This is a genomic window from Pseudomonas viridiflava (genome assembly GCF_003702045.1).
GTDB lineage: Bacteria > Pseudomonadota > Gammaproteobacteria > Pseudomonadales > Pseudomonadaceae > Aquipseudomonas > Aquipseudomonas viridiflava_C.
Map to the genome: position 1 here is coordinate 115,064 of NZ_RBTP01000048.1, position 113,929 is coordinate 228,992.

Sequence of the window (113,929 nt, forward strand, 5' to 3'; positions counted from 1 at the left end):
TGAATATCGATGCCTTGGGTGTGCTGCGCGACGGCAGCGGTTTGCCGGTTATGGGCAACGGTGGTCCGATTGCCGTGCCGCCTCAGCAGCAGATCGAGATTGGTGCCGACGGCACCATCAGCATTCGCTCGCTGGGTGAAAGTCCTCAGGTGATGGCCCAGGTTGACCGTATCAAGCTGGTCAACCCCGATCTGAACACGATGGAGAAGGGGCCTGATGGCCTGATCCATACCAAAAGCGGTCGCCCTGCCGACGTGGACGCCAACGTTCAGGTCGAGTCCGGTTTTCTGCAGGCCAGCAACGTGAACGCCGTCGAAGAGATGACGTCGGTGTTGGCCCTGGCCCGTCAGTTCGAACTGCACGTCAAGATGATGAAGACCGCCGAAGAAGACGACCAGTCGATGGCTCGCGTCTTGCAGATTGGCTAACTATTGACAGCTTGCGCCGACAAACCGGCGCTCGAGGAGAACCTACATGCTTCCTGCACTCTACGTTGCTAAAACCGGCCTTGCCGCTCAGGACACCAACCTGACCACGATCTCCAACAACCTGGCGAACGTCTCCACCACAGGTTTCAAGAGCGATCGTGCCGAGTTTCAGGACCTGCTCTACCAGATCAAGCGTCAGCCTGGTGCTCAGTCCACTCAGGACAGCGAACTGCCTTCCGGCCTGCAACTGGGTACGGGTGTGCGCATTGTCGGCACACAGAAGAACTTCACCGCCGGCAGCCTGCAAACCACCAACAATCCGCTCGACCTGGCTGTCAACGGTCGTGGTTTCTTTCAGGTGACCCAGCCTGACGGCACCGTGGCCTACAGCCGCGACGGTACGTTCCACCTGGACGCCAACGGCCAGATCGTGACCGCCAATGGTTATGCCCTCGAGCCTGCCATCGTCGTTCCGCAGAACGCCCAGACCTTCACGGTCGGCCAGGACGGTACGGTTTCGGTGACTCTGGCGGGCGCAACCGCTACGCCACAGATCATCGGCAACATCCAGACCGCCGACTTCATCAACCCGGCTGGTCTGCAAGCCATCGGCGGCAACCTGTATCTGGAAACCGGTTCGAGCGGCGCGCCGCAAATCGGCACGCCAGGCCTGAACGGCCTCGGTCCTACCCTGCAGAACACCCTGGAGAACTCCAACGTGAGCACGGTTGAGGAGTTGGTCAACATGATCACCACTCAGCGCGCTTACGAGATGAACTCCAAAGTGATCTCGACGGCCGACCAGATGCTGCAGAACCTGACGCAGAACCTGTAACGCCCTGATCCACCTGTTGCTCAAGCTCAATCCGATGCGGCGCCTGATAAGCGTCTGTTACACCGCGAGGTTTCAAGTGTCATGAAACACCTAAGTGTTGTTCCGCGTTTCTCAGTGTTGATCGCTTCATTGTGCGGGATCGCTTTGCTGTCGGGCTGCGTGGCGCCGTCCGCCAAGCCCAATGACCCTTATTACGCGCCGGTGTTGCCGCGCACACCGATGTCGGCTGCGGCCAACAACGGTGCGATCTATCAGGCAGGCTTCGAGCAGAACCTGTATGGCGACCGCAAGGCGTTCCGGGTGGGCGACATCATCACCATCACGCTTTCCGAGCGTATGGCGGCGAGCAAGGCAGCCAGCTCCGCCTTGAAGAAAGACAGCAGCAACAGCATTGGCCTGACGTCGTTGTTCGGCTCCGGGTTGACCGCCAACAACCCGATTGGTGGCAATGATCTGAGCCTGAACGCTGGCTACAACGGCAAGCGTTCCACCGATGGCAGCGGCCAGGCGGCGCAGAGCAACAGTCTGACCGGTTCCGTCACGGTGACTGTGGCTGACGTGCTGCCCAACGGCATTCTGTCAGTACGTGGCGAGAAGTGGATGACACTCAACACCGGTGATGAGCTGGTGCGCATTGCCGGTCTGATCCGTGCCGATGACATCGCCACCGATAACACTGTTCCGTCCACACGCATTGCCGATGCACGCATTACCTATTCGGGGACCGGAGCCTTTGCCGACACCAGCCAGCCAGGCTGGCTCGACCGGTTCTTCGCCAGCCCGTTGTTCCCTTTCTGATAGCGGGATAGACATGATCAAGCTCAAGCAACTGATAGCCGCGACCTTGTTGTTGACCGCAGCGTTCGGCGTACACGCCGAACGCCTGAAGGACATCGCGAGCATCTCCGGCGTGCGGGCCAACCAGCTGATCGGTTACGGTCTGGTGGTAGGCCTCAACGGTACGGGTGACCAGACCACTCAGACGCCGTTCACGCTGCAGACCTTCAACAACATGCTGTCGCAGTTCGGCATCAAGGTGCCTGCCGGATCCGGCACCGTGCAGTTGAAAAACGTCGCGGCGGTTGCTGTGTACGCTGATCTGCCTGCGTTCGCCAAACCGGGCCAGACCGTTGATATCACCGTGTCCTCGATCGGTAACTCCAAGAGCCTGCGTGGCGGTGCCTTGTTGATGACGCCGATGAAAGGTGTCGACGGCAACGTCTACGCCATCGCTCAGGGCAACCTGGTCGTGGGTGGTTTCGACGCAGAGGGCCGTGACGGTTCCAAGATCACTGTAAACGTGCCGTCGTCGGGTCGTATCCCGGGCGGTGCTTCGGTCGAGCGTTCAGTGCCGAGTGGCTTCAACCAGGGCAACACCCTGACCTTGAACCTCAACCGTTCCGACTTCACCACGGCCAAGCGCGTCGTCGACAAAATCAACGAGTTGCTCGGCCCGGGTGTGGCTCAGGCACTCGATGGTGGGTCGGTGCGTGTGACCGCGCCTCTGGATCCGGGCCAGCGTGTCGACTACTTGTCGATCCTGGAAAACCTGGAAGTCGATCCGGGCCAGACGGCTGCGAAGGTCATCATCAACTCGCGGACCGGCACCATCGTGATCGGCCAGAACGTGAAAGTATCGCCAGCCGCCGTGACCCACGGCAGCCTGACCGTGACCATTACCGAAGACCCGATTGTCAGCCAGCCGGGCGCCTTGTCCGGTGGCCAGACGGCAGTAGTTCCTCGCTCGCGGGTTAATGCGCAGCAGGAACTGCACCCGATGTTCAAGTTCGGTCCTGGCACCACGCTTGATGAAATTGTGCGCGCGGTCAATCAGGTGGGCGCTGCGCCCGGTGACCTGATGGCCATCCTTGAAGCCTTGAAGCAGGCCGGCGCATTGCAAGCCGACCTGATCGTCATCTGAGGACGCGCACATGGACATGATGAAAGGCGCCATTACCTCGCCGGTCGACTCGGGTGCTTACACCGACGTCAATCGTCTGGCATCGCTGAAACACGGCGACAAGGACAGTGTGGCCAACCAGAAGAAAGTGGCCCAGGAGTTCGAGTCGCTGTTCGTCAGCCAGATGCTCAAGGCCATGCGCTCGGCCAACGAAGTGCTGGCCAAGGACAACCCAATGAACACCGCGGCGACGCGGCAGTATCAGGACATGTATGACCAGCAGTTGGCGGTGACGCTGTCGACCCGAGGCAACGGTATCGGTCTGCAGGATGTGCTGATGCGTCAGTTGTCCAAGGACAAGGGCATCCAGCACGCCCCCGCTGACAAGGCTGCGGCACCTGCCGATGCGACAGCGCCTGCCAAAACCGGCCTTGCGACCAATGTGTACCAGCGCCCGTTGTGGGCCACGCGCTCTGCGGCTGCCGATCAGGCAGCCGCGGCGGCCTCGGCGTCCGGAGAAGGGCGCAATGACATGGCGCTGCTCAACGCACGTCGTCTGTCGTTGCCGACCAAGCTCACTGACAGATTGTTGGCGGGCATCGTGCCGTCGGCGACTGCCGCTACCAATGTTGCCAATAGCCCGATGCCGTCGCGTGCGGTTGCTGCGGCTGGCGGCAAGAATGGCGACTGGACGATGGACCCCAACCTGGCGCCTGCGCCGGAGTACGTGCGCACGATGGCTCAGCCGCCGCTGGCACCGGCCAAGCGTGCATTCAGCAACGCCGATCAGTTCGTCGAAACCATGCTGCCACTCGCCAAGGAAGCGGCGGCCCGTATCGGCGTGGATCCGGTCATGCTGGTGGCACAGGCTGCACTGGAAACCGGCTGGGGCAAATCCATCATGCGTCAGCAGGATGGCAGCAGCAGTCACAACCTGTTCGGCATCAAGGCCGCTGGCAGTTGGAAGGGGCCGGAAGCCCGTGCGATCACCAGCGAGTTCCGTGACGGCAAGATGGTCAAGGAGACGGCGGACTTCCGTTCCTACACCTCCTACGCCGACAGCTTCCATGACCTGGTCAGCCTGCTGCAAAACAACAATCGATATAAAGAAGTGGTCAATTCGGCCGATAAACCAGAACAGTTTGTAAAAGAATTGCAGAAGGCCGGTTACGCAACTGACCCGGACTATGCCAGCAAGATTTCGCAGATTGCGAAGCAGATGAAGAGTTACCAGACGTACGCCGCTGCAACGGGCTCTTCCACGACTTTATAAGGTTTTAATCATGTCGCTGATTTCAATTGGGCTCTCAGGTATCAATGCCAGCAGTGCCGCGATCAACACCATCGGTAACAACACGGCCAACGTGGATACCGCCGGTTACTCGCGTCAGCAGGTGATGACCACGGCGTCGGCACAGATCAACATTGGTTTGGGGGTCGGCTACATCGGCACCGGCACCACGCTGTCCGACGTGCGTCGCATCTACAACAGTTTCCTTGATAGCCAATTGCAAAAAAGCACAGCACTCAGCGCAGAAGCCAAGGCGTATGCCGATCAGGCTGGCAAGACCGACAAGCTGTTGTCCGACAGCACAACGGGCGTTGCCGCTCAGCTGTCAGACTTTTTCACCAAGATGCAGGCCATTGCGACCAACTCCACGCAGTCGGCCGAGCGTTCGTCGTTCCTGACACAGGCTTCGGCACTGAGCGCACGATTCAACTCGGTGGCCTCGCAGTTGTCGTCGCAGAACGACAACGTCAACGCTCAGTTGAACACCTACGCCAATCAGGTCAATGACCTGACGACCAGCATCGCCAGCCTGAACAAGCAGATTACCCAGGCATCGGCCGGCAACACCACGCCCAACTCGCTGCTGGATTCGCGCAACGAAGCCGTGCGCAAGCTTAATGAGCTGGTCGGCGTCAACGTGGTCGAAAACAATGGTAACTACGACATCTACACCGGTTCCGGCCAATCGCTGGTGAGCAACGCGACATCCTACAAACTGTCAGCGACCCCCAGCAGCACCGATCCGCTGCAATACAACCTGCAAATTACGTATGGCCAGGCCCAGACCGATGTGACCTCCGTGCTCAAGCACGGGGCCATCGGCGGTCTGCTCGACTACCGTTCCGAAGTGCTGACTCCATCGTCCAACGAACTGGGTCGTGTCGCGATGGTGTTGGCCGATCAGGTCAACAGCCAACTGAGCCAGGGTATCGACAGCAAAGGCAATTTCGGCACCGGCCTGTACACCAGCATCAACAGCGCCGATAACATCTCGCATCGCAGCATTGGCAAAACCACCAACTCTGCGAACTCCGGCAATCTGGACGTTACGATCACCAATACCAGCAAGCTGACCGCTGACGATTACGAAGTGACCTTCAGTGACGCCACCAATTTTACGGTGCGTCGTCTGCCCAACGGCGAAAGCGTGGGCGCAGGTGTACTCGGCAAGACGCCGCCGGATCAGTTCGAAGGCTTCAGCATGAGCCTCAACGGCAATGCGGTGTCTGCGGGGGACGTCTTCAAGGTTTCTCCGACCGGTAACGGTGCAAGCAGCATCGGCGTAGCGCTGACCGATCCCAAGGACATCGCGGCCGCAGCTCCCTTGACGGCGACAGCGGGCGCGAGCAACTCAGGTACGGGTGGCTTCACTCAGCCTGTGATCAATACCAAGGCCGACATCTACAACAGCACCCAGACTGCCGATCTGCGCAACGCAATCAAAGATTCTGCGCCGATGAAACTGGTGATGGGCGCGGCGAGCAGCACCGGTGTTCAAAGCTACTCGCTGGTGGATTCGACCGGCGCTGCGGTGCTGGACCAGAATGGCAATGCCGTGGCTGGTACCATCGTTCAGGGCCGCAGCAACGAGGTGAAACTGAGCATCGGTTACAACACCTCGACCACGCCCAGCACCAAAGCTGCCTTCGAAGTACAGATGACGCTGTCGGGTTCGCCCCTCGTCAACGATACGTTCAGCATCAGCCTGACAGGTGCAGGTTCTGCCGATAACCGTAACGCACTGGCGGTGGTTGGCCTACAGACCGCCAAGACCGTTGATGTCACCAACGGCAGTGTCGGCACCAGCCTTTCCGGTTCTTATGCGGATCTGGTGTCTACGATGGGCGCCCGTTCGGCCCAGGCTAAAAGTTCGGTCACCGCGTCCACCGCCGCTGTTGAAACCAGTAAAGCGGCACGTGATGCCGTGTCAGGCGTGTCGCTGGACGAAGAAGCGGCCAGCCTGATCAAGTACCAGCAGTATTACACCGCCTCGTCGCAGATCATCAAGGCGGCACAAACCATTTTCAGCACGCTGATCAACAGTCTTTAAGGAATCGTGAACCATGCGTATCTCAACTACCCAGTTCTACGAATCCACGGCCGCCAACTATCAGCGCACCTATGCGAATGTGTCCAAGACCAGCGATGAGGTTGCCAGCGGCATCAAGCTCAACACCGCCAGTGATGATCCGGTAGGCGCTGCTCGTGTGCTGCAACTGGCCCAGCAGAACTCCATGTTGACCCAGTACGAGTCCAACATCGGGATCATCAACACCAACACCGTGAACTCCGAAACGGCGATGACCAGTATTGTCGATACAATGCAGTCGGCTCGTGAGCTCATCGTGTCGGCAGGCAACGGTGCCTACACCGATGCCGACCGTCTGGCGAAAGCAGGTGAACTCAAGCAGTACCAAAGCCAGCTGTTGGGTCTGATGAACAGTCAGGACTCCAACGGGCAGTACATCTTCGGCGGTTCCAAGTCGTCGGCACCGCCCTACACCCAGAATGCCGATGGGTCTTTCAGCTACAACGGCGATCAGACCAGCATCAATCTGGCGGTCGGCGATGGTCTGGTCCTGGCCAGCAACGTGACCGGCTTCGAGGCGTTCGAGCAGGCGATCAATACCACCCGTACTTCCTCGACATTGCTGCCGCCGGCTGCGACCCCGAACGCCCCTGTCGTTGATGACGGTAAGGTTGGCCTGACCGGTGGCCTGGTGAAATCCACTGCGGCCTACAACGCCAACTACCAGGCGGGTGAGCCCTATACCCTCAGTTTCCTGAGCGGTACTCAGTTCAAGATTACCGATGCAACGGGCACTGACGTGACCACAGAAGCGTCGACCGCCGGCAAATTCAACTCCGCCTCGTTCGCCGATCAGACGTTCAACTTCCGTGGCGTCGAGTTGACCATGAACATCAACCTGTCGAAGACTGACGCGGCGACACCTGCTGCGGCAGATGCGGCGCTGGCCGGTCGGTCATATCGACTGGCGTCCAGTCCGGACAGCATCACGACGGCTCGCAGCCCGGGCAATACCTCGACTGCGGCCATCAGCAGCTCGGCAGTAGGCACCAGTGCCGCTGACCTTACGGCGTTCAACAACACCTTCCCAAGTGGCGGTGGCATTCTCAAATTCACCAGCGCGACCAACTATGAGTTGTACGCCACGCCACTGACCGCGGATAGCAAACCGGTCTCTACCGGTGCCATGAGCGGCTCGACGGCGAATGCGGCGGGTGTCAATTTCACCGTGAGCGGTGCGCCTGCGGCAGGGGATCAGTTCGTGGTCCAGTCCGGGACTCGCCAGACTGAAAACGTGCTCAACACCCTGTCAGCCGCGATCAAAGCGCTGACGACCCCGACCGACGGCGATCTGGTTGCGTCGCAGAAACTGGACGCGGCACTCACATCGGCGCTGGGTAACATCTCCAGCAGTCTCGATCAGGTGGCTACTGCACGCTCCAATGGCGGCGCCCGTCAGAATGCGGCCATCGCCCAAGGCGTGACCAATGATTTGCTCAAAGGCAACAACAGCACCGAGCAGGGCACTTACGTCAACGCGGATCTGGTCGAGGCAACGACGCGTCTGACGCTGCAGAAAACCATGCTGGATGCTTCCCAGCAGGTGTTTATCCAGCTGTCGAGGCTGAACCTGTTCAGCCAGCTGTAATCGAACGGGCGTTGAGCGTGCGCCGTCTTTTTTCAGCGGTGAGGAGGGGCAGCCGTCTGGCTGGCTCTCCGCCGCTCGCGAGTCTGCAATAGTGAATCCAGTTCCCCTCGTCAGTATCGTTATTCCCGCCTTCAACCCACGCTTCTTTCGTCCCGCGCTAAAAAGCGCGCTGGATCAGGTTCACGGCAATCTGGAAATCATCGTCTGCGACGATTGCGCTACGGACGAAATCAAAACGATCTTCGACGAGTTGGTGTCAACCGATGACGGCCGGGCGCGCTACGTGCGCAATCCTCAGCGTCTGGGATTTCATCGTAATCTGCTCAAGTGCCTTGAAGAGGCACGTGGCGAATATATCAAGTTTCTGTGCGACGACGATCGGCTCTACACCCACTGTGTGCTGAACCAGGCGCGCGTGCTGCAAGCGCATGCCGATGTGCAGTTGGTGGTGGGCAAACGTCATTATGTGGACGCCAATGATTATGTGTTGCCGGCGCGCATGGAGAACGTGGGGCTTGTGCCTTACGACGCCTTGTACAAAGGCGATGACATGCTCGCCATTTTCGAACAGACGCCCCGCAATTATCTGGGTGGATTCAGCGGGGCACTGATGCGCCGTGCCGAAGTGTGCGAATACCTGCCCTCGATTGCGCAACCCGGTCAGGGGTTCTTCGCGCTGCTGGATTTCACGCTGTTCATCTGTTTGCTGCGGCGCGGCAATCTGGTCACGCTGCACAGCATCGAAAACGTCGAGCGTTTGCACCCGGGACGTCTCAGCAGTCAGCCCGATATGTACCAAAAGGCAACTATCGAGTGGGGCTGGCTCGACGAAATGCTTAAGGCCCGCAGTGGCGAGCAGGCACCGGCTCAGGGCTGGGTGCGTTTCCTGCCGTTGAGCAAAGCATCGCAGCAGCCTCGCGAGGAGTGGGACGAGGTCGGTCTCTACGGCGTCATGTCCAATCGTCAAGGCGTTTTGCGCAGCCGGGTCGGGGTGGACAGCCAAAGCTACGCCGAGCTTTATGCCGAGTGGTTGTCGTGCCGGCAGTTTTCGAAACCCCAGAAAAAACTTCTGGAGCAGCGCATCGCAAGCTGGCCCTGCAAGCCACGCATTGTTCCGGTAATCATCGATCCCGAAGGCGCTGCCGAGCACTTGGACGCAACGCTGAGTAGCCTTGCCGAACAGGACTATGCGGCCGAGGCGGTCGTTGTGCTGACGACGGCGGCCAGTGTCAGCGATCCCCAGGTGCTGCGCTTCCCGTTGCAAGCGGACTGGGCCCGGCAGCTCAATGATGTGTTGCCGATGCTTGAGCACGCGGACTGGGTTTATCTTCTGCGTGCCGGCGATACCTTGACGTCGCCAGCCTTACTGGTGCTGGCGGAGCGCATCGCCCACATGCCCGGCGTGCTGTGTATCTACAGTGACGAGGGCGCGATCGTGGATGAGGAGCCGCAGGAACCGATCCTCAAGCCCGATTTCAACCTCGACCTGATGCGCACTTATCCGTACGTCGGCAGAACCTTGGCGTTCGAACGCGCCAACCTGCTGGAAATGGGCGGTTTTGACCCGGTTCATGGAGCGTTGGCGCCCCATGACGTGATTTGGCGTCTGGTGGAAGGTGCAGGCCTTCACACCATTGAACACATTGCCGAAGTTCAGGTGCAGTCGCGCTTTACCTTCGCCCAGTGGCTTTCGCTGCCTGAGGTGGTCGAACGCAACAAACCATTGGTGTCGGTTCACCTCACGCGCATCGGCAGAGAGCACGTTGTCCATAACGGCACGCTGCCCTTGCTCAATCGCATCGAGTACCTGCACCCGGATCGTCCGGCCGTTTCCATCATCATTACCACACGTGACCAGTTGGCAGCGCTGGAGCGTTGTGTCGACAGTCTGCTCAGCAGCACCGCCTACCTGAACTACGAAGTGCTGATCGTCGACAACGCCAGCACGACCGCCGAAGCCCGCAGCTGGTTTGCCGCGATGGGACAGCTGGGCACTGACAAGTTGAGAATCCTGGCGCTGTCTGAAGCCGGTAGCGACGCGACGGCGCAGAATTTTGCTGCGGGTCAGGCACGTGGCGATTATCTGGTCATGCTCAGCCCACATGCGATCATTCACCAGCCCGACTGGCTTGAGGCGCTGCTCAATCATGCGCAGCGTCCCGAGGTCGGTGTGGTCGGGCCCCGTATCATCAGTCCCCAAGGCAATGTGTTGTACGCCGGCATGGTGATGGGCATGGAAGGACTGGCCGGCAGGCCTTTCTTCAACTACCCGGCAAATGCCAGCGGTTACATGCAGCGTCTGCAGCTGACGCAGAACTGGAGTGCAGTCAGCGGCAATTGTCTTATGGTGCGCAAGGACATCTTTGAGGCTGTCGGTGCAATGGAGGCTGAAACCTTCACCCAGGGCCTGCAGGATCTGGACCTGTGCATGCGGGTCGGTCGCGACGGTTATCTGGTGGTGGGCACCCCGGACGCCTCTGTGGCGCTGGCTGAGCCTGCTGCCCTCAAGCGTTCGGACGCCTCCCGGGACAGGCTGAAAGAGGAGCAGAAGTCGCTCTACCGCAAATGGCTGCCGACAATCGCCCGTGATCCGGCCTACAACCCCAACCAGAACCTTCACGAGCCCCTGTCCTTTAATCTGGAACCGGGTTTGCGTGACGGCTGGAATCCGTTCTGTTCGCGGCATCTGCCCTCAATCCTGGGCATGGTCGTCAATTCGTCGGCGGTGGGGCATTATCGTGTCAGCCAGCCGCTTATCGAGCTGATGGCGGCCGGACGTGTGCTTGGACAGATGGCGTATCACACGCCCACCGTGGTCGAGGTCGAGCGTCAGTCGCCCGACGTGGTGGTTTTCCAGGGGCGTTACACCGAGGCCAAGGTGCCTGACATCATTCAGGTGAAGGATTTTTCCAGCGCCATGCGGATTTTCGAACTCGATGACTATATCGCCGACGTTCCGCTGCTCAACGAGCACCGACGCAACATGCCGGACAACATCGCCCAGATGCTGCGCAAAGGCATTGGTTTGTGTGACCGCGTAGTGGTATCGACCCATCCGTTGGCTCAGGCGCTTTCCAGCATGCACAGCGACATACGTGTGGTGCCCAACATGCTGGCGCCTCACCTGTGGAGCAGCTTGAGGAGCAAGCGCCGGACATCGAGCAAACCGCGTATCGGGTGGGGCGGCGGAACCAGCCACCGGGGTGACCTTGAGTTGATCGCCGATGTGGTGCGTGAACTGGCCGACGAGGTCGAGTGGGTGTTTTTCGGCATGTGCCCTGACATGCTCAGACCGTATATCCACGAATTCCATCGTGCCGTTGGCTTGAATACGTATCCAGCCAAGCTGGCCAGCCTGAACCTGGATCTGGCGCTGGCACCGCTGGAATTTCATATTTTCAATGACTGCAAGAGCAACCTTCGTCTGCTTGAGTACGGTGCGTGCGGCTATCCGGTGATCTGCTCGGATACCGAAGCTTACCGTGGGCATCTGCCGGCCACGCGCGTGCTGACCAACAGTGCGGAAGAATGGCTGCAGGCGATCCGCATGCATTTGTCCGATCCCAACGCCAGCTACCGCATGGGTGATGAGTTGCGCGAAACCGTGCTGCGCGACTTCATGTTGCGCGGGGACAATCTCCAGTACTGGGCCAACGGCTGGTTGCCGGACTGACGCTGTCAATGGATACGCTTGAGCCTGAATCCTGGCTGGAATACCGGTCTGGATCGCTGAAGCTGCTATGTTCTGTATTTGCTTCAATGCCGGCCAAGGTCGGGTTGAGGGTGTTATCGGTTCGCTATGGGAAGAAGTATGCAAAGCCACGTCGGGAATGAAGTCGCACCCTTGAATCAGCATCTGACGCTGCTATTGGTGAATCAGGATCAGCCGGATTTCCTGCGCCGGGCGTTGAAATACTACAGTGGCGTTGCCGCCCGGCTGGTGATTGTCGATGTGTCTGAGCAGCCCTGTCCGGGTATCGCCAGCACGACCGATCTCGACTATGTGTACGACAAGGCGCTGGCCGACAAAACCCTGAGTGCGATCATCGCTCATGGGCTTGAGCGCGTGACGACACCGTATGTGGCCTACGCCAGTGTCGACAGTTTTCTGCTGCCGGATGCGTTGAATGAGGCATTGAGCTTTTTGCAGGCCCATGATGCGTACGGCGCGTGCCAAGGCTACAGCCTCAGCTATGAGGCCCATGTCGGCCACGTTGATTTCTTCCGCCGGGATCGCAAGATCGCTGAAGATTACGCGTGCGAACACGCCGCTGATCGAGTGCTAAGTTTCATGGGGCAGGGTGTGTCACTGCTCAACGCCGTCACTCGGGTCGAACTGGCGCGTCGCTGGTTCGCGTCGGTGCCCGAGCAGACCGACCTGCATTGGCAGGAACTGGGCCACATGAATTACCTGGTGGCGGCGGCAAAACTGCGTATTTTGCCGATTCCCTACGCCATGCATCACACTTTGAGCAAAGAATTGCGGACACGTCACGGCGCCGCAGTAGCTGGCGCGGTCAAGCACATCGATCCGAAAGCCCGAGCCGCACGCGAAGCATTCGCGCAATCGCTGGTGTCTGTTCTTGGCGCAGATTCAGGCATGAAGGGCGAGCAGGGCGTAGCGCAGATTCTTGACGGGCTTGAGGCAATGGCTCACTGCCTGGAGACGCAAGGCTATCAGGCCGACGAAAAACTGTTCAGCGCTGTCTGGAATGTCGCGCTTGAACGATCCGAGGCGCAGTTCGAACCTCGGCAGTTTGTCGAAATGCCGTTCTACAACCAGCCTTTCTTTGAGGAACTGGCCAGGATCGAGTTTCTTATCCATGTGCTGCCCGCAGGGCGTGTGCAACTGGAAGGTCTGGAGGCCGCTCTGCTCAAGCAGTCGGAACTGCTGCGTCCACAAAGCAATCCCGATGCCGAAACACGGCTCAGCCGTTTGTGGCAGGCCTATGCCACTTATGCCTTCAGCATCGATGTCGTGCAGAGTCTGGCACGAGAGCTGGGCACGTCAGAAGACGATCAGGAAGAAGCCGAGCGCATCGTGGCCTGGGGTCAGCGCCTGCAGGCGGTGTCCACTGAGAGTAACAGCAGGCTGCTCGACAACATGGCCTCGGGGCGCCTGCTGACCTGGCTGGCATCGCGTGACCCCAAGCCTGCCGACCTGCAACAATTGTCGGCCCGCTTGGCCAGGCAGCCGGCCGGGTCGAAGATCGGCATTCTGTTGTTGGACCTTAAAGCCGATGTATTCAAGTTACAGACCACGTTCGACAGCCTGATCAACGGCCACTATCGAGCGTTCAAGGTCACGGTGTTCACGACGGGGGAGCTGCCGGCAGCGACCACCGCGCAAAACACCCTGCATTTCGTGAAGGTCAGCGAGAACAACTACGTCGACAGGATCAATCAGGTCATCAAGCAATCGCCGAGTGACTGGCTGATGCTGGCGCAGGCCGGTGACGAGTTCACTCGCAGTGGGCTGCTGCTGGCCAGTGCCGAACTGGTCGAGGCCGGGCAGTGTCGAGCGGTTGCAGTGGATGAAATTCAGCACCAGCCCAACGGCACCCTGGCGCCGCTGTTCCGCCCCGGCTTCAACCTTGACTTGTTGCAAAGCATACCCAGGTTGATGGCCCGCCATTGGTTGGTCCGTCGTGACCTGCTGGTGGAGGTCGGTGGTTACAGCCGGGATTACCCACAGGCGCTCGAGTTTGATCTGTTGCTGCGTCTGGTCGAGCAGGGCGGCATGAGTGGTCTGGCGCATTTGAGCGAGCCCGTTGTCATCTGTGACGCGCCCGAGCTCGAAAGCAACGACGATGAACAAAGGGCACTGACGCGGCATCTCGGACAGCGCGGTTATCAGGCTGAGGTCGGCTCAGCGTTCCCGGGCACGTACAAGATTGACTATCGCCATGCACACCGGCCGATGGTGTCGATCCTGCTGCACAGCCAGGACAACCTGCCCGAGTTGCAGCGTTGCCTGTTGAGCATTCTGCAGCGCACCCGCTATCAGCGCTTTGAAGTGTTGATCGGTGATAACCAGAGCACATCTGCGGAACTGATCGCCTGGCTCGACCAGCAGGAGAAACTCTCCAGCCGCGTACGAGTGTTCAAGGCCGAGCAACGCATGAGCACGGCAGCGCTGCGCAATCTGGTCAGCCAGGAAGCCAAAGGCGAATACCTGATTCTGCTGGATGCCGAAAGTCAGATCGTCAACGTGGGCTGGATCGAGTCGCTGCTCAATCAGGCTCAACGTCCTGAAGTCGGTGTTGTGGGGGTTCGGCTGGTGGACAAGGACGGCACCGTCATGCAGGCCGGCCTCATTCTGGGGCTTAATGGCACTGTGGGTTCCGGGTTCGTTGGTGAGTCCAAAAAGTCTAGAGGGTACATGCAGCGCCTGGTCGTCGAGCAAAACTACTCGGCGGTTTCTTCGGCCTGCCTGATGATTGGCAAGGCGCTTTTCGATTCCGTTGGCGGCCTGGACGAAGACGCCTTTGCTGAGGCACTTGGCGACGTGGATCTGTGCTTGAAGGCTGCTCAGGCAGGCTACTTGACGGTCTGGACCCCCCATGTCCAGGTGGTGCATTCCGGGCTGATCCATGCGCCCGATCAGGCGAGCGAAGCGCTGGTCAGCAAATGGGCAGCCCAATTCGCCCATGATGAGGCGTACAACGCCAATTTCTCCCTGAATGGCACAGCATTCACCCTCGCGACGCTCTAGCTCTGTCCTTTTGCGAAAATCCGGCTGCGTGGCGGCCGGATCCCTCCCACGCTGCGTTGCGCCGTCTTTTCGAGCCAGCGTTTGTCAGTCCTGTCCCCGTCCAAAGATCGTAAAGCGTGCATGCGTTAGTGACCTGCAGGTCATAAAGTGCATCTCCACTGTAATGTTTTACCGCGAGTGACAAGCGCCTGACTTGCCTAAACGTGTCATGCGCCCTGAAAATGTCCGCCATTCGCCTCTATTCGGTAGCGCCCTGATTTTTTTGGGACGAACATTTACCTGTTGACTAATCGGGAAGCCATGATGATTGGCATAAAAAGCATAGCGAGTTACGTGCCCGCTGAAGGCGTCGATAACTACGCTCAAGGTGCCAAATTCGACAAGGATGAAGAATTCATCCTTGGGAAGATTGGCTCCACTTTCCTGCCGCGCAAGGCTGACGGCCAGGAAACCTCGGATTTATGTGTGGAAGCGGCCAATACACTGTTTGCCAATAATCCGCAGCTCAAGCGTGAAGAAGTCGATGTCCTGATCGTTGTCACCCAGAACGGTGACGAAGAAGGGCTTCCACACACCGCCGCCATCGTGCAGGACAAGCTGGGTCTGTCGACCAACGTTGCCGCGTTCGATATTTCCTTGGGTTGTTCCGGCTACGTCTACGGCATTTACGCAATCAAGGGCTTCATGGAAGCCGCGGGCCTGAAAAACGGTCTGTTGATCACCGCGGACCCTTACTCGAAGATTGTCGATCCTGAAGACCGCAACACCACCATGCTGTTCGGCGATGCGGCGACCGCCACCTGGATGGGCGAGGGCGCTACCTGGCAACTGGGCAAGGCGAAGTTTGGTACGGACGGCTCCGGTGCCCCGCACCTGAAGGTCAGCAACGGCGTGTTTTTCATGAACGGTCGTCAGGTATTCAATTTCGCCCTGCTTAAAGTGCCTGCACACCTTCACGAGTTGCTGGGAGAGTCCGGTTTGCAGCCCGACGACATCGACGCCTTCTGTATTCACCAGGGCAGCGCCGCTATCGTGGATGCCGTGGCGCGTCGATTCGAAGACAAACCGGAAAAGTTTCTCAAGGACATGGTCGAAACCGGCAATACGGTGTCTTCCAGCATTCCGTTGCTGATTGAAAAGCACGTGCTGGGCTCTTCCTGGAATCGGGTGGCATTGAGCGGTTTCGGCGTGGGCTTATCCTGGGGGTCGGCCATTATTTACCGTGGCTGAGTAAACGTTACGTGAAATAAAAAACCTGCGCTTAAAATCGCAGGTTTTTTTTTGAATAATCGGTTGCATAAAACCGGTGCTAATGTAGTTGAACACTTAACAGGTGCCATTCCGGCCACCTGGACATCCTGTTTTTCCCCCTTGGTTGCGCGTCAAGCCCTTGTTTTATAAGGGGTGGCAGACTGCTAGTAAAATTTTAAAAAAAAACACTCAAGCAACCTGCTATCGCGACGATAACTATTACGAAGGTTCTCTAGGCACACCCGGCGCTTGCAGGGGCCGGAAGCCACGTAGTACCCAACCAACGAGGAATTCATCATGGCTTTAACAGTAAACACCAACGTTGCATCGTTGAACGTTCAGAAGAACCTGGGCCGCGCCTCTGATGCACTGTCGACTTCCATGACTCGCCTGTCTTCCGGCCTGAAAATCAACAGCGCTAAAGACGACGCCGCCGGTCTGCAAATCTCCACCAAGATCACTTCGCAGATCCGTGGTCAGAACATGGCGATCAAAAACGCCAACGACGGTATGTCCCTGGCTCAGACCGCTGAAGGCGCTCTGCAAGAGTCTACCAACATCCTGCAGCGTATGCGTGAACTGGCTGTTCAGGCACGAAACGACAGCAACAGCGCCGACGACCGCGTTGCACTGAACAAAGAATTCAGCGCGATGAGCTCGGAACTGACCCGTATCGCCAACAGCACCAACCTGAACGGTAAGGCGCTGATCAACGGTACTGCCAGCACCATGACCTTCCAGGTCGGTTCGAACATCGGCGAATCCAACCAGATCACTCTGACCCTGAGCGCAAGCTTCGACGCAGATACCCTGGGCGTTGGTTCGGCGATCTCCATCACCGGTTCCACCAGCACTGAAGCAGAGTCTAGCTTCTCGGCAGCGATGAACGCGATTGACTCTGCTCTGCAGACCATCAACTCGACTCGTGCTGACCTCGGTGCTGCTCAAAACCGTCTGTCGAGCACCATCTCCAACCTGCAGAACATCAACGAAAACGCCAGTGCTGCACTGGGTCGCGTACAAGATACCGACTTCGCTGCTGAAACTGCACAGCTGACCAAGCAACAGACTCTGCAACAGGCTTCCACCTCTGTTCTGGCCCAGGCTAACCAGCTGCCATCCGCTGTACTGAAACTGCTTCAGTAATATCGGAATGAGTTTTGGCGGGGGAGTGCGTAATCGTGCTCTCTCGCCTTTTTGCTTTCGGAGGTGATGGTCATGGATATGAGTGTGAAACTGAACGTGTCTTATCCGGCCGCTCAACCGGCGAGTCAGGCTCCGGCCGTCGACAAGCCTGTTGATAAGCCAGCCGACGTCAAGTCGGTGGAGCGGGTAGCTGCTTCGGAAGAAAGCAAAGGTCCCGATCTAAAAAAAGATGATTCTCAGGAGGAGGCCAAGGTCAAAGCCGCCGCACAGGATATCGAGAAATTTTTTCACTCGGTAAAACGTAATCTTGAGTTCTCGATCGAGGAAGGTTCTGGCAAAGTGATCGTCAAGGTGATCGCAAGTGACTCCGGTGAAGTGATCCGTCAGATTCCCAATGCAGAAATCCTGAAGCTGGCCGATAGCCTGAGTGATGCGAACAGTTTGTTGTTCCGCGCCAAGGCCTGACCGTCGTTAAGGTATTTGTTGCAGGATTTCATCGACGCTCTCGGGCGGGAAATTCGGCGACATTCTTGAAGGGAGAGAAAAATGGCAAGTCCTATTTCAGCAACAATGGGTTTGGGTTCGGGTTTGCCAATCGGCGACCTTGTCAAAGTATTGGTAGATTCCGACAAGGCAGCCAAGCAGACTCAGATCAATAAGCAAACCGCCTCCACTACAGCTTCGCTTTCGGGTGTCAGTCAGCTGACGTCTGCGCTGGCTGCTTTCCAGAAAACCATCGACACCCTCAACAGCACCACCACGCTGGCGTTCAATGGTTTTGCTGCGACCTCTGGCGATGAAAAGATCCTCAAAGCGACCGCTGGCAACGACGCGGTAAACGGCACTTACGCGATCAGTGTCACGCAATTGGCTACGCCTTCCAAAGTAGCGACGGCTGCGCTGAACCCCACGCAAACTAGTGCTATTCCGAGTGGTACTCTGGAAATCAGTCAAAATGGCACTACCCATAAAGTCGTGATCGCAAGCACGTCCACGCTTCAACAGGTGCGTGACCAGGTCAACACGACGCTGCAGGGTAAAGGTATTACTGCCAACATCATTACTGACAATAATGGCTCTCGTCTGGTATTCAGTTCGACCACCACTGGCGCAGGGAGCGATATCTCTGTCAAAGGCGCTGCGGGCCAAGAGATGTTGAACATCGACGGCACCAAGTTGATGAGCGACACCAGCACGGGTAACGATGCCAACGGCAAGCCTATCGGTGGCGCAGGCGCCATTTCCGGCGTAGCCAAAGATGCGCAGTTCACGGTTGACGGATTGAGCCTGACCAGTGCTTCGAACAAGGTAAGCGGCGCCATTTCCGGTCTGACCTTCGACCTGGTAGCGCCTACTGCCCCGGGAGCTGGGCCTACCAACGTTACCGTTGCAACCAATACGGATGGTCTGAAGACGTCGCTGCAAAGTTTCGTCGACTCCTACAACACGATGGTCAAGCTCGTTTCGACCTTGACCAAGGGCACCGTCGATTCGGACGGTAAATACACCGCCGCGGCGCTGACCGGTGATGCTACCCCCCGCGCGTTGCTGGCAACCATCCGTAACGAGATCGCGTCAGCTACGTCCAAATCCGGCCTTGGCTCTCTCGCCCAGCTGGGTATCCAGACTCAGCAGTCTGACGGCACGTTGTCGTTGAACACCAGCACGTTCACGGCAGCGCTCAATGACAAAAAGCTGGGCAGCGAAGTCCAGGCTTTGTTTACCGGCGATGGCGGTCTGCTCTCGCGTATCAGTAAAGCCGTGTTGCCCTACAGCGAAGCGAAGGGTGTTCTGGCAAGCAAGACCACAAGCCTGTCAGCGATCCAGAAACGCTTGGCCAGTGATCAGGATGCTCTGGATCGAAGAATCGAAACCCTGACGGCTACCCTGACGAAGAAGTACAACGCGATGGACCTTGCCGTTGGTAAGCTCAAGGCGACGGCCAGCAGCATCACGTCGATCTTCGAAGCCATGAACGCGCAAAAGAACGCGTCATAAGTCTCATTTGCCGATTATTGTGCTTGCCAACAACCCGACCCTGTGTCGGGTTGTTGTTTTTGGGCTAAAGTTTTTTCGCGCCGCGTCGATAGCTTGACTATAAGTGTTCTGGATTTATCACGAGGTCCCCCTATGAATCCGATGTTAGCGTTGCGGCAGTATCAGAAAATTGGTTCCCAGGCTCAGACCTCGGAAGCAAGCCCCCACCGTCTGGTTCAGATGTTGATGGAGGGCGGTCTGGATCGCATCGCCCAGGCAAAGGGTGCGATGGCTCGCAAGGACATCGCCAACAAGGGCGTGTTCATCAGCAAGGCCATTGGTATCGTGGGAGGCCTGCGTGAGGGTCTTGATCTGGAAAACGAGCCGTCTGAAGCGCTGGTCAGGCAGGACAGCCTGTACAGCTATATGATGAAGCGGCTGGTGGAAGCCAATGCGCGCAACGATCAAAAGATGCTGGATGAAGTCGCAGGCCTCCTGATTACGGTCAAGGAAGGTTGGGATGCCATCGGTGCTGTGCAATAAGGTTTTTGCTGTCCTGAGGAGACGAACATCATGAGTGTTGCACTCAAGCGTATCGAAGAAACCCGTGAAGCCTTGGTCGGGGCATTGGCCGAACGCGACTGGGAAGCGATCGGCAAGCTTGACCAGGCATGTCGTGAATGCATGGAGGCTGTGGTCAGTGACGCTCCTGAAGACGATGCGGGGCTGCGCAGTAATCTGGAGGCGCTTTTGGGGGTCTATCGGCAGTTGATTGACGTTGCAACCGGCGAACGTCAAGCAATCGTCGATGAAATGGCACAAATCCAGAATGCTAAAAACGCAACGAAGGTCTATCATCTCTTCGGCTAGCTTTTATTTGTCGGTTTAATTATCCGACAAGAAGTTCGCCATAAATTTGACTGTGTTCGTTTTTTTGACTTAACTAGTGATGTTTACTATTTTCTGGCGTCTCAACGTTTATAACGACTGAGCAGCCAAGCTGCCCCCCAATCATGGGCATTGAGTTGACTAGGGAAGTTGCTATTGCATGTGGCGTGAAATCAAGATTCTGCTAATCGATGACGATAGCCAGCGCCGCCGGGATCTGGCGGTTATCCTGAACTTCCTTGGCGAAGAAAATCTTTCCTGTTCCAGTCAAGACTGGCAACAGGTCGTAGGCTCGTTAGGGTCTACGCGGGAAGTGCTTTGCGTGCTGATCGGCAACGTAAACGCCCCGGGCAGCCTTCAAGGACTGCTTAAGACCATCGCTGCATGGGATGAGTTCCTTCCCGTTTTGCTTTTGGGCGAAAGTTCTTCCGTAGAGCTTCCGGAAGACATGCGCAGACGCGTTTTGTCTGCACTGGAAATGCCGCCCAGCTACAGCAAACTGCTCGACTCTCTGCACCGCGCCCAGGTCTATCGTGAGATGTACGATCAGGCCCGCGAACGGGGTCGTCACCGCGAACCCAATCTGTTCCGGAGCCTGGTTGGTACCAGCCGTGCGATTCAGCACGTGCGCCAGATGATGCAGCAGGTGGCCGATACCGATGCCAGCGTTCTGATCCTGGGCGAGTCGGGCACCGGCAAGGAAGTCGTTGCGCGCAACCTGCATTACCATTCCAAGCGCCGTGATGCGCCGTTCGTGCCCGTCAACTGCGGCGCGATTCCGGCCGAGTTGCTGGAGAGCGAACTGTTCGGGCATGAGAAGGGCGCCTTTACCGGTGCGATTACCAGCCGTGCCGGCCGGTTCGAACTGGCTAACGGCGGCACTCTGTTTCTCGACGAAATCGGCGATATGCCGTTGCCAATGCAGGTCAAACTGTTGCGTGTGCTGCAGGAGCGCACATTTGAGCGCGTAGGCAGCAACAAAACACAGAGCATCGATGTGCGCATCATTGCAGCGACGCACAAGAATCTCGAGAGCATGATCGAGCTGGGCAGCTTCCGTGAAGACCTTTATTACCGTCTGAACGTGTTCCCGATCGAAATGGCTCCGCTGCGTGAACGTGTGGAAGACATTCCGTTGCTTATGAACGAACTGATCTCGCGTATGGAGCATGAAAAGCGCGGCTCTATCCGTTTCAATTCCGCGGCCATCATGTCGTTGTGTCGCCATGCGTTTCCGGGCAATGTGCGCGAACTCGCCAACCTGGTCGAGCGTATGGCGATCATGCATCCCTATGGGGTGATCGGGGTCGCCGAGCTGCCGAAGAAGTTTCGCTACGTTGACGATGAAGACGAGCAAATGGTCGACAGTCTGCGCAGTGATATCGAAGAGCGTGTCGCCATCAATGGGCACACGCCGAACTTCGCATCCGGTGCGTTGCTGCCGCCAGAGGGGCTGGACCTCAAAGACTATTTGGGTGGCCTCGAACAAGGCTTGATTCAGCAGGCGCTGGATGATGCCAACGGCATCGTTGCCCGTGCGGCCGAACGTCTGCGCATCCGCCGCACGACACTGGTCGAAAAGATGCGCAAGTACGGTATGAGCCGTCGTGAAGGTGATGAACAGGCGGAGGATTGACGCTTGTTCAACGTGCCAAAAATCAAGCCCCTGAATTTTCAGGGGTTTTTTTTCGGCACGCGGATTGCAAAGTCTCTCGTAACACACCGTTTAATGACGGTCCGCCACGCGAGAGATGATTTATGTCCAACGCCGCTCACATCGCTTCCACTCTGTCTGTACGGGCGCTTCCTCCTTTGGAACTGGAGAGTCGTCAGGGGTTGGAGCAAGCGTTTTCGCTGTTCAACCAGATGTCGGCGCAACTGACCGATTCCTACGGATTGCTGGAAGCGCGCGTGACTGAACTCAAGGGTGAGCTGGCCCAGGCCGCTGTGCAGCGGCTTCATGAGTTGGCGGAAAAAGAGCGGCTGGCCAATCGTCTTCAGAACCTGCTCGACCTGTTGCCGGGTGGCGTTATCGTCATCGACGGCATGGGCGTGGTTCGCGAGGCCAATCCTGCGGCAATCGACCTCTTGGGCCAGCCATTGCTGGGCATGCTGTGGCGACATGTGATCAGCCGTTGCTTTGCTCCACGTGAAGACGATGGTCATGAAATCTCCCTGAAGGACGGACGTCGCCTGTCAATTTCCACCCGTTCGCTGGATGCCGAGCCCGGTCAGCTGGTGTTGCTCAATGACCTGACTGAAACCCGCCGCCTGCAGGAGCAGTTGTCCCGCCATGAGCGGTTGTCGTCCCTGGGGCGGATGGTCGCTTCTCTGGCGCATCAGATTCGCACGCCGTTGTCGGCGGCGATGATTTACGCCAGCCACCTGACCGAACAGCAATTGCCGGTGGAAACTCAGCAGCGTTTCGCTGGCCGGCTCAAAGAGCGCCTGCATGAGCTTGAGCATCAGGTACGCGACATGCTGGTGTTTGCCCGTGGCGAGCTACCCCTGACTGACCGGATTGCACCGGGTGCGCTGTTTCAGGCACTGCAAAATGCCGCAGCGACTCATCTGCAAGGTGTTGCGGTGCGCTGGCAGTGCGACAGCGTTCAGGGCGAATTGCTGTGCAACCGCGATACCCTGGTGGGCGCATTGCTGAATCTGGTCGAAAACGCTGTGCAGGCCAGCGCGGGCCACACGCGCTTGAAAATACACGTTTACAGTCGCGGCAATACGCTGCGGCTGTGTTTCAGCGACAACGGCAGCGGCATGGATAAGGCGGCTCTGTCGCGCATCGGTGAGCCTTTCTTTACTACCAAGACCACCGGCACCGGCCTTGGCCTTGCGGTGGTCACTGCGGTCACCCGTGCTCATCAGGGTGATGTGCAGTACCGCTCGCGTGTCGGGCGCGGCACCTGTGCCATCGTCAGCCTGCCCTTGATTCCCGCCGCCAGCTCAGTGAGTGACAGCTGATGTCGATCAAGGTGTTGTTGGTCGAAGACGACCGTTCGTTGCGTGAAGCCTTGGGTGAAACGCTGGAGCTGGCGGGTTACGGCTACAGTGCCGTCGGTTCCGCCGAAGAGGCATTGCTGACGGTCGAGTCCGAGCCGTTCAGCCTGGTGATCAGTGATGTGAACATGCCGGGCATGGACGGTCACCAGTTGCTGGCGCTGCTGCGTCAACGTCATCCGCAACTGCCGGTGCTGCTCATGACCGCGCACGGTGCTGTCGAGCGCGCCGTCGATGCCATGCGCCAAGGCGCCGCCGATTATCTGGTCAAGCCTTTCGAGCCCAAGGCATTGCTGGCGCTGGTTGCACGCCACGCACTGGGGCGTCTGGGGCCGGCCGAGGGAGAAGGCCCGATTGCGGTAGAGCCCGCCAGCATTCAATTGCTCAACTTGGCCAGTCGTGTGGCGAAAAGCGACTCCACCGTGCTTATTTCCGGCGAGTCGGGGACCGGCAAGGAAGTGCTGGCCAGATTCATTCATCAAAACTCGCCGCGTGCCGATAAGCCTTTTATTGCGATCAACTGCGCGGCGATCCCGGACAACATGCTTGAGGCGACGTTGTTCGGTCATGAGAAAGGCTCGTTCACGGGTGCAATTGCGGCTCAGGCAGGCAAATTCGAACAGGCCGACGGTGGCACGATTTTGCTTGATGAGATTTCAGAGATGCCGATGGGCCTGCAGGCCAAGCTGCTGCGGGTGCTTCAGGAGCGTGAAGTAGAGCGGGTCGGGGCGCGTAAGCCCATTATTCTGGACATCCGTGTGCTGGCCACCACCAACCGTGATCTGGCGGGCGAAGTGGCGGCGGGGCGTTTCCGTGAAGACCTGTTTTATCGGCTTTCGGTATTTCCGTTGGCTTGGCAGGCACTGCGTCAAAGGACTGCCGATATTTTGCCGCTGGCTGAGCGTCTTCTGGCCAAGCACGTCAATAAAATGAAGCACGCACCTGTGCGCCTGTCAGCGGACGCGCAGGCGTGTCTGATCAGTTATCCGTGGCCGGGTAATGTGCGTGAACTGGACAATGCGGTCCAGCGCGCCTTGATTCTGCAGCAAGGGGGTGTGATTCAAGCCCAGGATTTCTGTCTTGCCGGGCCGGTGGGAAGCGTGCCTTCTCCTGCGGTTCAGGCACCCGCGCAGCCTACGCCTGTCACGTTGGTGGCGGATAATGCGCCGGTGGCCGGGGGCTCAGAGTCTGCGGGCGCGCTGGGTGATGACCTTAGGCGCCGTGAATTTCAGATGATCATCGATACGCTGCGCGCCGAGCGCGGTCGTCGCAAGGAAGCAGCCGAGCGGCTGGGCATCAGTCCGCGAACGTTGCGTTACAAGCTGGCGCAGATGCGTGACGCCGGCATGGATGTGGAAGGCTATCTGTTTGCGACCTGACTGCCACAGGCGGATGGTCAGCAGACCGATGGTCTGATCTGTTTTACCCGATTTACCGTATCGGCAATATACCAGGGAAGGCTCGTAAGCCTCGCTCTGCGGGGGTTCTGGCGGCGATGTCATGTCATACGACATGAGAATCGAAAGTGGTGTGGCATATTGCCGCCATCTAGCTGGCACCGTTGTTGCTAAGTCATCTGTATCCGCTGAATCAGTGTCAAAAATTTGCGGGCCTTACGAGAGAAAACGTCCATGAGCCAAGGTGTTGAATTTAATCGCTTGATGTTGGATATGCGGGCCATGCAGATGGATGCGATGGCTGCACCCAAACCTGTGTCCGGTCCTCAGGAAGCAGGCGCCAGCAGTTTTGCCGACATGCTTGGCCAGGCCGTCAACAAGGTCGCGTCCACCCAGCAGGCTTCCAGCCAGTTGGCCAACGCCTTTGAGATCGGCAAGAGTGGCGTCGATCTGACAGACGTCATGATTTCTTCGCAGAAAGCCAGCGTGTCGTTTCAGGCCTTGACCCAGGTGCGTAACAAACTGGTCCAGGCTTATCAAGACATCATGCAGATGCCGGTTTAAGGGACGTACTGAGTCATGGCCGAAGCAACAGCCGATCCTGTTCCAGCAAGAGCGGGCGCCTCCGACAAGAAACCGTTGTTCGGGCTCTCGTTTCTGGAAAACCTTTCTGAAATGACCATGCTGCGTCAGATCGGCCTCATGGTCGGTCTGGCCGCAAGCGTGGCCATTGGCTTTGCCGTGGTGCTGTGGTCGCAACAGCCTGACTATCGTCCGTTGTACGGCAGCCTTGCTGGCATGGACAGCAAGCAGATCATGGACACCCTGACGGCGGCGAACATCAACTACACCGTGGAGCCCAACTCCGGCGCTCTGCTGGTCAAGGCCGATGACGTGCAGCGTGCGCGCATTCAGTTGGCTCAGGCCGGCGTTGTGCAGACCGATGCCAACGTCGGTTTCGAGATCCTGGACAAGGATCAGGGTCTGGGCACCAGTCAGTTCATGGAGGCCACGCGCTATCGCCGTGGTCTTGAAGGTGAGCTTGCGCGTACCATTTCCGCCTTGAACAACGTCAAGGGTGCTCGCGTACACCTGGCGATTCCAAAAAGCTCGGTGTTCGTTCGTGACGACCGCAAGCCAAGTGCCTCGGTACTGGTGGAGCTGTACGCCGGTCGCTCGCTAGAGCCAAGTCAGGTCACGGCGATCATTAACCTGGTAGCAACCAGCGTTCCGGAATTGAGCAAATCGCAGATCACGGTCGTGGACCAGAAGGGCGCGTTGCTCTCCGATCAGGCCGAGAACTCCGAGCTGACGATGGCGGGCAAGCAGTTCGATTACAGCCGCCGCATGGAAGGCATGCTGACTCAGCGTGTACAGAACATCCTGCAGCCGATTCTGGGCTCTGATCGCTACAAGGCCGAAGTGTCGGCCGTGGTGGATTTCAGCGCTGTCGAGTCGACTGCCGAAAGCTTCAACCCCGATCAGCCTGCGCTGCGCAGTGAGCAGTCGGTCAATGAACAGCGTTCCAGCAGTTCGGGTCCGCAAGGCGTTCCGGGTGCGTTGAGCAACCAGCCGCCAGGCCCTGCGACCGCGCCTCAGACCGCTGGTGCTGCTGGCGCAGCTGCAGCCGCTATCGCTCCGGGTCAACCGCTGCTGGATGCCAACGGCCAACAGATCATGGATCCGGCTACCGGGCAGCCTGCCTTGGCGCCATATCCGGCTGACAAGCGTGTGCAGTCCACCAAGAACTTCGAACTCGACCGTTCCATCAGCCACACCAAGCAGCAGCAGGGCCGTTTGACGCGCCTGTCGGTTGCCGTGGTGGTGGACGACATGGTCAAGACCAACGCCGCCAACGGTGAAGTGAGCCGTGCGCCGTGGAGTGCTGCCGATCTGGCTCGTTTCACGCGTCTGGTGCAAGACGCGGTCGGCTTCGACGCCAGCCGTGGCGACAGTGTCAGCGTGATCAACGTACCGTTCTCCAGCGAGCGTGCCGAAGTGCTGCCCGAGGCTTCGTTCTACTCGCAGCCCTGGTTCTGGGACATCGTCAAACAGGCTGTGGGTGTGATCTTCATCCTGATTCTGGTTTTCGGCGTGCTGCGTCCGGTGCTGAACAACATCACCACCGGCAAGAGCCGCGAGCTGGCCGGTTTCGGTGGCGACGCGGAGCTGGGTGGCATGGGCGGCCTGGATGGCGAACTGTCCAACGATCGTGTCAGCCTGGGTGGTCCGCAAAGTATTCTGCTGCCTAGCCCAACCGAAGGTTATGACGCACAGCTGAACGCAATCAAGAGCCTGGTGGCTGAAGATCCGGGTCGTGTGGCCCAGGTCGTGAAAGAGTGGATTAACACTGATGAATGATCGAGCCCTCGTAGCCAAACTGAGCAAAGTCGAGAAGGCCGCCGTGCTGCTGCTTTCTTTGGGTGAGACCGATGCGGCGCAGGTATTGCGCCACATGGGCCCCAAGGAAGTACAGAAAGTGGGCGTGGCGATGGCTCAGATGCGCAACGTGCATCGCGAGCAGGTCGAAGAAGTGATGAGCGAATTCGTCGATATCGTGGGCGACCAGACCAGTCTGGGTGTCGGCTCCGACGGTTACATTCGCAAAATGCTCACCCAGGCGCTGGGCGAAGACAAGGCCAACGGCCTGATCGACCGCATCCTGCTCGGTGGCAATACCAGCGGTCTGGACAGCCTCAAGTGGATGGAGCCGCGCGCCGTTGCCGACGTGATTCGCTTCGAACACCCACAGATCCAGGCCATCGTAGTGGCGTATCTGGACGCTGACCAGGCCGGTGAAGTGCTCGGGCATTTCGACCACAAGGTCCGTCTGGACATCATTCTGCGCGTCTCGTCGCTCAATACCGTACAACCTGCAGCCCTTAAAGAGCTCAACCAGATTCTCGAGAAGCAGTTCTCCGGTAACGCCAACACGTCACGTACCACGTTGGGTGGTATCAAGCGTGCGGCCGACATCATGAACTTCCTCGACAGCTCCATCGAAGGCGCGCTCATGGATTCGATTCGCGAGGTCGACGAAGACCTTTCCGTGCAGATCGAAGACCTCATGTTCGTCTTCAACAACCTCTCCGATGTGGACGACCGCGGCATCCAGGCGCTGTTGCGCGAAGTGTCTTCGGACGTGCTGGTGCTGGCGCTCAAGGGGTCGGACGAGGCGATCAAGGAAAAAATCTTCAAGAACATGTCCAAGCGAGCCGCAGAACTGTTGCGCGACGACCTGGAAGCCAAGGGTCCGGTGCGTGTCAGCGATGTGGAAACTGCCCAGAAAGAAATCCTCACCATTGCGCGTCGTATGGCCGAAGCCGGCGAAATCGTGCTCGGTGGCAAGGGTGGCGAGGAAATGATCTAAGGATTCAGCCGACTCATGTCCAGTTCCAATAAAGAATCGGCCAGCGACCTCATTCGCGCCAAGGATGTCGGCGGCGTTGATCTCTGGTCACTGCCCAGTTTCGACCCGCACGTGGAGCCTGAGCCGGAACCCGAGCCTGAACCGTTCGATGAACCGGCCGAGATGGAAGAAGTGCCGCTGGAGGAAGTCCAGCCGCTGACCCTGGAAGAGCTGGAAAGCATTCGTCAGGAAGCCTGGAACGAGGGTTTCGCCACGGGCGAAAAAGAGGGTTTTCACAGCACTCAGCTCAAGGTCCGACAAGAAGCGGAAGTGGCGTTGGCAGGCAAGATCGCCAGCCTGGAAACGCTCATGACCAGCCTGCTGTCACCGATTGCCGAGCAGGATACGCAGATCGAAAAGGCGGTCATTCACTTGGTCGAGCACATCGCTCGCCAAGTGATTCAGCGTGAGCTGACAACCGACTCTGCGCAAATCACTCACGTGTTGCGTGACGCCTTGAAGCTGTTGCCAATGGGTGCCAACAACCTGCGTATCTTCATCAATCCTCAGGACTTCGCATTGGTCAAAGCCATGCGAGAGCGTCATGAGGAGTCTTGGAAAATTCTCGAAGACGACACATTGCTTCCGGGCGGATGCCGCATCGAGACCGAGCACAGCCGTATCGACGCCAGCGTCGAAACGCGTATCGCCCTGGCGATCTCGAAAATGCATGACCAGTTGCATGAGCAAGTGACGCACCCTGCACCGGCCGATGTCAGCGTCGAGCTGGACGTGTCGCCTGCGGCCGCGTCAAAAACCGTCACCTCCAATATGGACAGCCTCGATGCGCCTTGAACGCACCAGTTTCGGCAAGCGCCTGGGTGCTTACGCAAGCGCTATCAGCCTGCCTGCCCAGCCGGTCGTGGAAGGGCGTCTGCTGCGCATGGTCGGGCTGACGCTGGAAGCCGAAGGCTTGCGCGCAGCAATGGGCAGTCGTTGCGTGGTGATCAACGACGACAGCCATCATCCGGTGGAAGTCGAAGCCGAGGTGATGGGCTTTTCTGGCGGCAAGGTGTTTCTGATGCCGGTCGGCAGCGTTGCGGGCATTGCGCCCGGCGCCCGTGTGGTGCCGCTGGCTGACGCCGGTCGCCTGCCGATGGGCATGAGCATGCTGGGGCGTGTGCTGGATGGCGCAGGCCGCCCGCTGGACGGACGGCCGCCGATCAAGGCTGAAGACTGGGTGCCGATGGACGGTCCGGCCATCAACCCGCTCAAGCGTGACCCTATCAGTCAGCCGCTGGACGTCGGCATTCGCTGCATCAACGGTTTATTGACGGTCGGTCGCGGTCAGCGTCTCGGGCTGTTTGCCGGTACGGGCGTGGGCAAGAGTGTGCTGCTCGGCATGATGACGCGTTTCACCGAGGCAGACATCATCGTGGTCGGCCTGATTGGTGAGCGGGGCCGTGAGGTGAAGGAATTCATCGAACACATTCTGGGTGAAGAAGGCCTCAAGCGTTCAGTGGTCGTCGCCTCTCCCGCAGACGATGCCCCTCTGATGCGCCTGCGTGCGGCCATGTATTGCACGCGTATCGCCGAATATTTTCGGGATCAGGGCAAGAACGTCCTGTTACTGATGGATTCCCTGACCCGTTTCGCCCAGGCTCAGCGGGAAATCGCTTTGGCCATCGGTGAGCCACCAGCGACCAAAGGCTATCCGCCTTCGGTGTTTGCCCGTTTGCCCAAGCTGGTAGAGCGTGCCGGTAACGCCGAAGCCGGTGGTGGCTCCATCACGGCGTTCTACACCGTTTTGTCCGAAGGCGATGACCAGCAGGATCCGATTGCCGACTCCGCGCGGGGTGTACTCGACGGGCACATCGTGCTTTCACGACGTCTGGCTGAAGAGGGGCATTACCCGGCCATCGACATCGAAGCCTCGATCAGCCGGGTCATGCCGTCTGTGGTGACGCCTGAGCACATGGCGCGGGCGCAACATTTCAAACAATTGTGGTCGCGCTATCAGCAAACCCGCGATTTGATCAGCGTGGGTGCTTATGTGGCCGGTGGTGATCGGGAAACCGACATGGCCATCGCCCTGCACCCGATGCTGGTGCGCTATCAGCGTCAAGGTCTGCGTGACAATGAAAGCATGCAAGCCAGTGGCGACGCGTTGGCGTCCGTGTTCGGACCGGCGCAGGGCGGCTGATAGCTCATGGCCCAGAGTCGAGCGGCGCGCCTGGCGCCAGTGGTGGAGATGGCGGAAGCGGCCGAGCGTTCGGCCGCTCAGCGTCTCGGGCATTTTCAGGGGCAGGTCAATCTGGCCAACAACAAGCTGCAGGAGCTGGATCAGTTTCGCCAGGACTATCAGCAGCAATGGTTGCAGCGCGGCAGCTCCGGCGTTTCCGGTCAATGGTTGCTGGGCTATCAGCGCTTCTTGAGTCAACTCGATGTGGCCGTCGCTCAACAGTACAAGAGCCTTGAGTGGCACAAGATCAACCTTGATAAGGCACGTGGTTCCTGGCAGGAAGCCTATGCGCGTGTCGAGGGGCTGCGCAAACTGGTCCAGCGCTACATGGATGAGGCTCGAAAGCTGGAAGACAAGCGTGAGCAGAAGTTGCTGGATGAGTTATCCCAGCGCTTGCCTCGCCACGAACAATTTTGATTTTTGACGAAGCATCCAGTCAGTCTGGTCTACGCTCACACTGTCTCGGCGATGAAACATTTCAGGAATTCCTATGACCGTCACGTCCGAACTTTCTCCCGATAGGCGACAACTGACCTTGTACATTGCCGGTCGCTTCGACTTTGCCACGCACCAGGCATTTAGGGGTGCCTACGAAGGGCAGTCCGGCGACTTGAGTTACATCGTGGACCTGCGCGATACCCACTACCTGGACAGCTCCGCACTCGGCATGTTGCTGCTGCTGCGCGATCACGCCGGGGGCGATAAAGCCAAGGTGCGACTGATCAACTGCTCGGCAGACGTCTTCAAGATTCTCGCCATCTCCAACTTTTCGAAGCTGTTTCAGTTGAGCTGATCGATGCAGCCTCCGTCGAAAGGCTTGTGCATCCTCATCGCCGATGACAGCGCCAGTGATCGGTTGCTGCTGTCCACTATCATCGCCCGCCAAGGGCACCGGGTACTCAGCGCGGCCAATGGTCTGGAAGCGGTCGCGATGTTCAGTGCCGAGCGTCCACACCTGGTGCTGATGGACGCGATGATGCCGCTCATGGACGGTTTCGAGGCCGCGCGCCGAATCAAGCTGATGGCGGGCGAATCACTGGTGCCGATCATCTTCCTGACCTCGCTGACCGAGGGTGAAGCACTGGCGCGGTGCCTGGATGCAGGCGGTGACGACTTTGTGTCCAAGCCTTACAACACTCAGGTGCTGGCCGCCAAGATCAATGCGATGAATCGCCTGCGGCTGTTGCAAGAAACCGTTCTGCAACAGCGGGACCTGATCAGCACTCACCACGAATACCTGCTGAATGAGCAACGAGTCGCCAAGGCCGTGTTCGATCAGGTCGCGCATTCCGGGTGCCTGGGGGCGGCGAATATCCGTTACTTGCAATCCCCTTACGCGCTGTTCAATGGGGACCTGATGCTGGCGGCCTACACCCCGGCCGGGCACATGCATGTGTTGCTCGGGGATTTCACCGGGCATGGTTTGCCGGCAGCAGTGGGCGCGATGCCGCTGGCCGAGGTGTTTTACGGCATGACGGCCAAGGGGTTCGGGCTGGTTGAAATCCTGCGAGAGATGAACGCCAAGCTCAAGCGCATCCTGCCGGTCGACATGTTCTGCTGCGCCACGCTGTTGTGCGTCAATCTCAAGCAGCAGCAGGTCGAAGTCTGGAACGGCGGGTTGCCGGACGGCTATCTGCTGCGGGCGGATGCAGGCGATCCCGTGACACTGGTGTCTCGACATCTGCCCTTGGGCGTGTTGAGCGTGGACGCTTTCGAGGTGCGTACCGACGTCTATCCGCTCGCCTTGGGGGATCGCATTTTCCTGCTGTCCGATGGTGTCCTCGACACCAGCGACAGTCGCGAGCAATTGTTCGGTGTGCAGCGGCTGCGGGATGTGCTGGCCGCCAACGATCAGCCAGCGTTGTTGATTCAGGAAATTCTTGAAGCGCTGAACGATTTCGGTGGCAAGGCGCGAGACGACGTCAGCCTGCTCGAAATCACGGTCATCGATGAGCCGCTCGACCCGTTGCCGGCCCTTACCTATTCCGACAGTGGCGCATCGAGCCCACTCGACTGGTCGGCCAGTTTCGAATTTCGCGCCTCGACACTCAAACGGTTCAATCCCGTGCCTTATGTATTGCAGTTGCTGCAGGAGGTGCACGGCCTGCGCAGTCAGGGTGGCGTGCTGCACGCGGTGATGGGCGAGTTGTACAGCAATGCTCTTGAGCACGGCGTACTGGGGCTGGATTCGACGCTCAAGCATGATGCGGCCGGGTTCGCTCATTACTATGAGCAGCGCGCCGAGCGCCTGGAAAAATTGCAGACCGGATTCATCCGATTAAGCCTGCACATTGAACCTGAAGGGCAGGGCGGACGTCTGACACTCAGTGTGGAAGACAGTGGCAATGGTTTCGATATTCAGCAGGTGGTTGACCATGCACCTGCAATCGACGGTCTGTACGGTCGGGGTATCCGGCTGGTGTGCGAATTGAGCCGACAGGCTCGATGGTCCGCGGATGGCAGGATCGCCTGCGTGGAATTTTCCTGGGAGTGAGTGGCATAATCGCGCCCAGAAGTCTTGATCAAGGAGTGAGCAAGTGTCGGTTCATCTGGATTACAGCGTGTTGAGTACCTTGCAGGAAGTGATGGAGGATGAATATCCGACATTGCTGGACATCTTTCTCAAGGACTCCGAGCAGCGTTTGTCGCAGCTGCGTCTGGCCCTTGAACCTCACGGGCTGGACCTGGAAACCTTGAGTCTGGCCGCGCACAGCTTCAAAGGCAGTAGCAGTAACATGGGGGCGTTGCGTCTTTCCGAGTTGTGTCACCAGCTTGAAGAGCGTGCCCGTCAACAGCAACTCTCGGGGCTTGAAGAGCTGATCGGCAAGATCGACAGTGAGTACGTCACCATCCGCCGACTGTTCGACGCCGAGCGCCAGTTTTTCATCAGTTGATTCCACTTTTATCGTCTATCAGGCTGCCGGTTCCAGGTTGGCCTGCATCTTGCTTTCTGCTTCGGTAACCAGCTGCTTTTGCGGAGACCGAAATGCCCCTCGCCACCAACCCCCTTCTTCAGGCCAATGCCGCCGCGACCACGCGGCTCGGCGTGACCAGTAATGCGGCCAAGCCTGCCGACATCAGCAAAGACGGGGCTTACAGCTTCTCCAACGTCTATGCCAAGCAGGCAAAAGATACCGTTGCAGCACGTGATGATGCGCCCGTAAAGTCGGCCCGTGATAAGGCCGCTCCTGACAAGGACAAAGTCGCAAGCGGCAAGGATCAGTCGTCTGCCAGTCAGGATGCCGCCGCCGAACCTGCGACCGTTGCCGATAGCGGCAATGGTTTGCCTGCAAAGCCGGTTGGGGGCAGTGAAGAGGACAACGCCGCCGCGCAGTCTGCTTTACCGACCGATGCGCCGGTCAGCGATGAGACCGTGACAGTCGTTGATCCGGCGCTGGATCCCGCTTTGCAAGCATTGGCCGCGCAGCTCCCCACAGCGCCCGTGTCTGCGCCAACGCCTGCTGTAGCGAAGTCTGTCAGTCCTGATTCCAAGGCCCCGGCCGCCATCGACGTGGCCGCTGCAGCGACAGCCGCGCCGTCGGTGCCCGCTGATAAAACCTTCAATCCAGAGGCCGATCCGTTGGAAGGCCTTGAGGCTGTGCAACTGGCGCTGGAAAATGCCAGCGCCAGAACGCAACTGGCCGCGCAGAATGCTCAAGCCGCCAGCAAGGCGACGCCGACTAACGCTGAAGCGGACCCGGCACTGAATATCGCCAATAACCTGTCGCTGCCGACGGAGCAGTCGCTGACCGAAGACGGCAGCACTGAAAGCAGTGACAAGTCTTTCAGCGGTCTGATCGGTGAAGGCCTCAAAGACGTGAAGAGCGCAGCGGGTGATACCCGTGTCGATAACTTTGCCGATCGTCTGGCGGCGTTGAGCCAGGCCGCTCAGCCCGCCAGAGTGGCGGCGACACCAACCGCAGCGCCATTGATGAATCAGCCGTTGGCGATGCATCAAAGTGGCTGGACCGAAGGGATCGTGGACCGTGTGATGTACCTGTCGAGCCAGAACCTGAAGTCGGCTGAAATCAAGCTGGAACCGGCCGAACTGGGTCGTCTGGACATCCGCGTCAATATGGCGCCGGATCAACAGACCCAAGTGACGTTCATGAGCGCTCATGTGAGCGTACGTGATGCGCTCGAAAGCCAGATGTCTCGCCTGCGTGACTCGTTCAACCAGCAGGGCCTGGGCCAGGTTGATGTGAACGTCTCGGATCAGTCGCAACAGCAAGCCCAGCAACAGGCGCAGGAACAGGCCAGCCGTGCGCAGCGTGGCGGCCGTGGCGTTGGCATGGGCTCTGGGGAGGGTTCTGATGACGCGTCGATCGCCGATGCCACCGTTCCCGTCAGCCAGCCCGCAGCCCGCGTGATCGGCACCAGCGAGATCGATTACTACGCCTGATGCGTAAGAGCGCTGCCTCTATTTCTCTGACGCAGCGGTGGACCAGATGCAACTCAAGGGGGGGCTGCTGCGCAGCCCATCGCAGCCGTCGTAACCTTCGAAAGCTCCCACGTCCTGCGGGCAGAAGCGAACCGTGGGAGCGGACTTGTCCGCGAACTGCCGGGACCCGGCAGCATGGCCTGCAAACGCGGTGTATCAGATGCACTCAGGGGCTGCTGTGCAGCCCATCGCAGCCGTCGTGACCTCCGAAAGCTCCCACGCCCTTCGGACAGAAGCAGTTTCAGCCTTGATTACAGGTGTCTGACGCGAATATCGCTGCGTCTCTGGTGCGAAAGCCCGCTGCTGGTAACTGTTTATGTCCAATCCTCGCACTTCGATACAACTCTGGCATAACACTTGCTCTTCCCCTGTCACGTATTGAAGACCCCTTGAATAGTGACGGATTATTGGCATGGCGAAGAGCGAAGAAGTTAAAGACCCCGCTTCCAAAGGCAAACTCAAGCTCATTATCGTAGCGGTTGTGGCATTGCTGCTCGCTGTGGGTCTTTCGGTGGGCGCAACCTGGTTCATCATGCACAAGAGTGAAAGCGCGCCCGACCCGGCAGTCGCAGCGGCCGCAGCCAATGCCAAGCCTGTGGCGGTTTTCGAGCCGCTGACGCCAGCCTTTGTGGTCAACTTCAACGCCAATGGCCGCCAGCGCTACATGCAGGTCAGCATCACGATGCTGTCGCGTAATGCTGCCGACATGGAGGCGTTGAAGGTTCACATGCCGGTGATTCGCAACAATCTGGTCATGCTGTTCGCGGCCATCCCTTTCGAATCGCTGGCCTCGCCGATTGGCCAGGAAATGCTGCGCCAGAAGGCGACCGCCAGCATTCAGGAAGTGGCGCAAAAAGAACTCGGCAAGACTGTGATCGAGCAGTTGCTGTTCACCAACTTTGTATTGCAGTAGGACCCTGACATGGCCGTGCAAGACCTGCTGTCCCAGGATGAGATCGACGCGCTGTTGCATGGCGTTGACGATGGTATGGTCCCGACCGAAAGCCCCGGAGAGCCTGGCAGCGTCAAAAGTTACGACCTGACCAGTCAGGACCGGATCGTCCGGGGGCGCATGCCGACCCTGGAAATGATCAACGAGCGATTTGCCCGTTACACCCGCATCAGCATGTTCAACCTGCTGCGCCGCTCAGCCGACGTAGCGGTGGGTGGTGTGCAGGTCATGAAGTTCGGTGAGTACGTGCATTCGCTGTACGTACCCACCAGCCTCAACCTGGCCAAGATCAAACCGTTACGCGGTACGGCGTTGTTCATCCTTGACGCCAAGCTGGTGTTCAAACTGGTGGACAACTTCTTTGGCGGCGACGGTCGTCACGCCAAGATCGAAGGGCGCGAGTTCACGCCGACCGAGTTACGTGTGGTGCGGATGGTGCTGGATCAGGCATTCATCGACCTGAAGGAAGCCTGGCAGGCGATCATGGAAGTGAACTTCGAGTACATCAACTCGGAAGTGAACCCGGCGATGGCCAACATCGTCGGCCCAAGCGAGGCCGTGGTCATCTCCACCTTCCATATCGAACTCGACGGTGGTGGCGGCGATCTGCACGTGACCATGCCGTATTCGATGATCGAACCGATTCGGGAAATGCTCGATGCCGGTTTCCAGTCGGACCTGGACGATCAGGACGAGCGCTGGGTCAACGCACTCAAGGAAGACGTGCTGGACGTCAACGTGCCGCTCAGTACCACGATCGCCCAGCGTCAACTGCCGCTGCGCGACATCCTGCACATGCGGCCTGGTGATGTGATTCCGATCGAACTGGCAGAGTCGCTGGTCCTGCGGGCCAATGGCGTGCCTTCGTTCAAGGTCAAGCTCGGCTCGCACAAAGGCAAGATGGCCTTGCAAGTAATCGAACCCATAGCGCGGCGTTGACCTGTCGGGTCGACGTCGGAACATTGTTGCGTAATTGAATCACTGCTTGCAGAGGACTACCGATGGCTGATGAAAACGATATGACGTCTGCTGAAGATCAGGCGCTGGCCGATGAATGGGCGGCTGCACTGGGCGAGGCGGGCGAAGGTGGTCAGGACGATATCGACGCACTGCTGGCTGCGGATGCGGGTAATGCCACCAATCGCATGACGATGGAAGAATTCGGCAGCGTGCCGAAAAACAGTGGACCGGTCTCGCTCGACGGCCCGAACCTGGACGTGATTCTGGATATTCCAGTGTCGATCTCTATGGAAGTGGGCAGCACCGACATCAACATCCGTAACCTGCTGCAGCTCAACCAGGGTTCGGTCATCGAACTGGATCGTCTGGCAGGCGAGCCGCTGGACGTACTGGTCAACGGTACGCTCATCGCTCACGGCGAAGTGGTCGTGGTCAACGAGAAGTTCGGCATTCGTCTGACCGACGTGATCAGCCCGAGTGAACGCATCAAGAAGCTGCGCTAAGTGAAGCGGTTTCTGAGTGTTTTGCTGATGCTGCCTTCATTGGCATTGGGCGCCGAGCCGGTTGCGCAGGCTGCGCCGGCAGTGGCCAATACCGTGTCGGGTGGCATGGGTGGGCAGGTGCTGCAGCTGTTGCTGGGGCTGTTGCTGGTGGTCGGCCTGATTTTCGTGCTGGCCTGGGTCATGCGACGGGTCCAGCGTGTCGGGCCCAACAGCAGCCAGGTCATCGAACTGGTCAGTACGCGGGCCATCGGTCCGCGTGATCGTCTGGTGCTGGTTCAGGTCGGCAACGAGCAGATCCTGCTGGGCATCACGCCAGGCACCATCACGACCCTGCATGTACTCAAGGAGCCTGTGCAGGTGCCGGTCCGTGAGCAAACGACGCCCGAGTTCGCTCAGCGTCTGATGGAATTGATGGGCAAGGATAAGGACAAGAAGTAATGGGCGCCTTGCGTTTCCTGATACTGCTGCTGTTGGTGATGGTTGCACCGGTCGCGCTGGCGGCCGATCCGCTGTCGATCCCGGCGATCACCCTGTCCAACGGGGCCGACGGTCAGCAGGAATATTCGGTCAGTCTGCAGATCCTGCTGATCATGACGGCGCTGAGCTTCATTCCGGCGTTCGTCATGTTGATGACCAGTTTCACGCGGATCATCATCGTGTTCTCGATCTTGCGTCAGGCCCTGGGCCTGCAGCAGACACCGTCGAACCAGATCCTGACCGGCATGGCGCTGTTTCTGACCATGTTCATCATGGCGCCCGTGTTCGACCGGGTAAATCAGGACGCCTTGCAGCCTTATCTCGCCGAACAGCTCTCGGCACAGGATGCCGTCGCCAAGGCACAGGTGCCGATCAAGGACTTCATGCTCGCACAAACCCGTACCAGCGATCTTGAGCTGTTCATGCGCCTGTCAAAGCGTACCGACATTCCGACGCCGGATGCTGCGCCGCTGAACATTCTGGTGCCTGCGTTCGTGATTTCCGAACTCAAGACGGCCTTCCAGATCGGTTTCATGATCTTCATTCCGTTCCTGATCATCGACCTGGTGGTGGCCAGTGTGCTGATGGCGATGGGCATGATGATGCTGTCCCCGCTGATCATTTCCCTGCCGTTCAAAATCATGCTGTTTGTGCTGGTGGATGGCTGGGCGCTGATCGTCGGCACGCTGGCGGGCAGTTTTGGTGGCGTATGAGTCGTTTTGCTGAGGAGTCTGCCCGATGACGCCGGAAGTAGCCGTCGATCTGTTCCGTGAGGCATTGTGGTTGACCACCATGCTGGTCGCGATTCTTGTGGTGCCGAGCCTGATCTGCGGTCTGCTGGTGGCGATGTTTCAAGCCGCGACGCAGATCAACGAGCAGACACTCAGCTTTCTGCCGCGTCTGATCGTCATGCTGATCACCCTGATCGCGATCGGTCCCTGGCTGTTGAAAGTGTTCATGGAATACATGCTGTCGCTGTACACCAGCATTCCGACCGTGATCGGCTGACACTGCATGCAGCCGATGCTCGAACTGACCGACACCCAGATCAGTACCTGGGTCGCCAGCTTCATGCTGCCGTTGTTCCGCATCATTGCCGTGCTGATGACCATGCCCATCATTGGCACGACGCTGGTTCCCCGGCGTGTGCGCCTGTATTTTGCCGTGGCCATGACGGTGGTGGTCGCCCCGGTACTGCCCGCCATGCCTGCGGTGCAGGCGCTGGACCTGAGTGCGCTGTTGCTGATTGGTGAGCAGATCATCATCGGTGCGGGGATGGGGCTTTCGCTGCAGCTGTTTTTTCATATTTTCGTGGTGGCGGGGCAGATCATCTCGACCCAGATGGGCATGGGCTTCGCGTCGATGGTCGACCCCACCAACGGCGTATCGTCGGCGACCATCGGGCAGTTTTTCACCATGCTGGTGACGCTGTTGTTTCTGGCCATGAACGGTCATCTGGTGGTGCTGGAAATCCTCGTCGAAAGCTTTACCACCATGCCGGTGGGTGGGGGGCTGCTGGTCAACAACTTCTGGGGACTGGCGAACGGCCTGGGCTGGGTCATGAGTTCCGGGCTTCGGCTGGTGCTGCCAGCCATTACCGCGCTGCTGGTCATCAACATTGCGTTCGGTGTGATGACCCGTGCAGCACCACAGCTCAATATCTTCTCCATCGGTTTTCCGCTCACGCTGGTGCTGGGCATGGTCATTCTGTGGATGACCCTCGGCGACATTCTCAACCAGTATCAACCCATCGCCGCCGAAGCCTTGCAGGCGTTGCGGGACATGGTGAGGGCGCGTTGAGATGGCAGAAAACGAGAATGGTCAGGACAAAACGGAAGAACCCACGGAGAAAAAGGTCCGTGACTCCCGTGCCGAAGGACAGATTGCCCGCTCCAAAGAGCTGACCACGCTGGTGGTGATGCTGATGGGGTCAGGCGGTGCGTTGATTTTTGGCGGCGACATTGCGCAGATGATGTTTGAGCTGATGCGCGACAATTTCACCATCACCCGCGAAACCTTGATGGATCAGGATTACATGGGCAAGGCATTGCTCAGTTCAGGTCTGCACGCCTTGGTGGTGGTGCTGCCGTTTCTGATCGCCATGCTCATTGCCGCGCTGGTCGGGCCGATCATGCTCGGTGGCTGGCTGTTCGCGACCAAATCGCTGGTTCCCAAGTTCAGCCGCATGAACCCGGCGGCAGGCCTCAAGCGCATGTTTTCCCCGCATGCGCTGGTGGAATTGCTCAAGTCGTTCGCCAAATTTCTGATCATCCTGGCGGTAGCGCTGGTGGTGCTGGGCAAGGAGCGCAACGATCTGGTGGCCATCGCGCACGAGCCGCTTGAGCAGGCCATCATCCACAGCCTTCAGGTGGTGGGTTGGAGCAGCTTCTGGATGGCCTGCGGCCTGATGTTCATTGCCGCCGCGGACGTACCGTTCGTGCTGTGGGAGGCGCACAAAAAACTGCTGATGACCAAGCAGGAAGTGCGTGACGAACACAAGAACAGCGAAGGCAGCCCGGAGGTCAAGCAGCGCATCCGTCAATTGCAGCGCGAGATGTCCCAGCGCCGGATGATGGCTTCGATTCCCGAAGCGGACGTGATCATCACCAACCCGACTCACTTTGCCGTGGCGCTCAAATACGACCCGGAGCAGGGCGGTGCGCCGATGCTGCTGGCCAAGGGGACGGATCTGGTGGCGCTGAAGATTCGCGAGATCGCCGCGCACAATCAGATTTTGATTCTGGAGTCGCCCGGTCTGGCGCGCTCCATCTACTACAGCACTGAGCTTGATCAGGAGATTCCTGCAGGTCTTTATCTGGCCGTGGCTCAGGTGCTGGCCTACGTCTACCAGATCCGCCAGTACCATGCAGGGCAGGGCAAGCGTCCCGATCCGCTGGGTGACGTGCCTATCCCGCCGGACCTGCAGCGCGATGCCTGACAATGTGGCTCGCCTGACCCCGCGCGTCGGTCGGTCCTTTCGCCGGTAAGCCGCCTCCCACGGTCCGGTGATTGCCGGAATGGCGGCGCCTTTCACAAGCAAAACGTAACCTGTTGAACGAGCGTGATTCGTGGGAGTTGGCTTGCCGGCGATGGTGTCCGTTCAGTCGCTGACAGCGCGACTGAACGAGCAGGCCGTCAGCCATTCGCCTTCCGCTTCTTTCCCCTTCATTGCTGTTTTCTGCCGTTTCACACCCGCATTCACTGGCTTTTGAAAAGTTGGACAGCTTTTTGCAATAGGTCAGTACAAGGACGCTTTCGGCGTCAAAGTTTTGATCCAGTGCGCAGGTAAAGAATCGGTGGAACGCTCTCAGATACTCAGTAGCGCACGCAGCAACATTGCAGGCCTCGGCCGTGGCCAGTTGGGCGTACCGCTGTTGTTGCTGATCATGCTGGCAATGATGATGTTGCCCATTCCACCTTTCCTCCTGGACGTGTTGTTCACGTTCAACATTGCGCTGTCGATTGTCGTGCTGCTGGTCTGCGTCTACGCATTGCGTCCACTGGACTTCTCGGTGTTCCCGACCATCCTGCTGGTCGCCACGCTGCTGCGCCTGGCGCTGAACGTCGCATCGACCCGAGTGGTGATGCTGCACGGTCAGGATGGACATGCCGCCGCCGGTAAGGTGATCCAGGCCTTCGGTGAGGTGGTGATCGGCGGTAACTACGTGGTCGGTATCGTGGTGTTCGCGATTTTGATGATCATCAACTTCGTGGTGATCACCAAGGGTGCCGGGCGTATCTCTGAAGTGAGCGCACGTTTTACCCTCGATGCGATGCCGGGCAAGCAGATGGCGATCGACGCCGACCTCAACGCTGGTCTTATCGATCAGCCTGAAGCCAAGCGTCGTCGTGCGGAAGTTGCCGGGGAGGCCGAGTTCTACGGCTCTATGGACGGCGCGAGCAAATTCGTACGCGGCGATGCAATTGCCGGTCTGCTCATTCTGTTCATCAACCTCATCGGCGGCATGCTGGTGGGTATCTTTCAGCACAACATGAGCTTCGCCGACGCAGGTCGCGTCTACACCTTGCTGACCATCGGTGACGGTTTGGTGGCGCAATTGCCATCACTGCTGCTGTCCACCGCTGCTGCGATCATGGTGACCCGCGCTTCCGGTTCGGAAGAGATGGGCAAGCTGATCAATCGTCAGATGTTCTCTTCCTACAAGGCGCTGGGTGTATCGGCCGGCATCATGATCGTTATGGGCCTGGTGCCAGGCATGCCACACTTTGCCTTCATCGGCTTGGGTCTGGTGGCGGCTGGTGGCGCTTACCTGCTGTGGAAGAAGGAGAATCAGGTCAAGGTCGAAGCGCTGGCCGAGGTTCAACGCCAACAGGATCTTCTGCCATCGCCGACCCGTGTTCAGGATTCCAAGGAGTTGGGCTGGGATGACGTCACGCCCATCGACATCATCGGTCTGGAAGTGGGCTATCGCCTGATTCCTCTGGTGGACCGCAACCAGGGTGGTCAACTGCTGGCCCGTATCAAGGGCGTGCGCAAGAAGCTGTCTCAGGAGCTGGGTTTCCTGATGCCGACCGTGCACATCCGCGACAACCTGGACCTGGCGCCCAGCGCCTACCGTCTGACGCTGATGGGCGTAATTCTGGCCGAGGCCGAGATTTACCCTGATCGCGAACTGGCTATCAACCCCGGTCAGGTGTTCGGAACGCTGAACGGCATCACCGCCAGAGATCCGGCATTCGGCCTGGAAGCGGTGTGGATCGAAATCAGCCAGCGCAGCCAGGCACAGTCCTTGGGCTACACGGTGGTGGACGCCAGCACGGTCGTGGCAACTCACCTCAACCAGATTCTGTACAAGCATTCCCATGAACTGATTGGCCACGAAGAGGTCCAGCAATTAATGCAATTACTGGCCAAAAGCTCGCCCAAGCTGGCTGAAGAGCTGGTGCCAGGTGTGCTTTCGCTGTCGTCGCTGCTCAACGTCCTGCAGGCACTGTTGGCCGAGCATGTACCGGTACGCGATATCCGCAGCATTGCAGAAGCGATCGCCAACAACGCCGGGAAGAGTCAAGATACCGCCGCGCTGGTGGCGGCAGTCCGCGTCGGCTTGAGCCGTGCAATCGTGCAAAGCATTGTAGGCGTTGAGCCGGAGCTGCCTGTTATCACTCTGGAGCCAAGGTTGGAACAGATATTGCTCAATAGTTTGCAGAAGGCTGGTCAGGGTCAGGAAGAAGGCGTTCTGCTTGAACCGAGCATGGCTGAAAAGCTCCAGCGTTCGTTGATCGAGGCGGCCCAGCGTCAGGAAATGCAAGGGTTGCCGGTAATTCTTCTGGTAGCGGGTCCGATCCGGGCCATGCTGTCACGATTTGGACGATTGGCTGTACCGAGCATGCATGTTCTGGCGTATCAGGAAATTCCTGACAACAAGCAAGTAACCATCGTAGCGACTGTCGGGCCCAACGGCTGAGGTAGTGAGTCATGCAAGTTAAGCGATTTTTCGCCGCCGATATGCGTCAAGCCATGAAGCTGGTTCGCGATGAGCTGGGCGCTGAGGCGGCCATCATTGGCAACCGCCGTATCGCCGGTGGCGTCGAGCTGACCGCCGCGCTGGATTACAAACTGTCTGCGCTGGCTCCACGCGTTCCGAACATGGAACTCGAAGATGAGCTGCGCAAGACCCAGTCGCGCATCGTCTCCGCGCAGGCCGAACTGAACAACCGCAGCGACAGTGATGCCTCGGTCAATCTTCAGTTGTTTTCCGGCAAGGCGATCAGTGCCGCCGACACCCACATTGAGCCAACGCTTGAAGAGCCGCCGCGTCCTTTTGCTTACGCGCCCACCCCGGCAGCCGAGCCAGCGGGCGGTCAGCGTGCATTCGAGTCGATGCGCTCCGAATTGAACGGCCTGCGCGAGCTGCTGGAAGTCCAGCTTGGCTCCCTGGCCTGGACCCAACTGCAAGGCAGTCGTCCGCAGCAGGCCAACCTATGGCGTCGTCTGCAACGCGTCGGTCTGTCCGGCCCGCTGTCGCGTGACCTGCTGTCGATGATCCCTGATATTGACGAGCCACGTCAGGCCTGGCGCATGTTGCTGGCCCATCTGGCCCGCATGATTGCCGTCCCGGATGTGGAGCCGCTGGAAGAGGGTGGTGTGATTGCGATGGTCGGCCCTGCCGGCATGGGTAAGACCACCACGCTGGCCAAGCTGGCAGCCCGTTATGTGCTCAAGTACGGCGCGCAAAACATCGCCCTGGTCAGCATGGACAGTTTCCGCATCGGTGCTCAGGAGCAGCTCAAGACACTGGGCCGCATCCTCAACGTGCCGGTGACTCACGTCGATCCGGGTCAGTCGCTGGGGCAGGCGCTCGAGCCTCTGCTGCGCAAGCGTGTGGTCCTGATCGATACGGCCGGACTGCAAGCCAGTGATCCTGCGTTGCGCATGCAATTGGAAAGTCTGGCAGGTCGCGGTATCAAATCGCGTAACTACCTGGTACTGGCGACAACCAGCCAGAAACAGGTACTGACCGCTGCTTATCACAGTTACAAGCGTTGTGGCCTGGCCGGATGCATTCTGACCAAGCTCGATGAAACCGCCAGCCTGGGTGAAGTGCTGAGCCTGGCGATCAGTCATGAATTGCCGGTGGCCTACCTGACTGACGGGCCACGAATTCCTGACGATTTGCACATTCCGCGTCGTCACCAGTTGGTGAGCCGTGCGGTCAGCGTGCAAATGCAGGACGAGCCTAGCGAAGAAGCGATGGCTGATATGTTTGCCGACCTCTATCACTCACCCGGCAAGAGGGTGGGCTAAGTGATGGAGACTATTGGAATGTCCCTGCATCGATGGTCTGCCAGGCATCGTTCGTTCGCGAACGTGCAGCCCCCAATGTGGCTTCGGTCTACGCAAGACAAGGTAAAGAAATAACATGGGCAGCATGCATCCCGTACAGGTTATTGCGGTGACTGGCGGCAAAGGTGGCGTCGGTAAGACTAACGTGTCAGTGAACCTCTCGCTGGCCCTTGCCGAGCTCGGCCGACGCGTCATGCTGTTGGACGCCGATCTGGGTCTGGCCAATGTCGATGTTCTGCTGGGTCTGACACCCAAACGTACACTCGCCGATGTCATCGAAGGCCGCTGCGAGCTTCGTGACGTGCTGTTGCAAGGGCCGGGTGGCGTACGCATCGTTCCTGCCGCTTCCGGCACCCAGAGCATGGTTCATCTTTCACCCGCGCAGCATGCCGGTCTGATCCAGGCCTTCAGCGAGATTGGCGACAACCTCGATGTGCTGGTGATCGATACCGCCGCCGGCATCGGTGAATCGGTGGTCAGCTTCGTGCGCGCCGCCCAGGAAGTCTTGCTGGTGGTCTGCGACGAGCCCACGTCGATCACCGACGCCTACGCGCTGATCAAGCTGCTCAACCGCGATTACGGCATGAACCGCTTTCGGGTACTGGCCAACATGGCCCAGAGCCCTCAGGAAGGCCGCAACCTGTTTGCCAAGCTGACGAAAGTCACGGACCGTTTTCTGGACGTGGCGCTGCAGTATGTAGGCGCTGTGCCGTACGACGAGTGCGTGCGCAAGGCGGTGCAGAAACAGCGTGCGGTCTACGAAGCGTTCCCGCGCTCCAAATGCGCGCTGGCGTTCAAGGCCATCGCTCAGAAGGTCGACACCTGGCCATTACCGGCCAATCCACGGGGTCACCTTGAATTTTTCGTTGAACGACTCGTTCACCAGACCAGTGCGGGGCCTGTCCAATGACAGCGAGCGGCTACCAGATGTACAGCAAAGCTTCCCGGAATTCGCAGTACGAACTGATCGAGCGTTATGCGCCACTGGTCAAGCGTATCGCCTATCACCTGCTGGCACGCTTGCCAGCCAGCGTTCAGGTCGAAGACCTGATCCAGGCCGGCATGATCGGTCTGCTGGAAGTTTCGACCAAATATGACTCCACCAAAGGTGCGAGTTTCGAGACGTATGCGGGTATTCGCATTCGTGGCGCAATGCTCGACGAAGTGCGCAAGGGCGACTGGGCACCGCGCTCGGTCCACCGCAATACGCGCATGGTGAGTGACGCAATTCGCGCAATTGAAGCGAAAACCGGACGTGACGCTAAAGATCACGAGGTTGCGGCCGAACTCCAGTTGAGTCTCGATGATTATTACGGGATTTTGAACGATACCTTGGGCAGCCGCCTCTTCAGTTTCGACGACCTGCTTCAGGACGGCGACCATGAGGGGCTGCATGAGGACGGTGCCAGCGGTTCGCTAGAACCGTCACGCGACCTGGAAGACGAGCGCTTCCAGGCCGCCCTGGCCGATGCGATTGCCAATTTGCCGGAGCGTGAGCGTCTGGTCTTGGCGCTGTACTACGACGAAGAGCTGAACCTCAAGGAAATCGGAGAGGTCCTGGGGGTCAGCGAATCGCGAGTCAGTCAGTTACACAGCCAGTGCGCAGCTCGTTTGCGAGGGCGTTTGGGGGAGTGGCGAGCGCGTTGACAGTCAGTGTGCGGCCTGGTGCCGTGCGTTGGCTGCAAGCCGGCTGTGCAGAGCGTTGCGTGGTAACAGGATAGACAAGGCAGAAGCCTGTCGGGCAGTGCCTCGATGGGCTGTTCGTTCAGGTCTGTACCTGTCGTTTTGCCAAGCCCGTCGTCGTTTCGTACAGCTGGGGGTGTGCTGTGCCAGTATTGAGTGAACAGCGTGTTCAGGTGCTGAACGCGTTAAAGACTGCTTGGAGGTCGAATTGGACAAGAACATGAAAATCCTCATCGTTGATGACTTCTCAACGATGCGGCGGATCATCAAGAACCTGTTGCGTGACCTTGGGTTCACCAACACATCGGAAGCGGACGACGGTCTGACCGCGCTGCCGATGTTGCAAAGCGGTGCCTTTGACTTTCTGGTGACGGACTGGAACATGCCTGGCATGTCCGGTATCGATCTGTTGCGTCAAGTCCGTCAGGACGAGCGCCTCAAGAGCCTTCCAGTGCTGATGGTCACTGCCGAAGCCAAGCGTGAGCAGATCATCGAAGCTGCACAGGCCGGGGTGAACGGTTATGTCGTCAAGCCATTCACGGCTCAAGCGCTGAAAGAAAAGATCGAAAAGATCTTTGAACGCGTCAATAGCTGATGCATGCCGCGAGGGCGCTATGGATAACAATGATTCGATGGCCGACTTTGAGTCGACCCTGAAAAGACACGCGCAGGAACTCGTGACCAGCCTTGAAAAAGGCCGTTTCGGCGAAGCTGTGCAACTGATCCATGAGCTCAACCAGACACGTGACCGCGGCCTTTATCAGGAAGTGGGCAAGCTGACGCGTGAGCTGCACAGTGCAATCGTCAACTTCCAGATCGATCCGCACATGCCTCAGGCCGAAGAGGTGTCGCAGATCACGGACGCCACCGAGCGTCTGGGCTATGTTGTGCGGCTGACCGAGAATGCGGCCAACCGCACGATGGATCTGGTCGAAGAAAGCACACCTGTCATGAACGCTCTGAGCACCGACGCCAAGGCGTTGAGCGAAGACTGGGGACGTTTCATGCGCCGCGAAATCGGTGCTGAAGAGTTTCGCGATCTCGCTAAGCGGGTCGATGGTTTTCTGACGCGTACCGAGAAGGAAACCCACGAGGTTTCTGCGCACCTCAATGACATTCTGCTGGCCCAGGATTACCAGGACCTCACCGGTCAGGTGATCAAGCGCGTCACGCAATTGGTCACTGAAGTGGAAGGCAATTTGCTCAAACTGGTGCTCATGGCCAGTCATGTCGATCGCTTCGCAGGCATCGAACATGACGAAGAATCCATCCTTGCTGAAAAAGATCCTAAAAAACATCTCTCCAAGGGTGAAGGTCCGCAGATTCATGCCGATAAACGGGAAGACGTCGTATCCGGACAGGATGATGTAGACGATCTGCTATCGAGCCTCGGCTTCTAGGTCTGTTGACGGTTAATTTTAGGGAGCACCCCATGAGCTTCGGCGCCGATGAAGAAATCCTTCAGGATTTTCTGGTAGAGGCCGGCGAAATTCTGGAGCAGTTGTCAGAGCAATTGGTCGAGCTGGAAAGCCGACCGGATGATGCTGATCTGCTCAATGCAATTTTTCGCGGTTTTCACACTGTAAAAGGGGGCGCCGGCTTCCTCCAGCTCCATGAGCTGGTGGAGTGCTGCCATATCGCCGAAAACGTGTTCGACATCCTGCGCAAGGGTGAGCGTCGCGTTGACTCCGAGCTCATGGATGTGGTTCTGGAAGCGCTGGACACTGTCAACAGTATGTTCGGCGAAGTACGCGAACGTACGGATCTGACGCCAGCTACGCCGGAATTGTTGGCGGCGCTGTCGCGTCTGGCCGAACCGCAGTCCAACGATGAAGTCGCGGTTGCTGAGCCTGAGCCTGAACCTGAACCGGTGGCCGAAGTGGCTGCTCCGGTTGCCGAGGCGGCTGGCGGTGACGACATCACCGACCACGAATTCGAACAGTTGCTCGATTCGCTGCACGGCTCCAAGCCGATTTCAGCACCTGCGGCGGCCCCGGCTGCCCAGGCCTCGTCGAGCGATGAGATCACCGATCAGGAGTTCGAATCCCTGCTCGACCAGTTGCATGGCAAAGGCAAGTTCGCGGCCGAGGCTGCGCCAGTGCCAGCGCCTGTTGCCAAAAGCAGCGGCAACGCGTCTGGCAGTGACGAGATCACTGACGACGAGTTTGAAGCGCTTCTGGATCAGTTGCATGGCAAGGGCTCGTTCGACGCTGCCGTCGTTGCGCCTGCGCCCGCCGTTGCGGCCAAGGCACCTGCGGCCGCTGCTTCAGCGTCCGCGTCCGATGAAATCACCGATCACGAATTCGAAAACCTGCTGGATGAGCTGCACGGCAAGGGCAAGTTCGAGCCGGAGGCCATCGTCGCGAAAGCGCCTGCACCCGCTGCCAAACCTGCCGCAGCACCGGCTGCCAAGGCCGCACCTGCGCCTGCACCGGCTGCCGCCGCCAAGCCAGCCGCTGCCGCACCTGCGCCAGCGCGTGCTCCGGCGGCTACCGGTGAGAAACCCGTTGCATCGGAAGCCGAAACCACGGTACGCGTTGATACGGCACGCCTGGACGAGATCATGAACATGGTCGGCGAACTGGTGCTGGTGCGTAACCGTTTGGTGCGCCTGGGGCTCAACAGTGGCGACGAAGCCATGTCCAAGGCGGTTTCCAACCTTGACGTGGTGACTGCCGACCTGCAGACCGCGGTGATGAAGACCCGGATGCAACCGATCAAGAAAGTCTTCGGCCGCTTCCCGCGTCTGGTTCGTGACCTGGCCCGCCAGCTCAAGAAAGAGATCATCCTTGAATTGGTGGGTGAAGAAACCGACCTGGACAAGAACCTTGTCGAGGCTCTGGCCGACCCGCTGGTCCACTTGGTGCGCAACGCGGTCGACCACGGTATCGAAACGCCGGAAGAACGCGAAGCCACTGGCAAGTCCCGCGGCGGCAAAGTGATCCTGGCGGCCGAGCAGGAAGGCGACCATATCCTGTTGTCCATTTCGGACGACGGCAAGGGTATGGACCCGAATGTTCTGCGCGCCATCGCGGTCAAGCGCGGCGTGATGGATAAAGATGCCGCCGATCGTCTGAGCGACACCGATTGCTACAACCTGATCTTTGCACCGGGCTTCTCGACCAAGACCGAGATTTCCGATGTGTCCGGCCGCGGTGTGGGCATGGACGTGGTGAAGACCAAGATTTCCCAGCTCAACGGCTCGATCAACATCTACTCGACCAAGGGTCAGGGTTCGAAGATCGTCATCAAGGTTCCGCTGACGCTTGCGATCATGCCAACCCTGATGGTCATGCTGGGCAATCAGGCCTTTGCGTTCCCGCTGGTCAACGTCAACGAGATCTTCCACCTGAACCTGTCGACCACCAACGTCGTCGATGGTCAGGAAGTGGTGATCGTGCGTGACAAGGCCTTGCCATTGTTCTACCTCAAGCGCTGGCTGGTCAGTTCGGCAGCGCACGAAGAACAACGCGAAGGGCACGTGGTTATTCTGTCTGTCGGCACCCAGCGCATCGGCTTTGTCGTCGATCAACTGGTCGGTCAGGAAGAAGTGGTGATCAAACCGCTGGGCAAGATGTTGCAAGGTACGCCAGGCATGTCGGGCGCCACCATCACCGGTGACGGTCGCATTGCCTTGATTCTCGATGTACCGAGCATGCTCAAGCGTTACGCCGCACGGCGTATTTGATTCTGGGGTTGCGGGCAGCTTCGGCTGCCTGCGGCGCCTATTGGAGTGTTTATGGCAGTCAAGGTCCTGGTGGTGGATGATTCCGGTTTCTTCCGCCGCCGCGTTACGGAAATTCTTTCTTCGGACCCCAACATCCAGGTTGTCGGCACGGCAACCAATGGCAAGGAAGCTATAGAACAGGCGCTCGCGCTCAAGCCTGACGTGATCACGATGGACTACGAGATGCCGATGATGGATGGCATCACGGCGGTGCGTCACATCATGCAGCGCATTCCGACTCCGGTATTGATGTTCTCTTCACTGACACACGAAGGTGCCCGCGTTACGCTGGATGCACTGGACGCCGGTGCGGTGGACTTCCTGCCCAAAAATTTCGAAGACATCTCGCGCAATCCGCAGAAGGTCAAGCAACTGCTGTGCGAGAAGATCAACAGCATCTCGCGCAGTAATCGCCGTTTCAGCGGCTCAAGTACTGCATCGACCGCCCCGGTTTCCGCTTCGCCCTCGTCGACTGCACCTGCCGCTCGCTCGGCCGCGCCAGCACCTGCGGCGGCTACGCCTGCGCGCACCGTACCGCCGCGAACGGCTGCGCCTGCGCCGCACGCGGCCCATGCCCATGCCCAGCCGCATGCCCCGGCCCATCCGACGACCTCGGGTACGCCCAAGCGCAAGGCCTACAAGCTGGTGGCGATTGGTACGTCCACTGGCGGTCCGGTGGCCTTGCAGCGTGTACTCACTCAATTGCCTGCCAGTTTTCCGGCACCGCTGGTGTTGATCCAGCACATGCCGGCTGCGTTCACCAAAGCCTTTGCCGAGCGCTTGGACAAGCTGTGCAAGATCAGCGTCAAGGAAGCCGAGGACGGTGATGTATTGCGTCCGGGTCTGGCCTTGCTGGCCCCAGGTGGCAAGCAGATGATGATCGACAGTCGCGGCACCGTGAAGATTCTGCCCGGCGACGAACGCCTCAACTACAAGCCGTGCGTAGACATTACTTTCGGTTCGGCGGCCAAGTCTTACGGCGACAAGGTGCTGTCGGTGGTCTTGACCGGTATGGGCGCTGACGGCCGTGAGGGCGCACGCCTGCTTAAGCAGGTCGGTAGCACGGTCTGGGCGCAAGACGAGGCGAGCTGCGTCATCTATGGCATGCCGATGGCCATCGTCAAGGCCGACCTGGCCGATGCGATCTACAGTCTGGACGACATGGGTCGCCATCTCGTCGAGGCGTGCCTCTGATGGATGTACTGAGTCTGATCGGTCTTATCCTGGCGTTCGTTGCGATCATCGGCGGCAATTTTCTCGAAGGCGGGCACCTCAGTGCGCTGCTCAACGGACCGGCCGCGCTGATCGTGATTGGCGGCACGCTGGGTGCTTCGCTGTTGCAGGCGCCCATGAGTGCCTTCATGCGTGCCATGAAAATCGTTCGCTGGGTGCTTTTTCCGCCGCGCGTCGATCTGCCCGGTGGCGTCGATCGCGTGATCGGCTGGAGCATGACTGCCCGCAAGGAAGGCTTGCTGGGTCTTGAATCGGTGGCTGACGCCGAGCCTGACAGTTACGCTCGCAAGGGCCTGCAATTGCTGGTCGACGGTGCCGAACCCGAGGCGATTCGCAGCATTCTGGAAGTGGATTTCATCACCCAGGAAACCCGTGACATCCAGGCCGCCAAGGTGTTCGAAAGCATGGGCGGCTATGCGCCGACCGTGGGCATCATCGGGGCGGTCATGGGCTTGATTCACGTCATGGGCAACCTGGCCGATCCCAGTCAGCTGGGCAGCGGCATTGCCGTGGCGTTCGTCGCAACCATCTACGGTGTCGCGACCGCCAACCTGATCCTTCTGCCGGTGGCCAACAAGCTCAAGGCCATTGCCCATCGGCAGGCTCGTTATCGCGAAATGCTGCTTGAAGGTCTGCTGTCCATTGCCGAGGGTGAAAACCCGCGCTCCATTGAACTCAAGCTGCAAGGCTTCATGGAGTAAGACCTCATGGCTCGACGTCGTCAGCCCGAAGAACACGAAAACCATGAACGCTGGCTGGTGTCCTACGCCGACTTCATTACGCTGCTGTTCGCGTTTTTCGTGGTGATGTACTCGATCTCGTCGGTCAATGAAGGCAAGTACAAGATTCTGTCCGAAGCGCTGGTGGGTGTGTTCAACGACGCCGAGCGCACCATGAAGCCGATCCCTATTGGTGAGCAGCGTCCGGTCTCGGTCAAGCCGTCCGAGCCTCTGCTCAAGGACAGCGAGGAAACCGATGCGGGCATTGCCTCTTCGGCCAGCGACCCGTTACAGACCATTGCTCAGGATGTGCGCGATGCGTTTGGCGATCTCATCAAGTCCGACCAGATGACCGTGCGCGGCAACGAGCTGTGGATCGAGATCGAGCTCAATTCCAGTCTGTTGTTCGGCAGCGGTGATGCAATGCCCAGCGACAAGGCGTTCACGATCATTGAAAAGGTGTCAGGCATCGTCAAGCGCTTCGACAACCCGATTCACGTCGAAGGCTTCACCGATGACCAGCCCATCAGTACCTCGCAATTTCCGACCAACTGGGAGCTGTCTTCCGCACGCTCGGCCAGCATCGTACGCATGCTGGCAATGGATGGCGTCAACCCCGCACGGCTTGCGTCCGTGGGGTATGGCGAATTCCAGCCAATCGCCCCAAACACCAACGCCACCGGGCGCGCCAAGAACCGCCGCGTGGTGCTGGTCATCTCGCGAAACCTGGATGTGCGTCGCAGCCTGACCAGCACTGGCACCGCCAATGCACAACCTGATGCGGCATTGAGGCGTGCTGGCACACAAACTGCACCGGTGCCAGCAAAGCCGCCGGTACGGGCAAACACTGTCAATTCTCCGTCACCCGCTCCTTAACCTCGTATCGGTACGGTCGTCGCTGTACGGAAGGAAAAATCATCAATGAGAGTCTGGGCAGTAGCCAACCAGAAAGGTGGAGTCGGAAAGACCACCACGACCATTGCCCTGGCCGGTCTGCTGGCCGATGCGGGCAAGCGTGTCGTCGTGGTCGATCTCGATCCCCACGGCTCCATGACCAGCTATTTCGGGCATAACCCTGACGAGCTTGAGCACAGCGCTTTCGATTTGTTTCTGCACAAAGGCGTCGTGCCTGACGGCCTGCCGGGGCAGTTGCTGCTGCCCACCAGCGACCAGCGTATCTCGCTGATTCCGTCGAGTACCGCGCTGGCGACGCTGGAGCGTCAATCGCCCGGTCAAAGCGGTCTGGGTCTGGTGATTGCCAAGAGCCTTGCACAGTTGTGGCAGGATTTTGACTACGCGCTGATCGACAGTCCGCCGCTGCTGGGGGTGCTGATGGTCAACGCGCTGGCCGCCAGCCAACAACTGGCCATTCCGGTGCAGACCGAATTTCTTGCGGTAAAAGGCCTGGAACGCATGGTCAATACCCTGACCATGATCAACCGCTCACGAAAAGTACCGTTGCCGTACACCATCGTGCCGACCCTGTTCGACCGTCGCACCCAGGCGTCGATGGGGACGTTGAAATTGTTGCGCGACAGTTTCCCCGAGCACGTCTGGCAAGCCTATGTGCCGGTGGACACGCGTTTGCGCGATGCCAGCCGCGCCGGTTTGACGCCGTCGCAAAACGACAGCAAGAGCCGCGGCGTGATCGCGTACCGGGCGTTGCTCAAGCACATGCTCGCCGAGCAACTCAATGCTCAGGTGGCGTGACATGCACGCTCATTCTTTCTCTGCTGTCAGCTCAAGTGATCCCTCAATGCGGCCGATAACTCTATCAGGCTGCACTCGCTCTTTTTATTGTTGGGCCCCGGTATGAACCGCCCGTTAGAAGTTGCAACACGACCCAAGCTGGCTTTGCAGTCTTACCTGGATGCTTTGCTTCAGGACGCGACTGAGGAGCCGGACGCCCCGGACAACGACATCGACGACTTTCAAGCGGCGGTGCTGGAAGAACAGGCGTTCGATGCCCGCAGGCAGGCACAGATCAAGCCCGTCGCGGTTGCCGTTGCGGCACCTGCTCCGGTAGCAGTACCGGTTGTGGTCGCGGCGCCGGTGGTAACGCCGGTGGTCGAGATCGCTCCGGTGATCGTGGCCGAGGCAGTGGTGGACGTTGAGGTGCCCGTTGAAGCGCCGACGATCGAGCTGGTCGAGCCGGTAGCCGAGCTGAGCGTCATGACGCCCCAGCGAACGCCGACGCCACCGCCCACCAGCGATGGTCGTCCAGCCTGGGCCGCCGAGCCGTTCGAATGCCTGCTGTTCGATGTGGCGGGTCTGACACTGGCGGTGCCGCTGGTATGCCTGGGGTCGATTTATCCGCTGGCGGGGCAGGAGCTCACGCCGCTGTTCGGTCAGCCGGACTGGTTTCTGGGGATCCTGCCTTGTCAGGCAGGCAACCTGAAAGTATTGGATACCGCGCGCTGGATCATGCCTGATCGCTACCGCGACGATTTTCGCCAGGGGCTGCAGTATGTGATTTCGGTTCAGGGCTACGAATGGGGGTTGGCGGTGCATCAGGTCAGTCGCTCGCTGCGTCTTGATCCGAATGAAATCAAGTGGCGGACACAGCGCGGCCAGCGGCCGTGGCTGGCGGGCACAGTGATCGAACACATGTGTGCGTTGGTGGACGTTGCAGAGTTGGCCGAGCTGATAGCCAGTGGCGCGGTCAAGCAGTTGAACAAGCCGAAATAATCATGGGTCGTCGCCAGTCGCGTCGCCCGCAGAGTACACACGTGAGGGGTTAGGGGTATGAATAAGTCGTCTGCACAGGGTTCTGAAGATCCTATCCTGCAATGGGTTACGTTCCGCCTGGACAATGAGTCCTATGGCATCAATGTGATGCAGGTTCAGGAAGTGCTGCGCTACACCGAAATCGCTCCGGTACCGGGTGCGCCAAGCTACGTGCTGGGCATCATCAACCTGCGCGGTAATGTCGTGACCGTGATCGATACCCGTCAGCGCTTCGGCCTGGCACCGGTCGAAGTCAGCGACAACACCCGTATCGTGATCATCGAAGCCGACAAGCAAGTGGTCGGTATTCTGGTCGACAGCGTGGCTGAAGTGGTTTACTTGCGTCAGTCCGAAGTCGAGACCGCGCCAAACGTCGGTAACGACGAGTCGGCCAAGTTCATTCAGGGCGTCTGCAACAAGAACGGCGAGCTGTTGATTCTGGTCGAGCTGGACAAGATGATGTCCGAAGAAGAATGGTCCGAGCTGGAGAACATCTGATTGTGATTGTTGAGGTTGCTGTCGTCTTTCTGGGCATTCTCTGGGTCGTTACCCTGGGAATGTTCCTGACCCATACCAAGCGTCAGCGCAAGCTCGACGCCGAGCGTGACGCGGCGGCGGCCTTGCGTGATCAGCGTATCAAGGAGTTGGCCCGTCGCGTGGACAACTTCCAGAGCGGCACGGTACGTATGGGTGAAGACCTGCACGAACTGCGCGCCATCGTCGCACCGTTGCCTGACAAGCTGACGGCGCTTGAACAGCGCGATCCCTCCACGCTGTCCTTCGCCCAGGCTGCGCGTCTGGTCGGTATGGGCGCCAGCATCGACGAACTGACCCAGTCCTGTGGACTGACACAGGCCGAAGCGCAGTTGATGACCAAGCTGCACGGCAACCCGACGGGTTGACCCACTCGATAAGCCCGGTTCATTCATGACCGGGCTTGTTCGTCTTATCGCTTTGCTCAGTCGTGCTTCAGCAGCGTCTTACTGTTCGTCCAGTGCGAACTCGGTCAGACAGAATGTTGGAATGGCCATCGCCTGAAGACGCTTCGAACCGCCCAGCTCCGGCAGATCGATGATCGCTGCCGCTTCATGGACCTGCGCACCCATGCGGCGGATCAGGTTGGCGGCGGCAATCAGCGTGCCTCCGGTTGCGATCAGGTCATCGAACATCACCACCGAATCGCCATCGCACAGGCTGTCGGCATGCACTTCCAGATAGGCTTCGCCGTATTCGGTCTGGTAAGCCTCGGACAGCACGTCAGCCGGCAGTTTGCCCTGCTTGCGGAACAGCACCAGTGGCTTGTTCAGTTCGTACGCCACCACCGAACCGATCAGAAAACCGCGCGCGTCCATGACGCCGATGTGGCTGAAATCGGCCTCTATGTAGCGCTGCACAAAACTGTCGATCACCTGGCGGGTTGCCTTGGGCGACTGGAAGAGTGGGGTGATGTCACGAAAAACGACGCCAGGCTTGGGGAAGTCCACGACCGGGCGTATCAGGGATTTGAAGCTCAATTCATCGAAAATCATCAGAGGTGATCCGGGGCAAGATTGGCCGATAGTTTAAGCCGACCAGCCCCGGATCGCACCCCCGCAGTCCGATCAGCTTTGCATGGCACCGCCAGCCAGGGCGCAGAGCTGGATCGGGTCCAGGATATGAACCTCCTTACCCTCGGCCGTAATCAGCTCGTTTTGCTGAAAACGGGTGAACACCCGCGAGACGGTTTCGACCGCCAGCCCCAGGTAATTACCGATTTCATTGCGCGACATGCTCAGTCGGAATTGATTGGCCGAAAAGCCTCGCGCCCGGAAGCGTGCCGACAGGTTGACCAAAAACGTTGCGATGCGCTCATCAGCGGTCTTTTTCGACAGCAGCAACATCATCTGTTGATCATCGCGAATCTCGCGGCTCATCACACGCATCAACTGCCGACGCAATTGCGGCAACTGTACCGAGAGCTCATCCAGACGCTCGAAGGGAATTTCACACACTGATGTGGTTTCCAGCGCTTGTGCTGAAACCGGATAAGCCTGGGCGTCCATTCCGGACATCCCCACCAGTTCGCTGGGCAGATGAAAACCGGTGAGTTGTTCTTCTCCGGCACCGCTGAGACTGAATGTCTTCAGAGCGCCGGAGCGAACGGCATAGACGGATTCGAACGTGTCACCCTGGCGAAACAGGAACTCACCTTTCTTTAGGGGGCGGCCTCGCTTGACGATCTGGTCAAGCGAATCCATGTCATCAAGATTCAACGAAAGAGGCAGGCAGAGCGGGGCGAGACTGCAATCCTTGCAATGAGCCTGGTTTGAAGCACGTGACTTGGCGGGCTCGGACATCACTTAATTCCTTGTGGGAAATCACACATAAGACGTAAGGGTAACCCACCCAAGGCAAGTAGGGCCAGTCTGGAAAGTTCTCATGCCATCAAGGTTCAGGGTCGGTTGGCGATAGCCTTTCAACCTACAATCCAATGCAGGAAGCTCATCCATGTCGATCACGTTGCCCCTCAACCTGACTGTGAATGTCCCGGTTTCGTCAGTGCAGATGACCCCGTCTTCGTCTGCGACTGCGGACGTCGAACCAGCGGCAACCGAGGCCCGAGGTATTGAAGTAAATCTGTCGCCCGAAGGCAAGGCGGCTGCCGCGTCGGGGTCCAGAGACGCCGATATCGAGCAGAGCGGTTTGCCGGAAGGTGTTCAGAAACTGCTCAAGGCCATCCGTGAATTGCAACGCAAGATGGAAGAAACGCTAGAGCAGATTCAGCAGATACTCAACGATCAAAGCCTCAGCGACACCGAGCGGCAAACCAAGGTGGCCGCGCTGCAAACGGCGCTCGGTGCGTTGCAACAACAGATCAGCAGCACCAATTCCGACCTGACCGTGATGATGAATCAGCTCAAGCTGGACGAGGGCAGTAAAACGCTGGCGCGCTCGCTGATGGTGGCCAGGAATTGACCTCACCCAGGGCGTCAGATCGCCTGTGAGAAGCGTTGACGGTTCTCGGGCGTCAGGTATTCATCGAACACACTGCACACGGAGCGCACCAACAGACGGCCAGCGGGCAATACCTCAATGCGTTCAGCGTCCACGGTGATCAGCCCGTCACGGGCCAGTTCGATCAGTCGCGGCCATACCGAATCGAAGTGGCGTTTGAAATCAATGCCGAAGCGCTGTTCGATGGACGCGAAATCAAGCCGTAAATGGCAGATCAATTGTTGAATGACTGCGCGCCTGATCCTGTCGTCTTCATTGCAGACACGTCCGCGCCTGGTTGCCAGTTGATCGCTGGCGAGCAGGCGTTCGTAGTCCGTCAGGTCGCTGCTGTTCTGGCTGTATAAATCCCCCACCTGACTGATCGCCGACACCCCCAGCCCGATCAGATCGCAATGTCCGTGGGTGGTGTAGCCCTGAAAGTTGCGCTGCAGCGTTTGCTCTTCTTGAGCGATCGCAAGGTCGTCGTCGGGCAGGGCGAAGTGATCCAGGCCGATATAGCGATAGCCTGCCTCGGTCAACTGTGAAACGGTGCGCTCCAGCATGCTCAGCTTACTGTCGGCGCGGGGCAGATCGGCCCGCTGGATACGCCGCTGGGGCATGAAGCGTTCGGGAAGATGGGCGTAATTGAACACCGACAGCCGGTCCGGTTGCAGGCCGATGATGGCCTCTACAGTGCTGGCGAAGGTGTCAGGTGTCTGTCCGGGCAGGCCGTAGATCAGGTCGATATTGACCGAGCGAAACTGCAGCGTCCGTGCGGCTTCGATCAACGCCTGGGTCTGCTCCAGGCTTTGCAGGCGATTGATCGCACGCTGCACCGTCGGGTCCAGATCCTGTACGCCCAGGCTGATGCGATTGAACCCCAACTCACGCAGCAAGCCCATCGTCGCCCAATCGGCTTCGCGGGGGTCGATCTCGATGCCATAGTCTCCCGAATCGTCGTCCAGCAGCGTGAAGTGCGTGCGCAGATGCGCCATGAGTTGGCGCAGTTGAGCATGACTGAGAAAGGTCGGCGTGCCGCCCCCGAAATGCAATTGCTCGACCACCTGAGCGGGGTCGAGATGGCAGGCAAGCATCTGAGCTTCATGCATCAAACCCTGCAGATAAGCCTGCGCCCGACCGCGATCTTTGGTGATGACCTTGTTGCAGGCGCAGTAGTAACAAATGTTGGCGCAGAACGGGATATGCACGTACAGCGACAAGGCTCGCATCGCCTTGCGGCTGTCACGCAACGCATGCAGCAGATCGAACGCCCCGACGTCAGTCTTGAACTGTACGGCCGTGGGGTAGGAGGTGTAGCGCGGCCCGGTGAGGTCGTAACGGCGGATCAGGTCGGAATCCCAACGAATGACGTCCAGCATGTGCGCGCTCCCGGGTGGGCTGGTGATGGCTGGAGCATACGAGGCGCCTGTTCAAAGGGTGTTGACGTGGATCAACCGGCCTTTCAGCCACGTTGTCCGAACGATCAATGCCCCATCAGCCAGTGCTGATGAGGGCCTGGCAAGGTCCAGAGTCCAAACAGGATGACCAGCACGCCGCCTGTCGCGCGCACGCTGCGTTTGCGCAGCAACGCGGTGGTGCGCTCGGCCGCAAGGCCGGTGGCGAGCAACACCGGCCAAGTGCCCACGCCAAACGCCAGCATCAGCAAGGCGCTGTCGAGGGCGTTTCCCTGACTGGCGGCCCAAAGTAGCGTGCTGTAGACCAGCCCGCAGGGCAGCCAGCCCCACAGGGCACCGAGCAGAAGGGCGCGAGGAACGCTGGAAATGGGCAGCAGGCGCGTGGCGAAAGGCTGTAGATAACGCCACAGACCTCGGCCCAGACGCTCGATGCGGGTCAGACCGCTCCACCAGCCTGCAAGGTACAGCCCCATTGCAACCAGCAGCAGAGCAGCCACTACGCGTAGCGTCGTCGCCCCTGGACTGTTGGCCACGGCCCAGCCGACCATTCCGCTGAAAAAGCCGGCAACCGCATAGCTGACGATGCGTCCCAGGTTGTAGGCCATTAATAGTCGCAGTCGGTGCGCCCGTTGCTCGCGAGGAATGGCCAGAGTCAATGCGCCCATCAACCCGCCACACATACCCAGGCAATGCCCGCCGCCCAGCAGCCCCAGTACCCACGCAGATAGCAGCAGGGGGATAAGGTCAAACATGACGGGCTTCAGGCATCAGGATTTCCGTCGTGACCGTGGGCGTTGGAATCGTGCGTGTGGCTTCGCGCCGCGGCCTTATGATCGGGGTCTTGATCGTCGAACAGAATGCTGTGGGCGGGGCCCTCCATGTCATCGTACTGACCGCTGTCCACCGCCCAGAAAAAGACGTAGATCGCGATGGCCACCAGCAGCAGGGCGGCAGGAATCATGATGTAGAGCGCAGGCATAATCTCTCCCGGGTTGATCGAGTGGCGCGCGGAAGGCGGCTCAAGCGCAAGGCGTTGAGCACCACGATCAGCGAACTTACAGACATGCCGATAGCGGCCCAGGCCGGTGTGATCCAGCCCAACGCCGCAAATGGCAGCATCAGGCCATTGTACAAGCCGGCCCACAGCAGGTTTTCGATAATCACCCGGCGTGTGCGTCGCGCCACACCCAAGGCGTCAATCAGGCTGCGCAGGCGGTTGGACAGCAGCACCGCGTCGGCACCGGTTTTGGTCAGGTCAGTGGCCGAGCCCATTGCTACGCTGACGTTGGCTGCCGCCATGACCGGCACGTCGTTTACGCCGTCGCCGATCATCAACACAGAATGTCCCTGTGCCTGCAGTGTTTGTAGCACCGCCAGTTTGTCTTCCGGACGCAACCCGCCGCGGGCGTCGTCGATGCCCAAGGTGATTGCCACCGATTGCACCATCGGCGAGCTGTCTCCAGACAGCAGCAGGGTCTTCCAGCCACGCGCCTTGCAGGCGTGCAACAACGCGGCAGCGTCTTCACGTAGCCGGTCATCCAGACCGAACCAGGCGAGCGGGCCTTCGGTATCGCCCAGCAACAGCCACTGGCCAGTTTCGTCGGGCATCGGCAGCACGCCAGTACCGCTCAGCGCGCAGACGAACGCTGGCTGGCCGATGCGAAGGCGGTGGCTGCCCACGCGGCCTTCCAGTCCACGTCCTGGGGTATTCAGTACGTCGTGCGCCGCCTGAGGCGCACGGCCGAATGCACGGGCGATGGGGTGTTCAGACCGGCTTTCCAGCGCGGCGGCCAGCTCCAGACAGGCGTCTGCACTCAGGCTGCCCAAAGGGCGGACAGCCCGCAATGTCAGGCGTCCTTCAGTGAGTGTGCCGGTCTTGTCGAAGATGACGGTGTCGATGGTATTCAGGGCTTCCAGCACATGGCCGCGGGTGAGCAACAGGCCCAACCCGTGCAGCGTACCGGTCGCAGCCGTCAGGGCCGTGGGCGTTGCCAGCGACAAGGCACAGGGGCAGGTGGCGACCAGCATGGCCAGCACGACCCACACGGCGCGGGACGCGTCCAGCTGCCACCAGATGAGGCCGATAATGGCAGCGGCGCTCAAGGACAGCAGCACGAACACCTGCGCAGCGCGGTCCGCCATCTCGGCCAGTTTCGGCTTGTCTGTCTGAGCGCGCTCCAGCAAACGAACGATGGCCGACAGTTGCGTGTCATGCCCCAGCGCGAGGACCTGAACCGTCAGGCTCCCCTCGACATTGAGCGTACCCGCCGTAACGCTGTCGCCGACCTTACGCGGTCGGGGCAGGTATTCGCCGGTCAGCAGGGACTCGTCGACACTGGATTGCCCGTCGAGAATCCTGCCATCCACCGCAATCACCGCGCCAGGCGGCACCCGCACCTGATCATCCATGCGCAGCTCAGTGAGCAGAACACGCTCGGTCTGTCCGTCGGCAGTCAGCCGCAGGCAAGAGGCAGGCAGTACATTGACCAGTTGCGCCGTTGCCGACGCCGTGCGCTCGCGAGCCCGACGTTCCAGATAGCGCCCGGCCAGCAGAAACAGGGCGAACATGCCGACCGCATCGAAGTACAGCTCTCCTGATCCGCTGATGGCGGTCCAGATGCCTGCGACATAAGCGATGCCGATGGCCAGCGATACGGACACCTCCATCGTCAGGTGGCGGCTGCGCAGGTCGCGCAGCGCACCACGGAAAAAGGGCGCGCAGCTGTAGAACACGATAGGGGTCGTCAGAAACAGGGCGACCCAGCGCAAAATCGTGTGCATCGACGGGCTGAGGTCCATGTTGAATTCCGGCCAGGTCGCCATAGTTGCCATCATCACCTGAAACCAAAGCAGACCGGCGACGCCCAGTTGTCGCAGCGCCAGCCTGTTTTCGCTCGCCAAGCGTTCGGCAGCGTGGTCGGCCTGCCACGGGTGCGCCACATAGCCGATGCTGCGCAACGCGTTCAGCAACTGACTGAAGGCAAGCTGATCACTTCGCCAGCGCACCCGCAGGCGATGATTGGACAGGTTCAACTGCGCCTCGGCCACGCCTGGCAGTTTGCGAAGACGGCGTTCGATCAACCAGCCGCAGGCCGCGCAACTGATGCCTTCGATGAGCAGGGTGGTTTCCGACAGGCCTTCTTGCTGACGAACAAAAGGGGCTTGCACGTTCGCACGGTCATACAGCGCCACCTCGTCGAGCAACTGCACCGGCAGGCTTTCCGGGTTGCCGGACGACTCACTGCGATGCGCGTAATAGTCTTCCAGCCCGCCCGCGACAATCGCCTCGACCACCGCCTGACACCCGGGGCAGCACAGCTCGCGGGTCTTGCCGAGTGCCACGGCAGTGAAGCCACTTCCCGCAGGTACGGGCAGGGCGCAGTGATAGCAGAGCAGGGGCGCGCTCACGTCAGTGGTTCCGGCCTTGAGCTGCCTGCAGGGGCTCGTCGCCCAGCGTCACGGTGCGGTCACCGCTCAACCATTCCTCTTCGAACAGGCGCCAGGTCTGGCCGCCCTCGGTGCCAAGCAATTCGATGAAACGACGGCCTTCGACAGTGTCCTGAAGCTGCCCGATGTAACGACCGGCTTCGGACGGGCTGCGGGCCAGGAACACACGGCGGTCCTTGTCCGGCTGGGTCGGCGAAATCAGATTCAGTTCCAGTCTTTCGGGGTTGCTGTTGCCGCTCAGGCGCAGGTCGACTTCGCCGGTCAGATCGTCCATGTGCAGGCTGGCGCGCAATCTGAGGGTCTGGGCCAGCTCTTCGCGATTGATCGAGCGATTGATGCCTTTACCGGCTTCGTAATAATTGTCGGTGACCAGGTTGTCCGGGTGACTGATGGCAATGCCCGCCATCGTCAGGCTGAGCAGGACCGAACCGCTCAGAATGCCAATGATGATCCACGGCCAGAGGTGCTTGTACCAGGGGCTTGCAGCGGGTGCGGCGGGCATGGCGTTGCTCTTAACGAGGGGAGGGGCCGATGAACCGGCTTTTGGTTTCGACATGAACATCGTCGTCATGCACGTCCTTCAGTATGAACGTGACGTCCTGGGTACTCGACTGCAGGTTCTCCACGGCACTGGACAGCTCGACCGGAAGGCTGAGCATCTCGCCGCCCGCGAGTGTGATGTGCTGCCGACCCTGCCATTTCAAGTCAGGCCAGCCCTCCACTGCCAGTGTGTAGGTGTGGCCGACCTGATCTTTATTGATCACCTTCAGGCTGTAGACGTTCTCGATTCTACCGTCGGCGTTTTCACGGTACAGCACGCGATCCTTGCTGACGTCCAGCCCCACCAGCGAGCGGGTCAGGAAGGCGGCGGTCAGCAGGCCGATCATCAATACCAACGCCAGTGCATAGCCGATCAGACGCGGACGCAGTGTACGTGTGACTTGGCCGGACAGGTTGTGTTCGGTGGTATAGCTGATCAGGCCGCGCGGATACGCCATTTTGTCCATGACCGTGTCACAGGCATCGATACAGGCCGCGCAACCGATGCATTCCACCTGCAAACCGTCGCGAATGTCGATGCCGGTGGGGCAGACCTGGACGCACATCGTGCAGTCGATGCAATCCCCCAGACCTTGTGCATGATGATCCGTCTCTTTTTTCCGGGGGGCACGCGGCTCGCCGCGTTGCGGGTCGTAGGACACGATCAGGGTGTCCTTGTCGAACATCACGCTCTGGAAGCGCGCGTAGGGACACATGTAGATGCACACCTGCTCCCGCAGCCAGCCGGCGTTGGCGTAGGTCGCCACGGTAAAGAAACCGACCCAGAAATACGCCCAGCCATCGGCCTGCCCGGTGAAAAGTTCGGTGCTCAGTTGGCGAATGGGCGAAAAATAACCGACGAAGGTCAGCCCGGTCAGAAAGCCGATCAGCAGCCACAGGCTGTGCTTGGCCAGTTTGCGCAGTAACTTTTCGGCGTTCATCGCGGTGTTGTCGAGTTTGATGCGCTGGTTGCGGTCACCCTCGGTGAGCTTTTCGCACCACATGAAGATCCAGGTCCACACGCTCTGCGGGCAGGTGTAGCCACACCAGACGCGCCCTGCATAAACCGTGATGAAGAACAGTCCGAACGCTGCAACGATCAACAGGCCGCAGAGCAGAATGAAGTCCTGTGGCCAGAAGGTTGCGCCGAAAATGTAGAAACGGCGCTCCGGCAAATCCCACCACACCGCCTGATGCCCGTCCAGGTTCAGCCAGACCGTGCCGAAATAAATCAGCAGCAGCACAGTGCCGCCCACCATCCGCAGGTTGCGATAGAAACCTTTGAAGGCGCGGGTGTAGACCTTGTCGTGCGAGGCATACAAATCGACGAAAGCGTCCTGGTTTGCGCCAGAAGGGGTGACGTCGTGTACCGGAATCCGGTTACTCATTGAGGCGTCCTGCGGCGATAACGATCACCGGGCCGCCGTCGAGTAGCGTGCAGGCTCCTCGTTCAACTGACTGATCCAGGGGTTGAGCAGAGCGACGCCGCATGACTGGAAGTCCGCCGTGTTTCGTGTGACGACGGTCATGCCGTGAACCAGCGCGGTGGCTGCAATCAATGCATCGCGTTCGCTGCGCGGATCGGGAATATGGAGCTGTGCGCAACGTTTGGCGACGGCCACGTCAACCGCAAGAATGCGCCCCGCGAAGGCTTTCATGACGTGGTGTTCCAGCCAGTTCCTGAGCGCGACGCCCTGGATCGGGTCACGGCGTTCGATACGCAGAATGCCTGTCTCCAGCTCCAGAAGGGTAATGGACGAAATGAACAGGCCAGACGCCATATGCGACCGGGACCATCTGAGTACGGCGCCGTCCGGGTTTCTTTTTCTGAGTTCGGAGACGACAGTCGTGTCGAGTAAAAACATCAGCAGAGGTCCACAGGACGAGGCGTGATAACCGCCCGCTGTGGTTCGAAATCAACGTCTCCAGGCATCACGAGCAGGTCGGCAATACTGACAGCGCTGCCGGTCAGCTTCAGATAATCGTCGATTGAAAGCAGGACATGCGCTGGGCGGCCTCGGTCGGTGATAAACACCGGACCTTTATTTGCGGCCTTTTTGGCACCACTGGTGTCTTGATTGAATTCACGGCTCGAGAGCGTAGTTGTCATGGGCGACCTCCTTGGAATAGACAGTGCAGAGGACAGAAGTCTATTCATGTAGAAATGTAACTACAAGCGCGAAAGCAGGTCAGGAGGAGCCGTTGAAGCAGCCTGTAAACGCATCGCCGTACTTCAGGACTACTCGGCGTGAGCCGGCTTCTCGCGACGTGACAAGCTGTACACGTAGGCCGCCAGGATATGCACCCGGTCATCGCCCTGAGTGGCTTGCTGCGCAGGCATCTGACCCTGGCGACCATGACGAATGGACTGCTGGAGCTGGGCGAAGCCCGACCCGTAAATGTAAGCGCCCGGACGCGTGAGATCAGGGGCCCCCAACAGGGCGAGACCCTTACCTTCTACGCCATGACAGGCGACGCAGCTGGCAGCGTAGAGCTTCTGCCCGGCAGCCGGATCGGCATTGATGCCTTCGGGCAGGGTTCGACCTGTCATGAGTGTCGTGACGTAAGCCGATACATCGCTGACGCCTTGCTCCCCCAGCACCTGGCCCCAGGCGGGCATGACCGCGTGACGGCCATTCAGGATCGAGGTCTTGATCGATTGAGGGTCGCCGCCCCAGCGCCAGTCTTCGTCAGTCAGGTTTGGAAAGCCGTAAGCGCCCTTGGCGTCCGAACCGTGGCAGACTGAACAGTTGGAAGCAAACAGGCGAGCGCCCATGCCCAGTGCTTGCGGATCTTTGGCAACATCTTCGATGGGCATGGCCGCGTACTTGGCGAACAGCGGGCCGAAGCGTGCTTCGGCGCTCGCCACTTCCTTTTCCCATTCATGTACGCCAGTCCAGCCTTGCTTCCCGTCGGCAAATTGAATGTGTTTGTCGCTGTCCAGGTACGTGTAACCCGGCAGCAGGCCTTGCCAGTTGCCTAGCCCTGGATACAGCACCAGATAGCCCAGCGCGAAGACAATGGTGCCCATGAACAGCATGAACCACCACTTCGGCAGCGGATTGTCGTACTCCTCGATGCCGTCGAAAGAATGGTCCATCTTTTCTTGCGTCGGTTCTTTTCGTTCGCCCTTGCGGGTGGCCAGCAGTAGCCACACCAGGGCGACGAGCGTACCCAGCGTCAGCACCGTGACGTACAGGCTCCAGAACAGACTCATGGCGTGTCGCTCCCGGACTTCCTGACCTTGCTGATGGCCTCTGGATCGTCTGCGAAGGGCAGCAGCGTGGCGTCATCGAACTCCGCCTTGCGCTTGGGGCTGAATACCCAGAGCGTCAGGCCGATGAATGCCACCATCACCACCAGCGTGCCAAGGCCGCGAATCATTCCGATGTCCATCGTGTTCACCGTTTACTCTTGATAAGGGTGCCGAGGCCTTGCAGGTACGCCACCAGCGCATCCATCTCGGTCTTGCCTTGCACGGCCGCCGCGGCTCCGGCGATGTCTGCATCGGTGTAGGGCGTCCCCAGCGTGCGCAGCACTTCGAGCTTTTTAGCGGTGTCTTTGCCGTCCAGCACCTTCTCGACCAGAAACGGGTACGCCGGCATCTTCGATTCCGGCACGACATCGCGCGGGTTGTACAAATGTGCGCGGTGCCAGTCATCCGAGTAGCGGCCGCCGACCCTTGCCAGGTCAGGCCCGGTGCGTTTCGAGCCCCACAGGAACGGGTGATCCCACACGCTTTCACCTGCGACCGAGTAATGACCATAACGCTCGGTTTCGGCCCGGAACGGGCGGATCATTTGTGAATGGCAGCCCACGCAGCCATTGGCGATGTAGACGTCGCGGCCTTCCACCTCCAGCGCGGTGCGCGGCTTCATGCCTTCGATGGGCTGGTTGGTGACGTCCTGAAAGAACAGCGGGACGATTTGCGTCAGGCCGCCGATGCTCACGGCAATCACCATGAAAAAGGCCAGCAGGCCGATGTTCTTTTCGAGCACTTCGTGCTTCATGGGTGCGCTCCCGCCACGGTGATGCGCGCCGCGGCTTCGGCTTCTTCCGGGCTGGACGCACGCACGGTGCGCAGAACGTTGTAAGCCATCAACAGCATGCCACTGGTAAAGATCGCACCGCCAATGGCTCGCACGACATAACCCGGATGACTGGCCTGCATGGCTTCGACGAAGGAATAGGTGAGGGTGCCGTCATTATTGATCGCGCGCCACATCAAGCCTTGGGTGATGCCGTTGACCCACATTGAGGTGATGTACAACACGGTGCCAATGGTCGCCAGCCAGAAGTGTGCGTTGATCAGGCCAACGCTGTGCATTTGCGGCCGGCCAAAGACCTTGGGTATCAGATGATAGGTTGCGCCGATGGTGATCATGGCCACCCAGCCCAGCGCACCGGAATGCACATGGCCGATGGTCCAGTCGGTGTAGTGCGACAGCGAATTGACTGTCTTGATGGCCATCATCGGCCCCTCGAAGGTCGACATTCCATAGAACGCCAGAGACACCACCAGAAAACGCAGGATCGGATCGGTGCGCAATTTATGCCAGGCCCCGGAGAGGGTCATCATGCCGTTGATCATACCGCCCCAGCTGGGGACCAAAAGGATGATCGACATGACCATGCCCAGCGACTGAGCCCAATCGGGCAGCGCGGTGTAATGCAAATGGTGCGGGCCGGCCCAGATGTACAGCGTGATCAGGGCCCAGAAATGCACGATGGACAGGCGATACGAATAAATCGGGCGTTCGGCCTGCTTGGGCACGAAGTAATACATCATGCCCAGAAACCCCGTGGTCAGGAAAAAGCCCACGGCGTTGTGCCCGTACCACCATTGAATCATGGCGTCAGTCGCACCCGCGTAGGCCGAATAGGACTTGAACAGGCTGACCGGTAGGGCGATGTGATTGACGATGTGCAACATGCCAGTCACCAGGATGAACGCGCCGTAGAACCAGTTGGCGACATAAATATGCCGGGTTTTGCGCTGTGCGATGGTGCCGAAAAATACTGCGCCATAGGCAATCCAGACGATGGCGAGCAGGATCGCGATGGGCCATTCCAGTTCTGCGTATTCCTTGGTGGTGGTGTAACCCATCGGCAGCGACACGATGGCGCCGACAATGACCGCTTGCCAGCCCCAAAAGGTAAAGGCGGCCAGCCTGTCGGAGATCAACCGTGTCTGGCAGGTGCGCTGGACAACGTAATAGGACGTGCCGAACAGCGCGCAGCCGCCGAAGGCAAAGATCACCAGGTTGGTGTGCAGTGGGCGCAGGCGCCCGAAGGTGGTCCATTCCAGGCCGAAGTTCAGTTCGGGCCAGACCAGTTGTGAAGCGATGAACACACCCAGTGCCATGCCGACAATGCCCCAGACCACGGTCATGATGGCGAACTGGCGAACCACGGTGTAGTTGTAGGCCGTAGGGCTGATTGCTGCGCTCATTACCGACTTCCAGAATTCTGATTTTTTTGCAGGGCATAAGCGGGTGCAGGCGAGACGGTTCATCGCAGCAGCAGACCGAAAAGGCGGGGCAAGGGGTGACCGGCGATGCGCTCTGGCACAGGTTTCTGCCATAGGCCACTGGTCGGCAAGCTTAACTTTGAACGGCACCCGTGGGAAGCCGAGGCGAATGTTAAACGGCCTCAGGGTACGGTTGCCGAGGGCTCGCGGGTATAGTCCGTTTCCTGACGGCCATTGAAAAGAGAAGCATCATGAGTCACAGCACACAGGGTGAGGATCAGCGCACACACCTTGCGCAAGAAAACGGCTGGCTATGGACGGCAGGGCAGTGCGAAACCGGGCAGGAGCCGGTCACGCTGTTATTGGCCCACGGTGCGGGCGCGCCGATGGACAGCGAGTTCATGAACACGCTGTCGGCGTACCTCGGTGCATCCGGCGTGAACGTCATGCGTTTCGAGTTTCCCTACATGGCTCAGCGACGTCACGGCGGCAGTAAGCGCCCGCCCAATCAGCAAGCGCAGTTACTCGACTGTTGGCGCGAGGTGTATGCGCAGTTGCGACCTTGTGTGAAGGGGCGTCTGGCGGTCGGCGGCAAATCAATGGGGGGGCGAATGGCGAGCCTGATTGCCGATGAGCTGAACGTCGACGCGCTGGTGTGTATGGGGTATCCGTTCTATGCCGTGGGCAAACCGGAGAAGCCGCGTGTTGCACACCTGGCGGGTCTTCACACGCGTACGCTCATTGTGCAGGGTGAACGCGATGCGTTGGGCAATCGTGAAACCGTCGAAGGATACGAACTGTCCAGCGCTATTGAGTTGCACTGGTTGCCGACTGCCAACCATGATCTCAAGCCCCTCAAGGTCGCTGGCGTGACCCACGATCAATGCTTGATGGAGTCCGCGCAGAAAATGGCAGCTTTTCTGCGCGGCTGAGTCATTTGCAATGCACGTCGAATGCGCCGTCAGTGACCTCGAAGGCCAACGCCGACAGGGTGAAACTGAAATGCCCTTTCAGGCGCAGGGTGCGAGGGTTGGATTCGACCAGCGTCAGCACACCGGTCTGGAAATGCCCTGAGTGATAAATCACGCTCTGCCAGTGAGGCGTCTCGTTGTAAATCACCTTGATGCGGTCGTGCCCGATCAGGTTATGCGTGCCAAGGCGCAGGTCATGATCGAAGAACAGGCCGATGCTGGCGCGTTTGTTGCCGACCTTGCCATCGGCAATCACTTTCCAGATCCAGTGATCGGGAGCGTCTGATAGTTCCGGGCGCTGCGTCAGTCGTCCCAGCAGGTTGGACATGACAAAGGGTTTCTGGTTGACGCTGGCCTCGAAGGTGCCTTCGCAGGAAGGCGGGCGGACGAAACGTCGGGTGGGCGTTGCGGTGTGGCGCATGGTCTGGCTCTTGAAGCAGGATGGCTGTACGCCTGATGTGCATACATGAGAGCGGGCGCTACGCGATCACGTAACGCCCTTGGATAAACGCGACTAACGCTTCAGCGATGGCCTAGCGAATGGCGATGGCAAGACTGGCATTGTGGTGCAGCAATTTGAAGTCTGCGCCTGTGACCAGATTTTTCACGAAGTACCACTTCCACCCCAGCATGTTTTGCGCCGCGACGGTCGAGGACCAGTAATTGCCCTTGCCCAGCGGCCAGCGGTTACCGTAGGTGGCGTAGATCTCCTTCAACTCGTTGAACGATGGAACTCTGCCGCCCTTGGCCGACGCTGCGCGGGTCATCTGCGAAAGGCTGCCGCTGCCCAGCCCCAGGCACTGAATCACATGGGTCACAGTCACCTGATAGCTTTTGCCGGACCCCGACGCATCGGTGACCGAAATGGTTGCCGTGCCATTGCCTCGGACCGTGGTCAAGCCATTACCGTCCACCTTCGCCACCAGCGGGTTGCTTGAGGTGTACCGATAGGGTGCCTGTCCGCCTGTGGCCTGGCGCTTGATGCTGGTCCCTGCCGGAAGCGTCGGCAGCAGATCCGGCACACTCGGGATCAGATAGACCCTGCCGGCCAGGGTCACGGGCGAGGTGTCGAATGCCAGCGCTTGCTGAACCGTGAGCCAAAGGGGGGCCGAAACACTGGAGACGTCCCCGCGCGACACGGTGTACGTGATGCTGGCAGCGCCGCCTTGCGACGCGATGATCCATGCCTTGGGAACGTTGAACTGCAGCTCGTTGCCCGTCGCAGGTTTCGCAGCCGTGTCATGACTGGAAAGACCGCGCCAATTGAGCACCACGCTGTCCTCGCCATTCATGCCCGGGTAACTCACCCGAACCGTTGCTCCGGACTCGGGAATCAGCGACGGCTTGACCACGCCATCGTGACCGACGGTATCCATGCGCGGTGCCGGGAGCTTCGTCAGGCCGGCGAGAACGTTCAAAGCCAGTGTCGCGGACGTCTGCACCAGACCGTTGGCGCGGTTGACGGTATAAAACACCTCCACGAGCTGTCCGGCATTGGCAACCACCAGTGCAGAGGCGAACACGGTTTCCAGCGGCTGCCCGGCCTCGCTGTCAATGAGGGTCTTTTCCCGGGTGTCGCTGCCTTTCGGACCCTTCCACTGCACCGTGACGCGGTCACCGGCCTTGAAACTTGCGCTGGCGTCGATGACGACGGTTGCGCCATTTGGAGCATTGGCAGGGTCGAGCGTGTCGCCGGTGGCTTCTTTTACCGTGGGGTTGGGCGTCGCAGGGACGATGGTTTCTCGAATGTTGATCAGCAGCTTGTCGGAGAGGGCGATCCTGTTGCCTCGCTGCACCTCGTACCAAGCTTCGACGGTTCTGCCGATGCTGGCGTCCACATAACGTTTGGGCACCCGGAAAACGGCTTCGCGATTGATCATGCCGCTATTGATCACGGTGTAAGTGCTGTATGTCCCGCCAACAGCACTCGAATCCCAATGTGCAGTGACTTTGTCGCCTTCTGCCATTCCCTGATAAGGCATTACACGCAGCAACGCTTCTAGCACAATGTCGGCCGGATCGAGAAACCCGTCGGCTCCGATCTTGTCCACAACCGGTGCTGGCAATGGCGTGGTGTTATCGATGTCTACCAGCAATTGCAGTACAGGCGATTTGAAGAACGCTTTTGCGTGAGTCTTGACGGTGTAGTAGAGCTCCAGCGAGCCACCGGCCAATGCGTTGATCTTGTCGTCCGGGATCAGGAATTCGAGCGTTTTGTCGATATCATCCTGGTTGAGGTTTTTAACCTCGTCATGCATCACGGTTTCGCCACCCGGCGTACGGCCCATCAGCACGAGCGTGACATCGTTACCATCCGCCATGAAGTGATAGGGCGGTACTTGGGCGATGACGTTGCGCAGCGTGGGGTCAAGCAAACCATTGACGGCCGCAGGCACACAAGGCGGCTCAAGCTGTTGCGCTTCGCCGAGGACTGTCAGGGGCAGGCTTTTGGAGCGCAACACATTACCCGATGCCTTGGTGACGTCGTACTTGAGGCGGGCACGACCTTGTGCAATGGGTTGGAACTGATCGTTGGCTATCAGGAACTCGACGAAACTGCCTGGCACCTGCACCACCTTGGAAGCGGTATAGGGTTCCAGAGCAATGCCTTCTGCGGTACTGCGCTCCACGATGAATTCGATGGTGTCACCAATGACGATATTCGCATTGGAAAGCACCAGGGCCTGCACATCGCCGCCAGCCAGTTTGTCCAGATCCAGCTCCATATTGGGAGCTTGTGGAGCGATCGGGGCAGGCAGGCTCGAGTGACCGATTTCCACCGTTGTGTAGGCCGGCAGCGAGAAGCGTGACCAGTTGTTGACGACATCCCGGATCTCGTAGCGCACGATGATGTTTTCCGAGTCGCCAGCTTCGATAACGACCTCTTTATCGATGTCGATCACAACCGGCTTGCCAGGCTGGGTACTGCTCAAGGGTGGGCATTCAACTTCAATGCCGTGCCAGTAGACGGCAATGACGTCGCCGACGGCCATGTTCTCGTAAGGCTCAAGGGTGATCGATACGTTCTCCGGCGACGTGACGATGCCCGCCGGACTGATCACTGGAAGTTGCAGCTTTTCATTCTCGTAAGGCGTAGCTGGATCGGGGTCCCGGCCGCCGGGCAGGTCCAGCTTAACGATCACCTTTTGGATCGGAGAGTGTTCCGGAATTTCCGATGGAAAACGCGTGTAAATGTACCTTACATCGGTGAGTCCGGACTTAATCCAGCGGGTATTTACATACAGCGAAAACAGGCCGTTAGTGTTGGCCGAGTCGGGAGAGTGGGTGTAGCTATCAATGATGTCGTCATGGGCTCCCCAGAATAGATCAATGCGATCACGTTGGCTCATTTCAATGGGGCCGACAATAATTTCAAGTGGTCTGGACGGGTCAGCGACGTCCACGCTGCCCACGCCTTGACTATCATGGCTAAGCACAATAGGACCGGGAAGCTGTTTGAGAACAGGCGATGAATTCATTATGTTTGCTCGGTTATAAGTGGGCGGGGCAAGCCCCGCCTCTGGAAGTTTCAAAGAGCGTTCGGTCGACCCGTGCGCATGTCGATCAATGCGCCGCCACGCTTTGAGTTTCCTTGACCTTTATCGCCTTTGACTTGAAAGCTGGCCTCGACGTGACCGTAGTAGTGCTCATCCAGTTTGTCGCGGGGCACCGTGAGGTGATAGCCGTTATCAACTTCAGCCTGGGTGAGGGGGGCTGAGAGAAATGTCCATTCAGTGACCTGGTTGCCTCCGACGAGACGGTCATACCCTTCATAAACAAAAGTGATGGTCTGACCAAGCGCAATGTTGGTATAGGGCTTGACAAATACCGGGGCGCCATTGGCACCATTGGTGGCATTGATCGCACCGTTAGAATTAAGTGCGGTGAATACGGGCGCGTCCGGACCTTGAGGTCCACCCGGGAGTTCGTCTTTTGAACGAACAACGATGCGTTGGTTTGCAGAAATAGACATGTTCGGATTTCCTGTGGTGGTCAGTGTGTAATAAACGTAGATGTCGTCACCGGTACCGACGGGTTTGAACTTGCTGCTGAGCGCTGTCAGCAGCAATGGGCGGCCTGTCACTGCATCCGTGTTGGTAATCGTGTAAGGCTGGTCGAGAACTTCCTGGCCACCCCAGAATACGGTAATGATCTGCGACGCTTTAAAGTCGGTATTCCAGTCAATAAGGACGGTGGCGTTCAGCTCGAAATCGTTTTCATCAATAAAGTTGTCTTCATTGCTGGGCGTGCTACTGCTGCCTCGAACCGTAGGCTTGTTTGGGGTGCCTGGGACTGGCCGTTCGATATTGACATCTATCGTCAGGTGTTCAGACACGCCCGCGACGTGCCCATTTCGGATAACTTCATACTTGAGTTGACGTGTGCCATTTTGTGCCGATTCGATGGTTGGGAACAGCACGTCGAAGAAGAGGACTAATGGCTCACCCACGTCTTCTGTCGCCACAGGCTCAGGCCCCAGCTTTTCTGCGCCCCAGTAGAGAAGTATCTGATCACCATCGATAACGGTGCTGGATCCAGGAATTTGAACGGTGACGCCCGCTTGTGCGTCCATATAATCTACAAGCCCGTCAAAATTTTCGATGACTGGCGCCGGTAGACCGGGAACGACTTCCGTTAGAAACAGAGGTATAGTGACTTTTCTGGAGTCCGCAGAAACATTGCCTGCCCGGTCAGTCACGGTGTAATAGGTGGCGCCAGCAGGGTTTGGCAGACTCAGGAGAAAGTCTTTTGAAAACTGTATTTCAATGGGTTGCTCTTCGTCTTCATCACCCTTCAATTCAACTTCGGGCCCTGGTGCTGCGCCCCAATATGTTTTGATCAAGTCACCCCGTTTCAACCCTGAGTATCCAAAAATCCGCCCCGTCAAGGCATCGCCCATTTGGCTCAGTTCTTCCAGCGTGAGGCCATCCTCTGCCTCGTCCGGGAATTCCATATAACCCAGTTGATGGGCACCGGCGGGCGTCCTGTCCACGATGATAGAGACGGCGGGCGAGACGATATATTCCACACCAGGGAAGGTGGTTAACCCATAGTCGACCTGATAAGCGCCATCCGTTTTTAGTTCAACGTCAACGGGTATGGTGAGTTCCAATGTGGTCCCGGGAGCTGGAAGTTCAGATAGACTTTCATCGGTGCCGATTGGCGTGCCGTTCAATCTCAAGTGATATTTATCTCCCACAGCTGGCGTGTTCCAGAGGGGGAACTCAACGGCGATATCGGAGATAAGGTCGTCTGTTTTGATAAGGCCATCGATGGGGTCGGCCACCGGTACAACGGGTGCCCGCAGATCGATCGGTTCCTGTTTTATTGGTCTTCTAGCAATGTAGCGCAGTGTTGATTGATACATGGGAACTCTCCGATAGAGTGATCGTTGCACGTGTCAGGGATGGTGAGTGGCGGTTAGATATAACGCCTGTAGATGGAGTTGATGTCCTATCTGGTAAGTGACGTAATAGGGTTTTTCAATCGGCGTCAATAGGTCTTTTTTGTGTTTTATAAAAAAGGGTAGGGTTGTCAGGTTCTGTGATTTTTCAAAAATCTGTAAGAATTTTCTAAGTAAAATTGGGAAATGGACTACAGGTTGTTAATCTTTAAATTGGGTTCGTGGCGTTTCTTTTTCGTAATCTTCCGGTGTATCTAATACCTGGAGCTATTTATTGTGAAAAGTGATTTGGCAAGAATCGGGATTTCGGCAAGCTTGATTTGGGGGGGCATGACTCAATTGGTTTCTGCTGACGCCTCGGCGCCGGAGGAACAGCGCGGCGCACTGGGTGAAATAGTCGTTGTTCGTGTGGATGCTGGTCAGACGAGCTATGTCCAGGGTTCAGATCCCCTGCGTTATTATGAAGTGTCAAACGGTTCGAAACTTGTATCGATGGGGGCAACGCTGGGACAGATCACTGCGGAGCACTCAACGATCATTTTGGAGCCGGGATCGGTGATTAAACATTACTTGCGCCTGTATCACGGCATGCTGGAGATGTCTGATTCAAGTGCGGAAGACACCATCATCCTCGATCAAGTTCAAGAAGCCAGTATCAAAAATATAACGGCTCTCTCAGGGCTGGGGCTCAGTGTGATTGTCAGTACGGTTTCGGTAGAAGACTCGTCACTGACGGGGACGAAAAGTAAAGGGTCGGGCTGGGGTATTGGAGTCTTTGGGGGTGATGCCCATGTCCAGAACAGCGACGTGACAGGCGAGATGAACGCAGCCTACATGACCCACACCTTTACTCTCGAGGGCGGAAGATATCTTGAAGGTCGTCTGGAAGTGGATCATTCCGTACTGGAGTCGCTGGAGGGGGCTACGATAAAAGTCGAGGGGCGACAAGAGCTCACTCATCTGGCGGATATAGAAATCAATAATGATTCGATAATGCTTTCCGGCAATGGAAATCTTCTTGAAACCCTTCACCGCAGTACGACCAATTTCACGGTCGATGACAGTTCCCTTTCTGGCAATCTGCTCGCCGATGACACCAGTACCCTGAACGTCATTTTGCAAAACCGTGCCAGCCTCACTGGCGATATCATCAATGGCAACACCCTGGCTGTGAAGTCCGGTGGCAACTGGCAGATGGTGGGGGATAACGCCATCAAGTCGCTGTCCCTGGATGGCGGCAGCGTGAGTTTTGCCGACGAGGGGTTCCATACCTTGTCGCTGAACGAACTGTCGGGCGACGGCAGTTTCGCCATGCGGGTGGATCTGGATAAGGGGGTTGGCGACCTGATCGATATCAACGGTCAGGCGAGCGGGCAGTTCGGATTGCAGGTTCGTAACACCGGATTGGAGGTCGTTTCTTCCGACATGGAGCCGCTGAAGGTGGTCCACACCGAGGGCGGCGACGCGCAGTTCAGCCTGCTCGGTGGCAGAGTGGATCTGGGTGCTTTTTCCTATCAATTGAAGCAGCAAGGTAACGACTGGTTCATCGTGGGCGAGGACAGGGTCATCAGTCCGTCCACTCAGAGCGCATTGGCGCTGTTCAATGCTGCGCCAACGGTGTGGATGAGTGAGCTTTCGACGTTGCGCACGCGCATGGGAGAAATTCGCGGGACGGGCCAGGGCGGCAGCTGGATGCGCGCCTATGGCAGTCGCCTCAATGCCACGACCGGTGACGGCGTGGACTATCGGCAGCAGATCAGTGGACTTTCGCTGGGTGCGGATACGCCGGTCGAAATCAGCAGCGGTCAGTTGCTGTTCGGTGTGCTGGGTGGCTACAGCAAGTCCGATCTGGACTTGAGCCGTGGTACGTCGGGCAAGGTCGACAGTTATTACGCTGGCGCTTACGGCACCTGGCTCTCGGATGACGGTTACTACCTGGATGGTGTGCTCAAAATCAACCGTTTCCGCAATAAAGCCAAGGTGGCCATGAGCGATGCCAGCCAGGCCAAGGGCGACTACAGCAACACTGCGGTAGGCGGCTGGGTGGAGTTCGGTCGCCACATCAAGCTGGCGGATGATTATTTCCTTGAGCCTTTCGCTCAATTGTCCAGCGTCGTCGTGCAGGGTCAGGACTACCGCATGGACAACGGCCTGACGGCGAAGAATGACCACACGCATTCGCTGCTCGGCAAAGTCGGCACCTCGGCAGGCCGCAGTATCGCGCTCAAGGACGGCGGCGTAGTGCAGCCTTACGTTCGCGTCGCAGTGGCGCAGGAGTTCTCGCGCAGCAACGAGGTGAGTATCAATGACACGAAGTTCGACAACAGTCTGTTTGGTTCCCGGGCAGAGCTGGGTGCCGGTGTGTCGGTGTCGCTGTCCGAGCGTCTGCAGGTACACGCAGACTTCGATTACATGAAAGGCAAACATATCGAGCAACCTTGGGGAGCCAATGTGGGGTTGCGCTTGGCGTTCTAACGCAAAGCGCTGCAGGTTCATCCCGTTCAAAGCCCCCGGTGAATGATCGCCGGGGGCTTTTGAATCAGTTTTCAGGGTAACGGCGGCTCACCCATTGCTTGCGTTGCCGCTGGCGGGGCGTGATCGGCGTGGCGTAGTTGACAGTCACCTTGAGAGCAGGTGAAGTGCCGATCAGTTGTTTGTCTCGATAGATCTCGTAGTAAAGATCGACCAGCCCGTAATGCAGGTGCGTCAGGAAATGGTAGGAGAGGCACATCACGCGCACGATGCTGTTGGCCCCCACCCGGTGATAGATTGTTGTCATGGATACGTTTCTGCCCCAGTAAAAGAAAATGACGTCGTCCTCGCAGAGTTTCACTGAACCCGGTATGTGAATGGAGACGCCCGCAAAAGCCTGTTCCTGAGTAATCGCATCAGTATTTACGTTGGGCACGATGGGCGGTTTCAACGTGTCTGAAATATCAGACGGGGGATACAGGATGAAAACAGGCTCAGCCTCCAAATACCTGGCCACGGGGTCTTCAATTGAACGGGCGACGTCTTCTTGCAACACCTCACCTGATTTAGGTGTTTTCCGATCTTCACTCATGACTGTCCCTTGTTAGTGTTAACAATAAATAGCGTGTTGTTTTTTTCTGCCTCGACGGGTCGTCGTTGCGGCAATGATTACAAGGCAATCTATGGTTGATATCAAGTTGCAGGCGCGTTTCAGGGTAGGCCGAGCTTGTGTCATTATAGTGTTGCGAGTTGTGTCATTGCTGGATGTCTGGGTTTGCCAGACAATCCCGTATTTGAAGGTCGAAACAAGGTGTAGCAACTTTTGCGCTGATCAAAGTGTCAGGTTTTATGTAGGACGCTTACTACAGTCATTTCTGAAAATCGGCTGAAAATACGGCCATTATTTTTCTCTTACAGCGTTGTAGGATTGTTCACTCGAAATTATCAAGCGAATCGCTCACGCGTTTGCGTGAGCGACACAGATTGTCGTACTCGGATGAGTGCTAACTTTCCAATTTATCGCTGCATGGACAGTTCGACAACCGGGGCCATGATCGAAGCGTTGCCTGCACGGTCGCTGACCTGATAGCTGAACGTAACGTGCTTGCTGTCCAGCCCCGTCAGAAACTCGCGTTCAAAAGCGATTTGTACGGGCCGATCGGTGAGGTCTTGCGAGGTGGCGATTGACGGGATTTGTTGTTTGATAGCCTAGTGCGTAACGCCCTGCGGTCGTCAAGTTTCGAGGGGCCACGTACACATCGCCCGGTCGATTCATCTCTGTCAATGATTTGATTTCGCCGACTGAATAACCATTCGGCTTTAGTTGTATTTGATAGCCAGGTCTTACCCCATCCCACCACACCATTTCAACAGCGATCGGTTGTTCCAGACTGAGATTAGGTATTAGCCCATCAATCGGGCTGGATGCAGGAAACCGAGGGGCTGCACATTCATATTTTTACCGGGCGTATGCATTGTTATTTTCCGATGGAGATTAAGTTGATTATGCTGTGTATGTCCAAGCGACATTAAAATCTTGTTTTCAGCAACAAAGGTATGGTTTGCTGCTTGAGCTTTCAACTAATCTGAAGTCATCGCTGCTGTCAACCTTAAATAGATGAGGTTTTGAGGCGGTTGGGTGGTCAAGATATTTCTTACTCTATGTACAGACCATGTTGTAATAGGTGATGAGTTTTTCTGTCGATACACATAACCGGCACGCAAAAAAAAGCCTCGAACTTAAAAAAGCTTCGAGGCCTTCCTGCAAACAACCGATTACCGATTAAACCGCTCTACCAGCGAATACTGCGAATTGGCCGTATCGGTCAACGCCGCACTCAGCACCGCAGACCGATGCGCTTCATCCGAGGTTTTGTCCGCAAGCCCGGCAATGGTCGAGATATTGCGGTTGATCTCCTCGGCCACTGAGCTTTGTTCTTCGGTGGCGGTGGCGATCTGGGTGGTCATGTCCGTGATGTTGGCGACGGCTTCGCTGATGCCGACCAACGCCTGATCGGCTTCCAGTACCCGTGCTACCCCTTCTTCGGCCTGGCGGTGGCCGGTGTTCATGGTCTGCACGGCGTCGTTGGCGGTCTGTTGCAGCTTGGCGATCAGGCCGTGGATCTGTCCCGTGGATTCGGCGGTACGTTGTGCCAATTGGCGCACTTCGTCGGCAACCACGGCGAAACCGCGGCCCATTTCGCCGGCGCGAGCGGCCTCGATGGCAGCGTTGAGGGCCAGCAGGTTGGTCTGGTCAGCGATGCCTTTGATGACATCCACTACGCCGCCGATTTCATCGCTGTCTTTGGCCAGTTGCGTCACGGTCAGCCCGGTTTCGCCAACCGATGTGGACAGGCGCTGGATGGCTTCGCGGGTTTCTCCGGCGATGTCCCGGCCGCGACGGGTCAGTTCGTTGGCTTGCTGCGTGGCCTGGGCCGCTCGATTCACGTGGCTGGCGACTTCCTGGGTAGTGGCCGCCATCTCATTGATCGCCGCAGCGACCTGCTCGGTCTCTACGCGTTGACGCTCAAGCCCGGTCGAGCTGGCGTTGGCCAGTGAGTTGGACTGGCGCGCCTGATGGTTCAAATGCTCGGCGGTGTCCTGGAGCCTAGTCAGGCAGGTCTTCATGCGCGCCTCCTGGCTCAAGATCGACATTTCCAGACGCGCTTGCGGGCCGCGGCTGTCGGTGTACATCTGTGCAATCAGCGGGTCGGAAGTGGTCTGCTCGGCCAGGCGCAACAGACGTTTGGTGCCGCGCTGCTGCCACGACAGTCCCAGCAGGCCCAGCGGCACCGAGAGCGCTGCCGCCAATGCGAAGCCCCACGATGAATTGAGCCATACGCCGATCAGAAAGCCGAGCTGGCTGATCAGAATGAACGGCAGCCAGTCCTGAAGGATCGGCAGCCACTTGTCGCGGCCAGGCACTGCGCTCTTGCCCTGATTCAGGCGCGCGTAAAGCCCCTCGGCGCGACGGATCTGCTCGGCGGTCGGCTTGATGCGTACCGATTCGAAACCCACAACCTGCCTGTTCTCAAGCACCGGCGTCACATAGGCGTTGACCCAGTAATGATCGCCATTCTTGCAGCGGTTCTTGACGATACCCATCCACGGCTGGCCCGATTTCAGCGTGGTCCACATGTGTTCGAACACGGCAGTCGGAACGTCGGGGTGGCGTACGGTGTTGTGAGGCGCACCAACAAGTTCGTCATGGCGGTAGCCGCTGATCTCCACGAAGGCATCGTTGCAGTACGTGATGGTGCCTCGGGTATCAGTGGTGGAAATCAGACGTTGTTCGGCAGGAAAAGTCCGCTCACGTTGAGTGATGGGCTGGTTATTGCGCATTGGATTTCGGTCCTTCGATCAATAAGACTTTCGCGTGTTATCGACCGAGGTATCCAAAAATTGAGTGCTGTCGGTAAGCCCCGCTCAGCAGCCGCGCTGGCCGGACCCTCATAACATCGGTGAACGGGCTGAGCGCACAACGTTCTGCCCTCAGTGACTGAGCAAGCACTGGACGGCTTCCCCAATCTCAAGGCGACGTCGTAAGTTGGACGTGTTGTCGTCCACCAGAATCCGGTTCGGTCCGATTTTTCGCGTTTTGAGCGCAACAGGAGCGATAGCTTTTTAGGCGAAAGGCACTTGGGGGTTCCCAAGTGCCCTTGCAGCTGTCAGGACGCAATCAACTGCCGCAACACGTAGTGCAAAATGCCGCCGGATTTGAAGTACTCGACCTCATTGAGCGTATCGATGCGGCACAGCACATCGACCGATTCCTGGCTGCCGTCTTCACGGGTGATGTGCAGTTCAAGCCCCATGCCTGGACGGATATCGGCGTCGGTCAGCCCGGTAATCTTCAACGTTTCCTTACCGGTCAGGTTCAGACTTTTGCGGGTTTGTCCGTTTTTGAATTGCAGCGGCAACACGCCCATGCCGACCAGGTTGGAGCGGTGGATGCGCTCGAAGCTCTCGGCGATCACCGCCTTGACGCCCAGCAGGTTGGTGCCCTTTGCGGCCCAGTCGCGGCTGGAACCGGTGCCGTATTCCTGCCCGGCAATGATGACCAGTGGCGTGCCTTCCTGCTGATAGCGCATGGCTGCATCGTAGATCGCCAGCTTCTCGCCTGAGGGAACGTGGACCGTGTTGCCACCTTCCTCACCGCCGAGCATCTCGTTGCGGATCCGGATGTTGGCGAATGTGCCGCGCATCATGACTTCATGGTTGCCACGGCGTGAGCCGTAGGAGTTGAAATCCTGATAATCGACGCCTTTTTCTTTCAAATAGCGGCCCGCAGGACTGTCAGCCTTGATGTTGCCTGCAGGGGAGATGTGGTCAGTGGTCACCGAGTCGCCGAGCAGCGCCAGGACACGTGCGTTCTCGACATCCTTGATCTGTGGCAGAGGACCGCCGATGTCCTCGAAAAACGGCGGATGCTGGATGTAGGTCGAATCGTCCTGCCAGACATACGTCGCCGCTTGCGGCACTTCGATGGACTGCCACTGCTCGTCACCGGCGAACACTTCGGCGTATTCCTTATGGAACATGCTGGTGTTGACGCTTTCCACGGCTTCAGCGATTTCCTTCTGGGTCGGCCAAATGTCGCGCAGGTAGACCGGCTTGCCGTCCGAGCCTTCGCCCAGAGGTTCTGAGCTGATGTCGATGCGCACCGAGCCGGCCAGCGCATAGGCGACGACCAGGGGCGGGGAGGCCAGCCAGTTGGTCTTGACCAGCGGGTGAACGCGTCCTTCGAAGTTACGGTTGCCGGACAGCACCGACGCGACGGTCAGGTCAGACTGCTGGATGGCTTTCTCGATGGGCTCAAGCAATGGTCCTGAGTTACCGATGCAGGTGGTGCAGCCGTAGCCCACCAGATCGAAGCCCAACTTATCCAGATATTCGGTCAAACCTGCGGCTTTGTAATAGTCGGTGACGACTTTGGAGCCTGGGGCCAGTGAGCTTTTAACCCACGGCTTGCGCTGCAGGCCTTTTTCGACGGCTTTCTTGGCGACCAGTCCGGCCGCCATCATCACGCTCGGGTTGGAGGTGTTGGTGCAGGATGTGATGGCGGCGATGACCACGGCGCCATCCTTTAAACGATGCGTTTCGCCATTGTGCTCGTAAGAAATCTCGCCGCCGACCTGCGCATCGTTGCCTACCGCAACACCGCCGCCGCCTTCGCTCTCAAGGCGACCTTCTTCAGTCTTGGCAGGCTTGACCTGCAAACCGAGGAAGTCGCTGAACGCTTGCGCGACATTGGGTAGAGCCACCCGGTCCTGGGGACGTTTTGGCCCCGCAAGGCTTGCCTCCACAGTGCCCATGTCCAGTTCCAGGCTGTCGGTGAACACGGGTTCCTGACCCGCCACTCGCCACAGGCCCTGCGCCTTGCAATAGGCTTCAACCAGTTTCACGGTTTCATCCGGACGACCGGAAAGGCGCAGGTAATCCAGCGTCACGTCATCGACCGGGAAGAAGCCACACGTCGCGCCGTATTCCGGCGCCATGTTGGCGATGGTCGCACGGTCTGCCAGGGGCAGGTCGGCCAGACCGTCGCCATAGAACTCGACGAATTTGCCCACCACGCCTTTTTTGCGCAGCATCTGGGTCACGGTCAGCACCAGATCGGTGGCGGTGATGCCTTCCTTCAACTTGCCGTTGAGTTTGAAGCCGATAACTTCCGGAATCAGCATCGAGACGGGCTGGCCCAGCATGGCAGCCTCCGCTTCGATACCGCCAACCCCCCAGCCCAGCACTCCCAGACCATTGATCATGGTGGTGTGTGAATCGGTGCCCACCAGGGTGTCCGGGAATGCGTACGTGCGTCCGTCTTCCTCTTTGGTCCAGACCGTGCGGCCCAGGTATTCCAGGTTTACCTGATGGCAAATCCCGGTGCCCGGCGGCACCACGCTGAAATTGTCGAAGGCGCTCTGGCCCCAGCGCAGAAACGCATAGCGCTCACCGTTGCGCTGCATCTCGATATCGACGTTCTGCTCGAATGCCTGGGAATCGCCGAATTTGTCGACCATCACCGAGTGGTCGATTACCAGATCCACGGGCGACAGCGGATTGATGCGCTGTGGATCGCCACCGGCCTTGGCCACGGCGGCACGCATCGCTGCCAGATCGACCACCGCAGGCACACCGGTGAAGTCCTGCATCAGAACCCGGGCGGGGCGGTACTGAATTTCGCGGTCCGAGCGCCGGTCTTTCAGCCAGTCGGCGATGGCCTTGAGGTCGTCGCCGGTAACGGTCTTGTCGTCTTCCCAGCGCAGCAGGTTTTCCAACAGCACCTTGAGGGACATCGGCAGCTTATCCAGGTCACCCAATGAACGTGCAGCGTCCGGCAGGCTGAAGTAATGGTAGGTCTTGTTGTCGATGTCGAGTGTTTTCAGGCTTTTCAGGCTATCGAGGGAGGGCATGAACGGCTCCTTTTAGAATAATCTGTGAGCGACAAGTGGGCGGGGTCCGGGTGTATCAGGTCATGGACGCCGCGCGTGGCTTCAAGCTTAGTGGACTCCCGGCCCGCGCCAGTGGTTCCTGATTCCGTTATCATGCGCGGCTTTGAAGTCCGCCGGGTTACGCCCGCGCGTCCGCTGCCCCAGGAGTCACCATGAATACGCTGTTTATGCATTGCCGGCCCGGTTTCGAAAGCGAGGTTTGCTCGGAGATCGCCGACCATGCTGCGCGCCTGGACGTGGCCGGATACGCCAAGGCGCGACCCAATACGGCGTGTGCGGAGTTCATTTGCAGCGAGCCCGACGGGGCCGAACGGTTGATGAGTGGCCAGCGCTTCGATCAACTGATTTTCCCCAGGCAGTGGGCACGCGGCGTGTTTCTGGACCTGCCGGAAACCGACCGCATCAGCGTCATCCTCGGCCAGATGGTGGACTTCCCGGTCTGCGGCAGTCTGTGGCTGGAAGTGGTCGACACCAACGATGGCAAGGAGCTGTCGAATTTCTGCAAGAAGTTCGAAGTACCGCTGCGCAAGGCGCTGAGCCAGGCGGGCAAGCTGGTCGATGATGCTCGCAAGCCGCGACTGTTGTTGACCTTCAAGAGTGGCCGCGAGGTGTTTCTCGGGCTGGCTGATGCCGGGAACTCGGCAATGTGGCCGATGGGCATTCCGCGGTTGAAGTTCCCTCGCGAGGCGCCCAGCCGCTCGACGTTGAAGCTGGAGGAGGCCTGGCATCACTTCATTCCCAAGGATCAGTGGGAAGAGCGCCTGTCCGGCGACATGACCGGCGTTGATCTGGGCGCGGCGCCCGGTGGCTGGACCTATCAACTGGTGCGGCGCGGCATGCTGGTCACCGCCATCGATAATGGCCCGATGGCTGAGAGTCTTATGGACACTGGGCTGGTGCAGCACCTGATGGCCGACGGCTTTACCTACAAGCCTCGTCAGCCGGTGGACTGGATGGTCTGCGACATCGTTGAAAAACCTGCCCGTAATGCTGCATTACTGGAAACCTGGTTGGGCGAAGGGCTTTGCCGCGAAGCGGTGGTCAATCTCAAGCTGCCGATGAAACAGCGCTACGCTGAAGTGCGCCGTCTGCTGGACCGGATCGAGGAAGGTTTCAAAGAGCGTGGCGTTCGTGTATCGATCGGCTGCAAGCAGCTCTACCATGACCGTGAAGAAGTCACCTGCCATTTGCGTAGACTGGACATTGCCAAGACGGCTCGGCCGCGCAAGGGCTGACGCAACATCGTGAATTAGGCGACAATGCTCACCCGTTTCTGGAGCCCCTCATGTCTGAATCCATCGAAAGCCTCACCGTTGATGCCGTGCTGGATGCCACCGGACTCTTTTGCCCGGAGCCGGTAATGATGTTGCATCAAAAGGTGCGCGACCTGCCGGCTGGCGGCCTGCTCAAGGTGATTGCGACCGACCCGTCCACCACTCGCGACATCCCCAAGTTCTGCGTTTTTCTCGGCCATGAATTGATCGAACAACAGGCTGGCGACGGCACGTTTCTATACTGGATCCGCAAGAAGCAGGACTGAACGCTTTGCGCTGCCTCTTTCCCCTGTTCAGGCTGAGCAGGGGCCAATGTCCGCCTTCAGAGAGACCCTCATGCGCATTGTCGCCGACGAAAATATCCCCCTGCTCGACGCGTTTTTTGCCCATTTTGGGGAGATACGTCGTCTGCCAGGCCGCTCCATCGATCGTGCTGCCGTCGCTGATGCCGACATCCTGTTGGTGCGCTCTGTCACGCCCGTGACCCGCGAGCTGCTGGAAGGCAGTTCAGTGCGGTTTGTCGGGACCTGCACCATCGGCACCGATCATCTGGATCTGCCGTACTTTCTGGAAGCGGGCATCCAGTGGTCCAGCGCACCGGGCTGCAATGCGCGAGGCGTTGTGGACTACGTGTTGGGTAGCCTGCTCACGCTGGCGGAAATCGAAGGCGCCGACCTCACGCAGCGTACCTATGGCGTGGTCGGTGCCGGTCAGGTCGGCAGTCGTCTGGTCAAGGTCCTGAAAGGGCTGGGCTGGAAGGTCCTGGTCTGTGACCCTCCGCGCCAGGCTGCCGAGCACGGTGATTTCGTGACGCTTGAGGACATCGTTCAGCGTTGCGATGTGATCAGTGTGCATACGCCGCTTACCCGAAGCGGGGAGCAGCCGACCTGGCACCTGTTTGACGAGTCGCGTCTGCGTCAACTCAAACAGGGGGGCTGGCTGATCAACGCCAGCCGGGGGGCTGTGGTCGACAACGCGGCGCTGCGCGATGTGCTGCTTGATCGGGAGGATCTGCAGGCCGTGCTCGACGTGTGGGAAGGGGAGCCTCAGGTGAACGTGCCGCTGGCTGACCTCTGTGTGATCGCTACGCCGCACATCGCCGGTTACAGCCTGGATGGCAGGCAGCGCGGCACTGCGCAGATTTATCAGGCGTTGTGCGCGTTTCTGGATCAACCGGCGGCCATCCAGCTTGAGGATCTGTTGCCAAGGCCTTGGCTGGCCCACGTCACGCTGAATGCAGACACTGATCCGGTGTGGGCATTGAACATGCTGTGCCGGGGCGTTTATGACCCGCGTCGAGACGACGCCGATTTCAGGCGCAGTCTGGTGGGGGATACGCACAGCCAGCGTCTGGCCTTTGATGCGCTGCGCAAGCATTACCCGCCGCGCCGGGAAATCGACGGGCTGAAAGTAGGGCTGGACGGCCAGTCGCAAGCATTGACGACGATGATCCGCGCGCTGGGCGCTACGGTGGTCTAAACGCTTGGCGAGTTCAGTGGGGCGGGCGCTGGATCTGCTGGATAGAAAAAACCCGACGCTGGGGTCGGGTTCTAAAGCATTCGGTACGGCTCAGTTTTGTTTTTCGGGGCTGACCCACAGCTTGTCACATGCCTGACAAGCGGCTTGCACCATTTCTTCAGTGATCACGACTTCACGCCCATCCTGGTCGAGAATCGCACCGCCAACAGGCAGGTCCGGGTTCGCTCGAACGACAGTGACTTCATGACTGCTGCGCTCTTGCAGGCTCATGGTGTTTCTCCTTCATCAGGTTTGCACGTTAAAATAGCCGCGCTTGATGACCGCTCTGTGACATCGGTGGCCGCTCAGACGCTGTTTTAGTCCAACAGAAATACTGTAAATCTGCCAGCATTTGCTTAGATCGATCCTGTATAGGACTGTTGTAAAGCAGACATACCACATGACCCCTTTTCTGCCGCGCAAGTTCAGCGAATTTACAGACAGCCCCCGACGTTTTCGTCGCGTCAGGGGTGTACGCTGACGGCTCGGTCACTCCAGACGTACAGGTAGGTTCGGTTTTCATGATTTCAGTGTTTTCCCGTCGTCAGCGTCACGCCGTTCGTCTGGCAATGGGCTTCATCGCGCCTTATCGATGGCAGGCGTTGGGTGCGCTGCTGGCGCTCATTGTCACCGCAGGCGTCACCTTGTCGATGGGGCAGGGCATCAAGCTGATGGTCGACCAAGGGTTCATGACCCGGTCACCGGAGTTGCTGGAGCGCTCCATTGGCCTGTTCATGCTGCTCACGATCTGCCTGGCCATCGGTACGTTCACCCGGTTCTATCTGGTTTCATGGATCGGCGAGCGCGTTGTGGCGGACCTGCGCAAAAGGGTCTTCGATCATCTGATCGAATTGCACCCCGGCTTTTATGAGAACAACCGCAGTTCGGAAATCCAGTCGCGACTGACCGCTGACACCACCTTGCTGCAATCGGTGATCGGCTCGTCATTGTCAATGTTCTTGCGCAACGCGTTGATGGTGATCGGCGGTGTGGTCTTGCTGTTCGTGACCAATCCCAAGCTGACCAGCATTGTGGTCGTTGCCCTGCCATTGATCATTGCGCCCATTCTGATGTTCGGCAGGCGCGTGCGCAGCCTGTCTCGCGAAAGTCAGGACCGGGTGGCTGATGTCGGCAGCTATGTGGCCGAGGCGTTGGGCCAGATCAAGACGGTTCAAGCCTACAACCATCAGCAGCAGGATAAGCAGCGTTTTTCCCGTACGGCGGAGCAGGCCTTCGACACGGCTCGCAAGCGGATTTTGCAGCGCTCCTGGCTGGTCACTGTGGTGATCGTGCTGGTGCTGGGTGCAGTCGCCGTTATGCTGTGGGTGGGCGGGATGGACGTGATCAGCGGCCGTATCTCCAGTGGCGAACTGGCCGCCTTCGTGTTTTATGCACTGGTGGTCGGGATGGCCATCGGGACCTTGAGCGAAGTGATCGGTGAGCTACAGCGTGCAGCGGGTGCCGCCGAGCGGATCAGTGAGTTGCTTCAGGCCAGGAGTGAAATCACGGCGCCGGCCCTCGATACCCAGCGCTTGCCTGCACGGGTGACCGGACGACTGGTATTGGAGAACGTCAGCTTTGCCTACCCGTCGCGCCCTGAGCGCAATGCGGTCGATCACCTGTCACTGACCGTCGACGCGGGCGAAACCCTGGCTATCGTGGGGCCGTCGGGGGCTGGCAAGTCGACGCTCTTTGACCTCCTGCTGCGCTTCTATGATCCTCAGCAGGGCCGTGTGCTGCTGGAGGGCATGCCGATTGCCCAGCTTGATCCCGTTGATCTGCGTCGTTGCTTTGCCTTCGTTTCGCAGTCGCCTGCGCTGTTTTTCGGCAGCGTCGAAGACAACATTCGCTATGGAAACGCTGAGGCGACCTCGGAGCAGGTTCAGGCGGCGGCGCGCATCGCTCATGCCCATGAGTTCATTCTGGACATGGCCGACGGCTACCAGACTCACCTCGGGGATGGCGGCACGGGACTGTCGGGCGGACAGCGCCAGCGTCTGGCTATCGCCCGGGCTTTGTTGGTGGATGCACCCATTTTGCTGCTGGACGAGGCCACCAGTGCGCTGGACGCGCAAAGCGAGCATCTTATTCAGGAGGCGCTGCCGAGCTTGATGAAAGGCCGCACTACACTGGTGATCGCTCACAGGCTGGCCACGGTACAGAATGCCGATCGGATTGCGGTCATGGACAAAGGCCGCCTGGTGGCTGTCGGAACGCACAAGCAGTTGATCGCCAGTAATCCGCTTTACGCGAGACTGGCAGCGTTGCAGTTCAATGTGGGAATGGAGGAGGCGGGGTAGGGCTCGCTTTCGTACGCAAGTCAGTGGGAGGACAACCCCTCCCACCTGAGTCTGTCAGCGGTATTCACACAGATAGGCGGTATCTACGCTGACCTTGAGCTGGAACTTGCTGTTGGCGGGTACGTTGAACTGGCTACCGGTGGCGAAGGTTTCCCAGTCGGTGCTGTCTGGAAGTTTTACGCTCAGTTCGCCCGAAATCACGTGCATGATTTCTCGTTGTGCCGTGCCGAATTCGTATTCGCCCGCCGCCATCACGCCGATGGTTGCCTGACCTTCGGTCTGACTGAACGCGATGGATTTGACGGTGCCGTCGAAGTATTCATTCACTTTGAACATGGGCGATTCCTTATCAAGGGGGTTAAAAGAGGCTTGCCAGTATGCCCAACCTGTAAAATCTCGTCACTCATAATGCAGCACTCCCCTTTCCAAGTGATTAATACCAAATGATGGGCTCGCTCTTTTCCCGATGACTCTGCATTCAGTTGTGCAAGATCAGTGGAAGCAGTCTGGCCGTGTTGCGGGCATCAACCAGTGCGCGGTGTTGCTGTCCGGTAAACTGCATGCCCGCCAGTTGCAACGCGTTGTTCAGCCCGACAGGGCGCTGAAGTTGCCGGGCCTGTGCAAAGCGCTGTTTCAGGTTGACATAGGGCATGTCGGACAGTGCGCTGGTCAATTGATGTTGACGCCATTCTTCTTCGAGCTGCTTGCGGTCGTAATCCCCCCAACTTGCCCAGCCGACGACCCGAGCGCGATGGTGGCTGAGCCAGCGTTCGAACAACGGCCATACGCTCGAAAACGAGCTGGCGCTGTTGATGTTGCTTTGTGAGATATGGGTCAGCTCACGGCAGAAGTGCGTCAGCAGGGGTCTGCGAACCGGACGTACGAAGCGTTCGAAATGATCCAGCTCCCGACCGTCCTGATTGACCAGTGTCGCGCCTATTTCAATGACTTCCATTTCCGCGACCGGCCAACCCCCTTCTTCAGTGGTTGCCTCAAGATCAATCACCAGCCAATGCGGCATTATCAAGCTCCCTTCAGTGTGCATTGTGTCGAGCGTAGCCATATACGGTCGGCTGTGCCCGGTTGTCTCGTCAGCCGGTAGTCCCAGGGCGGCGTGGAGGTATTGCCAGCCTTTACATCGACCCTTGAATACGGTGTTGGTGCCTTGCCTGGATCCGTGAAGTGTCTCTTGAGAACCCGATCACTGAATCGATACTTGTTCGCTGATTCGGGAGTTGTTTAAAACATCGAAACCGCATAGCGTGTGGGGTTTTAATCGATGTCGTTTTTATGAAGAAACATGCAGTGATGATCGATGTGTTTGCACGCAGGGCTGCTCTGGGGACGTTTCTGGTCATGTCTTTGCTGTCGGCCTCGCAGGCCGCCGCTGTCCAGATCGTACGCGTCGCCGCCGTGCATTTCCCGCCTTATATGGTGCGTCCCGAGAAAGGCGAAGACGCAGGTCTTCTGCCGCAGTTGGTCACGGCATTGAATACCGAGCAGCATGACTATCAATTCATCATGGTGCCCACCTCCGTGCCGCGCAGGTTTCGCGATTTTGCCGAAGGGCGTTTCGATGTGGCGATCTTTGAAAACCCTGATTGGGGCTGGAAGGGTATCGCTCACGAAACCGTAGACATGGGGCTTGAAGATGCCGAGGTTTACGTCGCTCGCCGGACAGAGGGGCGTCGGCAGGACTATTTCGATGACTTGCATAACAAGCGACTGGCGATTTTCAGCGGGTATCATTACGGGTTCGCCAACTTCAACGCCGACCCGAAGTACCTGGCTGAGCATTTCAACATCACTTCCACCTATTCACACGACAGCAACCTGCTGATGGTGATAAGAGGGCGGGCCGACGTCGCGCCTATCACACGTTCTTATCTGATTGACTTCATGTCTCGGAACAAGGAAGAAGCTTCGCAATTGCTGGTGTCCGAGCGTGTGGACCAGATCTATCGGCAGTACGCCCTGATGCGTCCGGAGGGCGCTATCAACGGAGCGCAGTTCAGTCGGTTGCTGCAAAAGCTGCGTGAGGGCGGGGCGCTGGATACGATCTTCCAGCCTTTGAACATCAAGGTAGTGCCGCTTCAGGCTGAAGCGGCGATCCAATAGCGGCATTCAAGAACGCGGGCGAGAGGCTTGATCGCCATCGCCCCGGTGATGTCAGCGATCCTTGGCTTCCTTCGCGTCCATTTCTGCATTGCGTTCATGAACGCGCTTGAGTTGATCTTCGGTCAGCGGCACCTTTTTTGCTGTATCGCGCAGCATCATCAGGCCACCCGCGATTGAACCGATTGCAACCAACAGGATTAACCAGGCATACCAGGGCATAACGCACTCCTTCTTGTGATACCGGTTTGAGCAGCGGCGCGGCCCAATGGTTCAAGTGTAGGCGTCATGCAAACGCCGCGTGCGACCGAATCGCATGCGGCGCTGGACAGCGCGATGTGGTCCTGTCAGCGGCCGGTGAGCATTGCGTCCGCAGGTGCGTCGGCGCGCGACTTGGCGGTCAGGCTGAAGTAGATGAAGCTGATGGCCATGAGGCCGAGGAAGATGAGGCCGATCAGCATGTTGAACCAGACCATCGCGATCAGGCATACCACGGCCAATGCCAGCGCAATGCCAGGCACGACCGGGTAGCCGGGTGCAAGGAACGAGCGCTCCAGCAGGGGCTCCGCCTTACGCAGTTTGAACAGGCTGAGCATGCTCATGATGTACATCACGATAGCGCCGAACACAGCCATCGTGATCATCGCCGCCGTCAACGTCATGCCGCCAAGGTTGATCAGCCCATCACTGTAGATGGCGGCAATGCCGATCAGGCCGCCTGCAATGATGGCTCGGTGTGGCGTCTGGAAACGCGACAGTTTGGCGAGTGATGCAGGCAGATAGCCGGCGCGGGCCAGGGCGAAGAACTGACGCGAGTAGCCCAGAATGATCCCGTGGAAACTGGCTACCAGGCCGAACAGGCCGATCCACACCAGCATGTGCAGCCAGCCCGAACTGTCACCCACCACGGCTTTCATCGCTTGGGGCAGAGGATCGTTGATGTTGGCCAGCGTGCGCCAGTCGCCCACGCCACCGGCAAACAGCATCACGCCCAGCGCCAGGGTGACCAGCGTCAGAATGCCGCTGATGTAGGCTTTTGGAATGGTGCGCTTGGGGTCCTTGGCTTCTTCTGCCGCCATTGCTGCGCCTTCGATGGCCAGGAAGAACCAGATGGCGAAGGGAATGGCCGCGAACATCCCGGTGATGGCCTCAGGGCCGAATGTCTGCGAGCCTGCCCAGCCATTGAGGGCAAAATTGCTGAAGCTGAAGGCCGGTGCCACCACGCCCATGAACACCAGCAATTCGGCCACGGCCAGAATGCACACCACCAGTTCGAAGGTGGCCGCCAGCTTAACGCCCATGATGTTAAGGGCCATGAACACGATGTAGGCGCCCACGGCCGCATGCTTGGGATCAAGCCCTGGATATTGCACGTTGAGGTACGCCCCGATCGCCAGCGCAATGGCCGGGGGCGCGAACACGAATTCAATCAGCGTCGCCATGCCGGCGATCAGCCCGCCTTTCTCTCCGAATGCACGACGGCTGTAGGCAAACGGGCCGCCGGCGTGGGGAATGGCGGTGGTCAGTTCGGTGAAACTGAAGATGAAGCAGGTGTACATGGTGGCAACCATCAGCGCTGTTACCAGAAAACCCAGCGTGCCTGCCACGCCCCAGCCGTAGCTCCAGCCGAAGTATTCGCCGGAGATCACCAGCCCGACCGCGATCCCCCATAAATGCAGCGTGCCCAGCGTGGGCTTGAGTTGAGTGCTCATCGTTGTCTCCCTGAGGTTCGAAGTTCTTCGAAACATCCTGTTGCAGAGCCCGTGCCAGTGCATGAGGAACCGTCGTAATGCTTCAAAAGGGGTCGTTTGCAGAACGGATGAGTGAATCGATTCATCTGGAAGTGCGTCTTTGGTGCGCAGTGGCGTTGCCGTGTTCGCTGCAAGTGCAGGTTTCGGCAGGTTTTTCTCGGCCGCCTGATGCAACGAAAGAGGGGTGGCACAGGGCAATTACCGATCTGTGGGTCCCGTCTCGTCAATGGTTCGGCTACAATGCGCGCCGATTTCGACTTACTTGAGAGCCCACTCATGTCCGCCTGCCAGACCCCTGTCATCGTCGCCCTGGATTTCCCGACCCGCGAAGCCGCCCTGCGTCTGGCAGATCAGCTCGACCCCACGCTGTGCCGGGTCAAGGTGGGCAAGGAACTGTTCACCAGCTGTGCCTCGGACATCGTAGAGACGCTGCGTGACAAGGGCTTCGACGTGTTCCTGGATTTGAAATTCCATGACATCCCCAACACCACGGCAATGGCGGTCAAGGCTGCGGCAGAGATGGGTGTGTGGATGGTCAACGTTCATTGCTCCGGCGGCTTGCGCATGATGGCCGCGTGCCGTGAAGTGCTGGAACAGCGCAGTGGTCCGAAGCCACTGCTGATCGGTGTGACCGTTCTAACCAGCATGGAACGTGAGGATCTGGCCGGTATCGGACTGGATATCGATCCGCAGGTGCAGGTGTTGCGTCTGGCAGCGTTGGCCGAGAAGGCGGGCATGGATGGTCTGGTGTGTTCGGCGCTTGAGGCGCAGGCCCTGAAAGCGGCTCACCCTTCATTGCAGCTGGTGACGCCTGGTATCCGTCCGGCGGGCAGCGCGCAGGATGATCAACGCCGCATCCTGACCCCGCGCCAGGCACTGGACGCAGGCTCGGATTACCTCGTGATCGGACGCCCGATCAGCCAGGCAGCCGATCCGGCCAAAGCCTTGGCAGCGGTGGTTGCCGAACTGGCGTAGCTGGCGGCGAATCCAGAATCGTCCCCATGCGCCTGCTCTGGAGTGTGACGCAGGGACTTGCTGCGGCGTGCCAACGCAGGGCATTGGCACGCTCATCCGGGTTCAGCGACTTCAGTCCACTTTCAGCATCAACTTGCCGAAGTTCTCGCCGCTGAACAGCTTGAGCAGGGTTTCAGGGAAGGTTTCAAGGCCTTCCTCGATGTGTTCCTTGCTCTTGATCTTGCCGTCCTTGACCCAGCCTGCCAATTCTTTACCGGCTTCACCGAAGCGTGAAGCGTGGTCCAGCACCACGAAGCCTTCCATGCGCGCGCGATTGACCAGCAGCGAGAGGTAATTGGCCGGACCTTTGACCGCCGTGGTTGCGTTGTACTGGCTGATCGCACCGCAGATCACGACACGTGCGCCAACGGCCAGTTGGCTGAGCACGGCATCCAGAATGTCGCCGCCCACGTTGTCGAAGTAGACGTTCACGCCATCCGGGCATTCACGTTTCAATGCCTTGTGAATGTCGCTCTCGGCCTTGTAATCAATGGCCGCGTCAAACCCCAGCTCTTTGGTCAGCAGGCTGCATTTTTCCTTGCCGCCAGCGATGCCTACCACTCGGCAGCCCTTGAGCTTGGCGATTTGTCCGGCAATGCTGCCCACCGCGCCAGCTGCACCAGAAATGACAACGGTGTCACCGCTTTTCGGCAGGCCGACATCCAGTAATGCGAAATAGGCGGTCATGCCTGTCATGCCCAGTGCCGAAAGGTAAAGTGGCAATGGCGCCAGGTGTGTGTCGACCTTGTAAAAGCCCTTGGGCTCGCCGACAAAATAGTCCTGAACACCGATGGCGCCTTGCACATGATCGCCTTTGGCGAATTTCGGGTTCTTCGATTCAAGCACTTCACCCACGCCCAGCGCGCGCATCACTTCGCCCAGCTGTACAGGCGGGATGTAAGACTTGCCTTCGTTCATCCAGCCGCGCATGGCAGGGTCCAGCGACAAGTATTTGTTTCTGAGCAGAATCTGACCGTCTGCCAACGCGGGTACAGGGATTTCCTGATAGGTGAAATCATCACGGCGCACCGCACCTGAAGGGCGTTTGGCGAGCAGGAATTGACGGTTGGATAAATCGGTCATGGCAGGGCCTCCTAAAGAAGTCAAAAAGTGATTCAAGCCTCGGACGGTGGTTGAGGCAAGCAGCGGTCGTTGAGCGAATGCTGCCTGATCCATATGGTTGATAGGAGTCCAGGCAGGCCGCTGCGTTCAAAATGATCCACATCGCCCTCACGCAGTAAGGGTCTGCGCCTTGAGTCCTTCAGGCGGGTGCTCTACATTGGCCGTTCATTGAAGTACGGATTACTGGCATGTCCTCGACGAACTCGAACACCCTACACCCTCAGGTTTTGCGTGCTGGCGACGCCGTCGCGCTGGTGTCGCCTGCCGGGCCGGTGGACCCGCGCAAAATCGAGTCGGCGGTCGAGGTTCTGAAGAGTTGGGGATTGCGCCCACGGGTCTACCCCCACGCGTTGGGCAAGCATTCCTTTTATTCGGGTACTGACGAAGAGCGCCTGGCCGACCTCAACGCCGCACTGGCCGATCCGGACATCAGAGCCGTGATCTGTAGTCGTGGCGGATATGGCATGCAGCGGATTGTCCAGCAGGTCGATATGAACGCCGTTCGCAGCGATCCGAAGCTGGTCACCGGCTTTTCGGATATCACCGCTTTGCACGGCGCGCTCTGGAACCATGCACGTCTGGCGAGCATTCACGGCCCGGTTGCGACTCAATTGGAGCGCGGCGGGTTGTTTGCCAGCGGCATGCGCCACGTATTGATGAGCACCGAACCGGTCCTGCTCCGTTCAGACCCTGCCGCACCGACCGCTCGGATTCGGAGCGGCGGGGCCGCGCAGGGCGTGCTGCTGGGGGGCAATCTGTGCATGTTAAGCACATCGGTCGGCACGCCGTTCATGCCTGACCTGAGCGGAGCGATTCTGCTGCTCGAAGAGGTCAGCGAGGCCGCTTACCGCGTCGATCGCATGCTGACCCATCTTGGCAACTGCGGGATGCTTGGTCGCCTGGCAGGCATTGCGCTGGGCGAGTTCAGCCCCGCCCTCAACACAGGAGGCACCATCAGCCCCGCCGACGTATTGGCCGAGCGTCTGGGTAACCTGGGTATCCCGGTGTTGGGCGGATTGCCGGTAGGTCACGGCGATTTGAATCAGGCCGTGCCGCTGGGAACTCAGGCCGTTCTGGACGCAGACGCAGGTACGCTGTTGGTCGCCGCTGCCGCTCGATCTTAACGCCGGCTACACCGCTCGGCGCGGGCGCAAAATCAACAGCGTCAGCACCCCGGCCACGATGCCCCAGAATGCCGACCCGACGGAAAATAGCGTCAGTCCCGATGCGGTCACCATGAAGGTGATCAATGCCGGCTCGCGCTCTGCGGGTTCGGCCATTGCGACGGTCAGGCCGTTGATGATCGAGCCGAACAGCGCCAGCGCCGCAATCGACAGCACCAGTTCTTTTGGAAATGCACTGAACAGCGCGGCCAGCGTTGCGCCGAAGATGCCGGCAATGCCATAGAAAATGCCGCACCAGATCGCCGCCGTGTAGCGCTTGTCCTTGTCCTCGTGGGCGTGTGGCCCGGTGCAGATCGCTGCGCTGATCGCCGCCAGATTGACGCCGTGGGAGCCGAACGGTGCCGCCAGCAGTGAAGCAATGCCGGTCGCGCAGATCAATGGCGAGGCGGGCGTCTGATACCCATCGGCTCGCAGTACCGCAATCCCTGGCATGTTCTGCGAGGTCATGGCCACCACGAACAGCGGGATGCCGATGCTGATGGTCGCTGCCAGTGAAAACTCCGGTGTCGTCCAGACGGGCGTGGCCACCTCCAGCGTCAGGCCGTCGAAATTTAGCAATCCGAGCCAGCCCGACAGCAGGACGCCCACCAGCAGCGCTGCCAGCACCGAGTAGCGTGGCGATAAACGCTTGACCACCAGATACGTCAGGAACATACCCAGTACCAGACTGGTGCGATGCTGCACGGCAATGAAAATCTCGCTGCCGATCTTGAACAGAATACCGGCCAGCAAGGCTGCTGCGAGGGAAGCGGGCAGGCGTTTGACCATGCGTTCGAAACTGCCGGTCAGGCCACACACCATGACCAGCACCGCGCAGGTGATGAACGCGCCAATGGCTTGCGGGTACGTGACGCCGCCCAGGCTGCTGATCAGTAAGGCGGCGCCTGGCGTGGACCAGGCGACCGTGATCGGGGCGCGATAACGCAGTGAAAGGCCAATGCTGCATACCGCCATGCCCATGAACAGTGCCCACAGCCAGGATGAAATCTGCAGGTTAGTCAGCCCTGCCGCCTGGCCGGCCTGGAACATCAGCACAAGTGAGCTGGTGCAGCCGGTCATCATGGCGATGAAGCCTGCGACAACGGAGGAGGGCGACGAGTCTGCCAGTGGACGCAGGCGCACGGTGAGGGGGCGGTTCATTCAGGTCTTCCTTGATGAGCGGCAGGCAGCAAAGGGCGCTCAGCCTATACGTATCGCCGGGCGGGCGTGCGATACAGCGGCATAAGCAAACGCCGGAACAGTTGGTTTCGACAGGTGATCGTTTTGATCAGTCGGCGGCAGGCTCGACAGGGCGTGCGCTGGATTGCAGGGTCTGGCCCAGTGCTTCGTTGACCGTCATCCAGCCATCCACCGCTGCCTGACCCGCTTCAGCGAATACGCGTTGCAGCAGCTTGACCTGCTCACGGCGCAGCGCCTGTTCAAACCTGATGCCCTCTTCGGTCAGGCCCAGCAGCCGCTTGCGCTTGTCCGCTTCGGGAGTCGCACTGTGGACCAGGTTCATGGCGATCAATTGTCGCAGCGGTGCGTTTAGAGCCTGTTTGCTGACGCCGAGCACGGTCAGCAATTGCTTGACGCTCAAATCGGGGTAGCGAGCGATGAAAAACACGATGCGTTGGTGGACACGGCTGAAGCCACGTTTTTCCAGCATCTCGTCGGCCTTGGCCGTGAACGCTTGATAGCCGAAGAAGAATGCTTCCATTGCGCGTTGTTGATTGGCAGGATTTTTAAGGTCAAGCATATTGACGTATCCGGGCGGTGGGGCGTAATTTGAGTCAACAAGTTTGACTCATTTTGATTTGGCTTCGCCAGGGATATTGTCATGCCATTCTCCGAACGCGTTTCCCGCCTGAAAAGTTCTTTGATCCGCGAGATTCTCGCCGCCGCCCAGCGTCCGGAAGTGATGTCGTTTGCCGGTGGTTTACCTGCAGAGTCCATGCTGCCGAACGTCAAGTGGGCCGACATGCCCGTTGCCTTGGGCCAATACGGCATGAGCGAAGGCGAGCCCGCGTTGCGTGAGGCATTGGCAGCCGAGGCCAGAGCGCTGGGCATTCCCTGTGAGGCCAGTCAGGTGCTGGTGGTCAGCGGTTCGCAACAGACGCTGGATCTGGCCGCCAAGCTGTACATCGACAAGGGCACCGAAATCCTCTTGGAAGCCCCTACGTACCTTGCCGCGCTGCAGATCTTTCAACTGTTTGGCGCGGACTGCATCACGGTTCCGCTGCAGGCTGATGGACCGGATCTTGTCGCCATGCGCCAGCGTCTGGAGCAGCACCGGCCTGCGTTCGCTTACCTTATACCGACGTTCCAGAACCCCTCTGCCGTGCGCTATAGCGAAGCCAGTCGCGAGGCTGTTGCGGCATTACTCGACGAGTTCGGTGTCACGCTGATCGAAGATGAGCCTTACCGCGAGCTGAGTTTCGACGGCGCCAGCGCCAGGCCTATTGTCAGCCGCTTGAAAACATCGAGCTGGATCTACACCGGGACGGTTTCCAAGACTTTGCTGCCCGGTCTGCGTGTAGGCTACCTGATTGCCAGTCCCAATCTGTTTGCGCACCTGCTGCGTCTCAAACAGTCGGCGGATCTGCACACCAATCGCCTTGGGCAATGGCAGGCTTTGCAGTGGATCGGTACTGACCATTACCGTGACCATCTGCTGACACTGCGCGCGTTCTATCGCACCCGACGTGATGCGTTCGAGCAGGCGTTGCAGGAACACTTCGGCGATCTGGCCGAATGGAACAGTCCGCAAGGGGGCCTGTTCTTCTGGCTGACCCTGCGTCAGCCACTGGATACGCGCACGCTGCTGAGCGCCGCGCTGGCGCAGGACGTGGCCTTCATGCCCGGCGAGCCGTTCTTTGCCGATCCGGATGCCAATCATGGTCATCTGCGACTCAACTTCAGTCACATTGACCCGGCTCGCTTGAATGAAGGTGTAAAACGACTGGCATCTGTCGTACGCGCAGCACAGAATCTCAAGGCAGCCTGAATCGGTTCGATCAGCAGGGTCTTCGGTCATAGAAGGGGCAGGGCGATGTACAAGGTTTACGGCGATTACAATTCCGGCAACTGCTACAAGATCAAGCTGATGCTCAATTTGCTGTGCATTCAATACGAGTGGGTGCCGGTCGATATTCTCAACGGCGAAACCCAGACACCTGCGTTCCTGGCCAAGAACCCCAACGGCAAGATTCCGGTTCTGGAGCTGGAAGACGGCACCTGTCTGTGGGAGTCCAATGCGATTCTCAACTTCCTGGCTGACGGCACCGCCTACCTGCCGACCGAGCCACGGCTGCGCACTCAAGTGCTGCAATGGCAGTTCTTTGAGCAATACAGCCACGAGCCATCGGTGGCGGTTGCACGCTTCATTCAGTTTTATCTGGGCTTGCCCGCCGAGCGCATGACCGAATACCGCGCCATGCAGAAATCCGGCTACCGCGCCCTGGCCGTCATGGAGCAGCAACTGGACCGCACGCCGTTTCTGGTCGGCCAGAACTTCTCCATCGCCGACATCGCGCTCTATGCCTACACACATGTGGCGCATGAGGGCGGGTTTGACCTTGCGCCCTATTCGGGCATCCGCAAGTGGCTGGAGCGTGTCAAGGATCAACCGGGGTACGTGGGGATGCTGGATTGATCGCCGCTTCGGGAGCTGGCGTTTCCATCACAACGGTCAACTGATACAGCGAGAAAAGGAACATTCCATGCGTTTCGCGATAACCCTTCTGGCGGCCTTGATGGCGCTGGGCATTGGTTGTTCGGCTCAAGCCGAAGACTGCGATGCCAATCAGGCGAGTATGAATCAGTGCGCCGCCAACGATCTTGCCAGACTCGATGCCGACTTGAACGCGCAGTACAACGCGCAGATGAACTGGCTTAAAAGCCCTGCGAAAAAACAGGCGCTCAAGGATGCTCAGCGCAAGTGGCTGGCCCTGCGCGACGCAGATTGCCTGTATCAGGTGGGTAAGCGAGAAGATTCAGGGTCGATCTGGCCGCTGCTTCAGACACAGTGCCTGGCCAGGCAGACCAAAATCCGGGTCGACCAGTTGAACGCGTACGTTGCCTGCCGACAGGAGGGTTGCCCGCGCTAGTGGCGGGCAGGTGTCCGGCTCAGACGCTGCCGAAGCGCTTGTCCAGGTAGTCGATGATGACCTTGGATTCGTACATCCAGACGGTCTTGTCATCTTCCTGAATGCGCAGGCAAGGGACTTTGATCTTGCCGCCTCCGCTGAGCAACGCCTGACGATCCGCCTCATTATTCTTGGCATCGCGCAATGCGACCGGAACATTCAGGCGATGCAGCGTGCGGCGGGTTTTCACGCAGAACGGGCAGGCGTGAAACTGATACAGCGTCAGGTCCCGAGCTGCCTGATCAACCGCAGCCTGAGCGGCCGGATCACGCTTTTTCTTGCCTGGACGGGTGAGGTAGTCGACGCCAATGACAACTTGGCCGAGACCGACCCGGAGTGCTTTCATGAACACGATCACAACCTCTTGAAAAGGGGATTGAAGTAGCAGCCCTGAGCCCGGCAACCCTCAGCCAAGGCCACATGGCTACCGGCTCAACGTCATTTGATCAGGCTGAGAAACTCACTGCGCGTTGCCGCGTTCTCACGGAACTCGCCCAGCATCACCGAAGTGATCATGGCGGAATTCTGCTTTTCGACGCCACGCATCATCATGCACATGTGCTTGGCTTCAATGACCACCGCAACGCCCAGTGCGCCGGTGACCTGCTGGATGGCTTCAGCGATCTGACGACTGAGGTTTTCCTGGATTTGCAGGCGACGCGCGTACATGTCGACGATGCGTGCGACCTTCGACAGGCCCAGCACCTTGCCGTTGGGGATGTAGGCCACATGCGCCTTGCCAATGAACGGGAGCAGATGGTGCTCGCACAGCGAATAGAGCTCGATGTCCTTGACCATGACCATCTCGCTGGCGTCGGAGCTGAAGAGCGCGCCGTTGGTTACTTCTTCAAGGGTCTGTGCATAACCGCGACACAGGTACTGCATGGCCTTGGCGGCACGTTTGGGTGTGTCGAGCAGGCCTTCGCGGGAGACGTCTTCGCCCAGTTGCCCCAGGATGGCGGTGTAATTCTGTTCCAGTGTCACAGGACTGTGTTTCCGTGTGGGTTCGATAAACGCGAAGGCATGAGCCCTTCGCCAAGGCGCACATAGTAACTTACGTGCAGGGACAGGTGTATGGCGGTGCGGCAAAACGGCCCGTTGTATCGGCTTGCTTACCCGACGACAACGCGTTGGCTACCCATTTTCGGTGAATGGTGCGGTCTGATGGACCGTGCTTCAAATACTGTCCGCTGAAAGAGTGAATCCGGGATGTTGAGTCGAATAGCGAAAATAGCGATGTTTGCCATCGTGTTGTCGTCAATGTCGGGCTGTTGGCCGTTTTGGCCCGGTCCGGGTGGACACGGTGGCGGGGGAGGCGGCGGCCATCATCAGGGGCCTGGCGCGGGTGGCGGTTCCGGGCCCGGTTTCGGACCAGGCGGTGGTCGCTGATGCCAAAGACCTTGAGCGCGACGTTTTATTCGTCGCGACCCTCCATCATGGTGCGCTTGAGCATCACATACACCGCGCCCGCGCCGCCGTGTTTGGCCAGGCATGAACAGAAACCCAGCACCTGTGAATGCTGACGCAGCCAGGTGTTGACGTGGCTTTTGATCATCGGGCGCTTGCCGTCCAGTCGCACGGCCTTGCCGTGGGTGACGCGCACGCAGCGGATTTCGAGTTTCGTGGCTTCGGCCAGAAATTCCCACAGGGTTTCCCGGGCCAGCTCGACGTTCATACCGTGCAGGTCCAGTGTGCCTTCAAAGCTGATCTGCCCAAGCTTGAGCTTGCGCATCTGAGCCTCTTGAACGCCGTCGCGTGACCAGCTCAGCACGTCTTCGGGGCCCACATCGATCACGAATTGATCCGACAGACCATCGACTGTCACGGCGTCAGTGCGCACGGTCGCTGACTGACGCAGGCGCGCCAGTAATTTGCGGTCAGTTTTGGGTTTGCCGACATCGGCGTGTTCGTGCTTGATGGGCTTGACGCCACGCGTCTCGCTTCTGAACAGGGAAAAATCGTCGTCTTGCATGGAGCCTCCGCGAAGAGGGCTAGTTTAACCGGGAAGACGAAGGATTCAGTCGTGTTTTTTCATCAAGTGCGCCGACATGCTCAGCCCATTGGCGTGACGTGGCCCGCGACGGCATCTGCGCCACAGCCACATCCCTGCAAGGAACGCGAGCAAGCCGCTAGCGGCGACGACCGATGCGCCTGCGGGGTTGGCGTTCAGTTCGTTCAGTGCCTGGGGATGCGCAATCAGGCTCGAGACGCCAGCCAGCGCCAGCAGCACGCCGCACAGTGTCAGCAAGACGGCAATCGCTGTGCCTATGCGTGTGCCCCAGTTGCTCCGGCCTTTCGGGCGTAGCCTGCGAGCGTCGAAACCATCGGATATTTTCATCCCGATTTCCTCAGTAATATCGGCGCTCTGACCCGAACAGGCGGGGTGGGTTCCCGTTCAGGGCGTAACGCAGGGCTGCAAGGGATAGGCGGTCATGCGAAGACGTACACACAACCTGTCATCAGGAGGGCGGTTGTCAGTAGTTAAACCAGGTCTTTGGTCAGTGCGAGGGTGGCGAAGTTGTCGGCCATGATGGCCATTTCCGTTCGGTGTACAACGTTCGCACTGACCACGCCGTGAGGGCTTGGCAGGTCACGCGTGGCGCAGGCATCGTCGACCAGGGTGCAGCGATAACCGTAGTCCTTGGTGGCGCGCACGGTGGTGCTGATGCTGGAGTGGCTCATGAAGCCGCAGACTATCAGGTCCAGGTGGCCCAGGCTCTGCAGCAGTTCGTGCAGTCCGGTGCCGTTGAACGCATTGGGCAGACGCTTTTCAATGAGGTGTTCGTCGGCCTGTGGCATCAGCTCCGGGACCAGTTGTCCACGCTCGCCCTGAGGGTCGAACAGACCGCCCACGGTGCCGAGGTGGCGCACATGCACGATCGGGCATTTCACGGCGCGGGCCTTGGCGACCAGTTGACCGATATTGGCCAGGGCTTCGTCGACACCGGTCAGGGCCAGCGGGCCGCTGAGGTACTCTTTTTGTGCATCGATGATGATCAGTGTGGCGTTGCTCAGGCTGGCCGGTGCATGAACACGGCCGCTGAGTTGAAACATGGTCTTGATGGAAGGCATTCGGGGGCTCCTTTGAATAGGGCTTTTGTGCCATTGTCCTCTGGCTGAGAGATTATGGGAATGGTCACTGTTGCAAGTCCCGGTTTTCAAGGCTTGCAGAGCAGTTGAGTGGGCGCATAGCTGGCGGTTTGCCTTGATGGCAGGACACGAATGGGCCAAACTTCCACGCCTGCAAGGCTGGTTGAACCGGCCAGTCGTTTTCTCAAGGAGTCTGTCCATGATCACTTCCCGCCTGCGTACTGTGCGCGACCATATTCGCTGGGCCGTCAGCCGGTTTCATGAGGCAGATGTGTTTTTTGGGCATGGCACGGACAACGCCTGGGATGAAGCGCGGCAACTGGTGCTGGGTGCCTTGCATCTGCCGTGGGAAATCGCCGACAGCTACCTGGATTGCCGCCTTGAAGTCGATGAGGTTTCAGAATTGCAGCGCCTGATCAAGCGCCGTATCGATGAGCGCATTCCGACCCCGTACCTGCTGGGCGAAGCCTGGTTTTGCGGCATGTCGTTCATTGTTGATGATCGCGTGCTGATTCCGCGCTCGCCCATCGCCGAGCTCATTGAAGACCGTTTCGCGCCGTGGCTGGCCAGCGAGCCGACCCGCATTCTGGATTTATGCACCGGCTCGGGCTGTATCGGTATCGCCTGTGCGGACGAGTTCAAGGACGCCGAGGTTGCATTGGCCGACCTGTCCTACGATGCGCTTGAAGTCGCCAATCAGAATATCGAGCGGCATGGGATGGAAGACCGTGTCTACACGGTTCAGGGCGATGGTTTCGAGGGATTGCCGGGTCAGCGTTTCGACCTGATCGTCTCCAACCCACCCTACGTCGACGCCGAGGATTTCGCTGACATGCCAGATGAATACCAGCACGAGCCGGAACTGGCGCTGGCCTGTGGCAGTGATGGATTGAACCTGGTGCGCCGCATGCTCGCGCAGGCAGCGGATCACCTCACCGAAAAAGGTCTGCTGATCGTCGAAGTGGGCAACAGCCAGGTGCATGTCCAGGCGCTGTACCCGGAAGTCGATTTTGCCTGGCTGGATTTCCAGCGAGGCGGGCATGGGGTGTTCATGCTCACTGCCGAACAGTGCGTCTCGCATCAGGCACTGTTTGAGTCCAGGGTGTAAGCCCTGGACGCGGCACCTCAGGGTGCCGCACGGTCAACGGTGAGTCGCGATCCAGATCAGCAGCCCCGCCTGGAATACTGCGAAGGTCACCAGGCAGGCAATCGTGAAGCGCAGGCTGCTGTCTTCGCGTTTGTACTTGCTGACCCGGTCCTCATGCTGGCGAATGGTGACTTCCTGCTCCAGCAGGTTTTTCTCGGCCTTCTCCAGCATATGGGAGGCGTCGAGAATCTCGATGATCTGCACCTTGTCGTTGTTCCAGGTGCTGTGCAGATTGCCGACATGCACATCCTTGATGCTGCCTTTCATGTGCTGGGCATCGGCATACACGACTTCGAAACCGAGCGTGCGCAGAAAGTGATCGCGACGCATCCGAGTGTCTTCGTTCAGACCGTCCTTGCTCGCCAGTGCCACACTTTCGATCTTGTACGTCGACCATTTGCGTTGTGCCCAATGCACGCCGTGGGCGATCAGAAAACGACCTATGCCGCGGTTCCACGGCTCGATCTGCAAGCCCGATTCAGGCCCGAAGCGCACGATGCGTTTGACGTGGTCCACCCAGATATCCAGGTTATTCTGTTCCTTGCGCACGCGCTGACCGGGCAACTGGACATTGATGCGCAGCAGGCTCAGCTCCTTGCTGTGACGTTCGGCACGGCCAAATTGAACGAAGCGCAGTGGCCGTCCACCGGTGGCGCGGTCGGTTGGCAGCGGCGACAGGCGCAGCATCTGAAAACTCTCCGGCACCACGTCTTCCCACGGCTGAGGAGGGGCGGGTGCGACAGCTTCTGCGTTTTCGGGGGCGGCAACGGTTTCGGTCATAGTCGTGTCAGTCATTGAGGGTGATCCTGTCCATGACCTTGTGCAAACATAAGGCCAGCATTCCGCTATCGGCAGCCTTTTCCCGGACTGAAGGGCTGCCGGACCGTTTTGCAGATGGCTGGCGTCAAATTTCCGCTCAGGCGGGTGGCAATGCCTGGATGAAGCGCAGGATGCGTGCCGTGACTTCCTTGGCCAGCGGCTGCGTCGGGTTGCGATACGACAGCAACTGTTGCTCCAGATCGTCTGGGACAATACGCAGTACGTGGTTCATGCCGTCAATCAGGGCCAGTTCGGCATCGGGTTTGGCTTTTTGCAGCAGCAGCGCGTCGCCCACGCCCACTTGAATGTCATTGCGACCCTGCACGATCAGGGCGGGCATTTTCAATTCGCCGAACGCCGCGGCCGGGTCCTGTCTGAACAGCGAAATCAGGTACGGCTGCACACTGGGCCTGAACACCACCTCCAGTTCCTGCGGGACCTTGTCATCGGTCTTGCCTGCTTTCAGTTCGTCCAGCAGTTCGTTGCTGCGCTGCAATAATTCGGGCGGAAGGCGTTCCTGAAACTGCTCGCGCAATACCTTATCCACCGGACGACCCGTACCGGCCACTGAAATCACCGCTGCTGCGCCCGCCTTTTCTGCGGACAACGCCGCCACCAGCGCGCCTTCACTGTGACCTAGCAGGATCAACTGGCCGAGGCGCGGATTGGCACGGATCGCTCTGACCCAAAGCTGCACGTCGGCCACGTAGCGCTCGACACTCAGGTCACGCTCGTCAGGCGTCACAGCCTTGCTGGCCGCCACGCCGCGCTTGTCATAACGCACGCTGGCGATGCCGTGGGTTGCCAGGACCACTGCCAGACGCTTCATGCTGTCGTTGCGTCCGCCTTCGGGGTTGTTGCCGTCGCGGTCGGTGGGGCCGGAACCCGCGATAATCAGGACGACCGGCACGGGTTTTTCAGCGCGCGGCATCAGCAGTGTGCCATAGAGCTTGCCGTTGCCGGTGTCCACGCTGATCGGACGTTGCACTGCACTGGGCGCGGCTGCGTGGGCTGTTGCGGCAAACAGGCTGAGCATCAATGTCATCGGCAGGACCAGCAGGCGCAGCACGTTCAAAGCTTTCATCGGGGAATTACCGGATAACATCGCAAGGCCATCATGGGGGCGGGGTCTCGCTTGGACGCACGCCGTTACAGAAGGTTCGAGGATGAACTGAACGACGAGCCTGCGTATACTGGCGCGCTTGATTCATTGATCTGGTTTATTGGCTGATTTTTCGGAGCGCCCGCATGTCCGGCAACACTTTCGGCAAGCTGTTCACTGTCACCACCGCCGGCGAAAGCCACGGCCCGGCGCTGGTCGCTGTCGTCGACGGCTGTCCGCCCGGGCTTGAGCTGGACCTGAACGATCTGCAGCGTGACCTGGACCGCCGCAAGCCGGGGACCAGTCGGCACACCACCCAGCGTCAGGAAGCCGATGAGGTCGAAATCCTTTCCGGCGTCTTCGAAGGCAAAACCACTGGCGCTTCCATCGGCCTGCTGATCCGCAACACTGACCAGAAGTCCAAGGACTACTCGGCCATCAAGGACCTGTTCCGGCCCGCGCATGCCGATTACACCTACCACCACAAGTACGGCACTCGCGATTATCGTGGCGGCGGTCGCAGTTCGGCGCGTGAAACGGCCATGCGTGTGGCGGCAGGTGCCATCGCCAAGAAATACCTGGCGACCCAGGGCATTGTCATTCGCGGCTACATGAGCCAGCTGGGCCCGATCCAGATTCCGTTCAAAACCTGGGATTCGGTCGAGCAGAACGCGTTTTTCTGCCCCGATCCCGACAAGGTGCCGGAACTGGAGGCCTACATGGACCAGTTGCGTCGCGATCAGGACTCGGTAGGCGCAAAGATCACCGTGGTGGCCGAAGGCGTGATGCCGGGTCTTGGCGAGCCTGTCTTCGACCGCCTGGACGCCGAACTGGCCCATGCGCTGATGGGCATCAATGCCGTCAAGGGCGTGGAGATCGGCGCAGGCTTCGACTGCGTTGCCCAGCGCGGCACCGAACACCGTGACGAGATGACACCGGAAGGCTTTCTGTCCAATCAGGCGGGCGGCATTCTGGGCGGTATCTCTTCCGGTCAGCCCATCATCGCGCACCTGGCCCTGAAGCCGACGTCGAGCATCACCACGCCGGGCCGCTCCATCGATGTCGATGGCAATGCAGCCGATGTGATCACCAAAGGCCGTCATGACCCGTGCGTAGGCATCCGAGCCACACCGATTGCCGAAGCGATGATGGCGATCGTCTTGCTGGACCATTTGCTGCGCCATCGCGGTCAGAACGCCGACGTTCGGGTCAATACGCCTGTGCTGGCTCAGCTGTAATGGGCGCTGCCACGGTCGCGGGCTGCTAGCGTGGCGCCACGTCCCCACGGGCAGTTGCCTTATTGGCGGCTGTCCGGTTTCTACCTGTGTTACTTCGCCTTGCTTGGCTCGGCTGCGCCGTTCATGGCGCTGTACCTGCATCACCTCGGTTTTTCCAGCGCACGCATTGGCGAGCTGATCGCCATTCCGATGCTGATGCGCTGCGTGGCACCCAATATCTGGGGCTGGCTGGGCGACTACACCGGGCGGCGGCTGGCGATCGTGCGCTTTGGCGCGGTCTGCACATTGCTGGCGTTTTCACTGATTCTGATCAACCACAGTTACGCCTGGCTGGCGATGGTCATGGCGCTGTACGCCTTTTTTTGGCACGCGATCCTGCCCCAGTTCGAAGTCATTACCCTGGCGCACCTGCAAGGCCAGACCGCTCGCTACAGTCAGATCCGCTTGTGGGGCTCCATCGGCTTCATTCTGGCGGTGGTGGTGCTCGGGCGTCTGTTCGAGTGGTTCAGCCTGGATGTGTTTCCGCACATCCTGCTGGTGATCATGGCCGGCATTGCACTCAGCAGTTGGTGGGTGCCCAACGCGCAGCCGCCTGTTTCATCCCGGCCTTCGGATGAGGGTGGCTTCCTCAAACAGCTGTCCCGACCCGGTGTGCGGGTGTTCTACATCAGCGTCGCGCTGATGCTGCTCAGCCACGGCCCGTATTACACCTTTCTGACCCTGCACCTGGAAGCGCTGGGTTACAGCCGCGGCCTGATCGGTCTGTTATGGGCGGTGGGCGTTATCGCCGAGGTCTTGATGTTCATGGTAATGAGCCAGGTCCTGGAGCGCTTTTCGGTGCGTCAGGTCCTGTTGGCCAGTTTTCTGTTGGCGGCGCTGCGCTGGCTGTTGCTGGGTGCGTTTGCCGAGCATTTATCCGCATTGCTGATCGCTCAGGTCATGCACGCCGCAACATTCGGCAGCTTTCACGCCGCTGCCATCCATTTCGTGCAACGTAGCTTCGGCCCTCGCCAGCAAGGTCAGGGGCAGGCGCTGTATGCCGCACTGTCCGGCGTGGGCGGCGCACTGGGCGCTTTGTATGCAGGCTATAGCTGGAATACGCTGGGGCCATTCTGGACCTTTGCCATTGCCAGCCTCGCGGCCTTGGCCGCAGCCATCATGATTGTCACGCCCGGAAAAGAGGAAGGTGTATGACCCGCGAACAATTGGCGCAGCAGATCATCGAGGCCGGTCGGTTCTTGTACGGCCGTGGGTGGTCGCCTGCCACCAGCAGCAATTACTCGGTCCGCCTGTCGGCCAGCGAAGCACTGCTGACCGTCTCCGGCAAACACAAGGGCCAGTTGGGCATCGACGATGTGCTGGCCACCGATCTGCACGGCAACAGCCTGGAACCGGGCAAGAAGCCGTCCGCCGAAACGCTGCTGCACACCCAGTTATACAGCTGCAAACCGCAGGTCGGTGCGGTGCTGCACACCCATTCGGTGAACGCTACCGTTCTGTCCAGGCTGACCGAAGCCGATCATCTGGTGTTCGAAGATTACGAGCTGCAGAAAGCCTTTCAGGGCGTGGTCACCCATGAGTCGCGAGTGCTCGTGCCAATCTTCGACAACGATCAGGACATTGCCCGTCTGGCTGCAAAGGTGCAGCCTTGGCTGGACGCCCACCCTGATTGCGCCGGTTACCTGATACGCGGTCACGGCCTGTACACCTGGGGCGCGCAGATGAACGATGCACTGCGGCAGATCGAGGCGTTCGAGTTTCTGTTCGAATGCGAATTGAAGATGCGGTCGGTGTTGAACCGTTGACCGTCGCGTGTTGACCACGCGTGTATACCTGACCGGCCTGTAAAAGCCGGAAGGCCTTACCCAGCCTGAACCGAGGATTCCAAGCCATGAGCAGCCTGTCCGTTTATCACGTTTCGAGCCCACAGATACCTAACAAGGTATTGACCCACCTTGAAGACATCGCCTCGACACTGGCCGAGCAGGGCGTGTCGTTCGCCCGTTGGCAGGCGGCGACGCCTATTACGCCGGGCGCTTCTCAGGAAGAGGTGATCGACGCCTACCGCACTCAGATCGACGCGCTGATGACCGAACACGGTTATGTGACCGTGGACGTGATCAGCCTTAATAGCGATCACCCGCAGAAAGCCGAGTTGCGTGCGAAGTTTCTCGAAGAGCATCGTCATGGTGAAGATGAGGTGCGTTTTTTCGTCGCGGGTCGTGGTTTGTTTACCTTGCACATCGAAGACTATGTGTACGCCGTGCTGTGCGAAAAGAATGACCTGATCTCGGTTCCTGCCGGAACCCGGCACTGGTTCGACATGGGTGAAAATCCGCACTTCGTTGCCATCCGCCTGTTCAGTAACCCCGAAGGCTGGGTCGCGAACTTCACTGGCGAAGACATTGCGGGCCGTTTCCCAAGGCTTGAAGACTGATTCATTTCCCCTGTTTGCCTGCGTAATGCTTGAAAGGAGCCACACCCTGATGCCCATCAAAGCCATCCTCACGGATATCGAAGGCACCACCAGTGCGGTGAGTTTCGTGTTCGACGTGCTGTTTCCGTTCGCTAAAAAACATCTGCCGGACTTTGTGCGCCAGAACGCCGATAGACCTGACGTTGCCCAGCAATTGCAGGCAGTGCGTACCGACAGTGGCGAGCCCGATGCCGACGTTGCGCGCGTCATCGAGATTCTCTTGCAATGGATCGCCGAAGACCGCAAAGCCACGCCGCTCAAGGCGCTGCAAGGCATGGTCTGGGAACAGGGCTACAACGCCGGGCAGCTCAAGGGGCACGTTTATCCCGATGCTGTTGACGCACTGAAACGATGGCATCAGGCGGGCTACAGGCTTTACGTCTACTCCTCGGGATCGATCCAGGCACAGCAACTGATTTTCGGCTGCTCCGAAGCCGGTGACCTGTCCCCGCTGTTCAGCGGCTACTTCGACACTACATCGGGGCCTAAGCGCGAGGTGCAGTCATACCGCACGATCGCAGAAGCCATCGGTGTTGAACCCGACGAAATTCTGTTTCTTTCCGACATCGTCGAAGAACTGGATGCCGCGCAGGCGGCTGGCATGGCGACCTGTGGCCTGGTACGCGCCGAGGGTGTATTGGCAGGGCATGAAAACGTAGCCAGCTTTGCCCTGATCGACCCGGCCGTCTTCTAATGCACGCCATCTTCATACCTCCATCCAGCGAATTTTCTGTCAGCAGCGTCCTGCTTTTGAGTGGGACGACGCCTGCCTGTGAGTGCGTTAATCCTGTTTATTAGGTGTACGGTTTTCATGCGCTGTCGATCGTGTAGTTTCGCGTTTTCGAAGCCCTCGCGATAAAAAACACAACGGTGTTCGTGATGGGGCGCAAGGGAGCGGTCGCGATGTGCAGTGCCATGACTGACAACACAACAATGGGTTTATTGATCGAGCAGATGGTCAGTACGATCACCGAAATCGACGGGCAGACCGCTATCGAGAATGCGCTTCGATGGCTGCGGCGCGAGTGTCGGTGCGAGCGGGCAATGTTCTATCAGTTCAAGGGCGGGCAATTGCTGACATTCGTCACCTCGAATGTCGACGACAGATGGGGGCAGGCTTACCGAACAGAAAACATGATCGCCCACGATCCCGTGGCACGCTATTACCGCAACAACCTCGGCTTCCTGGATTGGCGTGATGCCCTCAGTCAGTACCTTCCGCCCGCCTGGTACGAAGCGCTGTTGGAGGACTGCCGGCTGGCACCGGCTATTTCGTATGGCTACACGAGCCCTTGTCGAGGTGTAAACGCAGTGACCTCAATCCTCTCACTCGCCGGTCTGTCGTTTAATACCACCCCAAATGACAAATACCTGATCACCAGTCTCGTGCCAGTGCTGCATAGGGTAGGGCGTGGCATCCAATTCAGTTCTCGGGGGCTGACGCAGAAGGAACTCGAGACGCTGCAATGGGCCAGAGAGGGTAAGACTGCGTGGGAGATTTCGGTGATTCGTGACGTATCCGAGGCCACGGTGAAATATCACCTGAAAACCATCTACGCCAAGCTGGGCGTTGCCAATCGAGCGCAGGCGGTGGGGGAGGCATTGTGTCGCGGATTTATCAGTTGAGGATCAACGGACAAAAAAAAGCCGCGAGAACAAACGTGTAATCGCGGCAAATAAGGGATGAGAGAGCGTGCATCGGCGCCACTCACGAGTGAGTGGCGCAAAGGATTAGCGGGTGTGATAAGTCGGCAGATCGAAACGGTGCTGGCTTTGCAGCATCGAGATGGCCGGCAGCTCACTGGCTTGTGCAGCCAGGTCACGACGAATTGCGCTGATTACCCATTCCAGCTGAACCGGAGTGTGCAGTTGTGCATAAGACACGGAGCGACGGATCTGTTTGCCTTCATCGTTGCGCAACGACACCAGTACACCGCCGTCGGGACGAGGCTGAGTGGTTACGGTGTAGTCGGAAAATACGGAAGCGAATTTTTCTTGAATAAAAGTCATGTCTAGCGGCTCCATTGCTCATGGGATAACAAGCGTGAAACTACTAGTGCAGTGTCTGTGCCACATTTTGCTTTAAATTTTTACCTTTAAAATCAATGGCTTAAGGTGGTGGTAAATTTTGGTGCTCGTGCATTTTGCATGAATGCCTGTCGGGCATCCTGCATTTTGCCGTTTATGGGGAACCAAATGGCTAGAGATGAGATCGTGTGAGCCGTTTTGGTCTATCAGGCGCATAGCTTGACCCTGATCGAACAGCTGGGAAGACTTGCGGTCAGTGTTTTACCGCTGCCGGGTACATCGGATTCCCGGATGACCGTGCGCCAAGGAGTGAATGATGAACGACTCAACGACCCATCAACCGAAAACCATGACAGATGAAGAAACGGCAGAGTTCGCGGAACAGGTGTTCAACGTAGCGCGCCAAGGCGATGCAGTGATGCTGGAGCGACTGCTGAAAAAGGGTCTGCCCGCCGATTTGCGCAACCATAAGGGCGATACGCTATTGATGCTGGCCAGCTACCACGGTCACCAGGACGCCGTCCGGGTGCTGCTCAATCACAAGGCCAACCCGGAAATTCGCAACGACAATGGGCAGAGCCCGATTGCTGGAGCTGCGTTCAAGGGTGATTTGGCGGTCGTGAAAATGCTCGTCGAAAGCGGCGCAGAAGTGGAAGGTGCTTCGGCTGACGGTCGTACAGCGTTGATGATGGCGGCGATGTTCAATCGGGTAGAGATCGTCGAGTACTTGATCGGCAAGGGTGCCGATCCGCATGTCCGTGATGCCAAAGGCGTAAACGCCCTGACGGCTGCTCAGACGATGGGGGCTACCGGCACCGCTGAGCAACTGATCAACCTGGGTGTTCAGCCGGTCTGAGTGAGGTCTGCAGGATAACTGCCCTGAAGGGCATGGAGGCGCGATGGATTTCCCGTTATCCTTCGCGCCTCTTTTTTACCCGTAATCAGGATCGCCCCCATGAAAGACGCCCTCGTCGAATTAATCAGCAAAATCAGTTCGGGGTGCATGGGGGAGGATGAGGTCCTGCGCGTCGCTGACGAAGCGGCGCAGGCCTATGCTGATCCACAGGCTTTTCTGGCCGCCAATCCCGATATCAACTATGACGACACGTTCCCCATCCCGTTGGGTGAGTGGGTCGTGGTGGGCAGCCTGCCGGAAACCGTGTTGTTTCAAGCCGATACCTACGCTGTCCTGTTCGAACAGATCGTCCAGTCGTTTGGCAAGGACGTGGCGTTTAACATCAAGTCCAGGCAACTGACGAAAGTCGAGCCGCTGGTGGCGCTCAATCGGATTCAGATCCAGTTGAGCAGCATGAACAAGGAAATGGGCGGCTATACGCTGATGGATTTCAGTCAGCCGCTGGATGACGAGTTGCAGGCAGTGCTGGTGTTCGGCAACGACGAGGCTCGAGTGTTGGAGCTGGCAGCGGCGGCGGGCATCCATGCTGCCCCGTCGCTGCGCGCTTTGCGCGTTTGATTCGGCCCGGTTAGCCCAGCGCTGTATCCAGAAACATCATCACCGCGAACCCGCCCATCAAGCCCAGCGTCGCCGATGTCTGGTGCCCGTTGCGGTGGGTTTCCGGAATGACCTCGTGAGACACAACGAAAATCATCGCACCGGCCGCCAGCCCCATGCTCAACGGGTAGGCAATGGCAAAGCCGCTGGAAATGCCCAAGCCGATCAACGCCCCCAAGGGCTCCATCAAGCCTGATCCGACAGCCACCAGCATGGCCTTGAACGCTGAAAGGCCGGTGGCACGCAACGCGAGCGCGATGGCCAAGCCTTCCGGAATGTCCTGGATGGCGATGGCGGTGGTCAGTGGCAGGCCGACATTCATGTCGCCACCGGCAAAGCTCACCCCGATCGCCATCCCTTCCGGCAGGTTGTGCAGCGTGATGGCCAGTACGAATAACCAGACCCGATTGATGCGCTCCGAATGCGGGCCCTGACGCCCCACGCTTTCATGTTCGTGCGGCGTGAATCGGTCCAGCCCCAGCATCAGCAGCACGCCCAGCCCCAGCCCGCTCACGACGGTCGCTGCGGCAAACGGGCCAGTGCCCGTGATTTCCCGGGCTGCCTCAAGCCCCGGCAGAATCAGCGAGAAAGAACTGGCCGCCAGCATCATGCCGGCCGCGAAACCCAGCATGATG

109 protein-coding genes (2 of these 109 cut by a window edge) are annotated in these 113,929 nt (G+C 58.9%); 72 read left to right on the forward strand and 37 right to left on the reverse strand.

The features are described from left to right. From ALP40_RS15620 to ALP40_RS15865, 50 genes are all read left to right on the forward strand, one after another. A protein-coding gene (locus ALP40_RS15620; RefSeq protein WP_122209132.1) for a flagellar basal body rod protein FlgF crosses the window boundary here: on the forward strand, positions 1–428 show its 3' portion. Its footprint begins 313 nt before the window's first position; the window shows 428 of its 741 coding nt (coding positions 314–741); its start codon lies off the left edge, out of view; it ends in the stop codon at positions 426–428. A gap of 46 nt (positions 429–474) precedes the next feature. Beyond that, positions 475–1,263, forward strand: coding sequence for a flagellar basal-body rod protein FlgG (gene flgG / locus ALP40_RS15625; protein ID WP_002554310.1), 789 nt, complete (start codon positions 475–477; stop codon positions 1,261–1,263). Between the two features lie 81 nt (positions 1,264–1,344). Next, the gene (gene flgH / locus ALP40_RS15630; protein WP_122209133.1) at positions 1,345–2,061 is read left to right on the forward strand and encodes a flagellar basal body L-ring protein FlgH; all 717 of its coding nucleotides are present in this window, start codon (positions 1,345–1,347) and stop codon (positions 2,059–2,061) included. 13 nt (positions 2,062–2,074) lie between these two features. Continuing rightward, positions 2,075–3,184 (forward strand): flagellar basal body P-ring protein FlgI, encoded by a 1,110-nt coding sequence (locus ALP40_RS15635; RefSeq protein ID WP_122209134.1) that lies wholly within the window; start codon positions 2,075–2,077, stop codon positions 3,182–3,184. Between the two features lie 10 nt (positions 3,185–3,194). Beyond that, a complete protein-coding gene (flgJ, locus tag ALP40_RS15640; protein ID WP_122209135.1) occupies positions 3,195–4,436 on the forward strand; it encodes a flagellar assembly peptidoglycan hydrolase FlgJ in 1,242 nt (413 codons plus the stop codon). A gap of 10 nt (positions 4,437–4,446) precedes the next feature. Further along, positions 4,447–6,504 carry a flagellar hook-associated protein FlgK gene (flgK, locus tag ALP40_RS15645; RefSeq protein ID WP_122209136.1) on the forward strand — a complete coding sequence of 686 codons (2,058 nt, stop codon included), beginning with the start codon at positions 4,447–4,449 and terminating at the stop codon, positions 6,502–6,504. Between the two features lie 13 nt (positions 6,505–6,517). Beyond that, positions 6,518–8,131: a flagellar hook-associated protein 3 gene (locus ALP40_RS15650; protein ID WP_122209137.1), complete on the forward strand. Its 1,614-nt coding sequence runs from the start codon at positions 6,518–6,520 to the stop codon at positions 8,129–8,131. Positions 8,132–8,222: 91 nt separating this feature from the next. Beyond that, the gene (locus ALP40_RS15655) at positions 8,223–11,804 is read left to right on the forward strand and encodes a glycosyltransferase (protein WP_122209138.1); all 3,582 of its coding nucleotides are present in this window, start codon (positions 8,223–8,225) and stop codon (positions 11,802–11,804) included. A gap of 138 nt (positions 11,805–11,942) precedes the next feature. Then, positions 11,943–14,846, forward strand: coding sequence for a glycosyltransferase (locus ALP40_RS15660; protein WP_122209139.1), 2,904 nt, complete (start codon positions 11,943–11,945; stop codon positions 14,844–14,846). 303 nt (positions 14,847–15,149) lie between these two features. Continuing rightward, positions 15,150–16,076: a ketoacyl-ACP synthase III gene (locus ALP40_RS15665; protein WP_183136049.1), complete on the forward strand. Its 927-nt coding sequence runs from the start codon at positions 15,150–15,152 to the stop codon at positions 16,074–16,076. Between the two features lie 318 nt (positions 16,077–16,394). Further along, positions 16,395–17,243 (forward strand): flagellin domain-containing protein, encoded by an 849-nt coding sequence (locus ALP40_RS15670; RefSeq protein ID WP_122209141.1) that lies wholly within the window; start codon positions 16,395–16,397, stop codon positions 17,241–17,243. A gap of 72 nt (positions 17,244–17,315) precedes the next feature. Next, the gene (locus ALP40_RS15675; protein ID WP_181114791.1) at positions 17,316–17,708 is read left to right on the forward strand and encodes a flagellar protein FlaG; all 393 of its coding nucleotides are present in this window, start codon (positions 17,316–17,318) and stop codon (positions 17,706–17,708) included. A gap of 81 nt (positions 17,709–17,789) precedes the next feature. Beyond that, positions 17,790–19,241: a flagellar filament capping protein FliD gene (gene fliD, locus ALP40_RS15680; RefSeq protein WP_122209143.1), complete on the forward strand. Its 1,452-nt coding sequence runs from the start codon at positions 17,790–17,792 to the stop codon at positions 19,239–19,241. Between the two features lie 132 nt (positions 19,242–19,373). After that, on the forward strand, positions 19,374–19,763 hold the full coding sequence (fliS, locus tag ALP40_RS15685) for a flagellar export chaperone FliS (protein WP_122209144.1): 390 nt from the start codon (positions 19,374–19,376) through the stop codon (positions 19,761–19,763). A gap of 30 nt (positions 19,764–19,793) precedes the next feature. Continuing rightward, positions 19,794–20,090, forward strand: coding sequence for a flagellar protein FliT (fliT, locus tag ALP40_RS15690; RefSeq protein WP_122209145.1), 297 nt, complete (start codon positions 19,794–19,796; stop codon positions 20,088–20,090). 178 nt (positions 20,091–20,268) lie between these two features. Further along, positions 20,269–21,744, forward strand: coding sequence for a transcriptional regulator FleQ (fleQ, locus tag ALP40_RS15695; RefSeq protein WP_122209146.1), 1,476 nt, complete (start codon positions 20,269–20,271; stop codon positions 21,742–21,744). 122 nt (positions 21,745–21,866) lie between these two features. Then, positions 21,867–23,081 (forward strand): PAS domain-containing sensor histidine kinase, encoded by a 1,215-nt coding sequence (locus tag ALP40_RS15700; protein ID WP_258198093.1) that lies wholly within the window; start codon positions 21,867–21,869, stop codon positions 23,079–23,081. Next, on the forward strand, positions 23,081–24,496 hold the full coding sequence (locus tag ALP40_RS15705) for a sigma-54 dependent transcriptional regulator (RefSeq protein WP_122209147.1): 1,416 nt from the start codon (positions 23,081–23,083) through the stop codon (positions 24,494–24,496). Before ALP40_RS15700 ends, ALP40_RS15705 begins: the two co-directional genes overlap by 1 nt. A 252-nt stretch (positions 24,497–24,748) precedes the next feature. Next, positions 24,749–25,078, forward strand: a complete 330-nt coding sequence (gene fliE / locus ALP40_RS15710) for a flagellar hook-basal body complex protein FliE (RefSeq protein WP_122209148.1) — start codon at positions 24,749–24,751, stop codon at positions 25,076–25,078. Between the two features lie 15 nt (positions 25,079–25,093). Further along, positions 25,094–26,875 (forward strand): flagellar basal-body MS-ring/collar protein FliF, encoded by a 1,782-nt coding sequence (gene fliF, locus ALP40_RS15715; protein WP_122209149.1) that lies wholly within the window; start codon positions 25,094–25,096, stop codon positions 26,873–26,875. Continuing rightward, entirely contained in the window at positions 26,868–27,884 is a 1,017-nt protein-coding gene (gene fliG, locus ALP40_RS15720) for a flagellar motor switch protein FliG (RefSeq protein ID WP_004880752.1), read from the forward strand. Before fliF ends, fliG begins: the two co-directional genes overlap by 8 nt. Before the next feature lie 15 nt (positions 27,885–27,899). Then, the gene (gene fliH / locus ALP40_RS15725; RefSeq protein WP_122209150.1) at positions 27,900–28,718 is read left to right on the forward strand and encodes a flagellar assembly protein FliH; all 819 of its coding nucleotides are present in this window, start codon (positions 27,900–27,902) and stop codon (positions 28,716–28,718) included. Then, a complete protein-coding gene (fliI, locus tag ALP40_RS15730; RefSeq protein WP_122209151.1) occupies positions 28,708–30,066 on the forward strand; it encodes a flagellar protein export ATPase FliI in 1,359 nt (452 codons plus the stop codon). The genes fliH and fliI overlap by 11 nt, the downstream gene beginning before the upstream one ends. A gap of 6 nt (positions 30,067–30,072) precedes the next feature. Continuing rightward, entirely contained in the window at positions 30,073–30,522 is a 450-nt protein-coding gene (fliJ, locus tag ALP40_RS15735) for a flagellar export protein FliJ (protein ID WP_122209152.1), read from the forward strand. A gap of 73 nt (positions 30,523–30,595) precedes the next feature. Continuing rightward, complete coding sequence (locus ALP40_RS15740; protein ID WP_122209153.1) at positions 30,596–30,898, forward strand: STAS domain-containing protein; 303 nt, start codon at positions 30,596–30,598, stop codon at positions 30,896–30,898. A gap of 3 nt (positions 30,899–30,901) precedes the next feature. Then, entirely contained in the window at positions 30,902–32,599 is a 1,698-nt protein-coding gene (locus ALP40_RS15745; RefSeq protein ID WP_122209154.1) for a fused response regulator/phosphatase, read from the forward strand. 43 nt (positions 32,600–32,642) lie between these two features. Beyond that, positions 32,643–32,999 (forward strand): Hpt domain-containing protein, encoded by a 357-nt coding sequence (locus ALP40_RS15750; protein WP_122209155.1) that lies wholly within the window; start codon positions 32,643–32,645, stop codon positions 32,997–32,999. 92 nt (positions 33,000–33,091) lie between these two features. Then, on the forward strand, positions 33,092–34,507 hold the full coding sequence (locus ALP40_RS15755) for a flagellar hook-length control protein FliK (RefSeq protein WP_122209156.1): 1,416 nt from the start codon (positions 33,092–33,094) through the stop codon (positions 34,505–34,507). A gap of 451 nt (positions 34,508–34,958) precedes the next feature. Continuing rightward, a complete protein-coding gene (gene fliL, locus ALP40_RS15760) occupies positions 34,959–35,459 on the forward strand; it encodes a flagellar basal body-associated protein FliL (protein ID WP_122209157.1) in 501 nt (166 codons plus the stop codon). A gap of 9 nt (positions 35,460–35,468) precedes the next feature. Then, on the forward strand, positions 35,469–36,437 hold the full coding sequence (gene fliM, locus ALP40_RS15765) for a flagellar motor switch protein FliM (protein ID WP_122209158.1): 969 nt from the start codon (positions 35,469–35,471) through the stop codon (positions 36,435–36,437). Positions 36,438–36,499: 62 nt separating this feature from the next. Then, positions 36,500–36,961: a flagellar motor switch protein FliN gene (gene fliN, locus ALP40_RS15770; RefSeq protein ID WP_122209159.1), complete on the forward strand. Its 462-nt coding sequence runs from the start codon at positions 36,500–36,502 to the stop codon at positions 36,959–36,961. After that, entirely contained in the window at positions 36,962–37,399 is a 438-nt protein-coding gene (gene fliO, locus ALP40_RS15775; RefSeq protein ID WP_122209160.1) for a flagellar biosynthetic protein FliO, read from the forward strand. It abuts the gene before it with no gap. Continuing rightward, positions 37,399–38,151 (forward strand): flagellar type III secretion system pore protein FliP, encoded by a 753-nt coding sequence (gene fliP, locus ALP40_RS15780; protein WP_122209161.1) that lies wholly within the window; start codon positions 37,399–37,401, stop codon positions 38,149–38,151. The genes fliO and fliP overlap by 1 nt, the downstream gene beginning before the upstream one ends. Positions 38,152–38,176: 25 nt before the next feature. Then, positions 38,177–38,446 carry a flagellar biosynthesis protein FliQ gene (gene fliQ / locus ALP40_RS15785; RefSeq protein WP_004880775.1) on the forward strand — a complete coding sequence of 90 codons (270 nt, stop codon included), beginning with the start codon at positions 38,177–38,179 and terminating at the stop codon, positions 38,444–38,446. A gap of 6 nt (positions 38,447–38,452) precedes the next feature. Beyond that, the gene (gene fliR / locus ALP40_RS15790) at positions 38,453–39,238 is read left to right on the forward strand and encodes a flagellar biosynthetic protein FliR (protein ID WP_122209162.1); all 786 of its coding nucleotides are present in this window, start codon (positions 38,453–38,455) and stop codon (positions 39,236–39,238) included. 1 nt (position 39,239) lies between these two features. Beyond that, positions 39,240–40,376: a flagellar biosynthesis protein FlhB gene (gene flhB, locus ALP40_RS15795; RefSeq protein WP_122209163.1), complete on the forward strand. Its 1,137-nt coding sequence runs from the start codon at positions 39,240–39,242 to the stop codon at positions 40,374–40,376. 358 nt (positions 40,377–40,734) lie between these two features. Next, positions 40,735–42,864 carry a flagellar biosynthesis protein FlhA gene (gene flhA, locus ALP40_RS15800; RefSeq protein ID WP_122209301.1) on the forward strand — a complete coding sequence of 710 codons (2,130 nt, stop codon included), beginning with the start codon at positions 40,735–40,737 and terminating at the stop codon, positions 42,862–42,864. An 11-nt stretch (positions 42,865–42,875) separates the two neighbouring features. Beyond that, positions 42,876–44,204 (forward strand): flagellar biosynthesis protein FlhF, encoded by a 1,329-nt coding sequence (gene flhF / locus ALP40_RS15805; protein ID WP_122209164.1) that lies wholly within the window; start codon positions 42,876–42,878, stop codon positions 44,202–44,204. A 115-nt stretch (positions 44,205–44,319) separates the two neighbouring features. Beyond that, entirely contained in the window at positions 44,320–45,153 is an 834-nt protein-coding gene (gene fleN, locus ALP40_RS15810) for a flagellar synthesis regulator FleN (RefSeq protein ID WP_003412391.1), read from the forward strand. Further along, the gene (fliA, locus tag ALP40_RS15815) at positions 45,150–45,890 is read left to right on the forward strand and encodes an RNA polymerase sigma factor FliA (protein WP_002554271.1); all 741 of its coding nucleotides are present in this window, start codon (positions 45,150–45,152) and stop codon (positions 45,888–45,890) included. The genes fleN and fliA overlap by 4 nt, the downstream gene beginning before the upstream one ends. A gap of 256 nt (positions 45,891–46,146) precedes the next feature. After that, a complete protein-coding gene (locus tag ALP40_RS15820) occupies positions 46,147–46,521 on the forward strand; it encodes a chemotaxis response regulator CheY (protein WP_161627625.1) in 375 nt (124 codons plus the stop codon). 19 nt (positions 46,522–46,540) lie between these two features. Continuing rightward, a complete protein-coding gene (locus ALP40_RS15825; RefSeq protein WP_122209165.1) occupies positions 46,541–47,326 on the forward strand; it encodes a protein phosphatase CheZ in 786 nt (261 codons plus the stop codon). 32 nt (positions 47,327–47,358) lie between these two features. Next, positions 47,359–49,614 (forward strand): chemotaxis protein CheA, encoded by a 2,256-nt coding sequence (locus tag ALP40_RS15830; RefSeq protein ID WP_122209166.1) that lies wholly within the window; start codon positions 47,359–47,361, stop codon positions 49,612–49,614. A gap of 51 nt (positions 49,615–49,665) precedes the next feature. Further along, positions 49,666–50,847: a chemotaxis response regulator protein-glutamate methylesterase gene (locus ALP40_RS15835; RefSeq protein WP_122209167.1), complete on the forward strand. Its 1,182-nt coding sequence runs from the start codon at positions 49,666–49,668 to the stop codon at positions 50,845–50,847. Then, entirely contained in the window at positions 50,847–51,587 is a 741-nt protein-coding gene (locus ALP40_RS15840) for a flagellar motor protein (protein WP_122209168.1), read from the forward strand. Before ALP40_RS15835 ends, ALP40_RS15840 begins: the two co-directional genes overlap by 1 nt. Before the next feature lie 6 nt (positions 51,588–51,593). After that, entirely contained in the window at positions 51,594–52,481 is an 888-nt protein-coding gene (motD, locus tag ALP40_RS15845; RefSeq protein WP_122209169.1) for a flagellar motor protein MotD, read from the forward strand. Positions 52,482–52,526: 45 nt separating this feature from the next. Beyond that, positions 52,527–53,315 carry a ParA family protein gene (locus ALP40_RS15850; protein WP_004880799.1) on the forward strand — a complete coding sequence of 263 codons (789 nt, stop codon included), beginning with the start codon at positions 52,527–52,529 and terminating at the stop codon, positions 53,313–53,315. Positions 53,316–53,417: 102 nt separating this feature from the next. Next, a complete protein-coding gene (locus ALP40_RS15855) occupies positions 53,418–54,293 on the forward strand; it encodes a CheW domain-containing protein (protein ID WP_122209170.1) in 876 nt (291 codons plus the stop codon). Positions 54,294–54,350: 57 nt separating this feature from the next. After that, on the forward strand, positions 54,351–54,830 hold the full coding sequence (locus ALP40_RS15860; protein WP_003370201.1) for a chemotaxis protein CheW: 480 nt from the start codon (positions 54,351–54,353) through the stop codon (positions 54,828–54,830). 2 nt (positions 54,831–54,832) lie between these two features. Next, positions 54,833–55,234, forward strand: coding sequence for a DUF2802 domain-containing protein (locus ALP40_RS15865; protein WP_122209171.1), 402 nt, complete (start codon positions 54,833–54,835; stop codon positions 55,232–55,234). 78 nt (positions 55,235–55,312) lie between these two features. Here ALP40_RS15865 and ALP40_RS15870 read toward each other — a convergent pair whose 3' ends face one another. After that, positions 55,313–55,861 carry an adenine phosphoribosyltransferase gene (locus ALP40_RS15870; RefSeq protein WP_122209172.1) on the reverse strand — a complete coding sequence of 183 codons (549 nt, stop codon included), beginning with the start codon at positions 55,859–55,861 and terminating at the stop codon, positions 55,313–55,315. Positions 55,862–55,933: 72 nt separating this feature from the next. Beyond that, positions 55,934–56,668, reverse strand: a complete 735-nt coding sequence (gene fnr / locus ALP40_RS15875; protein WP_122209173.1) for a fumarate/nitrate reduction transcriptional regulator Fnr — start codon at positions 56,666–56,668, stop codon at positions 55,934–55,936. A 151-nt stretch (positions 56,669–56,819) separates the two neighbouring features. Here fnr and ALP40_RS15880 point away from each other — a divergent pair, with 151 nt between their 5' ends. Next, the gene (locus ALP40_RS15880; protein WP_122209174.1) at positions 56,820–57,287 is read left to right on the forward strand and encodes a chemotaxis protein; all 468 of its coding nucleotides are present in this window, start codon (positions 56,820–56,822) and stop codon (positions 57,285–57,287) included. Between the two features lie 14 nt (positions 57,288–57,301). Here the strand turns inward: ALP40_RS15880 and hemN are convergent, their stop codons facing one another. From hemN to ccoN, 12 genes are all read right to left on the reverse strand, one after another. Further along, the gene (hemN, locus tag ALP40_RS15885; protein ID WP_122209175.1) at positions 57,302–58,684 is read right to left on the reverse strand and encodes an oxygen-independent coproporphyrinogen III oxidase; all 1,383 of its coding nucleotides are present in this window, start codon (positions 58,682–58,684) and stop codon (positions 57,302–57,304) included. Positions 58,685–58,788: 104 nt separating this feature from the next. Continuing rightward, positions 58,789–59,472 carry a sulfite exporter TauE/SafE family protein gene (locus tag ALP40_RS15890; protein WP_122209176.1) on the reverse strand — a complete coding sequence of 228 codons (684 nt, stop codon included), beginning with the start codon at positions 59,470–59,472 and terminating at the stop codon, positions 58,789–58,791. Between the two features lie 8 nt (positions 59,473–59,480). Continuing rightward, a complete protein-coding gene (ccoS, locus tag ALP40_RS15895; protein WP_122209177.1) occupies positions 59,481–59,699 on the reverse strand; it encodes a cbb3-type cytochrome oxidase assembly protein CcoS in 219 nt (72 codons plus the stop codon). Further along, on the reverse strand, positions 59,678–62,128 hold the full coding sequence (locus ALP40_RS15900; protein ID WP_122209178.1) for a heavy metal translocating P-type ATPase: 2,451 nt from the start codon (positions 62,126–62,128) through the stop codon (positions 59,678–59,680). The genes ccoS and ALP40_RS15900 overlap by 22 nt, the downstream gene beginning before the upstream one ends. A 1-nt stretch (position 62,129) precedes the next feature. Then, positions 62,130–62,669: a FixH family protein gene (locus ALP40_RS15905; protein WP_122209179.1), complete on the reverse strand. Its 540-nt coding sequence runs from the start codon at positions 62,667–62,669 to the stop codon at positions 62,130–62,132. A gap of 10 nt (positions 62,670–62,679) precedes the next feature. Beyond that, a complete protein-coding gene (gene ccoG / locus ALP40_RS15910) occupies positions 62,680–64,095 on the reverse strand; it encodes a cytochrome c oxidase accessory protein CcoG (RefSeq protein ID WP_122209180.1) in 1,416 nt (471 codons plus the stop codon). 24 nt (positions 64,096–64,119) lie between these two features. Then, a complete protein-coding gene (locus ALP40_RS15915; protein WP_122209181.1) occupies positions 64,120–64,572 on the reverse strand; it encodes a type II toxin-antitoxin system VapC family toxin in 453 nt (150 codons plus the stop codon). Further along, complete coding sequence (locus ALP40_RS15920) at positions 64,572–64,817, reverse strand: type II toxin-antitoxin system Phd/YefM family antitoxin (RefSeq protein WP_122209182.1); 246 nt, start codon at positions 64,815–64,817, stop codon at positions 64,572–64,574. Before ALP40_RS15920 ends, ALP40_RS15915 begins: the two co-directional genes overlap by 1 nt. Positions 64,818–64,946: 129 nt before the next feature. Continuing rightward, positions 64,947–65,924 (reverse strand): cytochrome-c oxidase, cbb3-type subunit III, encoded by a 978-nt coding sequence (gene ccoP, locus ALP40_RS15925; RefSeq protein WP_122209183.1) that lies wholly within the window; start codon positions 65,922–65,924, stop codon positions 64,947–64,949. Continuing rightward, a complete protein-coding gene (locus tag ALP40_RS15930; RefSeq protein WP_122209302.1) occupies positions 65,921–66,103 on the reverse strand; it encodes a cbb3-type cytochrome c oxidase subunit 3 in 183 nt (60 codons plus the stop codon). Before ALP40_RS15930 ends, ccoP begins: the two co-directional genes overlap by 4 nt. Before the next feature lie 5 nt (positions 66,104–66,108). Next, a complete protein-coding gene (gene ccoO / locus ALP40_RS15935; protein ID WP_024689480.1) occupies positions 66,109–66,717 on the reverse strand; it encodes a cytochrome-c oxidase, cbb3-type subunit II in 609 nt (202 codons plus the stop codon). Then, positions 66,714–68,159 carry a cytochrome-c oxidase, cbb3-type subunit I gene (ccoN, locus tag ALP40_RS15940; protein ID WP_122209184.1) on the reverse strand — a complete coding sequence of 482 codons (1,446 nt, stop codon included), beginning with the start codon at positions 68,157–68,159 and terminating at the stop codon, positions 66,714–66,716. Before ccoN ends, ccoO begins: the two co-directional genes overlap by 4 nt. A gap of 269 nt (positions 68,160–68,428) precedes the next feature. On the opposite strand from ccoN, the gene ALP40_RS15945 reads away from it, so the two are divergent. Then, positions 68,429–69,109 carry an alpha/beta family hydrolase gene (locus ALP40_RS15945; RefSeq protein ID WP_122209185.1) on the forward strand — a complete coding sequence of 227 codons (681 nt, stop codon included), beginning with the start codon at positions 68,429–68,431 and terminating at the stop codon, positions 69,107–69,109. A 1-nt stretch (position 69,110) separates the two neighbouring features. Here ALP40_RS15945 and ALP40_RS15950 read toward each other — a convergent pair whose 3' ends face one another. From ALP40_RS15950 to ALP40_RS15960, 3 genes are all read right to left on the reverse strand, one after another. Then, complete coding sequence (locus tag ALP40_RS15950; RefSeq protein WP_122209186.1) at positions 69,111–69,569, reverse strand: hypothetical protein; 459 nt, start codon at positions 69,567–69,569, stop codon at positions 69,111–69,113. Positions 69,570–69,681: 112 nt separating this feature from the next. Continuing rightward, entirely contained in the window at positions 69,682–72,627 is a 2,946-nt protein-coding gene (locus tag ALP40_RS15955) for an Ig-like domain-containing protein (protein WP_122209187.1), read from the reverse strand. Positions 72,628–72,677: 50 nt separating this feature from the next. Continuing rightward, the gene (locus ALP40_RS15960) at positions 72,678–74,516 is read right to left on the reverse strand and encodes a hypothetical protein (protein WP_259640717.1); all 1,839 of its coding nucleotides are present in this window, start codon (positions 74,514–74,516) and stop codon (positions 72,678–72,680) included. 591 nt (positions 74,517–75,107) lie between these two features. On the opposite strand from ALP40_RS15960, the gene ALP40_RS15965 reads away from it, so the two are divergent. Further along, positions 75,108–77,027, forward strand: coding sequence for an autotransporter outer membrane beta-barrel domain-containing protein (locus ALP40_RS15965; RefSeq protein ID WP_409077528.1), 1,920 nt, complete (start codon positions 75,108–75,110; stop codon positions 77,025–77,027). Between the two features lie 64 nt (positions 77,028–77,091). Here the strand turns inward: ALP40_RS15965 and ALP40_RS15970 are convergent, their stop codons facing one another. From ALP40_RS15970 to acnA, 3 genes are all read right to left on the reverse strand, one after another. Continuing rightward, a complete protein-coding gene (locus ALP40_RS15970; protein ID WP_122209189.1) occupies positions 77,092–77,616 on the reverse strand; it encodes a hypothetical protein in 525 nt (174 codons plus the stop codon). A 1,184-nt stretch (positions 77,617–78,800) separates the two neighbouring features. Continuing rightward, on the reverse strand, positions 78,801–80,366 hold the full coding sequence (locus ALP40_RS15980) for a PAS domain-containing methyl-accepting chemotaxis protein (RefSeq protein ID WP_122209190.1): 1,566 nt from the start codon (positions 80,364–80,366) through the stop codon (positions 78,801–78,803). A 326-nt stretch (positions 80,367–80,692) separates the two neighbouring features. Next, positions 80,693–83,437, reverse strand: coding sequence for an aconitate hydratase AcnA (acnA, locus tag ALP40_RS15985; protein ID WP_122209191.1), 2,745 nt, complete (start codon positions 83,435–83,437; stop codon positions 80,693–80,695). A gap of 191 nt (positions 83,438–83,628) precedes the next feature. On the opposite strand from acnA, the gene rlmM reads away from it, so the two are divergent. The 3 genes from rlmM (at position 83,629) to pdxB (ending at position 86,229) form a co-directional block, all read left to right on the forward strand. After that, on the forward strand, positions 83,629–84,711 hold the full coding sequence (gene rlmM / locus ALP40_RS15990) for a 23S rRNA (cytidine(2498)-2'-O)-methyltransferase RlmM (RefSeq protein WP_122209192.1): 1,083 nt from the start codon (positions 83,629–83,631) through the stop codon (positions 84,709–84,711). Positions 84,712–84,761: 50 nt separating this feature from the next. Continuing rightward, on the forward strand, positions 84,762–85,016 hold the full coding sequence (gene tusA, locus ALP40_RS15995; protein ID WP_122209193.1) for a sulfurtransferase TusA: 255 nt from the start codon (positions 84,762–84,764) through the stop codon (positions 85,014–85,016). Between the two features lie 70 nt (positions 85,017–85,086). Next, positions 85,087–86,229 carry a 4-phosphoerythronate dehydrogenase PdxB gene (gene pdxB, locus ALP40_RS16000; protein ID WP_122209194.1) on the forward strand — a complete coding sequence of 381 codons (1,143 nt, stop codon included), beginning with the start codon at positions 85,087–85,089 and terminating at the stop codon, positions 86,227–86,229. Positions 86,230–86,319: 90 nt separating this feature from the next. On the opposite strand, the gene ALP40_RS16005 is transcribed toward pdxB, so the two are convergent. After that, positions 86,320–86,499, reverse strand: a complete 180-nt coding sequence (locus tag ALP40_RS16005; protein WP_122209195.1) for a PA1571 family protein — start codon at positions 86,497–86,499, stop codon at positions 86,320–86,322. Between the two features lie 290 nt (positions 86,500–86,789). Between ALP40_RS16005 and ALP40_RS16010 the strand changes: the two genes are divergently transcribed. Further along, the gene (locus ALP40_RS16010) at positions 86,790–88,568 is read left to right on the forward strand and encodes an ABC transporter transmembrane domain-containing protein (RefSeq protein WP_122209196.1); all 1,779 of its coding nucleotides are present in this window, start codon (positions 86,790–86,792) and stop codon (positions 88,566–88,568) included. Positions 88,569–88,622: 54 nt separating this feature from the next. Here ALP40_RS16010 and ALP40_RS16015 read toward each other — a convergent pair whose 3' ends face one another. Together ALP40_RS16015 and ALP40_RS16020 are read right to left on the reverse strand one after the other, a co-directional pair. Beyond that, complete coding sequence (locus ALP40_RS16015) at positions 88,623–88,904, reverse strand: pyrimidine/purine nucleoside phosphorylase (protein WP_122209197.1); 282 nt, start codon at positions 88,902–88,904, stop codon at positions 88,623–88,625. A 142-nt stretch (positions 88,905–89,046) separates the two neighbouring features. Continuing rightward, positions 89,047–89,589, reverse strand: a complete 543-nt coding sequence (locus ALP40_RS16020) for an exonuclease domain-containing protein (RefSeq protein WP_122209198.1) — start codon at positions 89,587–89,589, stop codon at positions 89,047–89,049. A gap of 269 nt (positions 89,590–89,858) precedes the next feature. On the opposite strand from ALP40_RS16020, the gene ALP40_RS16025 reads away from it, so the two are divergent. Further along, positions 89,859–90,686, forward strand: coding sequence for an ABC transporter substrate-binding protein (locus ALP40_RS16025; RefSeq protein ID WP_122209199.1), 828 nt, complete (start codon positions 89,859–89,861; stop codon positions 90,684–90,686). Between the two features lie 51 nt (positions 90,687–90,737). On the opposite strand, the gene ALP40_RS16030 is transcribed toward ALP40_RS16025, so the two are convergent. Together ALP40_RS16030 and eat are read right to left on the reverse strand one after the other, a co-directional pair. Then, the gene (locus ALP40_RS16030; protein ID WP_122209200.1) at positions 90,738–90,905 is read right to left on the reverse strand and encodes a DUF2897 family protein; all 168 of its coding nucleotides are present in this window, start codon (positions 90,903–90,905) and stop codon (positions 90,738–90,740) included. Positions 90,906–91,030: 125 nt separating this feature from the next. Next, complete coding sequence (gene eat, locus ALP40_RS16035) at positions 91,031–92,395, reverse strand: ethanolamine permease (RefSeq protein ID WP_122209201.1); 1,365 nt, start codon at positions 92,393–92,395, stop codon at positions 91,031–91,033. A gap of 315 nt (positions 92,396–92,710) precedes the next feature. Between eat and pyrF the strand changes: the two genes are divergently transcribed. Then, entirely contained in the window at positions 92,711–93,409 is a 699-nt protein-coding gene (gene pyrF / locus ALP40_RS16040; RefSeq protein WP_181114829.1) for an orotidine-5'-phosphate decarboxylase, read from the forward strand. 111 nt (positions 93,410–93,520) lie between these two features. On the opposite strand, the gene ALP40_RS16045 is transcribed toward pyrF, so the two are convergent. Next, positions 93,521–94,531: an NADP-dependent oxidoreductase gene (locus tag ALP40_RS16045; protein ID WP_122209203.1), complete on the reverse strand. Its 1,011-nt coding sequence runs from the start codon at positions 94,529–94,531 to the stop codon at positions 93,521–93,523. 227 nt (positions 94,532–94,758) lie between these two features. Between ALP40_RS16045 and ALP40_RS16050 the strand changes: the two genes are divergently transcribed. Then, complete coding sequence (locus ALP40_RS16050) at positions 94,759–95,694, forward strand: LD-carboxypeptidase (protein ID WP_122209204.1); 936 nt, start codon at positions 94,759–94,761, stop codon at positions 95,692–95,694. A gap of 6 nt (positions 95,695–95,700) precedes the next feature. Here ALP40_RS16050 and ALP40_RS16055 read toward each other — a convergent pair whose 3' ends face one another. Continuing rightward, positions 95,701–96,894: a benzoate/H(+) symporter BenE family transporter gene (locus ALP40_RS16055; protein WP_122209205.1), complete on the reverse strand. Its 1,194-nt coding sequence runs from the start codon at positions 96,892–96,894 to the stop codon at positions 95,701–95,703. A 127-nt stretch (positions 96,895–97,021) separates the two neighbouring features. Beyond that, positions 97,022–97,492 (reverse strand): MarR family winged helix-turn-helix transcriptional regulator, encoded by a 471-nt coding sequence (locus ALP40_RS16060; protein ID WP_122209206.1) that lies wholly within the window; start codon positions 97,490–97,492, stop codon positions 97,022–97,024. Between the two features lie 81 nt (positions 97,493–97,573). Here ALP40_RS16060 and ALP40_RS16065 point away from each other — a divergent pair, with 81 nt between their 5' ends. The 3 genes from ALP40_RS16065 (at position 97,574) to ALP40_RS16075 (ending at position 99,842) form a co-directional block, all read left to right on the forward strand. Continuing rightward, positions 97,574–98,740 carry a PLP-dependent aminotransferase family protein gene (locus ALP40_RS16065; RefSeq protein WP_122209207.1) on the forward strand — a complete coding sequence of 389 codons (1,167 nt, stop codon included), beginning with the start codon at positions 97,574–97,576 and terminating at the stop codon, positions 98,738–98,740. Positions 98,741–98,785: 45 nt separating this feature from the next. Beyond that, positions 98,786–99,388 (forward strand): glutathione S-transferase family protein, encoded by a 603-nt coding sequence (locus ALP40_RS16070; protein ID WP_122209208.1) that lies wholly within the window; start codon positions 98,786–98,788, stop codon positions 99,386–99,388. A 67-nt stretch (positions 99,389–99,455) separates the two neighbouring features. After that, positions 99,456–99,842 carry a lysozyme inhibitor LprI family protein gene (locus ALP40_RS16075; RefSeq protein ID WP_122209209.1) on the forward strand — a complete coding sequence of 129 codons (387 nt, stop codon included), beginning with the start codon at positions 99,456–99,458 and terminating at the stop codon, positions 99,840–99,842. Between the two features lie 19 nt (positions 99,843–99,861). Here the strand turns inward: ALP40_RS16075 and ALP40_RS16080 are convergent, their stop codons facing one another. The 5 genes from ALP40_RS16080 to ALP40_RS16105 all read right to left on the reverse strand — a co-directional run bounded on the left by ALP40_RS16080 (position 99,862) and on the right by ALP40_RS16105 (position 102,953). Then, complete coding sequence (locus ALP40_RS16080) at positions 99,862–100,233, reverse strand: glutathione S-transferase N-terminal domain-containing protein (protein WP_181114840.1); 372 nt, start codon at positions 100,231–100,233, stop codon at positions 99,862–99,864. Positions 100,234–100,319: 86 nt separating this feature from the next. Further along, positions 100,320–100,865 (reverse strand): GTP cyclohydrolase I FolE, encoded by a 546-nt coding sequence (gene folE / locus ALP40_RS16085; protein ID WP_002552836.1) that lies wholly within the window; start codon positions 100,863–100,865, stop codon positions 100,320–100,322. A 430-nt stretch (positions 100,866–101,295) separates the two neighbouring features. Then, positions 101,296–101,853, reverse strand: coding sequence for a Smr/MutS family protein (locus ALP40_RS16095; protein WP_122209211.1), 558 nt, complete (start codon positions 101,851–101,853; stop codon positions 101,296–101,298). A 45-nt stretch (positions 101,854–101,898) separates the two neighbouring features. Next, entirely contained in the window at positions 101,899–102,219 is a 321-nt protein-coding gene (locus ALP40_RS16100) for a hypothetical protein (RefSeq protein ID WP_122209212.1), read from the reverse strand. A 143-nt stretch (positions 102,220–102,362) separates the two neighbouring features. Beyond that, entirely contained in the window at positions 102,363–102,953 is a 591-nt protein-coding gene (locus ALP40_RS16105) for a cysteine hydrolase family protein (protein WP_122209213.1), read from the reverse strand. A gap of 217 nt (positions 102,954–103,170) precedes the next feature. Here ALP40_RS16105 and prmB point away from each other — a divergent pair, with 217 nt between their 5' ends. Next, entirely contained in the window at positions 103,171–104,079 is a 909-nt protein-coding gene (gene prmB / locus ALP40_RS16110; protein WP_122209214.1) for a 50S ribosomal protein L3 N(5)-glutamine methyltransferase, read from the forward strand. A 33-nt stretch (positions 104,080–104,112) separates the two neighbouring features. On the opposite strand, the gene ALP40_RS16115 is transcribed toward prmB, so the two are convergent. Beyond that, positions 104,113–104,913: a hypothetical protein gene (locus ALP40_RS16115; protein WP_122209215.1), complete on the reverse strand. Its 801-nt coding sequence runs from the start codon at positions 104,911–104,913 to the stop codon at positions 104,113–104,115. 121 nt (positions 104,914–105,034) lie between these two features. Further along, on the reverse strand, positions 105,035–106,042 hold the full coding sequence (locus ALP40_RS16120; RefSeq protein ID WP_122209216.1) for an alpha/beta hydrolase: 1,008 nt from the start codon (positions 106,040–106,042) through the stop codon (positions 105,035–105,037). Between the two features lie 143 nt (positions 106,043–106,185). Here ALP40_RS16120 and aroC point away from each other — a divergent pair, with 143 nt between their 5' ends. The 6 genes from aroC (at position 106,186) to ALP40_RS16150 (ending at position 111,379) form a co-directional block, all read left to right on the forward strand. Then, positions 106,186–107,277 (forward strand): chorismate synthase, encoded by a 1,092-nt coding sequence (aroC, locus tag ALP40_RS16125; RefSeq protein ID WP_122209217.1) that lies wholly within the window; start codon positions 106,186–106,188, stop codon positions 107,275–107,277. A gap of 30 nt (positions 107,278–107,307) precedes the next feature. Beyond that, positions 107,308–108,471 carry an MFS transporter gene (locus ALP40_RS16130; protein ID WP_122209218.1) on the forward strand — a complete coding sequence of 388 codons (1,164 nt, stop codon included), beginning with the start codon at positions 107,308–107,310 and terminating at the stop codon, positions 108,469–108,471. Then, positions 108,468–109,082 carry a methylthioribulose 1-phosphate dehydratase gene (locus ALP40_RS16135; protein ID WP_122209219.1) on the forward strand — a complete coding sequence of 205 codons (615 nt, stop codon included), beginning with the start codon at positions 108,468–108,470 and terminating at the stop codon, positions 109,080–109,082. Before ALP40_RS16130 ends, ALP40_RS16135 begins: the two co-directional genes overlap by 4 nt. Positions 109,083–109,168: 86 nt before the next feature. Next, complete coding sequence (locus ALP40_RS16140) at positions 109,169–109,714, forward strand: acireductone dioxygenase (RefSeq protein WP_122209220.1); 546 nt, start codon at positions 109,169–109,171, stop codon at positions 109,712–109,714. A gap of 49 nt (positions 109,715–109,763) precedes the next feature. Further along, positions 109,764–110,447 carry an acireductone synthase gene (gene mtnC, locus ALP40_RS16145; protein WP_122209221.1) on the forward strand — a complete coding sequence of 228 codons (684 nt, stop codon included), beginning with the start codon at positions 109,764–109,766 and terminating at the stop codon, positions 110,445–110,447. Positions 110,448–110,656: 209 nt separating this feature from the next. Next, on the forward strand, positions 110,657–111,379 hold the full coding sequence (locus ALP40_RS16150) for a LuxR family transcriptional regulator (protein WP_122209306.1): 723 nt from the start codon (positions 110,657–110,659) through the stop codon (positions 111,377–111,379). A gap of 105 nt (positions 111,380–111,484) precedes the next feature. Here the strand turns inward: ALP40_RS16150 and ALP40_RS16155 are convergent, their stop codons facing one another. Beyond that, entirely contained in the window at positions 111,485–111,763 is a 279-nt protein-coding gene (locus tag ALP40_RS16155; RefSeq protein WP_054085716.1) for a DUF3509 domain-containing protein, read from the reverse strand. Positions 111,764–112,097: 334 nt separating this feature from the next. Between ALP40_RS16155 and ALP40_RS16160 the strand changes: the two genes are divergently transcribed. Next, complete coding sequence (locus ALP40_RS16160) at positions 112,098–112,637, forward strand: ankyrin repeat domain-containing protein (protein WP_122209222.1); 540 nt, start codon at positions 112,098–112,100, stop codon at positions 112,635–112,637. A gap of 99 nt (positions 112,638–112,736) precedes the next feature. Next, a complete protein-coding gene (locus ALP40_RS16165; RefSeq protein WP_122209223.1) occupies positions 112,737–113,255 on the forward strand; it encodes a hypothetical protein in 519 nt (172 codons plus the stop codon). A gap of 10 nt (positions 113,256–113,265) precedes the next feature. Here the strand turns inward: ALP40_RS16165 and ALP40_RS16170 are convergent, their stop codons facing one another. Continuing rightward, positions 113,266–113,929, reverse strand: partial view of a ZIP family metal transporter gene (locus ALP40_RS16170; RefSeq protein WP_122209307.1) — the 3' portion only. It continues 263 nt past the right edge of the window; the window shows 664 of its 927 coding nt (coding positions 264–927); its start codon lies beyond the right edge, outside the window — the gene reads right to left on this strand; the stop codon is at positions 113,266–113,268.

Excerpts from the sequence above, each read along its gene's own strand:
- flgG (WP_002554310.1), top strand. The coding sequence starts at position 475 with ATGCTTCCTGCACTCTACGTTGCTAAAACCGGCCTTGCCGCTCAGGAC.
- flgH (WP_122209133.1), top strand. The coding sequence starts at position 1,345 with ATGAAACACCTAAGTGTTGTTCCGCGTTTCTCAGTGTTGATCGCTTCA.
- ALP40_RS15635 (WP_122209134.1), top strand. The coding sequence starts at position 2,075 with ATGATCAAGCTCAAGCAACTGATAGCCGCGACCTTGTTGTTGACCGCA.
- flgJ (WP_122209135.1), top strand. The coding sequence starts at position 3,195 with ATGGACATGATGAAAGGCGCCATTACCTCGCCGGTCGACTCGGGTGCT.
- flgK (WP_122209136.1), top strand. The coding sequence starts at position 4,447 with ATGTCGCTGATTTCAATTGGGCTCTCAGGTATCAATGCCAGCAGTGCC.
- ALP40_RS15650 (WP_122209137.1), top strand. The coding sequence starts at position 6,518 with ATGCGTATCTCAACTACCCAGTTCTACGAATCCACGGCCGCCAACTAT.
- ALP40_RS15660 (WP_122209139.1), top strand. The coding sequence starts at position 11,943 with ATGCAAAGCCACGTCGGGAATGAAGTCGCACCCTTGAATCAGCATCTG.
- ALP40_RS15665 (WP_183136049.1), top strand. The coding sequence starts at position 15,150 with ATGATTGGCATAAAAAGCATAGCGAGTTACGTGCCCGCTGAAGGCGTC.
- ALP40_RS15670 (WP_122209141.1), top strand. The coding sequence starts at position 16,395 with ATGGCTTTAACAGTAAACACCAACGTTGCATCGTTGAACGTTCAGAAG.
- ALP40_RS15675 (WP_181114791.1), top strand. The coding sequence starts at position 17,316 with ATGGATATGAGTGTGAAACTGAACGTGTCTTATCCGGCCGCTCAACCG.
- fliD (WP_122209143.1), top strand. The coding sequence starts at position 17,790 with ATGGCAAGTCCTATTTCAGCAACAATGGGTTTGGGTTCGGGTTTGCCA.
- fliS (WP_122209144.1), top strand. The coding sequence starts at position 19,374 with ATGAATCCGATGTTAGCGTTGCGGCAGTATCAGAAAATTGGTTCCCAG.
- fliT (WP_122209145.1), top strand. The coding sequence starts at position 19,794 with ATGAGTGTTGCACTCAAGCGTATCGAAGAAACCCGTGAAGCCTTGGTC.
- fleQ (WP_122209146.1), top strand. The coding sequence starts at position 20,269 with ATGTGGCGTGAAATCAAGATTCTGCTAATCGATGACGATAGCCAGCGC.
- ALP40_RS15700 (WP_258198093.1), top strand. The coding sequence starts at position 21,867 with ATGTCCAACGCCGCTCACATCGCTTCCACTCTGTCTGTACGGGCGCTT.
- ALP40_RS15705 (WP_122209147.1), top strand. The coding sequence starts at position 23,081 with ATGTCGATCAAGGTGTTGTTGGTCGAAGACGACCGTTCGTTGCGTGAA.
- fliE (WP_122209148.1), top strand. The coding sequence starts at position 24,749 with ATGAGCCAAGGTGTTGAATTTAATCGCTTGATGTTGGATATGCGGGCC.
- fliF (WP_122209149.1), top strand. The coding sequence starts at position 25,094 with ATGGCCGAAGCAACAGCCGATCCTGTTCCAGCAAGAGCGGGCGCCTCC.
- fliG (WP_004880752.1), top strand. The coding sequence starts at position 26,868 with ATGAATGATCGAGCCCTCGTAGCCAAACTGAGCAAAGTCGAGAAGGCC.
- fliH (WP_122209150.1), top strand. The coding sequence starts at position 27,900 with ATGTCCAGTTCCAATAAAGAATCGGCCAGCGACCTCATTCGCGCCAAG.
- fliI (WP_122209151.1), top strand. The coding sequence starts at position 28,708 with ATGCGCCTTGAACGCACCAGTTTCGGCAAGCGCCTGGGTGCTTACGCA.
- fliJ (WP_122209152.1), top strand. The coding sequence starts at position 30,073 with ATGGCCCAGAGTCGAGCGGCGCGCCTGGCGCCAGTGGTGGAGATGGCG.
- ALP40_RS15740 (WP_122209153.1), top strand. The coding sequence starts at position 30,596 with ATGACCGTCACGTCCGAACTTTCTCCCGATAGGCGACAACTGACCTTG.
- ALP40_RS15745 (WP_122209154.1), top strand. The coding sequence starts at position 30,902 with ATGCAGCCTCCGTCGAAAGGCTTGTGCATCCTCATCGCCGATGACAGC.
- ALP40_RS15755 (WP_122209156.1), top strand. The coding sequence starts at position 33,092 with ATGCCCCTCGCCACCAACCCCCTTCTTCAGGCCAATGCCGCCGCGACC.
- fliL (WP_122209157.1), top strand. The coding sequence starts at position 34,959 with ATGGCGAAGAGCGAAGAAGTTAAAGACCCCGCTTCCAAAGGCAAACTC.
- fliM (WP_122209158.1), top strand. The coding sequence starts at position 35,469 with ATGGCCGTGCAAGACCTGCTGTCCCAGGATGAGATCGACGCGCTGTTG.
- fliN (WP_122209159.1), top strand. The coding sequence starts at position 36,500 with ATGGCTGATGAAAACGATATGACGTCTGCTGAAGATCAGGCGCTGGCC.
- fliP (WP_122209161.1), top strand. The coding sequence starts at position 37,399 with ATGGGCGCCTTGCGTTTCCTGATACTGCTGCTGTTGGTGATGGTTGCA.
- fliQ (WP_004880775.1), top strand. The coding sequence starts at position 38,177 with ATGACGCCGGAAGTAGCCGTCGATCTGTTCCGTGAGGCATTGTGGTTG.
- fliR (WP_122209162.1), top strand. The coding sequence starts at position 38,453 with ATGCAGCCGATGCTCGAACTGACCGACACCCAGATCAGTACCTGGGTC.
- flhB (WP_122209163.1), top strand. The coding sequence starts at position 39,240 with ATGGCAGAAAACGAGAATGGTCAGGACAAAACGGAAGAACCCACGGAG.
- flhF (WP_122209164.1), top strand. The coding sequence starts at position 42,876 with ATGCAAGTTAAGCGATTTTTCGCCGCCGATATGCGTCAAGCCATGAAG.
- fleN (WP_003412391.1), top strand. The coding sequence starts at position 44,320 with ATGGGCAGCATGCATCCCGTACAGGTTATTGCGGTGACTGGCGGCAAA.
- fliA (WP_002554271.1), top strand. The coding sequence starts at position 45,150 with ATGACAGCGAGCGGCTACCAGATGTACAGCAAAGCTTCCCGGAATTCG.
- ALP40_RS15820 (WP_161627625.1), top strand. The coding sequence starts at position 46,147 with ATGAAAATCCTCATCGTTGATGACTTCTCAACGATGCGGCGGATCATC.
- ALP40_RS15825 (WP_122209165.1), top strand. The coding sequence starts at position 46,541 with ATGGATAACAATGATTCGATGGCCGACTTTGAGTCGACCCTGAAAAGA.
- ALP40_RS15830 (WP_122209166.1), top strand. The coding sequence starts at position 47,359 with ATGAGCTTCGGCGCCGATGAAGAAATCCTTCAGGATTTTCTGGTAGAG.
- ALP40_RS15835 (WP_122209167.1), top strand. The coding sequence starts at position 49,666 with ATGGCAGTCAAGGTCCTGGTGGTGGATGATTCCGGTTTCTTCCGCCGC.
- ALP40_RS15840 (WP_122209168.1), top strand. The coding sequence starts at position 50,847 with ATGGATGTACTGAGTCTGATCGGTCTTATCCTGGCGTTCGTTGCGATC.
- motD (WP_122209169.1), top strand. The coding sequence starts at position 51,594 with ATGGCTCGACGTCGTCAGCCCGAAGAACACGAAAACCATGAACGCTGG.
- ALP40_RS15850 (WP_004880799.1), top strand. The coding sequence starts at position 52,527 with ATGAGAGTCTGGGCAGTAGCCAACCAGAAAGGTGGAGTCGGAAAGACC.
- ALP40_RS15855 (WP_122209170.1), top strand. The coding sequence starts at position 53,418 with ATGAACCGCCCGTTAGAAGTTGCAACACGACCCAAGCTGGCTTTGCAG.
- ALP40_RS15860 (WP_003370201.1), top strand. The coding sequence starts at position 54,351 with ATGAATAAGTCGTCTGCACAGGGTTCTGAAGATCCTATCCTGCAATGG.
- ALP40_RS15870 (WP_122209172.1), bottom strand. The coding sequence starts at position 55,861 with ATGATTTTCGATGAATTGAGCTTCAAATCCCTGATACGCCCGGTCGTG.
- fnr (WP_122209173.1), bottom strand. The coding sequence starts at position 56,668 with ATGTCCGAGCCCGCCAAGTCACGTGCTTCAAACCAGGCTCATTGCAAG.
- ALP40_RS15880 (WP_122209174.1), top strand. The coding sequence starts at position 56,820 with ATGTCGATCACGTTGCCCCTCAACCTGACTGTGAATGTCCCGGTTTCG.
- hemN (WP_122209175.1), bottom strand. The coding sequence starts at position 58,684 with ATGCTGGACGTCATTCGTTGGGATTCCGACCTGATCCGCCGTTACGAC.
- ALP40_RS15890 (WP_122209176.1), bottom strand. The coding sequence starts at position 59,472 with ATGTTTGACCTTATCCCCCTGCTGCTATCTGCGTGGGTACTGGGGCTG.
- ccoS (WP_122209177.1), bottom strand. The coding sequence starts at position 59,699 with ATGCCTGCGCTCTACATCATGATTCCTGCCGCCCTGCTGCTGGTGGCC.
- ALP40_RS15905 (WP_122209179.1), bottom strand. The coding sequence starts at position 62,669 with ATGCCCGCCGCACCCGCTGCAAGCCCCTGGTACAAGCACCTCTGGCCG.
- ccoG (WP_122209180.1), bottom strand. The coding sequence starts at position 64,095 with ATGAGTAACCGGATTCCGGTACACGACGTCACCCCTTCTGGCGCAAAC.
- ALP40_RS15915 (WP_122209181.1), bottom strand. The coding sequence starts at position 64,572 with ATGTTTTTACTCGACACGACTGTCGTCTCCGAACTCAGAAAAAGAAAC.
- ALP40_RS15920 (WP_122209182.1), bottom strand. The coding sequence starts at position 64,817 with ATGACAACTACGCTCTCGAGCCGTGAATTCAATCAAGACACCAGTGGT.
- ccoP (WP_122209183.1), bottom strand. The coding sequence starts at position 65,924 with ATGAGTCTGTTCTGGAGCCTGTACGTCACGGTGCTGACGCTGGGTACG.
- ALP40_RS15930 (WP_122209302.1), bottom strand. The coding sequence starts at position 66,103 with ATGGACATCGGAATGATTCGCGGCCTTGGCACGCTGGTGGTGATGGTG.
- ccoO (WP_024689480.1), bottom strand. The coding sequence starts at position 66,717 with ATGAAGCACGAAGTGCTCGAAAAGAACATCGGCCTGCTGGCCTTTTTC.
- ccoN (WP_122209184.1), bottom strand. The coding sequence starts at position 68,159 with ATGAGCGCAGCAATCAGCCCTACGGCCTACAACTACACCGTGGTTCGC.
- ALP40_RS15945 (WP_122209185.1), top strand. The coding sequence starts at position 68,429 with ATGAGTCACAGCACACAGGGTGAGGATCAGCGCACACACCTTGCGCAA.
- ALP40_RS15950 (WP_122209186.1), bottom strand. The coding sequence starts at position 69,569 with ATGCGCCACACCGCAACGCCCACCCGACGTTTCGTCCGCCCGCCTTCC.
- ALP40_RS15955 (WP_122209187.1), bottom strand. The coding sequence starts at position 72,627 with ATGAATTCATCGCCTGTTCTCAAACAGCTTCCCGGTCCTATTGTGCTT.
- ALP40_RS15960 (WP_259640717.1), bottom strand. The coding sequence starts at position 74,516 with ATGTATCAATCAACACTGCGCTACATTGCTAGAAGACCAATAAAACAG.
- ALP40_RS15970 (WP_122209189.1), bottom strand. The coding sequence starts at position 77,616 with ATGAGTGAAGATCGGAAAACACCTAAATCAGGTGAGGTGTTGCAAGAA.
- ALP40_RS15980 (WP_122209190.1), bottom strand. The coding sequence starts at position 80,366 with ATGCGCAATAACCAGCCCATCACTCAACGTGAGCGGACTTTTCCTGCC.
- acnA (WP_122209191.1), bottom strand. The coding sequence starts at position 83,437 with ATGCCCTCCCTCGATAGCCTGAAAAGCCTGAAAACACTCGACATCGAC.
- rlmM (WP_122209192.1), top strand. The coding sequence starts at position 83,629 with ATGAATACGCTGTTTATGCATTGCCGGCCCGGTTTCGAAAGCGAGGTT.
- tusA (WP_122209193.1), top strand. The coding sequence starts at position 84,762 with ATGTCTGAATCCATCGAAAGCCTCACCGTTGATGCCGTGCTGGATGCC.
- pdxB (WP_122209194.1), top strand. The coding sequence starts at position 85,087 with ATGCGCATTGTCGCCGACGAAAATATCCCCCTGCTCGACGCGTTTTTT.
- ALP40_RS16005 (WP_122209195.1), bottom strand. The coding sequence starts at position 86,499 with ATGAGCCTGCAAGAGCGCAGCAGTCATGAAGTCACTGTCGTTCGAGCG.
- ALP40_RS16010 (WP_122209196.1), top strand. The coding sequence starts at position 86,790 with ATGATTTCAGTGTTTTCCCGTCGTCAGCGTCACGCCGTTCGTCTGGCA.
- ALP40_RS16015 (WP_122209197.1), bottom strand. The coding sequence starts at position 88,904 with ATGTTCAAAGTGAATGAATACTTCGACGGCACCGTCAAATCCATCGCG.
- ALP40_RS16020 (WP_122209198.1), bottom strand. The coding sequence starts at position 89,589 with ATGCCGCATTGGCTGGTGATTGATCTTGAGGCAACCACTGAAGAAGGG.
- ALP40_RS16025 (WP_122209199.1), top strand. The coding sequence starts at position 89,859 with ATGAAGAAACATGCAGTGATGATCGATGTGTTTGCACGCAGGGCTGCT.
- ALP40_RS16030 (WP_122209200.1), bottom strand. The coding sequence starts at position 90,905 with ATGCCCTGGTATGCCTGGTTAATCCTGTTGGTTGCAATCGGTTCAATC.
- eat (WP_122209201.1), bottom strand. The coding sequence starts at position 92,395 with ATGAGCACTCAACTCAAGCCCACGCTGGGCACGCTGCATTTATGGGGG.
- pyrF (WP_181114829.1), top strand. The coding sequence starts at position 92,711 with ATGTCCGCCTGCCAGACCCCTGTCATCGTCGCCCTGGATTTCCCGACC.
- ALP40_RS16045 (WP_122209203.1), bottom strand. The coding sequence starts at position 94,531 with ATGACCGATTTATCCAACCGTCAATTCCTGCTCGCCAAACGCCCTTCA.
- ALP40_RS16050 (WP_122209204.1), top strand. The coding sequence starts at position 94,759 with ATGTCCTCGACGAACTCGAACACCCTACACCCTCAGGTTTTGCGTGCT.
- ALP40_RS16055 (WP_122209205.1), bottom strand. The coding sequence starts at position 96,894 with ATGAACCGCCCCCTCACCGTGCGCCTGCGTCCACTGGCAGACTCGTCG.
- ALP40_RS16060 (WP_122209206.1), bottom strand. The coding sequence starts at position 97,492 with ATGCTTGACCTTAAAAATCCTGCCAATCAACAACGCGCAATGGAAGCA.
- ALP40_RS16065 (WP_122209207.1), top strand. The coding sequence starts at position 97,574 with ATGCCATTCTCCGAACGCGTTTCCCGCCTGAAAAGTTCTTTGATCCGC.
- ALP40_RS16070 (WP_122209208.1), top strand. The coding sequence starts at position 98,786 with ATGTACAAGGTTTACGGCGATTACAATTCCGGCAACTGCTACAAGATC.
- ALP40_RS16075 (WP_122209209.1), top strand. The coding sequence starts at position 99,456 with ATGCGTTTCGCGATAACCCTTCTGGCGGCCTTGATGGCGCTGGGCATT.
- ALP40_RS16095 (WP_122209211.1), bottom strand. The coding sequence starts at position 101,853 with ATGCAAGACGACGATTTTTCCCTGTTCAGAAGCGAGACGCGTGGCGTC.
- ALP40_RS16100 (WP_122209212.1), bottom strand. The coding sequence starts at position 102,219 with ATGAAAATATCCGATGGTTTCGACGCTCGCAGGCTACGCCCGAAAGGC.
- ALP40_RS16105 (WP_122209213.1), bottom strand. The coding sequence starts at position 102,953 with ATGCCTTCCATCAAGACCATGTTTCAACTCAGCGGCCGTGTTCATGCA.
- prmB (WP_122209214.1), top strand. The coding sequence starts at position 103,171 with ATGATCACTTCCCGCCTGCGTACTGTGCGCGACCATATTCGCTGGGCC.
- ALP40_RS16115 (WP_122209215.1), bottom strand. The coding sequence starts at position 104,913 with ATGACTGACACGACTATGACCGAAACCGTTGCCGCCCCCGAAAACGCA.
- ALP40_RS16120 (WP_122209216.1), bottom strand. The coding sequence starts at position 106,042 with ATGTTATCCGGTAATTCCCCGATGAAAGCTTTGAACGTGCTGCGCCTG.
- aroC (WP_122209217.1), top strand. The coding sequence starts at position 106,186 with ATGTCCGGCAACACTTTCGGCAAGCTGTTCACTGTCACCACCGCCGGC.
- ALP40_RS16135 (WP_122209219.1), top strand. The coding sequence starts at position 108,468 with ATGACCCGCGAACAATTGGCGCAGCAGATCATCGAGGCCGGTCGGTTC.
- ALP40_RS16140 (WP_122209220.1), top strand. The coding sequence starts at position 109,169 with ATGAGCAGCCTGTCCGTTTATCACGTTTCGAGCCCACAGATACCTAAC.
- mtnC (WP_122209221.1), top strand. The coding sequence starts at position 109,764 with ATGCCCATCAAAGCCATCCTCACGGATATCGAAGGCACCACCAGTGCG.
- ALP40_RS16150 (WP_122209306.1), top strand. The coding sequence starts at position 110,657 with ATGTGCAGTGCCATGACTGACAACACAACAATGGGTTTATTGATCGAG.
- ALP40_RS16155 (WP_054085716.1), bottom strand. The coding sequence starts at position 111,763 with ATGACTTTTATTCAAGAAAAATTCGCTTCCGTATTTTCCGACTACACC.
- ALP40_RS16160 (WP_122209222.1), top strand. The coding sequence starts at position 112,098 with ATGAACGACTCAACGACCCATCAACCGAAAACCATGACAGATGAAGAA.
- ALP40_RS16165 (WP_122209223.1), top strand. The coding sequence starts at position 112,737 with ATGAAAGACGCCCTCGTCGAATTAATCAGCAAAATCAGTTCGGGGTGC.